Origin of the sequence: Nocardioides sp. (genome assembly GCF_047606145.1) — a bacterium.
Classification (GTDB): Bacteria; Actinomycetota; Actinomycetes; order Propionibacteriales; family Nocardioidaceae; genus Nocardioides.
The window spans coordinates 1-80860 of record NZ_JASGET010000084.1; the positions used below are offsets into that span (position 1 = coordinate 1).

Consider the following 80860-nt stretch of genomic DNA (forward strand, 5'->3'; position numbering starts at 1 on the left):
GCGGCGGCGAGGCCGACAGCCGGCCCAGCGCGTCGGCGTCGATGACGACCGGCACGCCGGTCGCGAGCGCGGCGGCGAGCTCCCGGCCGACCTGCTCGCCACCGCCGGAGCCGACCACCCACGCCTGGGCACGGCCGTCGCCGACCACCTCCGGATGGGCGCGGACGACGGTCTCGGCGGCCGTGCCGACATAGCGGACCATCCCGGCCAGACCGCTGTTCGCGCCCGCGACCGAGAGCAGTGCGGCACCCGGGTACCGGCTGCTTCCGGTGCGCAGCCCGACCACGCCGCGGGTGTACTTATGGGCGGTCGGCACCGGCCTCGGCAACAACCGCGCGACATCGGCGGCCTGCAGCGCCTCGACGCCGCCCGCCGCCGGGCCGACGCCCGGCAGGCCGATGTCGACGAGCTGCACCACACCGCAGGCGGCCGCGGCCGGGTCGAGCAGGTGACACGGCTTGTGACAGCCGAACGTGACGGTCAGGTCGGCGACCACGTGCGGCCCGGACGTCCCGCCGCCGTCGACGTCCACTCCGCTGGGCACGTCCACCGCGACCACCGGGATCTCGGCCACCGCGGCCAGCGCCGCCTGCGCGTCGGGACGCAGCCCGGAACGACCGCCGATCCCGACGATCCCGTCCAGCACCACGTCGTACGCCGCCCGCGGTGGGCGAGCCGGGTCGAGACCACCGACCCGGCCGCCCGCCGCCCGCAGCGCGGTCACACCGCCGTCGTGCACCCGGTCGGAGAGCAGCCAGGCCTCCACCCGTGCCCCGCGCCGAGCCAGCCGCGCGCCGGCGTACAGCGTGTCACCGCCGTTGTCACCGCTGCCGACCAAGAGCAGCACCCGGCGCCCGTAGGCGCCGCCGAGAAGGTCGATGACCGCGTACGCCAGACCGGCGGCCGCCCGCTCCATCAGCGCACCCCGGGGCAGTCGGGCCATCGCGGTGGCCTCGGCGGCCCGGACCCGCTCGACCGGCTGTGCCCGGATCACGATCCCTCCAACACGACCATCGCCGAGGCGATCCCGGCGTCGTGCGACAGCGACAGATGCACCACCGCGACCCCCTGAGCCTCGGCCTCCGCCCGCACCGTCGCGCGCAGCGCGAAGCGTGGCCGGCCGGACTCCTCGGAGATCACCTCGGCATCCTGCCAGGCCAGTCCCACCGGGGCGCCGAGCGCCTTGGCCAGCGCCTCCTTGGCGGCGAACCGGGCCGCCAGCGAGGCCAGCGGGCGGCCGGCCTCGGCCGGGGTGAAGAGCCGGGCGCGCAGCCCGGGCGTACGCCGCAGCGTCTCGCCGAAGCGTTCGATGTCGCAGACGTCGATGCCGACGCCGATGATCGCCATCGGAGTCCGGCTACTCGACGGTGACCGACTTGGCCAGGTTGCGCGGCTGGTCCACGTCCAGGCCCAGCACCGTCGCGAGTTGGCAGGCGAACAGCTGCAGCGGCACCACCGCGACCAGCGGCTGCAGCAGCGCGGGGACCTTCGGCAGCCTGATGACGGTGTCGGCGAACGGCTCGATCGAGGAGTCGCCCTCCTCCACCAGGCAGATCGTGCGCGCGCCGCGGGCGCGGACCTCCTGGATCCCCGAGCGCATCTTGTCGTGCAGGAAGTCCCGGCCGGCGGGCGGCACCACGCAGAAGATCGGCAGCCCGTCCTCGACCAGCGCGATCGGGCCGTGCTTGAGTTCGCCGGCCGCGAACCCCTCGGCGTGCAGGTAGGCCAGCTCCTTGAGCTTCAGCGCGCCTTCCAGCGCGACCGGGTAGCCGGCGTGCCGGCCGAGGAAGAGAACCGAGCGGCTCTCGGCGTACGTCTCGGCGAGGCGGTAGACCTCCTCGGCACGGCCCAGCACCTCGGTGATGGCCGTCGGCATCTCCTCGAGCTGGCAGAGCACCTGGTCGATCTCCTCGCCGTACAGGATGGCCTTCACCTGGGCCAGGTAGAGGGCCAACAGGTAGCAGGCCACCAGCTGGGTCAAGAACCCCTTGGTCGAGGCCACCCCGATCTCCGGACCGGCGTGGGTGTAGATCACCGCGTCGGACTCGCGCGGGATGGTGGAGCCGTTGGTGTTGCAGATCGCCAGCACCTTGGCGCGCTGGTCCTTGGCGTGTCGGATCGCCTGGAGGGTGTCGGCGGTCTCGCCGGACTGGGAGATCGCCACCACCAGGGTGGAGTGGTCGATGATCGGGTCGCGGTAGCGGAACTCGCTGGCCAGCTCGACCTCGACCGGCACCCGGCACCAGTGCTCGATGGCGTACTTGGCGACCATGCCGGCGTAGAACGACGTGCCGGCCGCGATGATGATGATCTTGTCGACCTCGCGCAGCTCCTGGTCCGCCAGCCGCATCTCGTCGAGCTGTAGCGCACCGCCGGCGCCGCGACGGCCGAGAAGCGAGTCGGCCACCGCGCGCGGCTGCTCGAAGATCTCCTTGCGCATGAACCAGTCGTGCCCGTCCTTCTCCGCCGCCGAGAGGTCCCAGTCGACGTGGAACGGAGTGGGGGTGCTCGGCCGGGCGTCGAAGTCGGTGACCGTGACGCCGCCCGGGCTCAGTGTGACGACCTGGTCCTGCCCGAGCTCGAGGGCGTCGCGAGTGTGCTCGATGAAGGCGGCGACATCGGAGGCGAGGAAGCTCTCGCCCTCGCCCAGGCCGACCACCAGCGGGCTGTTGCGTCGCGCGGCGACGACCCGGTCGGCGTCCTCGGCGTCGACGGCCACGAAGGTGAACGCACCGTCCAGCCGGCGACAGACCCGCTGCATCGCCTCGGTGAGCGTGGCGCCGGCCTCGACCTCGAGCTCGAGCAGATGTGCGGCCACCTCGGTGTCGGTCTCGGAGAGCAGCTCGTGGCCGTCGTTCTCCAGCTCGGCGCGCAGCTCGGCGAAGTTCTCGATGATGCCGTTGTGGATCAGCGCGACCCGGCCGTGCGGCCCCGCGTGCGGGTGTGCGTTGAGATCGGTGGGACCGCCGTGAGTGGCCCAACGGGTGTGCCCGATGCCGGCCGAGGAGGCCGGCAGCGGGTCGTCGGCGATCAGCTTCTCCAGGCTGCCGAGCTTGCCGGCCCGCTTCCGGATCGCCAGCCGGGGCTCCTCGCACGAGGCGTCAGCGGACCGATCGACGAGCGCGATCCCGGCCGAGTCGTAGCCGCGATACTCGAGCCGGCGGAGGCCGTCGATGAGCACCTCCGTCGCCGATCGGGGGCCGACGTATCCGACGATTCCGCACATGGCGGCCATCCTAGGCGGGTCATCCGATCGTGCACCGCGCGAGACACCCGCACGGCCGGCCACCATTGGTCGAGGCTCCAGGCAGCCCAGCGACCGCCGGCCGGAGTCACACGGTCTCGATACGCCCTCGCTCGTCCCTCGCGAGGGCTACTCGACCAGCGACGGTGCCGTCGGTCGAGTAGCGGGCGCCGCTCTCACCGTCGGTCGAGTAGCGGGCGCCGCTCTCATCGTCGGTCGAGTAGCGGGCGCCGCTCTCATCGTCGGTCGAGTAGCGAGCGTCAGCGAGCGTATCGAGACCCCCGGCGAGCCCGAGGAGCCCGGCCCGGACGGCGTACGGAACAATCACGTGCCATGTCCTCCCACGGCCCGGCCGGTGACGAGCGCGAGTCCTCGCCGTACCTCGAGCTCGACCGCGAGGCGTGGGCGAAGCTCGCGCACGAGACGGTCAACCCGCTGACCGCCGGCGAGATCGAGAAGCTGCGTGGTCTCGGCGACCGGATCGACCTCAACGAGGTCGAGGAGGTCTACCTGCCGCTGAGCCGGCTGGTCAGCCTGTACGTCGAGTCGGCGGGCTCCCTCCATCGCGAGCAGGAGACGTTCCTGCATCGGCCGATGCCGGCGCGCACCCCGTTCGTGATCGGGGTGGCGGGCTCGGTGGCGGTCGGCAAGTCCACCACCGCGCGGGTGCTGCAGGAGATGCTGGCGCACTGGCCGGAGCATCCGCACGTCGAGCTGGTCACCACCGACGGCTTCCTCTACCCCAACGCCGAGCTGGAGCGACGCGGGCTGATGGCGCGCAAGGGCTTCCCGGAGTCCTACGACCGGCGGGCGCTGCTGAAGTTCGTGGTCGACATCAAGTCCGGCCGCGACGAGGTCGAGGCGCCGGCGTACTCGCACCTGGTCTACGACGTCGTGCGCGGCGAGCGGACGGTGCTGAAGCATCCCGACATCGTGATCATCGAGGGCCTCAACGTCCTTCAGCCGGCCCGGGTCCGCGCAGACGGCACCACCGGTCTCGGGCTCTCGGACTTCTTCGACTTCAGCATCTATGTCGACGCCGGCACCGCGCACATCAAGCAGTGGTACGTCGAGCGCTTCCTGCGCCTGCGCGAGACCGCCTTCCGCGACCCGTCCTCGTACTTCGCCAAGTACGCCGCGCTCAGCCACGAGGAGGCGATCGAGCGCGCCTCAGCGATCTGGGACGAGATCAACGGCCCCAACCTGACCACGAACGTGCTGCCGACCCGGTCGCGCGCGACCCTGGTGCTGCGCAAGGACCGCGACCACTCGGTCCGCTACGTCCGGCTCCGCAAGCTCTAGCCATCCCGCGCCCGGACGCGAGTCCGGGTCAGAGCGCCAGGCGATCCCGCACCACGCCCGCCAATCGGCCGGCGACCTGCTCGGCCTGCACGTGACTGGGCGCCTCGACCATCACCCGGACCAGCGGCTCGGTGCCCGAGGGCCGCAGCAGCACCCGGCCGTTGCCGGCCAGCGCCGCCTCCTCGGCGGCGACCGCCGCCCGGACCCCCTCGTCGCTCAGACAGCGTGTCCGGTCGACCCCGGGCACGTTGAGCAGCACCTGCGGGAGCCGGGTGACCACCGCGGCGAGATCGGCGAGCGACCTCCCGGTGGCGGCCATCCGGGCGAGGACCTGCAACGCGGTCAGGGTGCCGTCGCCGGTGGTGGCGTGCTCGCTGAGGATGATGTGCCCGGACTGCTCGCCACCGATCGAGTAGCCGTGCGCCCGCATCTCCTCCAGGACGTAGCGGTCGCCGACCGCGGTCCGCGCCACCGCGATGCCGGCGGCCTCCATCGCCTTGACGAAGCCGAGGTTGCTCATCACGGTCACCACCACGGTGCCGCCGGCGAGCCGGTTCGTCTCGGCGAGCCCGAGTGCCAGCAGCGCGATCAGCTGGTCGCCGTCGACCAGGCGGCCCTCGGCGTCGACGGCGACGCACCGGTCGGCGTCACCGTCCCAGGCGAAGCCGGCGTCGGCGCCGTTGGCCACCACCGCGCGTTGCAGCGCCTCCGGATGGGTCGACCCGACACCGTCGTTGATGCTGAGCCCGTCGGGGTCGTCGTGGATCGCGACGACCGTGGCCCCCGCCCGTTCGAGAGTGAGCGGACCGCTCAGGCTCGCGGCGCCGTTGGCGCAGTCGACAACCACCTTGAGCCCGTCCAGCCGCCGGTCGAGGGTGTCGACCAGATAGCCGGCGTACTCCTCCACGGCCGTGCCGTGCACCCGGATCCGTCCGACGTCGGCGCCGACGGGCAGGTTGGGATGGTGGCCGAGGTGGGCCTCGATCGCGTCCTCGAGCGCGTCGTCGAGCTTGAGCCCGCCGCGCTGGAGGAACTTGATGCCGTTGTCCGGCATCGGGTTGTGCGACGCCGAGATCACCACGCCGAGGTCGGCACCGAACTTGCCGACCAGGTGGGCGACGCCGGGAGTCGGCAGGATGCCGAGGTCGAGTACGTCGCACCCGGCGGAGGCGAGCCCGGAGGTGACGGCCGCCTGGAGGAACTGTCCCGAGATCCGCGGATCTCGGCCCACCACGGCCAGGGGCCGGGGACCGGCGAACTCGCCCTTCTCGGTGAGTACCTGGGCCGCCGAGACAGCGAGGTCCAGAGCCAGCGAAGCGGTGAGGACCTCACCGTTCGCCAGGCCCCGGACCCCATCGGTGCCGAAGAGTCGCGTCACGAATGGAACCTTTCGTGGTTCGCGAAGTGTTGAGTTCGGATGCCTGGCAACGCGGAGGGCCGAAGGCGGCCTTTGAGCGGAGCGGGCCATCGAGGGCCGACAACGCAGCCAGGCGCCGAAATCAGCGCTTCGAGAACTGCGAAGCCTTCCGAGCCTTCTTGAGCCCCGCCTTCTTCCGCTCGACCACCCGCGCGTCGCGGGTGAGCAGGCCGGCCTTCTTCAGCGTCGGGCGGTTCGCGTCGATGTCGACGTCGTTCAGCGCACGGGCCACACCGAGGCGCAGGGCGCCGGCCTGGCCGGCGATGCCACCGCCGTGGATGCGCGCGATCACGTCGAACCGGCCCTCGAGCTGCAGCGCCGCGAACGGCTCGTTCACGATCTGCTGGTGCAGCTTGTTCGGGAAGTAGCTGTCCAGGCTGCGACCGTTGATGGTCCACGAGCCCGAGCCGGGCACGATGCGGACGCGGGCGACCGCCTCCTTGCGGCGACCGGTGGCCGCCGCGGGGGCGATGGTGGCGGGGCGGGCCGGGTCGGCGACCGGGTGGGACTCCGAGGTGTAGGCGAGACCCTGCTCGTCGGTGGTGTAGGTCTCCTCGGCCTCGCCGGCGGAGGCGGAAACGGCGTTCTCAGTCATGTTCTGGTCCTGGCTCACTGGGCGATCTGCTTGATATCGAACGGGACGGCCTTCTGGGCCTGGTGCGGGTGCGTCGGGCCGGAGTAGACCTTCAGCTTCTTCAGCATCTGCCGGCCGAGCTTGTTCTTCGGCAGCATGCCCCACACCGCCTTCTCGATCGCCTTGCGAGCGTCCTTCTCCAGGATCTCGCCGATCGGGGTGGCCGTCAGACCGCCCGGGTAGCCGGAGTGACGGTAGGCGAGCTTCGTGGTCGCCTTGTCGCCGGAGAGGGAGACCTTCTCGGCGTTGACGACGATGACGAAGTCTCCGGTGTCAGCGTTCGGGGCGTAGATCGCCTTGTGCTTGCCGCGCAGCAGGTTGGCCACCTGGACGGCGAGCCGGCCCAGGCGGACGTCGGTCGCGTCGATCACGTGCCAGGCGCGCTCGATGTCGCCCGGCTTGGGAGCGTAAGTACGCACGTGTGCCTTCTTCGTTCGTTCGTCCCGGGACGACGGTCGTCGCCCGGGTCATGCTCACGTGGCTTCTGACGAACACGGCCCGGCTTGCCTCGACCCACACCACTCGGGCAAGGGTGAGCATCCGGATCTGCGCCCCGACCGTGCGAGTCGGGACGCGGCAGGAGCCACGACCTGCCAAGGTTAGGTCCCGGCAGGTGCGAGGGTCAAAACGCCGCTGAGGTGAGGCGATTCCTAGGTGTTGGTGCCCGTGGTGCCGGCGGTCAGCCCGCTCAGGTCGGAGGTGGTGCCCGAGCCGTCGTCCGTCGTACCGGAGCTCCCGTCGGTGCCGGAACTGCCGTCGGTGCCCGAGCTACCCGAGCTGCTTCCGGGGAAGCCCTGGGTGCCGCCCATCTGCCCCTGGGTGCCACCCATCTGGCCCTGATTGCCGCCGAACTGTCCCTGGCCACCGCCCGGGAAGCCGCTCTGGCCGGAGCTGCCGCTGCCGGAGTTCACGATCGCCATCACGCCGGCGCCGGCCGCCGCGCCGACGATGAGCCCGGCCAGACCCACCGCGAGCACATGACGGAAGACGAAGAGACGGTCGCGCAGCCGCGGCTTCGGCGGCGGGGGCGTGCCGAAGCCCGGCGTACCTTCCGGCTGCTCGAACACCGGCGCGTACGGCGCCTGGGCTGCCTGAGCCGCCTGGGCTGCCTGGGCCGGCGGCGGGCCGGCGGGACCGGCCGGAGTCTCGACGGTGGACTGATCACTCGTAGCGGTGGACTGATCACTCATGCCCGAAAGGTTCGACCGCGACGCTGTGTTGACGCTGTGCCACGGCTGGCGGCAGGCCGAGAAGTCTGGCCCCCGCACCGGTGGAGACCTATGCTGAGATTGTCGGACAATCAGACTAGATCAGCCCGGAGGAACCATGACGACGCTCCGCGAGGTCGCACGCACGACACCCGAGCGGTTCGAGGCCGCCGAGGCCCACACGGCGCACAACTACCATCCGTTGGAGGTGGTGGTCACCGCCGCCGATGGCGCGTGGATGACCGACGTGGACGGGCGGCGCTACCTGGACATGCTGGCCGGCTACAGCGCGCTCAACTTCGGTCACGGCCACCCGGCGCTGCTGGCCGCCGCGCACGCCCAGCTCGATCGGGTCACGCTCACCAGTCGCGCGTTCGTACACGACCGGTTCGCCGAGTTCACCGCGAAGCTGGCCGCGCTGTGCGGCAAGGAGATGGTGCTGCCGATGAACAGCGGCGCCGAGGCGGTGGAGACCGCGATCAAGGTGGCCCGCAAGTGGGGCTACGAGACCAAGGGAGTGGCGGCCGAGCGGGCCGAGATCATCGTGATGGCCGGCAACTTCCATGGCCGCACCACCACCATCGTCGGCTTCTCCGACGATCCGGACGCGCGCGACGGCTTCGGCCCGGCGACGCCCGGCTTCACGATGGTGCCGTACGGCGACCTGGCGGCCGTCGCCGCAGCGATCACGCCGCACACGGTGGCGGTGCTGGTCGAGCCGATCCAGGGCGAGAGCGGCGTGATCATCCCGCCGGCCGGCTACCTGGCCGGCCTGCGGGAGCTCTGCACGCAGGCCCGGGTGTTGTTGGCCTGTGACGAGATCCAGTCCGGCCTCGGCCGGACCGGACGCACCTTCGCCTGCGACCACGAGGACGTGGTCCCGGACCTCTACCTCCTGGGCAAGGCGCTCGGCGGCGGCATCGTGCCGGTCTCGGCGGTGGTGGCCGACACGGACGTGCTGGGTGTCCTCTCCCCCGGTCAGCACGGTTCCACCTTCGGCGGCAACCCGCTGGCCTGCGCGGTCGGCATCGCCGTCCTCGACCTGCTCGCGACGGGGGAGTTCCAGGACCGGGCGGCGGCGCTCGGCGCCGTCCTCGCCGAGCGTCTCTCCGCGCTGGTGGGCCGCGGCGTCACCGCCTTCCGCAGTCGTGGCCTGTGGGCCGGCGTCGACATCGATCCCTCGATCGGCACCGGCCGTGAGATCTGTGAGGCCCTGATGGCCCGCGGCGTCCTGGCCAAGGACACCCACGGCTCCACCATCCGGTTGGCCCCGCCGCTGGTCGTCTCGGCCGACGACCTGAACTGGGGTCTCGACCAGGTCGCCGCGGTGACCGGACGACCCTGAATCTTTACGAGATAAACACAACTCGCCTAGAGCAGCATCTGAAGCCGCTCGATTCGTTCGTAGTTCGGACACGATTGACCGGTCGGATCCGCGCCGATACGGTGATGACCGTCACGCCATCATTCGCACTCTGAACGCAATAGCGACGCTCCGCCGAGCCACCCTCACTCGACGCTGTCCCGGGCGCTCGCGCCCGCCCCACCACCGAGAGGTAGCTTCGCCATGCCCATGTCACGCCGCGACCTCACTCGCGCGCTCACCGTCACGGTCGGCTCCGCCACCCTGCTCGGCACCACCGAGCTGACCACCGCCAGCGCCGCCCAGCGCACCCACAAGCGCACCACGACTGCCACCCGCTCGCACGACCGGAGCACCCGCTACCCACCGCTCATCACCCACACCCACCACCGCCCCACCGGCTACGAGGTCACCTTCCGCTACCACGCACCCGACGCCACCCGCGTCCAGCTCAAGGGCGAGTGGTACTTCGGCAATCCCTACGAGCTCTCTTCCCTCGCCGGCACCCAGGACTCGGTCGTCGCCACACCCGGAACGACGCCCGCTCACTGGCGGCCCGGAGACATCCCGCTGCCCTACCCGAACTCGAACGTCGCCAACTGGCCGGTCGTCGACATGCGCAAGGGCCGCGACGGCGTGTGGAGCTACACCACCCCGCTGCCGTCAGGCACCTTCAGCTACGGCTTCTTCGTGGACCTCGGTCCCGACGATGGCGGAGTGGAGGTCTACGACCCGTCCAACCCGCCGTGGAACGCGGAGAGCGGCATCGGCAGCGTCGAGCCCGTCAGCCAGGTCTACGTCCCGAGCGATGACGCCTTCCGCACCGAGGATCTGTCATGGCAGGCCCCGTCCGACCGGCCAGGTTCGCTCGTCGAGGTGACGTACGACGCCCCCACCTCGCTCACGCCAGCGGGGTCGAACTACGCCGGGGTGTACACCCCGCCGAACTACAACCGTCACCGGGCCACGCCCTACCCAACCGTCTACATGCTGGCACCCGACAACGAGGTCGCGTGGGGAAGTCAAGGGGCGCTGCCCAACATCCTCGACAACCTGATCAACTCCGGTGCGATCCAGCCGATGGTTGTCGTGACGCCGAACGTCCAAGGCTTCCCCGATTCAACCGACTCGGCGCCGGTCGCCGAGAACCTTCTCACGGCGTTGATGCCGTACGTCGAGTCCCGCTATCACGTCTCGACGGCGGCATCGAGGCGCGCGGTGGCAGGGCTCGGTTATGGTGCCTCCGTCGCGAACGCCCTTCTCTTCGGACACACCGACGAGTTCGGCAGCTTCGGAGTCTTCAGTCCGGGCATCAAGGGCCCCTACACGCTTCCGACCACGCTCTCGAGCGATCAGGTCGGCGCGCTCCGTGAAGCGAACATCCTCGTCGGTGGCGGCCTACAGGATCCGAGCCACTACTACCACGCATCCGAGGTAGCACTGCTGACCTCGGCCGGAATCCCGGTGATGCCGAACTTCGTCAACGGCGGCCACAACTGGTACTCGTGGCGTTTCAACGCCAAGGAGTTCCTCTCCCGGGTCGCCTTCTTCCCACCGTTCGCGGGCTGACCGGCTCGTCTCGTCACCGCACCCACCGGCCTCCCAGGCTTCCGACTCCCCTCGAAAGGTCTTGCCATGCCCATGTCACGCCGCGACCTCACTCGCGCATTCGCCGTCACGGTCGGCTCCGCCACCCTGCTCGGCACCACCGAGCTGACCACCACCGAGCTGACCACCGCCAACGCCGCCACCCAGCGCACCCACAAGCGCACCACGACTGCCACCCGCTCGCACGACCGGAGCACCCGCTACCCACCGCTCATCACCCACACCCACCACCGCCCCACCGGCTACGAGGTCACCTTCCGTTACCACGCACCCGACGCCACCCGCGTCCAGCTCAAGGGAGAGTGGTACTTCGAGCGTCCCAGCGACCTGCCCGAGCGACTCTCCGGACCCGACGGCACCGTCGAGACCCCGGGGCTGCGCCCGCGTCAGTGGCGTCGTGGCGACGTGCCGATCGCCAGCCCGAACTCCACCAGCCCGAACTGGCCGGTCGTCGACATGCGCAAGGGCCGCGACGGCGTGTGGAGCTACACCACCCCGCTCCCGGGCGGCGTGTACACCTACGGGTTCTTCATCGACGCCGACGCCGACGACACCACGACCACCGGCCTCGTGCCGGACCCGAGCAACCCCGCGTGGAACGTGCACGACGGCGTCGTGGACGGCCGCGCCGTGGACCGCAGCCAGATCTACGTCCCCAGCGATGCCGACTTCGACCCGCGCGAGACGAGCTGGCTGAGCGCCACCGACGGCGCCAGCGGGAAGCTGCGCTACGTCACCTACGACTCGCCCGGCCACGTCACGCCGGCCGACCAGAACTATCTGGTCGTCTACACCCCGCCGGGGTACGACGCCCACCGCGCCACGCCGTACCCCACCCTCTACCTCAGCCACGGCGGCGGCGAGGACGAGATGGGCTGGAGCACCCAGGGCGCGCTGGCCGACATCATGGACCAGCTGATCGGCCGCGCCGAGATCGAGCCGATGCTCGTGGTGATGCCGAACGCCACCGGCTACGCCACCTCCAGCCAGGAGTCGCTGCACCGGGCCGACCTGATCGAGCGCGTGATCCCGTGGATGGAGGAGCACTACCACGTGGTCGCGGACGCCTCCGGCCGGGCGTACTCCGGCCTGTCCGCCGGCGGCATGCGGACGGCGTACCTGCTGCTCGACAACACCGCCGAGTTCGGCTACTACGGCCTGATGAGCGCCGGCCTTCCACCGGACACCACCTTCTCCGACGACCTGGTCACGGCGATGAAGCAGGCATCGGTCTGGATCGGTGGCGGATGGCAGGACCCCATCAACGCGGGCTTCGTGCTCAACGGCACCGCCCTGCATCGCGGGCCGTTCCGGGCGGCCCGGGACCTGACCGAGGCAGGAGTTCACGTCACCACCGCGTTCATCGACGGTGGCCACGAGTGGTATGTGTGGCGGCTCCTGCTGCGCGACTTCCTCACCCGGGTCGCCTTCCTGCCGGCCACCTCCGCACCCGACTCCTGGGGCGCCTGACCGGCAACCCCGCGTCGACCACGGAGCCCCGGGCTCACTCCGCCGGCAGCGTCACCGCCAACGCCGGCAGGGCATCGACCAGCAGGTCCAGCAACTGTCCACGACTCACCTCGGACTCGCCCGACTTCCAGGCCAGCACCAGCTGCTCGGTCATCGCCTGCCAGCCGCGCACCACCAGCCTGGCGGCGGGCGTGTCCGGGATCAGCCCGGTGTCGGCCGAGAAGACCCGCTCGCCGAGCTGGCCGAACGCCTCGTCGTAGACGGCCTTGAGCGCCGGATCGCTCGCCGCCCCGCGCAGCAGCGAGCGATAGCCGGCCCAATTGGCGTCGACGAAGTCGACATAGGCCGTCACCGAGTGCCGCAGCCGTTCCACCGGGTCCCCCACCGAGGGGGGTGCGGTCTGCTCGACCAGGTCCGCGGCGGCCCGCCGTACGACCGCCTCGCGAAAGGCCGACTTGTCGCCGAAGTAGTGGTAGAGCAGCCCGCGCGAGACCCCCGCCTCGGCCGCGAGCACGTCGATCGAGATCTCCTCCAGCGACCGTTCGGCGAGCAGCCGGACGCCGAGATCGAGGAGCTGCTCCCGCCGCTCCTCGGGCGTGAGTCGCCGTCGGTCCGATGCCATGGCGGCATTGTCATTGACACTCGTTCAACAGACAAGGGGTGGCCGGCCACCCCCAGTCCGGACACCTTCCTCGTGGCCCACCCGAGGACGTGGCAGCCGTCGGGGGCACTCTCTCGCCCTGCACCGACGATCCCGGCAACTCTATTGACACTCATTCAATAAGAGGCCTACCGTGGAGTACATGAACCGGGCGAGCACCTCGACCACGCCCCACGTGGTCGACCACCTGATCATCGGAGCGGGGTTCGGCGGACTGTGCGCCGCGATCAAGCTCGACGAGGACGGCGAGCGCGACTTCGTCGTCATCGAGAAGGGCGCCGACGTGGGCGGCACCTGGCGGGACAACACCTACCCCGGCGCGGCCTGCGACGTGCCGAGCCAGCTCTACAGCTTCTCCTTCGCGCCGAACCCCGACTGGTCGATGAGCTACTCCCCGCAGCCGGAGATCCAGGCCTACATCCGCAAGGTCGCCGATCGGTCCGGGACCCTCGACAGGTTCGTCTTCGACACCGAGGTCACCGGCGCGACCTGGGACGAGTCGGCGCAGCGCTGGCTCGTCGAGACCCGGTCCGCGACCGGCGGCACCGCGTCGTACGCCGCCCGGACGGTGATCGCCGCCGCCGGCGCGTTGAGCGAACCGAAGCTGCCCGACATCGACGGGATCGGCGACTTCGCCGGCCAGATCTTCCACTCCGCTCGCTGGGACCACACCGCCGATCTGGACGGCAAGCGGGTGGCGGTGATCGGCACCGGCGCCAGCGCGATCCAGATCGTGCCCGAGCTGCAGGAGCGCCTCGCCGCCACCGGCGGCCACCTCGACGTCTACCAGCGCACCGCGCCGTGGGTCATCCCCCGCAACGAGCACCACTACTCCCGCCTGGAGAAGGCCGCGTTCCGGCACCTGCCGGGGCTGCAGCGCCTCGTCCGTACGGCGGTCTACTGGGGCCGCGAGCTCTACGTGCCCGCCTTCACCTGGCAGCCCCGGCTTGCCGCACCGGCCAAGGCCGCGGCCCGGCGCAACATCGCCACCGGCATCGACGACCCCGACCTGCGCGCCCAGGTCACCCCGGACTACGAGATCGGCTGCAAGCGCATCCTGATCTCCAACGCCTACTACCCCGCGCTCGCCGCCGACAACGTCGAGGTGGTCACCGATCGGATCGAGCGGATCACCGCCGACTCGATCCGCACCGCCGACGGCACCGAACGCCCGATCGACGTCCTCATCGTGGCGACCGGTTTCTACACCACCGACCTGCCGATCTCCCATCGCGTGCGCGGCCGCGCCACCTCCTCGCGCCCGGCGCGGCTGATGAGCGAGCGGTTCGCCGAGACCGGCACGGCGGCCTACAAGGGCACCACCGTGCCGGAGTTCCCCAACTTCTTCTTCGTCGTCGGCCCGAACACCGGACTCGGACACTCCTCGATGGTCTTCATCATCGAGTCGCAGGTGCGCTACCTCACCGAGGCGATCCGCACCATGCGCGCCCATGACTACGCCACCGTCGAGCCGAGCGAGACCGCCTTCGCGGAGTGGAACGACGACCTGCAGCGCCGCCTGGCGCCGACCGTGTGGCTCTCCGGCGGCTGCTCCTCGTGGTACCTCGACGAGCATGGCCGCAACACCACGCTGTGGCCGCGGACCACCTACACCTTCCGGGGCCTGCTGCGCGACTTCGACCTCGACGCCTACGTCGTCACCGGTCCGTCGAGGAGCACGCCGGCCGCCGGGCCATCGGCGCGCACCTCGGTCCCCTCCACGCAGGAAGTGAACGCATGAAGACCCTCGATGACAAGGTGGTCGCGTTGACCGGTGCCGGCTCGGGCATCGGCCGCGCGCTGGCGGTCGACCTGGCCCGCCGCGGCGCCCGGCTGGCGCTGAGCGACATCAACCAGACGGGCCTGGCCGAGACCGTCGCACTCGCCGAGAGCGCCGGCGCCCGCGAGCTGACCTCCGCGCCGCTCGACGTGGCCGACCGGGCCGCGTTCGAGGCCTGGGCCGCCGAGGTCGCCGACCGGTTCGGCCGGGTGAACGTCGCGATCAACAACGCCGGGGTCGCGCTCGCCGGGGACTTCATCGATCTGGGGTGGGACGACATCGACTGGATCATGGGGATCAACTTCTGGGGCGTGGTGCACGGCTCGAAGTTCTTCCTGCCGCACCTGATCGCCTCCGGTGATGGCCACCTGGTCAACATCTCCTCGCTCTTCGGGCTGATCTCGATGCCGGGGCAGAGCATGTACAACGCCGCCAAGTACGGCGTCCGCGGCATGTCCGAGGCGATCCGTGAGGAGATGCTCGTCGCCAGGCACCCGGTCGGCGTGACCGTCGTGCATCCGGGCGGGATCAAGACCGCCATCGCCCGCTCGGCGCGGGTCTCCGACCGTGAGGACCAGGCCGCCACCGCCAAGCTCTTCGACGAGAGGCTCGCCCGGACGACCCCGGAGAAGGCCGCCGAGGTGATCATCCGCGGCATCCTGCGCCGCCAGGCCCGGGTGCTGATCGGACTCGACGCGCACGCGGTGCACAACTTCGGCAAGTACGCCGGCTCCCGGTACCAGGACCTGGTCGCCCTCGGCGCCCGGCGACTGCTCCCGCCGAAGCGCGGGTGAGCCCGCCCTCCTCCGGCGAACCGGGCCACGAGTGGCGGCCTTCTCGGGCCAGCGGGAGGGGCAGACTGGGGGTATGACACGGCTCCCGTCCGGCACCCGCATCCACGTCGAGATGACGAAGTGGGGCGGCCGGCCGCACTGGTCGTTCGACGGTGTGTACCTCGGCGCCGACGAGCACGGCGACTGGCTCGGCCACCCGGTCGGGACCCGATACGCCCGACCCGGACGCCGATTCGTGGCGGACTGGCTGGCGGTCAGCCTGGTGCCGCATCACGATGCCGCCCATCTGGTCGCCTTCAACCGGCCGAACGACGAGATCGGGGCGGAGGTGTACGTCGACATGAGCACCCCGGCGATCTGGGAGGACACCGTGCTGCGCGCGGTCGACCTCGATCTGGACGTCGCGCGGCGCTGGGACGGCGCCGTCGAGCTCCTCGACGAGGACGAGTTCGAGGCCCATCAGGTCGAGTACGGCTACCCGCCGGAGATCATCACGATGGCCGAGGAGTCGGCGGCCCGGGTCTACGCCGCGGTCAACGGCCGCGAGGCGCCGTACGACGAGACCACGGCTCAGGCCTGGTTCGCGCTGCTCGAGGAGCTCGGCGGCTGAGCCGCCGCGTCCCGGCGATACTGCGACGGCGTGAACGCCAGCACCGTGCGGAAGTCGGCGGCCAGATGTGCCTGATCGGCGTAGCCGAGGTCGGCGGCGATCTCGGCGAGATCGGCTCCCGGGGTGGCGCGCAACCTGGCCGCCGCCTCCTGCAACCGGCGACGCCTGATCATCGCCGCCGGTGAGATCCCGACGTAGCGCCGGGCGAGTCGCTGCAGGGTACGGGTCGAGACCGCCAGCCGCGCCGCCGCCTCCTCCACCCGCCTGACCTCCGGGTCCGCCATGAGCAGCTCGGACATGGCGTTGGCCAGCCGCGCCTGGTCGTCGAGCTCCCCCGCCAACGCCACCAGCCAGTCCGAGAACGCCGCGACCGCGGCGGCGTGGCGACTCGCGGCCTCGCCGGCGTCCATCGCACCGCGGACCGACTCGAGCAGATCGGGAAGCTCCATCACGACATAGGAGTCCCGGGTCTGCGCGGGACGCTCGACCAGGGCGCCCACCGCCGCGGGCCGCAGCAGCGCGCCGACCGCCCAGCCGCGACCGATCAGATCCCGATGCGAGATCCGGGTGGTCGGACCCGCCAGCCCGACCAGGTCCTGCTCGACCACGAGGTTGGAGACCGGATAGGTGACCAGCTCCTGGCGCGAGGAGCGTCCCGGGGCGATGTCCCACTCCGAGATCCAGTACCAGCCGACGAGCTCCACGGCCGCCGGAGGCGGCGGGAGGCGGGTGAGCCGCGGCAGCCGTGCCGGGTAGAGCACGCCGCGGGTCGGATCGACCATGAGCCAAGCCTAGTGAGGCGCAGCCGGGGCTGTCGCGAATCTCCAAGCCGGCACGCGCCGCCGCGGCCTAGCGTCGAACCATGACCACCGACAGCACTCAGACACCGGGCCAGACGCCCGACGAGACCCGCACGACCGGCGTCACCGGCGAGCACACCACGGCCGGCGTACCGCATGGCCTGACCGCCCTCACCCCGTTCCTCGCCATCGCGAACGCCGCGGATGCGCTCGCCTTCTATCGCGACGTCTTCGGAGCCCGGGTCGTGGACACCACCGAGGCCGGCGGCGTCGTCGTGCACGCCGAGCTGGACTTCGGCAACGGCCACCTGCAGCTCGGCGAGCCCGTCGCCGACTACCACCTGGTGCCGGCGCCGGATGGCGAGGAGGACTGCTATTCGCTCGGGCTCTACTGCCCCGACGCCGACGCGCTCACCCAGCGGGCGGTCGCGGCCGGCGCGACGGTGCGGGAGCCTCCGACCACGTTCGTCTCCGGCGACCGGTTCGCCAGCATCCGGGACCCGTACGGCGTGCGCTGGTCGCTGCTCACCAGGGTCGAGGATCTCTCCGAGGCCGAGAGTGCCGCCCGGGTCGCGGAGTGGGCCCGGCAGTTCGCCGGGTCCTAGCCTCGCGATCTCACCCGGCTAGGAGCCGGCGTCCTCCTCGCTCGCCGCCTCGCGCTGGGTACGGCGCCGGTGCCGGCGCTCGCTGCGGGTGAAGTCCCGCAACGGCCCCACCAGCCGCGGACCGGCCAGCCTGGCCTCCAACCGCCGCACCTGGCCACCGAGCGGCTGGGCGACGTACTCGCCCAGGAAGACGCCGGAGGCGAGCGCGACCGCGATCGACGCCGCGGTCACCATCGCCAGCAGCCCCGAGGAGACCTGGGCACTCTTCTCGGCGGCGAGCAGGCTCAGGCCCCGGTAGATCGACAGACCCGGCAGCAGCGGCACCACCGCCGAGACCACCACGACCAGCGGCGGCACCCGTAGCCGCCCGGAGATCGGGAAGCTCACCAGGCCCACCAAGAACGAGGCGATCGCCACCGCGAGCGGCCGGGCGATGTCGCTGGGCATCGCCTCCACGATCCCGGTCGCCACCGCGGCGACCAACGCGATCGGCGCCAGGATCCGGCGCGGTGCATAGGAGGAGTAGGCGAACGCGCCGGCGCCGACCGCCGCACCGAGCAGGGTCAGGCTCACGCTCTGCAGGCTGGTCTGGCCCGGCACGATGGTCGGGATGTCCACCCCGACCGCGTGGGCCAGCGCCAGCCCGCCGCTGACCCCGGCGATGATGCCGGCGGTGGCGAGCAGCGCCTCCAGCAGCCGGGCGCTGGCGGTGATGTGGAAGCCGGTGAGCGCGTCCTGCAACGCACCCATGAACCCGATGCCGGCCAGCAGCACCACGATGTTCGCGGTGATCGACGTCGACACGTCCAGGTCGGTCGGCAGGGCGGCCGCGCCGAGCGCCATCAGGGTGGCGATCCCGGCTCCGGCCACCTGCTGGTAGAAGAACGGCAGCCGACGCCGGTGCAGGGTCAGCTGGACCCGGTCGATGATGGCCGCGGTGACCAGCGCCAGCGCGGCGCCACGCGGGCCGCCGCCCACCTGGACGGTCACCGCGGCCGCCATCAGCGCCAGGCCGAGGGTGACCGCCCACCGCCGCCGGCCGTGGCCGCCGGAGACGATCCGGGCCAGATCCGCCCGGGCCTGGCGCAGGTCGGTCCGGTCGCGCAACACGTCGCGGACCAGGTGGTCCACCTGGGTGAGGTGGTCGTAGTCGATGGTGCGAGCGGTGACCTGCCGGGTCGAGAGCACCGGCAGCTCCTCGTCGGAGGCCTGGTACTGGATCGACAGGTTGACGAAGGTGACGTCGATGCCGACGGTGCGCATCCCGAGATGGCGGGCCAGCGAGCGCATCGTCACCGTCACGTCGGCCGCGCCCGCACCGGAGGAGAGCAGCACCTCTCCGACCCGAAGGCAGAAGTCCAGACTCAGGTTGACTTCGCGTGCGTCCACTCGCCGATGGTGCCAGGCTCAGCCCATGCGGATCGACTTCCACCCCTCCCCCGAGCCCACCCTGGGCGTCGAATGGGAGCTCGCGCTGGTCGACCGGCGTACTCGGGACCTGGTCAACGAGGCGGACCATCTCTTCGCCCGGGCGAAGGCCCGGATGGCCGAGCCCGGCAAGGTCCACCGGGAGTTGTTGCGCAACACCGTCGAGATCGTCACCGGCGTGTGCCACACCGTGCCCGAGGCGATCGCCGACCTGCGGGCCACGCTGGCCGCGGTCCTGCCCGCCTGCGACGACCTCGGCATCGACCTCTACGGCGCGGGCACGCACCCGTTCGCCTCCTGGAGCGGGCAGCAGCTGACCCCCGGGCACCGCTACCAGGAGCTGATCAACCGCACCCAGTGGTGGGGGCGGCAGATGCTCATCTGGGGTGTCCACGTCCACGTCGGTCTGCCCGAGCGCGATCGGGTGATGCCGGTGCTCTCCGGGCTGCTCACCTACTATCCGCATCTGCAGTCGCTGTCGGCCTCCTCCCCGATCTGGGCCGGCGTCGACACCGGGTATGCGAGCAACCGAGCGCTGATGTTCCAGCAGCTGCCCACCGCCGGGTTGCCGTTCCAGTTCGAGACCTGGGCCCAGTTCGAGTCCTTCGCCGAGGACCAGCTGACCACCGGGGTGATCGACGAGCTGAGCGAGGTCCGCTGGGACGTCCGCCCCGCCCCGCACCTGGGCACCCTGGAGACCAGGATCTGCGACGGCGTCTCCACCCTGGGCGAGCTGGCCGCGTTGGTGGCGCTGATCCACACCCTGGTGGTCCATCTCGACGAGCGTGTCGCGGCCGGCGACCCGCTGGTCACCCTGCCGCCCTGGCACGTGCAGGAGAACAAGTGGCGGTCGGCCCGCTACGGCCTGGAGGCGATCGTCATCCTGGACGGCGCCTCCCGGGAGCGGCCGGTCACCGAGGACCTGGCCGATCTGCTCGACCGGCTGTCCCCGACCGCCGACCGCCTCGGCTGTGCGGCCGAGCTGGCGGCAGTGGCCGGGATCGTCGCCAGCGGGGCGTCGTACCAGCGGCAGCGAGCGGTCGCGAAGGCCAGCGGCTTCGACCTGGTGGCGGTGGTCGACTCCGTCGTGCGCGAGCTGCGGACGAGCCTGGACGAGGGTGGCTGAATCCGGCGCGCTCTCAGTGTGCGACCGGGGCCAGCGAGTCGACCGCCTCGACCTCGTCCATCCCGGTCATCACCAGCATGTCCACGATCAGCGAACGCAGCTGCACCAGGATCACCTCGGCGTTGATCACCGTCGAGCGATCCACCTGGCCGGACACCTCACCGACCGCCAGCAGCGACGCCTGTGCGGCGGCGGCCTGACGGCCGGCCATCAACTCGTCGGCCACCTCGTCGGTGGCGTCGGCCAGATCCATCGCCAGCGACGCGTACGACGGCGGCACGGTGCGGCCGTGATGGGCGGCGACGGCCACCTGGCGGACCAGCACCCGGGTGGTCCGCATGGCACGGTCGAGCGGCTCGACCAGGTCCGCCATCCGGCGTACTCCCTCCTTGTGCCGGATCCGGAAGGGCGAGCTGGCGACCACCGCCATCCCCTCGTCCGCCGCCAGCTGCAGCTCGCTGATCAGCGCGTCGGTGGCGCGGGCGTCGGCGAGCACCGCGTACCCGTGGTCGCCCTGCCCCTCCAGCATCACCTGCGCGGCGGCGCGCAGCAGCGCGGACACCTTCGTCACCACCACCGCCGCCTGCTCCCGAGGCCGGCGCAGCGGTGCCGCCGGGACCGCCGTGGCGGCGACCAGCGCGACACCGCCACCGATCAGCGCGTCCGTCCAGCGGGTGAAGGCGGCGCCGCCGGTGGGCAGCACCGTGGCGACGAAGATGGACTGCACCGCCGCCTGGTTGATGAACAGCTGGCTGAACTGGAACAGCAGCGCCGCCGACATCGCCAGCGCGACGATCAGCGCCAGCTGCACCGGTCCGTTGCCGATGGCCCGCACCAGCAGGTCGCCGAGGAGGACGCCGATCGCGACCCCGCAGGTGACCTCGAGGACCCGCCGCAGGCGCTGGCCGTACGACGTCCCCAGACTGACCACCGCGGCGATCGGCGCGAACAGCGGCTCGGTGTGGCCGAGGAGGTCGTTGGCGATGAACCAGGCGGTGCCGGCGGCCAGCGACGCCTGGGCGACGTGCCAGCGCTTGGACCTCCATCGCCCCAGGCGCGCCCGCGTCTCGCTGCGCGCGCGGTGCGACACGCGCCGAAGCTCCATGGGCACGATCCTGCCAGACCGGCGGCGCGGTGACGCTCAGCCTGAGGTGGGCCGGACGGCCGGGGCGGCGGTGGTGCCGGACGGATCCGGGCCCACCTCGTCCAGCGGCATCTCGCCGTACCCACCGCCGAGGGTGTCGGCGACCGCCTGCAATCGGGCCCGGGTGATGTCGGCGACGGTGGCGAACCCCTCGCGGGCCGCGTTCGAGCCGGCTCGGGTGGGCTCGGCGGAGTTGATGCTGAGGCCGCGCCTGGTGCCGCCGTCGGCGAGGTTGGCCAGCACGATCGCGTGGCCGGTCGTGCCGGAGCCGGCGAAGAAGTCCAACACCCGGACGTCGTCGGGCATGGTGCCCAGGATGCGGCGCAGCAACGCGGTGGGCTTGGGCGACTCGAAGACATGCCCGAGGAGGGCCTTGAGCTCGGCGACCGCGGCGTCGGTGGAGCCGATCTCCTCGGCCAGCCAGATGGTGGTCAGCTTCTTGCGTCGGCCAGGGTGGAGCCAGTCCCGCTGGAAGACGTCGATCCGCTCCCCCAGCCGGCCGCGGACCGGCCGGCAGACGAGGTCCTCGGGGCGCTCGGCGATCAGCGCCGCGCTCCACCGCCACACCGCGGGTCGCCCGTCGCCGAAGACCGGGTGGATCTCGACGGCGCCGGCGAACGGCTCCACCCCCACCCGACCGCTCTCCGGGTCGCCCCAGACCGGGAAGTGCATCGTCGGCGCGGTGACCGGGTTGAACTTCTTGTTGGTGTTGCGCAGTGGCAGCCGGCGGTAGGCCCGCCCGTCCGGCGTACGCAGCGGGAAGTCGGCCGGGTCGACGGCCTCGGTCGAGCTCGCCTCCAGCACGCAGGCGCGCGCATCGCGGGCGTAGACCAGCAGGTACTCATGCGAGGTGGCGAATCCCCGGCCGAGCTGGCGGCCCTTCGGGTTGAGGTTGACCACCACCTGGGCGAGCAGGTTGGCCTCGCCGAAGACCTCGTCCATCAGCAGCCGCAGGTGGGCCGCCTCGTTGTCGTCGATCGAGACGAAGATGGCGCCGGCGGGCGCCAGTACGGCGCGGGCGACCTCGAACCGCGGCCGCATCATCTCCGCCCAGGCCCGGTGACGCCCGGCTCGCAGTCCGTCCGTCCCGCGCAGGTCGTCGTGGTAGGCGAAGGCGCTGCCGGTGTTGTACGGCGGGTCGATGTAGATCAGGTCGAACCGGTGCTCCGGCCGGCCGGAGCGGGCGAGCCGGCGCAGCACGTCGAGGTTGTCGCCCTCGACGAAGGTGTTCCACGGCTCCACGGCGTCCTCCCGCGAGCCAGGCTATCGGCCGGTGGGCCGTCTAACCCTGTGTCTCGGCGATCACGGCGAGCCCGAGCGAGGTCACCGGCGCGTAGCACTCCTCGTGCTCCTCGTGGACCTCGGCGCTCAGCACGATCGTGCCCTTGGTCGCCTCCACCGTCACCGCGTCGGGGCCGGCGAGGGTGCAACCGGTGTAGACGATCTGCGCGGCCAGGCTCTCCTTGCCGACCGCCAGCGACAGGCCCTCGACGGCCGCCCGCACCTTCGCCCGGTCGGCTTGACCGAACTGGCGCACGAAACCGTTGATCTGGTCGGGGCTGGTCATCACCAGGGCGGTCGTCCGGCTCTTCACCGCCGCGCTGGGGCTGAAGACGCGCAGCGCCGTGGTGCGCAGCGCCAGGCCGGCGGTGTCACTCGTCGATCCCGCGGAGGAGGTGATGGGATCGGCATCGGGTGCGGAGGTCGAGTCGGTGCCGCAGCCGGTGAGCACGACCACCAGCACGGCACCGATCAGGGACAGCAGACGCGACATGTCCTTGATACTCCTCGGCGGGCCGATCCGTTGCACCTGTCAGGATGCCGGCATGGCACGCTTCACCAAGGCCGAGCTCAACGGCTTCTACGGCGCCGTCGTCCCCGATCTGCTGCCGGACGAACAGCAGGAGCTGCGGCTGCTCTTCGTCGGGATCAACCCCGGGCTGTGGACCGCCGCCACCCAGACGCACTTCGCCCATCCGGTCAACCGGTTCTATCCGGCGCTGCTGCAAGCCGGCATCATCACCGAACCGGTGGATGCCGCCGCCGGGATGAGCCGGACGGACCGGGAGCGGTTCCGCTCGCTGGGCATCGGCATCACCAACCTGGTCAGGCATGCCACCGCACGGGCCTCGGAGCTGACCACGGCGGAGCTTCGCGAGGGCGGCGCCAGGCTCACCGAGCTCGTCGCGCGGCGCCGACCGCGGGTGGTGGCGGTGGCCGGGATCACCGCCTACCGCACCGCGTTCCGCCCGCCGAAGGCCGTCGTGGGGCGCCAGCCCGAGCCGCTCGGGCCGGCCGAGCTGTGGGTGGTGCCCAATCCCAGTGGGCTGAACGCACACGAGACCGTTGCCTCGTTGGCGCAGGCGTACGGCGAGGTCGCGCGGGCGGCCGGCGTGATCGACTGACGCGATCGACCGACGCGCCCACGAACGGACCGCTGGCGCGCCTCGGGCCGTCTATCGGTCGGCCCGACCGGGCCGACCGGATTCAGGAGGTCACCTGGATGCTGGCCTGCGGGTAGGAGACGTCGCCGGCCGCGCCCGCCGAGGGATCGGCCGTCCCCTCGACCGTGCTGGAGTCGACCGTGCTGGAGTCGACCGTGCTGGAGTCGGCCGTGCTGGAGTCGGCCGTGCTGGAGTCGGCCGTGCTGGAGTCGGCCGAGGTGCTCGACGAGCCGCCGGAGGGCGAGGCGTCGGCGGAGCCCTTGCTCGGGCTCGCGCCGGCGGAGGTGTGCTCGGCCACCGGTGTGCCGGGCTCGGTCTGGTCGGGCCCGGTCTGGTCGGGCCCGGTCTGGTCAGGCCTGGTCTCGTCGTCGCTCGGCGTACTCGTCGGGCCGGTGGGGGTGCCGGTGGGGGTGCCGGTGGGAGCCCCGGTCGGGCTGGTCGAGCCGGACGGATTCGGCGTACTGGTCTCGCCGGCGACGGTGATGGTGAGGGCTGCGCTGGCGGTGCCCGGGGCGAGGTCACGGGCGACGAACCGGAATCGGTACTGTGCCGTCCGCCGCGGACTCAGGGTGACCGATCCCGATCCGCCGGAGGCGTCGACCCCGTCGATGGCGTGCCATGTCCCGTTGCCGACCCGCGCCTCCAGCACCATCCAGCCGTGCCAGATCGGGTCACCGTAGCTGTCATGGAGGGTGCCGGTGAGCGTGACCGAGTCGCCCTGGGCGATCTGACGGCGGCCGGAGCCGATGCCGGCGACCGGATCCAGGCCCTCGAGATCGGTGGTCGAGCCGTCGAGACGGAGCGCATCCATGTGGAACGGCTTGCCATCGCAGCCGAAGCCCACGGTGAAGAACCCGGGACCGTCGCCGTGGCGGGCGGTGAACGCGGCGATGCTCGCCGATCCGGCCCGGGAGAGGGTACGCCGCCTGGCCGTGTCGACCAGCGTCCAGGAGTAGCGCAGGTCGGTGGCGTCGTCGGAGGACCACGTTCCCGAGGCGGTCACCGGGGCACGTCCGATCCACATCCGGGCGTCGCGGCCGCGGACGGCGTAGCCGACGTAGGCGACACCAGTGGAGGTGCCGGCATCGGCGATGGCGGACATCCCGACGTCGGAGGTGGTGGCGACGTCGTCGACGTGGGCGAGCATCCCGACGGCGTTGCCCCCGGCGAGGTCGTAGCCGAGGCTGCGCTGTCCCGCGGGCGGCGTCGCCGGCCCGAGCGCGACGGTGGGCTGCAACGTCTCACCGGTGCGGCTGAACAGGCTCGCACAGCCGACGTAGGAGAGCTGCACCCGGCTGCCGAGCGGGAAGTGCGTGCCGTGTACGACGCCGTCGTCGGCCTGGGCGACGGTGACGGCGCCGACGGACAGGGCGACCGCGGCCGTGGTCGTGACCACTGCCCTCCTGACAGCCGTGCCTCGTCGCACTGCAAACCGCCTTCGCCGCCCGCCGCCGGTCCTGGGCCCATCCTCTCCCGATCACCCTAGTCGGGAACCCGTTCGCCCGGAACAGCTCGGCAACATCACCGAGATCGGGTACCCGTGCTCCTCGGATGCGTTGCGGTGAGGACACCGAAGGCGATCATTCGGTTGTCGGTGTGGAACAGCTCCGAGCACGTGGTGAGCGTGATCAGCCGCTGCCCCTGCCGCTGCGCCGGCTCGACGCCACCGTCGGGGTTGTGCGGGAGCGGGTCGATCACCCATCCTGCCGTGAACGGCACCACCAGGTCGTCGCCACCGGTGGTGAGGGTGTAGACGTAGGTGGTGTCCCGGGTGACGACCCGGATGACGTCGCCCACCCGCAGGTCGGGCATCTGGCGCAGCGGCTCGCCATGGGTGACCCGGTGGGCGGCGAGGGCGTAGTTCCCGACCTGTCCGGGCCCGGCGGTGCCGGTGAAGTGCCCGAAGCCGGCGGCCAGCACCTCCTCCGAGGTGCCCGTGAAGACGGGGACCTCGTAGTCCGCGCCGAAGCGCGGGATCTCGATGAGCGCCTGGGTCGTGCCGAAGTCGGTCGTGGCCGCCCGGTGGCCCCCGCGCCAGGCGGCGTGCAGTTCCTTGCGGGCCTCGGCCTGATGACGATGGCTGACCCAGTTGGTGCCCCAGAACTGCCAGCCCACGTAGCCAAGCAGGCAGAGCCCGGCCAGCACGAGCACGATCCCGGCGTAGAACACCCCCCGGCGCGGCGCCGAAGACGCGTCGGCGCCGCGACGTCTCTCCCCCATGGCGCTCATCTTGGCAAAGGTCCCTCGCCCAGGTCCGGCGGGTCGGGCGTGGATGAGCCTCCTGCCCCGCCGGTTGGCGCCATAGGGCAGGCTAGGAGGAGCAACCTGCGGAGGTGCAAGGTGATCGACGAACAGCCCACGACGGCCCAGACCCGGGGCTCCGAGACGACACTCGAGGTGGCGACCGAGGCGGCACCCGACTCGACCGAGGTCTCCACGGTGCTCCAGCAACTGGTGGACCGGTTCGATCGCCCCGAGGTGAGTCACGACGACGAACAGGTGGCGGCACGGCTACGGGAGCTGCAGCGGGACTTCACCCGCTTCCGGTTGCGCTACAAGTTCGCCATCGACGAGATCACCACCAAGATCGCGATCCTGCGCGAGGAGTTCGAGCAGACCCATGACCACAACCCCATCGAGCATGTCCGCACCCGGCTGAAGTCCCCGGAGAGCATCTTCAGCAAGGCGGCACGGATCGGGGTGCCGCTGGTGATCCCGGAGATCCAGCGCCACATCCACGACATCGCCGGGGTGCGCCTCACCTGTGCCTTCGAGTCCGACGTCTACTGGATCGCCGACATGCTGACCGGCCAGTCCGATGTGACGGTGATCGAGGTCGAGGACTACATCGCCAGGCCCAAGCCGAACGGGTATCGCAGCCTCCACCTGATCGTGCAGGTGCCGGTCTACCTCTCCGACCGGACCGAGCACGTCGAGGTCGAGCTGCAGATCCGCACCATCGCGATGGACTTCTGGGCGAGCGTGGAGCACAAGATCTACTACAAGTACGACGGCGAGGTGCCCACCGGCCTGCTGGACGAGCTGCGGGTCGCGGCCGCGACCGCGCACGATCTCGACGCCCGGATGGCCCGGCTGCGGTCCGAGACTCAGAAGCTCAGCTCGCCCGGCCGCTGAGCCGGCGTCGATCCCTTCGATCATTCCCGATGCCTCACCTCCAGGTGCTCAGAGCCGGTTTCGCGCCGGTGAAGGGGACCGCTCATCGGTCGTTCGACGAGGTGAGGCTCTCCCCCGGCGGCGTGGTCGGCGATCGGCGCTACGCGCTGATCGCGCGGCACGGTGGCGCGGCACGGGTGTTGAAGACGGTGCAGCACCCCGAGCTCGTCACCGTGCATGCGGCGTGCCGCGGCACCGAGCTCGAGGTCCGCCTTCCCGGCGGCGAGCTCCTGCGGGCCACGCCAACGCCCACCGGCGAGCGCGTCACGGCCGACTTCTGGGGCCGTCCGGCCCGGATGCAGATCCTCGGGCCCGACTTCGACGAGGCGTTCTCGGACCTGGTCGGCGCACCGGTGCGGCTGGCGGCGACCGCACCGCGCGAGGTGGTCTACGGCGGCACCGTCTCGATCGTGGGCTCGGCATCGCTGGCCGCGCTGGCAGACCGCGTTCAGGAGCCGGTGGCGGCGGCCCGCTTCCGGGCCAACCTGGTGGTCGCCACCGACGTGCCGTTCGTCGAGGAGAGCTGGCGGGGCCGTCTCGCCCGGATCGGGTCCGCCGTGGTCCGGATCGACGGGTCGATCCCACGATGCGCGGTCATCGACATCGACCCGCGGGACGGCGCCCGCGGCACGCACCTGCTCAAGGAGCTGACCGTCTTCCGACCGTGCAACGCGCGCGGCGAGCCGGCGTTCGGTGTCTTCGCGGAGGTGATCGAGCCGGGCAGTTGGCGGGCAGGTCGCTGATCACGACACCTCCTCCCTCTGCGATCGGTGCGCATGACGGAGGATCGAGGCCGCCGGCTCCGGAAGCAGCTCGGCCAGATGCATGGTCGCCCGGAGCTCCTGGGAGTCCAGACTCTGCCGTCCCAGCGCGACGGACATCCCGGGGCGGACCAGTAGCGCAGCGACGCAGGCGAGCCCGTCCAGACCGAGATGCTCGATCAGGGCCGTCGCGCCGCCGTACTTCTCGACCAGCAGCCCTGGCAGCACCCAGGGGATGTCGGAGAGCAGCGAGAAGTCGAAGAGCTCCGTGCGAATGTGCCGGTCCGGGTCGTCGACCACCTGCGCACACCCGCGCTCGAGGATCTCGACCCACCTGGGCGGATCGTCCGCGACCGCCCGCGCGACCGGCTCCGGCACCAGCAGCGGCGCGCTCTCGAACATCGCCTCGCAGGGCGTCGGATCGTCGCCGATCGGCACCACCCGCCCGAGCACCCATTCGCCCTTGTCGACGAGCACGGCGGCACCGAGGTTGATCGTCCGCACCCGCTCCTCGGACGGATCGCGCCAATGAAGGAGCTTCGGCTCGAGCTCGACCAGCTGCAGTGCCCGCATCGGCGCATGCCCCCACTGCCGAACCCGGTCGGCAGCCGCAACCAGCTCCGGCGAGGCGCCGTACCTCAGGAATCGGTCGAGCCCGCCGTAGTCGTAGAGGTGGGTCTGCCAGCAGACCCAGTCATGGTCGAGGATCTGGTCCTCGTCGAGATGGGCATGGTGGACGCCGGGGGCGCGACGCACCGCCCGGGCGGTGGCGACCGCGCGACCGAGCCGGCCACGCTGGTCCCGGCCGCGATGATGATGCGCTTGGGCGAGCAGCCAGCGGGAGGTGGCCCAGCGCGGCAGCAGTGGACCGAACTCCTCCAGCTGCAGGAGCCGCTCGATCCGAGCCGGTCGCCAGAGCCGCCTGCCACGCCAGTCATCGGGCACTGAGGCGATCGCCCGAAGCGCCGCGGCGACGTTGCCCCGCTCCTCGGCGGCGTCGGCGGCGAACATCGCATGCAGATAGCGGGAGTCGGGTGACCGCATCTGCGGACGCGGACCGAGGCGGACCGACGGACGTGGTCGATGATGCGGGTGCCGATGCGGGCGGGTCATGCCCCCACCGAACCGCGAACGCAGCCAACGCGCACCCCCGCCTCCGGTCGCTGGGGACAACCACGACCTTCCACAGCACAAGCGCCGAAACCTGGACATCTCGTCGACCGCTCGCTCTCCACAACCGATGGTCAGGGGCTGGCGAGGAGCGCGTGAGCGGCCGATACTTCACACCAAGCGTCGACGACGCGATCTCGGGAAGGACGTCAGATGAGACGTACGACGATCACCAGCATCGTGCTCCTGCTCGGCGTCGCGACCCCACTGAGCGGGTGTGGCGACGACAGCCCTGGTTCCGCGCCGACACCGTCCACCGTGATCACCACCGTCGACGACCCGACCCCCACCACCAGCCCCACCGCCGGCCGGCCGCAACCGCCGAGGATGCCCGCCGCCGCCCGCAGGCACACCCTGGCGGGCGCCAAGGCGTTCACTCGCTACTTCGTTGAGGTTCTCAACTACATGACGGCGACTGCTGACGCAACCATCCTGGCCAGCCTGGCCTCGGAGAACTGCGATACTTGCGAATCCGTTCGTCTTCATGAAAAGAAGATTCGCCGGCGTAATGGCGTCATATCAGGTGGACTTCACACTGCGCGAAACATCATTGCCTACCACGCGATCGACAACGACCCCTCATCTCCGATAATTGTTCAGATGAAGCTTCACACCACTCAAGAAAAGATTTCTTACCCCACTGGGAAATTAGATGTCTTTCCAACGGTCACCTCAAGAATGGAAATGACAATCGTCCAAGTCCGTCACGGGTGGAAGATCTCAACGTGGGCCTTACTAGATTAGCCACCCGAGTCGCCGCGTGCCTCCTATGCTTGGGGGTGCTTGTCGCTCCTCACCGCCAGGCTATCGCGGCACCATTCGGCGTAGACGTCACACCGAACCAGCCCGATGGCGATCTCGAGATCGGCATGAAAGAGGCGCACCACGATCACAGTCAGACAACATCGTCGGACTCGACGAACTCAACGACAGGAACACGTCCCGCGGACGGCCGATGGGTCGAGGCAATCGAGTGCATCGGTTCAGCCTACGCGGAGTGCGCGCGGAGATCTCACTGCGATGACGGCAGCGTTGCCATCGGATGGGGATACTGGCTGAGCAATGACAGCAGTCGGTCGAATTACGGGCAGATATGCGGATCGACGCTGTCGACCGGACAAAGGATCGAGCTCACTCGCGACAGCATCGAGAGCGCCTTCTTCCGCATACCGCTGCCCGAGGCCCCGTTGAAGGTCCAACCTCCCGGCGGCCTCACGCTGGTCAACTTCGACACGATCTTCTACACCGTCCGCGAGCCGTTCGACCGATCCGTGAGGCTCCTGGGCCACCGCATCGACTTCCACATCAGGCCCAGCCGATTCCACTGGTACTTCGACGACGGCGACGACACGACCACCACCACTCCGGGCGAACCGTATTCGGGTCAGGCGCGCTTGAGTCGCGACATCACCCACCGCTATCTGACCAAGGACACCTTCCACCCACACCTCGACGTCACCTACGCCGCGAGCTACAGCATCGACGGTCGCGCGCGTCGACCGGTCGACGGCACCGTCACCATCCAGGGCTCGCCACACGACCTCACCACGCTGACCGCCAGCCCTCATCTGGAGGGCTGAGGCCCGGCCGTCGCGCCGGACCGGCGAGTTCGGCCGGATCGCGGCTCCCCCTCCCCCAGCCCCCGCCGAGACCCCGCCACGACTCCTCCACCACGTCCGCGACGTGCCCGCGACGTCTGTCAGCCTGCCGTCGACGCCCGTGCTTGGCGCACACCCCGACGCATGGTTGCATGGCGTCGTGCAGCCCGAGGCCGTGGACGTGATCGACCGCAAGATCATCGATCAGCTGCGCATCGACGGGCGGCGTTCCTTCGGGGAGATCGGCCGCTACGTCGGGCTCTCCGAGGCCAGCGTCCGAGCCCGCTACCGCCGGCTGCTCGGCCTGGGGATCGTGCAGGTGGTCGGGATGCCCAACGCCACCAGGATGGGCTTCCTCGAGGCGCACCTCTCGATCCGGGTGCGCGGTGCGACCCTGGCCAGCGTGGCGGATGCGCTTTCGGAGATGCCGGGTGTGAAGTTCGTCGGCGCCGCCATCGGCAGCTTCGACCTGACGGTCGACGTGCGGTTCGACGACAACGCGCACCTCGCGGAGTTCCTCTCCGAGAAGGTGCGCCGGATCCCCGGCGTCGACGTCGTGGAGACGGCGACCGTGCTCGAGATCATCAAGGAGACCTACGTCTGGGCCGGCTTCCGCGAGCCGGTGGACCGTCCCACCCGGCCACACCCCACCAGCGGCGCCGTCAGCTGACGCCGCCACCTCCCTGTGCGCGCTCGCCCGAGAGATCGCGCAGCCCGGTCCAGGAGTAGTCCTTGTAGAGGCGGGTCAGTACGGCCTGGTCGATCGAGGCGACGCCCGGCGTACGGCGTAGCTCGTCGAGCAGATCCGCCAGCTGACCGAGGTCGCGGGGCGTGGCCTCCACCCAGATGTCGTGACTGCCCGCCAGGAGCGCGATCTGCCCGATCATCGGGATGTTCTCCAGCGAGCGCGCCACCGCCCGCGGCGTCAGCTTGCGCACCGTGAGCAGGAGCCGCACGGACTGGTGGCCGAGGGTGAGCGGGTTGCACAACGCCACGATGCGCAGCGTGCCGTCGGAGGTGAGACGCTGCACCCGCGCCCGCACGGTCCCCTCGGAGACGCCGAGGATCGAGGCCATCTCCGTGAACGTGCGCCGACCATCCTCCCCGAGCAGCTCGACGAGTCGTCGGTCGATCTCATCGACTGCCATGCGACCCATGGTCCCATCACCCTCAGCGGGCCTTCTCAGGCGGTGGCTCTCGCCTGCACGGATGCCTCGATCTCTCGCGCCAGCCGCACCATCGCGGCATTGTCGGCCGCCACGGCGCCATCATCGAGGACGAGCGTGTCCTCGAAGCCGACGCGTGTCTCCACGCCGTCCTCGAACGCCGCCCGCACCAACGGCCAGGCCGTGGCGTCGTAGCCGTGGTAGAGCAGCGGGGCCGTCACGCCGGCCGCCCGGATCCGCTCGGCCATCGCGCGTGCGTGCGCCACCGCCACCGTGGGATCCGCATCCTCGGGCTCGATCAGGATGCGCACGTTGCGCTCCAGACTCGGGGCCGCGAGCAGGGCCGGTACGTCGGCCAGCGCCCACACCGCGGACTCGAGCACGAGACCCTTGGCCAGCACGAGGTCGGCCGCCTCGGCGGCTCCCTCCTCACAGAAGGCGACGCTCGCGAAGTCGAGCGGGACGTCGTCGGGCCAGGCCTCGACCAGGCGCATGCGCTCGGCGTGTCCGGAACAGGTCCACAGCCCGGTCGTGGTCCCGAGCACGACGCCGGGGGCGTCTGCGCGCACCGCCTCGACCATCGCGCGGATGTCGTCGGGGTGGATGGTCTGACCGCCGTCGGCCCGCCGGGCGTGGGCATGCACGACATCGGCGCCGGCGGCGACGGCCTCGCGACCGGCGGCGGCGATCTCGGCCGGGGTGATCGGCACGGCCGCGTTCTCGGCGTACGACCGCCCGCCGTTGACGGCGGCCTTGATGAGCGCGCTCACGACGCAGTGGTCCCACGCTCGGCGAGCAGGGACTCGATCGCGGCGGTCGCCCCGGTGAGGTCGCCGAGACGGGCGCCGGCGAGGACCTCGGCGAGGAGAGCAGGCTCCTCGGCATCGTCGGCGAGAGCCGTGTCGACGAGCGCCTCCACGACGGCCGGCGCGGCGGCGAAGACGCCGTTGCGGTCGGCCAGCACGACGTCACCGGACGTCACCGTGACGCCGCCGACGCTCACCGGGACGTGCAGCCCACCGGCGTCGAGGTGCAGCAGCTTGGTGGTGAGCACGCTGCGCCCGCGCGCGTAGACGGGCAGCCCGAGCGGCTCGACCTGGTCGAGATCGGTCATCACACCGTCGATGACGACGCCGACCGCCCCACGGGCGTGCAGCGTGACCGCCAGCACCTCCCCGACCGGTGCGTGCCGGGTGTCACCGCCGGTGTCGATGACGAAGACGTCGCCCGGCCGGCAGTGGCCGGCCGCGTGGTGCAGGACGGTGGAGTCCTGCCCGGTCAGTCGCACCGAGATCGCCCGGCCGACGACGCGGCCCCGGCCGCACTGGCGCTGGATCGCGGGATCGAGGAATCCCTCTTCGAGGTAGTGCCCCAGGGTGGGGAAGGAGACCCGGCGCAGTCGCTCGAGCAGGGCGTCGGACAGCTGGGCGGGCGGGGTCCCGAGGGTGAAGGACATGACTCTCTTTCGGATCAGGGATGGGTCAGGCGGGGAGCTCGACGGTCATCTCCAACCGCCGGTTGGCCAGGGCGGGGAGCGACTCACGAACCTCGGCGGTGCGGTCGAGCGAGACCGTGACGAGGGCTACGCCGCTGGGGGTGGGGCCGAGTCCCGCACGGACGACGCCCAGCGGATCGACGGCCAGGCTGGTGCCGATGCAACTGGAGGCGCTGGATCCCGAGGCGAGCACCCAGCAGGTGTTCTCGATCGCGCGGGCCCGGACCAGCGTGGTCCAGTGGTCCTCCTTGACCGGACCGGCGACCCAGGCCGCCGAGACCGAGAGGACATCGGCTCCGCGGTTGACAAGGTCGCGGGTCAGCTCGGGGAAGCGGATGTCGTAGCAGTTGACCAGTCCGATGGCGACGCCCTCGACCATCACGACGGGGGGGAGCTCCTGCCCGGGCACGACGTAGTCGGACTCCTGATAGGAGAACGCGTCGTACAGGTGGAGCTTGCGGTAGGTCGTGACCACCTCGCCGCGCGGATTGAGCACGACGATCGTGTTGTAGGGGCGAGCCTCACCCGACGGCTCGTAGCCACCCGCGATGATCCACACATCCTGGGCGACGGCCAGCTCCGACAAGGTCGTCAAGAAGAGCGGCCACTCCTGCGCCACCACCTCGGCGACTGCTCCTTCGACGTCGCCGGCGACCAGCATCGCCTCCTCGGGGAGCACGACCAGTCGCGCGTCCACCCCGGCGGCCTCGGTGACGAGTCGGGCGACCTCGGCACGGTTCGACGCTCCGTCGACACCCGGAGCCATCTGGGCCACGGCAGCCACCAGCGACGGGTTGCCGTTCATGCGCCCTCTCCCTCGGCGTCGGCGGGAAGCACCAGACCGGCGGCGTCGGGCCAGGAGATCCAGACCGGACCACCGTCCGGCACCCCGGCCAGGGCGGTGGTCAGGTCGCCGCTCGGGACCCGGGCGGACAGGACGGGTCCATCGATCGCCGTACGGACCCGATAGATCCACTCGTCGCCGAGGAAGACGCGCTCGGTCACGAGGCCCTCGATGCCGCCGGGGATCTCGGTGGCGGACAGCGAGACCCGCTCGGGTCGTACGGCGAGAACCACCGGTCCGGCCGATGTCCGCTCGGGAGCCACCGCCGGCACCGGCCCGAGACCGGGCACCACGACCTGCCGGGCGGAGCCGTCGACCACGGCGGCATCGAACAGATTGCAACTGCCGATGAAGGAGGCGACGAACCGCGACGCCGGGGCGTCGTAGATCTCTGTGGGGCTGGCGACCTGGAGCACCCGGCCGCGGTTCATCACCGCGATCCGGTCGCTCATGGTCAGTGCCTCCTCCTGATCGTGCGTCACGTAGATGAAGGTGATCCCGACCTCACGCTGGAGCCGCTTGAGCTCGAACTGCATCTCCTTGCGAAGCTTCTGATCGAGCGCACCCAGCGGCTCGTCCAGGAGGACGACGGCCGGACGACCGACGACGGCCCGGGCGAGCGCCACCCGCTGGCGCTGCCCACCGGACAGCTCGGCCGGCTTGCGCTTGGCGAAGTCGCCCAGCCGCACCAGCTCGAGCGCCTCCCGCACCCGCCTGTCGAGCTCGGCCTTCGGGGTGCGGCGTACCCGCAGTTCGAAGGCGACGTTCTCGTAGACGGTCAGGTGAGGGAACAGGGCGTAGCTCTGGAAGAGCATGTTGAGGTCCCGCTGCCGGGTGGGCACCCGGTCGACGACGGCGCCATCCAACTCGATGGATCCGGCGGTCGGCGCCTCGAAGCCGGTGATCATCCTCATGAGGGTGGTCTTGCCGCAGCCCGAGGGACCGAGGATCGAGAAGAACTCGTTGCGACCGATCTCGAGGTCGAGGGGCTCGACCACGAGATTGTCGCCGAAGGACTTCGTGATCCCTCTGAGCCGGACGGCCGGTCGCTCCGGGGATGAGGCAGGTGCGGGCTGGGTCATCGGGGTGCTCTCCGTGCAGGTGACTCGGGCGGACGGACGGTCAGGAGGCGCGGATCCTCGTCCAGCCATCCTGGAAGTAGGTCATGGCCTTGCCCGGATCGATGATGAACTCGGACTTGGTCAGGTCGGCGGCCGGCGCATAGATGGCGGCGTTCTTGACCAGCGACTGATCCTTGACCTTGGCCATCGCGGCCGTGTTCACGCTGGCCAGCTGGGCGTCGTCGGTCAGCTCGGCCGCCACCGCCGGCCGGAGGGTGTAGTTGAGCCACTTGTAGGCGCCGGACTCGTTGTCGGTGCCCTGGACGATCGAGAAGGAGTCGGTCCAGAGCGTGCCGCCCTCGGACGGGATGACGTAGTGCACCTTGGGGTTGGCCGCCACGGCCTTGGCCGACACCGAACCGCTGTAGGCCTCGGCGATGCAGGCGTCACCCGAGCCGACGAGGTCGGCATAGTTGTCGCTGTTGTAGCCGGCGAGCAGCGGCTTCTGCGCGAGCATCTTGTCGGTGGCCTTGGCGATGTCGGACTTCGAGGTCGTGGTCGCCTTCAGGCCGAGGACCTGGAGGCCCGCGATGTACGCCGAGAGCATGTTGTCGAGCATGTAGATCTTGCCCTTGTACTTCGCGTTCCACATGTCCGACCAGCCGGTGACGGGGGCGCCCGTGCAGGACTCGTTGTAGAGGATGCCGGTCGTGCCCCAGGCCCACGGGAGGCTGTATTGGTTGCCCGGGTCGAAGCTCGGGTTCTTGAACTTGGCGGCGAGGTTGCCGAAGCCCTTGAGCTTGGCGTGGTCGATCTTCTCGAGCAGGTTGCGCTGCACCATGAGCTGAACCGCGTACTGGCTGGGCTCGACGACGTCATAGCCGGAGTTCCCCGCGGCGAGCTTGGAGATCATCGTCTCGTTGCTGTCGAAGGTGTCGACGGTGACCTTGATCCCGGTCTCCTTCTCGAAGCCGTTGATCACCGCGTCCGGGATCTCGCCGGCCCAGGCGTAGATCGCCAGCGTGCCGGTGTCGGTGTCGCTGCTGGCGGAGCCACCCGAGGATCCGCAGGCGGACAGGGAGAGGAGCGTGACAGCGGCCAATCCGGCGGCCAGGAGTGCCTTGGTCTTCACAGGTGGTGCCTTTCGGTGGTGCGGTCGGGTGATGGGTGCGTGCCGGACAGACCGCGGCGGTGGGATCCCGGCGGAAGGTGGAGGCGCGGATGGGCTAGGGAGTGTTGGCGAGGATCCGTCGCATCTGCTGGACGCCGACGAGGGCGATGACCAACAGCGTGAACAGGACGAGCAAGGTGCCCAGTGCGTTCATCTCCGGGGTGAGGCCGGTGCGGAGCATCGAGTAGATCCGCAGCGGGAGTGTGGTGGTGCCGACTCCGGAGGTGAAGGTCGAGATCACGATGTTGGAGAAGGACGTGGTGAAGCTGAGCAGGAAGGCGGCGAGCACCGCCGGCCGCAGGAGCGGGAAGAGCACCCGGCGGAAGGTGACCCAGGCGGAGGCGCCGAGGTCGGTCGCCGCCTCGGACAGGCTCGGGTCCAGACCCGAGATGGCGCCGAGCAGCACCAAGGTGGCCAGCGGCAGCACGACGACCACGTGGCCGAGGACCAGAGTCAGCATGCCGGTGGCGATGCCGGCCGAGCTGAAGACCGTGAGCAGGGCGACGCCCAGCACGATCTCAGGCACGATCAGCGGGACCAGGATGGCGCCGAGGAAGAACGCCCGACCGCGCACCCGGAAGCGGACCAGGGCGAAGGCGCTGAGGAAGCCGAGCGCCGTCGCGATCAGCGAGGCCAGCACGCCGACCACCACGCTGGTGCGCAGGGTCTCGAGCAGGCGGGCGTCGTGGAAGAGCTCGACGTACCACCGGCCGCTGACTCCGGGGTAGCGGTAGCTGACCTCCGAGGCGTTGAAGCTGTACACGATCAGCGCCACGATCGGCACGTACAAGAAGACGAGGACGAGCCGGGAGAACCAGCCGATCATGCGCTCCAGGAGCGGTTCCATCAGGCGTTCCTCCACTTCGTGATCAAGCGGGGCAGGCCGGCCACGGCCGCCAGCGAGAGCAGCATCAAGACGAGCACGACCATCGACATCGCGGCGCCGAGCGGCTCGTTGCGAAACTCGGTGTAGAGGGTGACGATCAGGTTGCCGACCAGCGGGTGCTTCCCACCGCCGAGGAGGACGGGGATCACGAAGACGCCGACCGTCGGGACGAAGGTGAGCAGGACCGAGGAGCCGATGCCGCTGGCCGAGAGCGGGATGAAGATGCGCCGATGAATCTGCCAGGAGCCGGCCCCGAGGTCGGCCGCCGCCTCCCGCAGGGCGGGGTCGATGCCACGCATCGAGGCGTAGATCGGGAAGACCGCGACCGGCAGGAAGGCGTAGAGCAGCGACATCACGACGGCGAGCTGCGAGGGCACCAGGGAGTTCGGGTCGAAGCCGAGCAACCGGGCGATCTTGACGTAGGGCCCGCCCGAGCCGAGCAACGTGATCCAGGCGAAGGTGCGCACCAGGAAATCAGTCAGGAACGGGACGATCACCAACATGAGCAGAAGCGGCTGACGACGGACCGGGCGGGTCGAGATCCAGTAGGCGACTGCGTACCCGACGACCAGGCAGACCGCTGCGTTGAGTGCCGCCATGCCGAGGCTGTAGCCCATCATCTTGGCGTAGACGGGGTCGGCCAGCTTCGAGTAGTTGGCCCAGGTGAAGCCGCCCAGGTCACCGCCGAGCGGGTCGCTCAGCTCGAAGCTCTGCCGCGCGATCACCGCCAACGGGAGCACGACCAGCAGGGCGATCACGACGACCGCGGGCAGCAGCAGCGCGTAGCCGACCAGGGATCCGCGGCTCCTCGACGGACCTCCCCCAGCGGGTGCGGTGCTGGTGCTCATGGACGCTCTCTCCTCTCGCAGCCGGTCTCGTACGGATTCGATCTGGCCACCATCGTGGTCCACCGGCGGGCCCCGCGATACGGCTGAGCGCTGCGGATCGCGTGGCCTCTTCGTTTCATGGTGTGGCGTTTCGCAGACCTCTCCCCGGCCACCACCAGCCGACGATCTGTGGTCGCGGTCACACCCGCTGCAGCGGGGCCTCCGTGGACGCCCGCGCGATTCGTAGGCGGTTCTCGACCGTGAGGCGGTCGCGCTGCTGGGCGGCTACCACGGCAACGTGCTGCTCCGATGGGCCCGAAGACCTGCGGCGCGAGAGATTCGGGCTCCGGCAGCGCCAGACGGACGCCCCTAGGGTGGGGCCATGTTCCGCGACCGGGAAGGCGGCGACTGGACCGACGCCGTCGTGCTCGTCGTGCACGCCCATCCCGACGACGAGGTCTTCGCCACCGGCGCTGCCACGATCGCAGCCGCCAATGCCGGTGCCACCGTCCACCTGCGGCTCTTCACCGGCGGCGAGGGCCGTGCCAGCGAGTTGACGACGCCCGCTCTCACCGCTGCCCGACTGCGTAAGGAGGAGAGCCTCGCGGCCTCGACCGGGCTGCTCGGGATCCACGACTGGGACTATCTGGCAGAGCCTGGACGCTGGCACGACACACCACAGGACGCGAAGCGGACGATCGCGACCGCCTCCGGCGAGGTGTTGGCCGGCGCGGTGGTCGAGGCGATCGACGCGCTTGGGCCGGACGTGCTCCTCACGGTCGGCCCCGACGGGCTGACCGGTCATCCGGACCACGTCGCCTGCCACGGTGCCGTCCGACGGGCTCTGGCCCGGTCGGCGCTCCCACCCCGGGTTGCCCTCGGAGCGGTCCTCGACCGGCGGGCCGTCGAACGTGCCCGACACGAAGCCGCGACGACCCTCGGTCGGACGGTTGGATCGGGTCGAGCCATCGGCGCCGCTCTCCGACCGGCCGTGGTCACTGTGACCGGTCCCGACGGGACGGCCGAGCGTCGCCGGAAGGCTCTCGACCGCTACGTCCCCGGTCTCGGCACCGCCGCGTACGCCGACCTCACCGACGAACGTGTCGGCTCGGGCGACTCCGTCCTGCTCCGGTTCGTTCGCGACGTCTCCGGGTGGGATCGCGATCACTTCGTCCGACTTGTCTAACGGCGCGTCGATGCGGCCGTGGTGCTCCGACGCCTCCGGCCACCACGCCCTGAGCTGCCGCGAGGGCGACCACCCGTCCGGATGACCGCCCTCGCGACGTACGTTCCAGCCGATGCAAGCCCATCGGTTGACCGGTGGCGCACCTATTCGGACCGGCCGTATTCATCGCTCGGGGCGGTCGTCGGGCTCCCGGTATCCTCAGACGATGTCTCTCCTAGATCGGATCTCGATCGACCCGGCCGTCGCCCACGGGCGCCCGACGGTGCGCTGACGCGCATGCGCGTCAGCGACGTCCTGGCCTTGCTCGCCGCCGGCGCCGACGAAGCCGAGGTCCTCGAGGACTACCCCTATCTCGCCGCCGAGGACATCAGAGCCTGCCTCGAGTACGCCGCAGCTCAGACCGACCACGCGATCATGACCGCTTCGTAGAACCGTGCGGTTCCTCGTCGACGCCCAGTTGCCTCCGGCGTTGGCCCGGCTCCTGCGTGAGCACGGACACGAGGCCGACCACGTCACCGACATCGGCCCGGGCGATGCGTCGGACGATGGTCTCTGGCGCTTCGCGCTCGCGGATCAAGCCGTCATCGTCACCAAGGACGAGGATCTCTCACACATGATCGCCCGCGGCGGTGAAGCACCCGCCGTGCTCTGGGCGCGGATCGGACACACCCGTCGCGCTGACCTGCTCGCGTGGTTCGAACCGCTCATCGACGAGAGTCGGCATGTTGTGTTCGTCGCGCCACCGTCCGTGGCGTGGCGAGATCCGGCCTTGCTGCCCGTATGGCCAACCCCTGGGAGACTCGGCACATGAACGCCGCTCGATTCGACGCTGCCGCTGTCGCGCGCGCCTGCGAGCGGTTCGGCGTGGCGCGGCTTCGCGTGTTCGGCTCCGCGGTCACGGACGAGTTCGATGCGGACCGAAGCGACATCGACTTCCTCGTCGACTTCCGACCGGAGATCCACGACCTGCTCGGCCACTACCGCGGTCTTCGCGATGAGCTCGCGCGGATCACGGGGCGATCGGTGGACCTCGTCATGTCGGACGCGGTCGAGAACCCCTACTTCGCGGCAACGACCTTCAGCACTGCCCAAGACGTCTAGGCAGCCTAGGTCCGCGGCACTGCTCTGGGATCTGGCCACGGCCATCCGACGGATCGAGGGCTTCGTCGCCGATAAGACCTGGGACGACTACGACGCCGACCTGTTGCTTCGCTCCGGCGTTGAGCGGCAACTCGAGATCGCCGGCGAAGCGATGAGCATGCTCCGAAAGGTCACCCGGACACTGCCGACCGTGTGCCAGATGTCCACAGGATCATCGGCATGCGCAACGTCTTGATCCACGGCTACACCGAGGTGAACAACCTGACCGTCTGGCGTACGGCGACGGAGAACCTCGCCGACGTCCGCACCGTTGTCGATGCGCTCCTCGATGAGGCCGGCCCGCCGCCGACTCCGCCTATCCAGATCTGAATGCCGAGGGCGGCCATCCTCTCGGATGGCCGCCCTCGGCATTGGTGCGTATGTCGCTTTCAGCTACAGCCGCTGGTCGACCCGCAACCCTCGCAGACGTAGCAGGAGCCCGCCGGCCGCATCTTGGTGCCGCAGGTGAAACAGAGCGGGCTGTCCACCGCCATCCCGCTGATCTGCTCGAGCAGCTCGGCCGTGGTGTGCGCGGCCTTCGGCTCGGGCTCGGCCACTTCGGTCTCGTCCTCGACCACGGTGGCGTCCTCGACCGGCGGCGCGGCCGCGGCGACCGGGGCGGGCGCGACCGGGGCCTCCACCAGCTCGGCGGCGGTGGTGCCCTGCTCCAGTGGTTCGTAGGAGCCGGTCTCCAGGTAGCGCTGCCGCTCGTCGGCGGAGTAGATGCCGAGCGCGGCACGCTGCTCGAAGGAGAGGTAGTCGAGCGCCAGGCGGCGGAAGACGTAGTCCAGGATGGACTGCGCCATCCGGACGTCCGGGTCGTCGGTGAGGCCGGCCGGCTCGAAGCGCTGGTTGGTGTACTTGGAGACGAACGTCTCCAGCGGGACGCCGTACTGCAGGCCGATCGAGATCGCGATCGAGAACGCGTCCATCACACCGGCCAGGGTGGAGCCCTGCTTGCCCAGCTTGAGGAAGATCTCCCCCAAGGTGCCGTCCTCGTGCGCTCCGGAGGTCATGTACCCCTCGGCACCGCCCACGGTGAAGGAGGTGGTCCGCGAGACCCGGGACTTCGGCAACCGCTTGCGGGTGGGGGCGTAGACGACCTTCTCCACGACCTTCTCGACGACCTCGGTCGCCGCCTCGATCGCCTCGGTGGCCGACTTCTCGGCCTTCGCGTCGGCCAGCGGCTGACCCACCTTGCAGTTGTCGCGGTAGATCGCGGTCGCCTTGAGACCGAGCTTCCAGGACTCCAGGTAGACGTCCTCGATGTCCTCGACCGTCGCGGTCTCGGGCAGGTTGACGGTCTTGGAGATGGCCCCGGAGAGGAACGGCTGGGTCGCGGCCATCATCCGCACGTGGCCCATCGGCTTGAGCGCCCGCTTGCCCATCGCGGTGTCGAAGACCTCGTAGTGCTCCGGCCGGAGGCCGGGAGCGTCCACGACGTGACCGTTCTCGGCGATGTAGGCGACGATCGCCTCGACCTGCTCGGGCTGGTAGCCGAGCTTGGTCAGCGCCCGCGGAATGGTCTGGTTGACGATCTGCAGCGAGCCGCCGCCGACCAGCTTCTTGAACTTGACCAGCGAGAAGTCCGGCTCGATGCCGGTGGTGTCGCAGTCCATCATGAAGCCGATGGTGCCGGTCGGCGCGAGCAGCGAGGCCTGTGCGTTGCGGAAGCCGTTGACCTTGCCGATCTCCACGACGTCGTCCCAGGCCTTGGTCGCAGCGCTCAGCACGTCGCGGTCGACGGGGTTGACCGAGCGTACGGCGTCGTTGGCGGCCTGGTGCTTGCGCATCACCCGCTGGTGCGCCTCGGAGTTGCGGGCGTAGCCGTGGTACGGACCGACGATCCCGGCCAGCTCGGTCGAGCGCTTGTAGCCGGCGCCGGTCATCAACGAGGTGATCGCCGCCGCCATGGTGCGGCCGCCCTCGGAGTCGTAGCCCAGGCCCAGCGCCATCAGCAGCGCGCCGAGGTTCGCGTACCCGATCCCGAGCTGGCGGTAGTCCCGCGTGGTCTGGCCGATCGCCTCGGTCGGGAAGTCCGCGAAGCAGATGGAGATGTCCATCGCGGTGAAGACCAGCTCGACCGCCTGCTGGAAGCGCACCGAGTCGAAGGTGTCGTCCTCGCGCAGGAACTTCAGCAGGTTGAGCGAGGCCAGGTTGCACGAGGAGTTGTCCAGCGACATGTACTCCGAGCACGGGTTCGAGCCGGTGATCCGGCCGGTCTCCGGGTTGGTATGCCAGTCGTTGATGGTGTCGTCGTACTGCAGGCCCGGGTCGGCGCACTCCCAGGCGGCGACGGCGATCTTGTGGAACAGCTCGCGGGCGTCGACCTCCTCGATCACCTCGCCGGTCTTGCGCGCGCGCAGCCCGAACTTCTTGCCCTCCTCCACCGCGTGCATGAACTCGTCGGTGACGCGCACGGAGTTGTTGGCGTTCTGGTATTGCACCGAGGTGATGTCGGCGCCGCCCAGGTCCATGTCGAAGCCCGCGTCGCGCAACGCTCGGATCTTGTCCTCCTCGCGAGCCTTGGTCTGCACGAACTCCTCGATGTCGGGGTGGTCCACGTCGAGCACGACCATCTTGGCCGCCCGACGGGTGGCACCACCGGACTTGATCGTGCCGGCCGATGCGTCGGCGCCGCGCATGAAGGAGACCGGCCCGGAGGCGGTGCCACCGGAGGAGAGCAGCTCCTTCGACGACCGGATCCGGGACAGGTTCAGACCGGCGCCCGAGCCGCCCTTGAAGATGAAGCCCTCCTCCCGGTACCAGTTCAGGATCGAGTCCATCGAGTCGTCGACGGAGAGGATGAAGCAGGCGCTGACCTGCTGCGGTGATGCCGTGCCGACGTTGAACCAGACCGGGGAGTTGAACGCGAAGTACTGGTGGACCAGCAGCCAGGTCAGCTCGTGCTCGAAGACCTCGGCATCCGCCGCGGTGGCGAAGTAGCCCTCCTCGACGCCGGTGGCGACGTAGGTGTGCACCACCCGGTCGATGAGCTGCCTCAGGCTGGTCTCGCGGGCCTCGGTGCCGAGCGCGCCGCGGAAGTACTTGGTGGTGACGATGGTCGAGGCGTTGACCGACCAGAAGTCCGGGAACTCCACGCCACGTTGCTCGAAGACCGTCTCACCGGTCTTCCAGTTGGTCTGGACGACGTCCCGGCGCTCCCAGCTGATCTCGTCGTACGGATGCACGCCCGCGGTGCTGAACACCCGCTCGACGTGGAGCCCGGCCCCCGCCGGACGCTCCGCCGGCATGGCCTGCGCCTGAGCCTCGGCGCCACTCACCGTCTCGGTCATTGTGTTCCCCCTGGTTGCAGTCTGCTCGTGTGTTGGGTGGAAGGACTGTTCTGAATCGGCATCGATTGGGTGCCCGGGCAGGCTCGCTTCCCCACGGCCTGCCCGGGCGTCTGTGGTCAGCCGGAGACGGCTGAGTCGGGGGCCGGATCGGACGCATCGGGCGCGCGATGGAGCTCCCGCTCGGTGCGCAGCATCGCAATCTCGTCCTCGAAGTCATCCGCGGAGGCGAACTGGCGGTACACGCTGGCGAACCGCAGATAGGCCACCTCGTCCAGCTCACGCAGCGGCGCGAGGATCGCCATCCCGACCTCGTGCGCCGGGACCTCGGCGTAACCGCCGCTGCGCAACGCGTCCTCCACCGTCTGGCCCAGGCAGGCCAGCTGGTCCTCGGTCACCGGTCGGCCCTTGCACGCCTTGCGGACGCCGCCGATCGCCTTGTCCCGGTTGAACGGCTCGGTGGCCCCCGACCTCTTCAGCACCGTCAGCTGCATCAGCTCCACGGTGGTGAACCGCTTGTCGCAGGCCTGACAGATCCGACGGCGCCGGATCGAGCCGCCATCCTCGGCCACGCGGGAGTCGAGCACCTTGGTGTCGGTGTGCCGACAGTACGGACAGTGCACTGGATCCCCTTCCTGCGTTGCCTGTGGATAACTCGCCCGGCCAGCGCCGCGTCCCGCACGGAACCCGGACCGATCTCAGTGGGTCGACCCGGATTCGGCTGTGGACAACCGATCCCGAGCTGTGTGAAATCCGCTCCCGAATGTGAACTAGATGTGGATAACTACACCGTTGTAACTACTAGATGTAGTGGTAACCGTACGCCGCGTCCCGGGCGTATGCAAGCGTGCGATCCGCGTCCCGGCGTGTCTCGGCACTTCCCGGCGCATCCGAGCTCGAGCCTCGCCCGCGGTCGTCCGGACCCGGGTCGGCCACCCATGTCCCCGGACACCGCGATCCCCAGTCCACGTTCGAACATATTTTCGCTCAGGTCCTTGCATCTCTTCGAACACGTGATCTACCATCGATCATACGTTCGATCGAACTAGTGATCGACCACCGGGATCCGAGAGCTCCGCAGCGTCGGCGCAAGACCGGCGCAGAACTGTCGGTCCCGGGCGATAGACAGACGATCGCCACCACTTCCCCAGGAGACGTCGATGAGCACCATCACCGCCCAGCAGTTCCGGATCCCCCGCTCGTCCGGCGCATCGCGCCGCCCGAGCGTGCGACTGACCCGGCGCGGCCGATTCGTGGTCGTCGCCCTGACGCTGATGACGCTGTTCGCGATCGGCATCCTCGGCGCGAACATCGCCGACGCGACGTCGCACGGCGGGCCGTCGCAGACGCACGTCGTCACCGTGACCCCGGGCGACACGCTGTGGGACATCGCCTCGGAGGCGGCCGACGGAGGCGACGTACGCGCGATGGAGCAGCGGATCCTCGACCTCAACGGCCTGACGGACTCGATGCTGTTGTCCGGCCAGCGGCTGCAGGTCCCGAACTGAGCCTCGGCCCGAACGGGCCGCACATGCCGCCGCCGGTTGCCTCGACCCCAGCCGGCGGCATCACCGGGGAAGACGAGAGGCGGGGCTGCCCGGCAGCCCCGCCTCTCGCATGCATCGATCGGGTTCGGTCAGCTCGATCGGCCGGTCAGGCGCGGTGCCGGTGCGATCCGCCCCCCGGAGTCGGGGGGTACGGCGTTCGCACCGTCGCCTGCCCGGCGCCCGACTGGTCGGCCGACCGACCACCGGATGGGTTTCCGTCGGCGCCTCCCGGCTCCCCCGGGGCGAACCGATCCCATTCCGGCGGACCCGGCTGCTGAGCGACCGCCGCGGGCGGCGGCCGCGAGTCGCCCAGCAACCGCATCACCCGGGCCACCATCATCAACCCGGCGAACAGGCACGCCACCGCCCCGACCGCCGCCAGCGCCAGGAAGGCCCACGCCGCGGAATCGCCGTCGCGCGCGTCGCCGCCGAAGTCGATGGCGAGCCACACCAGGTAGCCCCACGCCGCGACGAGCACCGTGACGGCCACCGCGTAACCGAGGATCAGCGGCCTGAATCGGCGCTTCGGTCGCTCGCCACGTCTCGCCCCCGCGCGCTTCCCCCCTGACTTGGCCGCCACAGGCTCATTGTGTCTGATCGCCAAACCTCCCGCACGTTCGACGACCTCCTCGAGGCCCTCTCCGCAGTCCGTGCCGCACCTTCACGCCGCATTCTCCGCCGACACGCTTCGAACAGATGTTTGAAGTCGGCCGGGCTCAGGTCTACCGTGGCAACCATGACAACCCAACCTCCGACGCGCACACGCACCACTCGTGGCGGCAGCGTTCGCGAGCTGCCCGACGGCCCGCCCGACGGCACCGGCCTGACGCCGCGCCAGCAGCGGATCCTGTCCCACCTGCGCGACTGCATCGAGAAGAAGGGCTACCCACCGAGCATGCGGGAGATCGGCTCGGCGGTCGGTCTGACCAGCACGAGCAGCGTGGCCCACCAGCTGAAGGTGCTCGAGCAGAAGGGCTTCATCAAGCGCGATCCGCACCGGCCCCGTGCACTCGAGGTGTTCCTGCCCGAGGTGCTCGCGGCACGCAAGTCGATCTCCGCCGCCGAGGAGACCGCCTTCGACGAGACCGACGTGGGCGATCTGAGGCCGGAGGCCTCCTACGTGCCGCTGGTCGGCCGGATCGCCGCCGGCGGACCGATCCTGGCGGAGGAGACCTCCAGCCGGCAGAGCTACGAGGACATCTTCCCGCTGCCGCGACAGCTGGTGGGCGATGGCCAGCTCTTCCTGCTCTCGGTCTCCGGAGACTCGATGGTCGACGCCGCGATCTGCGACGGCGACTATGTGGTCGTGCGCCAGCAGGGCGTCGCGGAGAACGGCGAGATCGTCGCCGCCATGATCGACGGCGAGGCCACCGTGAAGACCTTCCAGCGCCGGGACGGGCACGTCTGGCTGCTGCCGCACAACGAGGCCTACGACCCGATCGACGGCACCCATGCCACCATCCTCGGCAAGGTGACAGCCGTCCTGCGTAGCCTCTGAGGGGTTTCCTTGCGGTGTACCGGGGTAAACCCCGAGGCACTCCGGAGTCTTCTCGGTCTAACCTAGGAGACTCACAGCATCTCAATCGGCGGGGGCGACGTGCAGGAGCAGACGACCGGCGGGAGGACCGCTCCGGAGTCGATGCCAGGCACCGCCATGATCGAGACCGGCGACGTCGCCACGACGTCCCCGCCGACAGCGGCGCCGCGGTCGTGGTGGCAGCGGCTGGCCGGCGTACGGGCCGGGGTCCGCGAGCTGCTCCTGATCACGGTGCTGTACGTCGCTTACACCGGCTCGCGCCTCTTCGCCAGTGACAACCGCGAGGAGGCGATGACCCGTGCCCATCAGCTGCTGCACATCGAGCAGGCCATCGGGCTGGACTGGGAGCGCGCGCTCAACAGCTTCTTCGTCGACCACGGCACCATCGGCCTGCTGGCCTGCTACTGGTACTCCACGGCGCATTACATCCTGACCCTGGGCGTGCTGATCTGGCTCTACGCCCGGGGCCGCGAGCGGTACTTGCCGGCCCGCCGGGCGCTGGTGATCGGCACCGCACTGGCCTTGGCGCTCTACCTGATGCTGCCCACCGCGCCGCCCCGGTTCCTGCCGCACGAGTACCACGACATCCTGCTGCTGCACGCGGACCAGGGCTGGTGGGGGGCCGACGCGTCGGCCCCCAAGGGGATGGGTGACCTGACCAACGAGCTGGCCGCGTTCCCCTCGCTGCACTGCGGCTGGTCGCTGTGGGTGGCGCTGGTGGTCACCCGCAATGCTCGCTCCCGCATCGCCAAGGTGCTCGCCTGGCTCGGTGCGCTGCTGACCGCCGTGGTGGTGGTGGGCACCGGCAACCACTGGACCCTGGACGTAATCGTCGGCTGGATTGTGATCGTTGCGGGCGTGGTGGCCGTCTCGGCCTTTACCTCAGGGCCTAGACTGCCAGCGGCCGTTGGTGCATCCGGTGAGCGATCGGGGGGTCGCTCCTCGGGTTGAGTCACTCGCCGGACACCGGTGGCCTGACCTGCCCTCGACCGTCTGGTATCTCATGCGATCCCTTCCCCGTCCAGCTGTTCTGCTGACCGTAGCGGCGCTCGCCGTCGTCTCCACCGCGGCAGCCACCGTGCCGGCCTCGGCCGCATCGACGAGGCACCATGCGGAGGTGGTGGGCACGGTGCAGGCCAGCGGCGTCGCGACCGACGACGACACCTCCACGCCGGACGCGGTCAACGCCCTCGAGGACGCTCAGGAGGCCGTGTCGACCAAGACCCCCGAAGACGCCCAGGACCAGCTCGCCGACGACTCCGGGCAGGACGCGACGATGGCGCTGACCAGTCTGTGGCGCCAACGCGGCGAGCTCAACGAGAGCGACAAGGCGCAGGCGGCCAAGGTGCTGGCCCGGCCCTCGGCGAGCAAGCGCATCTGCAACACCGCCCAGAAGGTGTGCGTGCACTACGGGTCGAGCACGACCACGGCCTGGGCGAAGAAGACCCTCGCCGTCGTCGCACACGTCAGCAAGACCTACGTCAAGGCCGGTTACCGCCGTCCGGTGGGTGACGGCAGCACCGGCGGCAAGACCAACTACATGGACGTCTATCTCAAGGACGTCGCCTCCCAGGGCTACTACGGCTACTGCGTGCCGGACCAGCAGAAGGCCGGCCCGAAGGGGTCCCACGTGGCGACCGCGTACTGCGTGCTCGACAACGACTACTCCTCCACGCAGTACCCGAGCAACACGCCGCTGCAGAACCTCAAGGTGACCGCGGCGCACGAGTACTTCCACTCCGTGCAGTTCGCCTACGACTACAACGAGGACACCTGGCTGATGGAGGGAACGGCGGTCTGGGCCGAGGACCAGCTGTACACCAACATCAACGACAACCTGCAGTACCTGCCCTACGGGCAACTCAAGCGCCCGCGGACCTCGCTCGACAAGACGACCACCTTCGGCGTCTACGGCAACTGGATCTTCTTCCGCTACCTGACCGAGCACTTCAAGAGCAAGAAGGGCTCGCTGCCGTCGTTGATCCTCGGCATCTGGCGTCGCGCGGACAGCTCCCGCGGCAGCAGCCACGACCAGTACTCCGTGCAGGCGATCAGCAAGACCCTGGCGGCTCGCGGAAGCAGCCTGAAGAAGATGTACGCCGCCTTCACCGAGGCCAACCACCACCCGAAGGTCAGCTACCGCGAGGGCAAGGCCAACAACTACCCGATCGCCCGCATCACCGGCCAGACCAAGCTCTCGAAGAGCAAGAAGAAGGCCTCCGGAAGCTTCAAGGTCGCCCACCTCGCCTCGGCCAGTGAGCGGGTGAACCGGGGCTCGCTGTCCGGGGGCTGGAGCCTCAAGGTCCGCGTCAAGCTCGCCAAGCCGACCGTCAGCGTGGCCAAGGTGACCGTCTACCGCGCCGGGCATCCGCACGTCCGCTCGGTCAAGCTCAACAAGCACGGTGCGGGTTCGGTCGTCGTCGGCTTCGGCGCCTCGGTCACGAAGGTGGAGATCACCCTGGTCAACACCGGCCACGGGTTCAAGAAGTGTGGCAACGACACCGCCTACGCCTGCGGTGGCAAGCCCACCACCGGCCACCTCAAGGAGGCCTGGAGCACCAAGCTGGTCAGGAGCTGACGCCGGCGGCCAGGCGCGCCAACGCCTGGCGGGCGACGGCCGGGTCGGTCGTCGCCCACATCGGCGGCAGCGATGCCTTGAGGAACGCGCCGTAGCGAGCGGTGGCGAGTCGCGGGTCGAGGATCGCCACCACTCCTCGGTCGGTGGTGGTGCGGATGAGCCTGCCGGCGCCCTGCGCCAGCAGCAGCGCCGCGTGGGTGGCCGCCACCTGCATGAAGCCGTTGCCGCCGGCACGATCGGCGGCGCGTTGCCGAGCTGACATCAGCGGGTCGTCGGGTCGCGGGAACGGGATCCGGTCGATCATCACCAGCTGGCAGGTGTCACCCGGCACGTCCAGGCCCTGCCACAGGCTCAGGGTGCCGAACAGCACCGTGTGCGGGTCGGCGAGGAACTGGGCGGCGAGCTCGGGCAGCTGCGCGTCGCCCTGCGCCAGGGTGGTCAGGTGTGGCAGCCGGGCCCGCACCACCTCGGCGGCGGCCTCCGCCGCCCGCCTGCTGGAGAACAGCCCCAGCGCGCGCCCGTCGGCGGCGTCGACCAGGTCGACGATCTCGGCCAGGCAGGCCTCGCCGAGACCGTCGCGCCCGGGCGGCGGCAGATGCCGGGCGACGTACAGGATCGCCTGCCGGGCGTAGTCGAACGGACTGCCCACGTCGATGCCCACCCACGGCAGCCGGTCGCCGGTGCGCGGCTGGGGAGAGCCGGGCTCGGTCCGCTCGTCCGCCTTCAGCCCGAGCGAGCCGGCCACCGGCCCGAAGTCCCCACCGAGCTTGAGGGTCGCGCTGGTGAACACGACCGTCTTCTCGGTCAACAGCTTCTCCCGCATCTGCGCCCAGACCTGCAGCGGCGCGATGCACAGTCGCGGCGGGATCCGCTCGGTGCCCTCGGCCAGCCAGAGCACGTCGGCCTCACTGGACGCCGCCATCCGCTCGGCGATCGTGAAGACCTCCTGGACCGTGCCGCGGGCCTGCTGCAGTCCGGCGTCGGGCGCGTCGCCGTCGCTGCTCTTCGGGTACGCCGACATCGCCGCCCGGGCGGCGTCACGCACCAGCGCGAGGGCGTCCGCGATCGCCTCCGGGATCTCGTCCAGCCGGCCCGGCCGCGCCTCGCCCAGCGCCGCCCGCAGCGTGTCGCCCGCGTCGGCGAGGTCGTCGGCCTCGGTGCCGTCCACGTGACGCTGGGAGCGGCGCGCCGCCCGCTCCACCTCGGGGGCGGACAGCTCGGCGGTGGCGGCCTGGGTGACCCGGGCGACCAGCTCGTGCGCCTCGTCGACCACCACCGCGTCGTACTCCGGGATCATCGGGATGCCCTCGATCGCGTCGATCGCCAGCATCGAATGGTTGGTGACGATGACGTGGCTGCCGTGCGCCTTCTCCCGGGCCACCTCGACGAAGCACTCCTCGCCGAACGGGCACTTGGCCGCGCCCAGACAGTCCCGGTGCCCGACGCTCACCTGGCGCCACTCGCGGTCGGTGTGCCGCGGCGCGGCGTCGCGCTCGCCCGAGCCACCGTCCTCGGCCTGCTTCTCCGCCCACGTGCGCAGCTCGAGCACCTTCGAGGCCATCGGCCCCAGCGGCACGTCGACCAGCGTGCCCTGGTCGTCCGGGACCCCCTCACGGATGCGGTGCAGGCAGGCGTAGTTGCTGCGCCCCTTGAGCACCGCGAACCGGCCGTCCACCCCCGGTCTGGCGCCGATCGCCTCGACCAGCCGCGGCAGGTCGCGTTCGACCAGCTGGTGTTGCAGGGCCAGCGTCGCGGTGGCGACCACCACCCGCTGGTCGTGCAGCAGCGCGGGGACCAGGTAGGCGAGCGACTTGCCGGTGCCGGTGCCGGCCTGGACCACCAGGTGCTCCTGGTCGCCCAGCGCGCTCGCCACCGCCTCGGCCATCCTCACCTGGCCGGCACGCTCGTGACCGCCGAGTGCCTCGACGGCCGCGCCGAGTGCCTCCGCGACCGGGGTCGTCGTCTGCTCGGCACTCACCGCTGCACCCTACCCAGGGCGGCGATCCGGCGGGCGACCGTCCTGCCGAAGATGCGGTGCCCGGCGACCGTGGGATGCAGCCGGTCCGGCAGGTAGGTCAGCGTGAGGTCGAGGGTGCGGATGTAGTCGACGCCGGCACGCTCGGCGAGTCGGTGCAGCAGCCGATCCACCCGGAACACCGCGTTGCCGCGTCGCGGCGCCCGCGCCGGACCGACGATCACCACCCGGTAGCCGGCCAGCTCGTGCATCAACCGCCGGAAACCGCTGGTGATGGCGGCGGTCGAACGCCCCACGTCGTTGATGCCGCCCTCGACCACGACCAGCGAGGCACCCTGGCGCAGCGCGTTGGCAGCACGGTCGGCGAAGGAGACCTGACCGCAGCGGGCCATGTCGCGCTCGGCGAACCCGGAGCCCGGGAAGGCGGAGACGTGCACCCGACCGTGCAGATACACCGGCCAGGTCAGCCGCAGGCTGGGCAGGTGCCGGCCCACCGACCAGGAGTCCCCGATGACCACCACCCGCGGGCCGTGTCCGGTGACCAGCGCGAGCCGTTGCGCGGCCCGGGCCCGGTAGGTGGCGCAGATGCTCTGCGCGACCTCGGGCTGGAGGTTCGCGGCATGGTGGGCCCGGTCGTCGTTGCCGCACGCGGCCAGCACGGTGCCGGCGATGAGTACCGCCAGGGCACAACTGATCCAGGCCCTGACCGCACGCATGGCCAGCATGATCCCCCGAACCGGGCCCGGATCCAGGGAGGACGCCCCGAGAGAGTCCGTCGATCTGGACACAGCCGACCGCCCCGCGACCGCACCCCCGGGGCCTGGCGGCCGGATCCCGGCGCGAACCTCAGCGCAGTGAGTACGGCGCCAGCTCGCCGGCCAGGTCGCCGTTCGCCCGCCCGCGGATCACGGTGCCCTCACCGGTGTGCTCCAGGTGGTCGATCTCGCCGTGCTGGTGCATGCGGTTGACCAGGTCGCCGCGCTCGTAGGGCAGCAGCACCGCGACCTCCACCGAGGGTCGCGGCAGGTCGGCCTCGACCGCGCCCAGCGCCTCCTCGATGCCTGCGCCGGTGCGCGCGGAGACCGCGACGGCGTGCGGCTCGGTACGCAGCAGTCGCTGCACCACCAGCGGATCGGCGAGGTCGGTCTTGTTGACCATCACCAGCTCCGGTACGTCGGCCGCGCCGATCTCGGCGAAGACCTCCCGCACCGCCGAGAGCTGTCCCTCCGGGTCGGGATGCGACCCGTCGACCACGTGCACGATCAGATCGGCGTCGGCGACCTCCTCCAGGGTCGATCGGAACGCCTCAACGAGCTGATGCGGCAGGTGGCGGACGAATCCCACCGTGTCGGACATGGTGTAGACCCGGCCGTCGGAGGTCGTCGTACGCCGCGTGGTGGGGTCCAGGGTGGCGAACAGCGCGTCCTCCACCAGCACGCCCGCGTCGGTGAGCCGGTTGAGCAGCGAGGACTTGCCGGCGTTGGTGTAGCCGGCGATGGCGACCGCGGGGATCTTGTGCCGACGGCGGCTGGCCCGCTTGGTGTCGCGGGTCGACTTCATCTCGCGCAGATCGCGGTTGAGCTTGGCGATCTTGGTGTTGATCCGGCGCCGATCGGTCTCGATCTTGGTCTCACCGGGGCCGCGGCCACCGATCCCGGCGCCGCCGGCGACCCGGCCGCCGGCCTGGCGGGAGAGGTTGCCGCCCCAACCCCGCAACCGCTGCTTCATGTAGTTCAGCTGGGCCAGCTCGACCTGGGCCTGGCCCTCCCTGGACTTCGCGTGCTGGGCGAAGATGTCGAGGATCAGCGCCGTCCGGTCGACCACCTTGACCCCGAGCCGGTCCTCCAGGTTGCGCAGCTGGCTGGGGGCGAGCTCGCCGTCGGCGATGACCGTGTCGGCACCGGTGGCCTGGACGATCTCCTTGATCGCCTCCACCTTGCCCCGGCCGATGTAGGTCGCCGGGTCGGGTGCCTGTCGCCGCTGGTAGACCGCCTCGAGGACCTCCGAGCCGGCGGTCTCGGCGAGCAGCGCCAGCTCGGCCAGGGAGTTCTCGGCATCAGACTGGGCGCCGCCGGCCCAGACGCCGACGAGCACCACCCGCTCAAGGCGGAGCTGGCGATACTCGACCTCGGTGATGTCCTCGAGCTCGGTGCGCAGGCTCGCGATGCGCCGCAGGGCGTGCCGCTCGGCGAGCTCCAGGGCGCCGGAGGTGGGATCGGCCTCGGCGTCGGCCTCAGGGTCGGACTCGGGATCGGCGTCATCGGCGTACCCGGAGACGAGGTCCCCGGCGTCGTCCGGCTCGTCCCAGCCGACGGTGGCCTCGAGCTCGGTCTCGAGAGAGAAGTCAGGTGCGTTAGTCATACCCGGACAAGACTACGTTCGCCCCGGTCATCGAGGCGAACCCTTTCCCTGCTCACCGGGCGGCCACTCACTTCGGTGGCAGCCGGATGCCCCCGTCGACCCGGATGGTCTCACCGTTCATGTAGTCGTTGGTGATCAGCTCGATCGCCATCCGGGCCAGCTCCGCGGGCGCGCCGAGGCGCTTGGGGAAGAGCACCGAGGCACCGAGCTGGGCCTTGAACTCCTCGGGGTCGGGGAACGAGTTGTAGATCGGGGTGTCGATCAGCCCCGGGGCGATGGTGTTGACCCGGATGCCGGCACTCGACAGGTCGCGGGCCAGCGGGAGGGTGAGACCGACGACGCCGCCCTTGCTCGCGCTGTACGCCGCCTGCCCGGTCTGGCCGTCGAAGGCCGCCACGCTGGCCATGTTGACGATCGCGCCGCGACCGTTGTTGGCGTCGGGCTCGTTGCGGCTCATCACGGTGGCCGCCTGCCGGACCATGTCGAAGGTGCCCAGCAGGTTCACCCGGACGACGCTCGCGAACGTGTCCATCGGGAACGCCGAGGCGATCTCGCCGTCGCGACCGATGGTGCGGACCGCGGTGGCGATGCCGGCCGAGTTGACCAGCGCCCGCAGCGGCGCGATCTCGCCGGCCCGCTCCACCACCTCGGTGATCTGGGCGGAGTCGGTGACGTCGAGGTGGGCGAAGACTCCGCCGATCTCGCCGGCGAGCGCCTCGCCCGCCTCGTCCTGCAGGTCGGCGATGACGACGCGCGCCCCCGCCGCCGCGAGCGCGCGGGCGCAGGCCTCGCCGATCCCGGAGGCGCCGCCGGTGACGATCGCGGTGGTGTTGGTCAGCTCCATGGCCCGGAGCCTAACCGGACTCCTGTCCCGCCCATGGCGGGGACGGGCACCGGATCAGAGGTCGGTGTGACCGGTCGCCACCAGGGCGGCGGGTCCGGCCAGCAGCACCCGGTCCTCGTCGGTCCAGGTCACGCCGAGCCGCCCGCCCGGCACCTCCACCAGGTACGTCGCCGCGCCACCCGCACCACCGGCGCCGTCGGCCTCCATCGCGGCGAGTGCCGCGGCTCCGACGCCGGTACCGCAGCTCCGGGTCTCCCCCACCCCACGCTCGTGCACCCGCATCCGCAGCCGCCCCTCGCCGGCCCGCTCGACGAACTCCACGTTGACGCCGTTCGGGTATGCCGCCGGGTCGTGCCCGGGTGCGCTGGTGAGGTCGAGGGCGCCCAGGCAGGCGTCGAGGAAGACGACCGCATGCGGGTTGCCCAGGTCGATCCCCCGGGCTCGCCAGGTCCGGTCGGATGAGGTCACCTCGATCTGGGACCAACCGGTGAAGCCCGGGCGACCGAGGTCGACCGTCCACTCGCCCGCGCCGTTGCGATGCAGGCTCCGGTCGCCGGCGCGGGTGGCGACGGTGAGCCCGTCCGGGTCGGCCAGGCCCGCGCGGCTGAGGTACTCGGCGAAGACCCTGGTGCCGTTGCCGCACATCTCGGCGCGGCTGCCGTCGGCGTTGCGGTAGTCCATGAACCACTCGGCGGCGCTGGCGGGTCGATCGGCACCCGGATAGGCCGCGGTGCGGACCACCCGGAGCACCCCGTCGGCACCGATCCCGGCGTGCCGGTCGCACAGCGCCCGCACCCGATCGACGCTCAGCTCGCCGTGGACGCTGCCGTCGGGGTCCGGCAACAGCACGAAGTCGTTCTCGGTGCCGTGGCCCTTCACGAACTCATAGCCCGGACCCGACATCAGTAGAGCGCCTCGGCGTAGCGCGCGCCGTAGTAGCTGTCCAGCTCCTCCGGGCTGCGAGGGTCGCGGTCGACGGTCCGGGCGAGCACCGCTCGCGGTGGCACCCGGTCGGTGGGATGCCAGGTCTCGGGGTCCCACAGACTGCTGCGCAGGAACGCCTTGGCGCAGTGGTGGAAGACCTCCTCGATGTCCACCACCAGCGCCAGGATCGGGCGTCGGCCACGGATCGCCATCTCCTCGAGGAACGGCGCCTCCCTGATCAGCCGGGCCCGGCCGTTGATCCGCAGCGTGTCGCCGCGCCCGGGGATCACGAAGTTGACGCCGACGTGCGGGTTGACCAGCACGTTCTTGTATCCGTCCATCCGCCGGTTGCCCGGGCGCTCGGCGATGGCGATGGTCACCTCGTCCAGGACGTGCACGAGTTGTCCGGCCGGGTCGCCCTTGGGCGAGACGTCCAGGTTGCCCAGCTCGTCGCCGGTCGCGACCATGCAGAAGGGCGTCGCCGCCAGCCAGTCGCGGTCGGCGTCGACCAGGCTGCGGCGCACCTTGTCCCGCACCCGCGGCAGCGGCTCCCCGACCAGGTCGACAAGCTCGTCGAGGGTCTCGATCTCGGTCCAGCTCACCGCTCCAGCCTACGGCCGGAGGCCACCTGCCGCGCGCTCACCGTGGCGGTGACGGCCGCCAGCGCCGTGGCCAGCCGGTCGGGGTCGTCGAAGCCGACCCAGACGATCCGCGGATCCTTGCGGAACCAGGCGTCCTGCCGCCGAGCGAAGCGCCTGGTGGCGCTCACCGTCCTCGCCCGCGCCTCGGCCTCGCTCAGCTCACCGGTGAGCAGGGCGATGACCTCGCGGTAGCCGATCGCCATCGCCGCCGTGCGACTCTGCGCCAGGCCGGCGGTGAGCAGTGCCTCGACCTCGGCCACCAGACCGGCCTCGAACATCTCGGCCACCCGCTGCTCGATCCGCGCATCCAACGTCGGCCGGTCGATGTCGACGCCGATCTGGACGGTCGCGGGATCGGCGTACTCCAGCCGCGGCAGCGAGGCGGTGAACGGTCGTCCGGTCAGCTCGATGACCTCCAGCGCGCGGACCGTACGGCGCGCGTTGCCGGACTCGATCCGGGCCGCCGCCTCCGGGTCGAGTCCGCGCAGCCGGTCATGGAGGACCTGCGGACCCTCCTCGGCGAGCTCGCGCTCGAGCCGAGCACGGACCTCGGGCGCGGTGCCGGGAAAGTCGAACCGGTCGATCACCGCGCGGGTGTAGAGCGCGCTGCCCCCGACGAGTACCGGGGCGATCCGTCGGGCGCGAAGATCGGCCATCACCGACCGCGCCCGCTGCTGGAACTCGGCGACGCTGGCCGGCTCGGTGACCTCGAGGAGATCGAGCAGGTGGTGCCGGATCCCGCGGCGCTCCGCGGTCGGCAGCTTCGCCGTACCGATGTCCATGCCGCGGTAGAGCTGCATGGCGTCGGTGTTGACGATCTCCCCGCCGAGCGCCTCGGCGAGATCGAGCGACAACGCGGTCTTGCCCGTCGCGGTGGCCCCGACGACGGCCACGATCGGCACGATGTTCACCGAGTTCACCGACGATGACCTATTGTCCAGCGATGCCATGTGATTAGTGTGTCCGGTAACGGTTCCGTCTCGAGAACCACCGACTCCCAGGGGGATGCATGAGCTTCATCGACAAGGCCAAGGACGCGCTCGACGAGGCGAAGGACAAGCTCGGCGACGTGGTCGACAAGATCGGCGGCGACAAGGTCTCCGACGGCATCGACAAGGCGGCGGACACCGCCGACGACAAGACCGGTGGCAAGTTCAGCGACCAGATCGACACCGGCGCGGAGAAGGCCAAGGACGCCGTCGAGGGCCTCGACAACAACTAGATAGACACCCACCCCGATGGCGCCGGCGACCTCTCGTGGCCGGCGCCATCGTCGTCGGCGCCGTCCGGGCGCTCGGTGCGCTCAGCCGCAGACCGGGGCGGCCGGCAACGGCTCCGGTACGCCGACCGACGGCATCCCCAGCCCCACCGATCGGGTCCCGCCGGACTCCGCGGGGCGGGCCTGGCGGGCCGCCCAGGCATCGCCCGAGCGGGTCGCGCGCACCGACCTGACCGGGCCGTCCGCCACCAGATGGTGCGGGGCGGCGTAGGTGACCTCGACGGTGACCATGTCCCCCGGCCGCACCTCGATCGGCCGTCCCGCGGCGTCGAGGGCGGAGAAGTGCACCAGCCGGTTGTCGGGCGCGCGGCCGGAGAGCCGATGGGTCTCGGCGTCCTTGCGCCCCTCGCCCTCGGCGACCATGAGCTCCAGGGTCGCCCCGACCAGCCGCCTGTTCTCCGCCCAGGCGATCTCGTTGACCACCTCGACCAGCCGGCCGTAGCGATCCTTGACCACGCCCGGGTCGACCTGGCCGGGCAGGTCCGCGGCAGGCGTGCCGGGCCGGATCGAGTACTGGAAGGTGAAGGCGGAGGAGAAGCGAGCCCGGCGCACCACGTCGAGGGTGGCGGCGAAGTCCTCCTCGGTCTCGCCGGGGAAGCCGACGATGATGTCGGTGGTGATGGCGGCATGCGGGATCGCGGCCCGGACCCGCTCGATGATGCCGAGGTACCTCGCGGAGCGGTAGGAGCGGCGCATCGCGCGCAGCACCGCGTCCGAGCCGGACTGCAGCGGCATGTGCAGGCTGGGCATCACGTTGGGGGTCTCGGCCATCGCCTCGATCACGTCGTCGGTGAACTCGGCCGGGTGCGGACTGGTGAACCGGACCCGCTCGAGACCCTCGATCTCACCGCAGGCGCGCAGCAGCTTGGAGAACGCCTGCCGGTCGCCGAACTCGACCCCGTAGGCGTTGACGTTCTGGCCGAGCAGGGTGACCTCGGTGACGCCCTCGGCGACCAGCGCACGGATCTCGGCGAGGATGTCGCCGGGACGGCGATCCTTCTCCTTGCCGCGCAGGCTGGGCACGATGCAGAAGGTGCAGGTGTTGTTGCAGCCGACCGAGATCGACACCCAGGCGGCGTAGGCCGACTCGCGCTTGGTCGGCAGGGTGGAGGGGAAGACGTCGAGGCTCTCGAGGATCTCGACCTGGGCCTCCTCGGCGATCCTGGCCCGCTCCAGCAGCACCGGCAGCGCGCCGATGTTGTGGGTGCCGAAGACGACGTCGACCCAGGGCGCCCGGGTGGTGATGGTCTCGCGGTCCTTCTGGGCCAGACACCCGCCGACCGCGATCTGCATGCCCGGGCGGGCGGCCTTGATCGGCGCCAGGTGACCGAGGTTGCCGTAGAGCTTGTTGTCCGCGTTCTCCCGGACCGCACAGGTGTTGAAGACGACCACGTCGGCCGACGAGCCATCCGCCGCGGCGACGTACCCGGCATCCTCCAGCAGCCCGGAGAGGCGCTCGGAGTCGTGGACGTTCATCTGGCACCCGTAGGTGCGGACCTCGTAGGTCCTCGGTGGCGCGGCGCTGCTCATAACCCCCTCAGCCTACGGCGAGCGGCGAGCGGTCGGGGAACCGCGAAGCTCGGCCCGGGCGGGCTCAGCGCTTCTTCGGCGTCACCCAGAGCCTGATCACGCCCTCGATGACGACCGTGCCGTCGTCTCGCACACCGCGCACCCGGACCGGCAGATCGGGGTCGTCGGCGGTCCACTGTCCCGGGTCCGTCTCGGCGATGCAGGTGATGTCGCTGGTCGCCTTGGCGGTGTAGGCGACCTCCATCCCCTTGGGGATCCAGCGCTTGTCGGCGGGGATGGTCGCCTCGGCGAGGGCACCCATCGCCATCTCCAGTCCGTTGCACAGCGCGATGGCATGCACGGTGCCGAGGTGGTTGTGGACCGACCTCCGGTTCGGCACCACCACCTCGGCGTAGTTCGGCCGCAGCTGGTTGACCAGCGGGTGGATGGAGCCGAAGTACGGCGCCTTGCGGGCGAAGGCGAGGCTGAAGACCCGCTTGCCGGCGAGACGCCCGGCGACGGGCGCGCCCGTCAGGATCTTCCAGAGGTCGTAGAGCTGCGGCATGACCTCATGCTACTCATCGGTAATCGACCGCCACGTCGCCGGTCGGCCCGGCGCCCTCGCTACCCCTCGGCGACCACCCAGACGACCTCGATGCGGTTGCCGAACGGGTCGTGGACGTGGAATCGCTGGAAGGCCTCGGCGTTCTCGCGCTGCGACCAGTCCACGTCGTGGCCGAGCTCGGCCAGATGGTCGCCGAGCGCCTCGAGTTCGGCCTCGGAGTCGACCGCGAGGGCGGGATGCGCCCGCCGCGGTGGGCGGTGCGGATCCTCGACGCCGAGGTGGATCTCGGCACCGCCCGGCGAGCGGAACCAGACCCCACCACGCCGGGCCAGCTCGGCCGGCTTGGCGATCTCGGTCAGGCCCAGCCCGGTGGCATAGAAGTCTCGCGCCCGGTCCTCACCGCCGGCCGGGAGCCCGACCTGGACGTGATGGAGCCTCATGCCGGCCTCCGTGCGACGACGAAGATCCGCCGGAACGGCAACGTCACCCGGCCGGCGCGCACCGGATAGGCCGCCGCGAGGCGGCGGCGCAGCTCGGCGCTGAACTGCGGCCACAGCTCGTCGGGCAGCGCGGCCGCCGTGGGCCGCAGGCTGGTGCCCGAGATCCAGTCGAACACCGGGTCCTCGCCGGTGAGCTGATGCAGATAGGTGGTCTCCCAGGCGTCGACCTCCAGGCCGAGCGCACGCAACGCGTCGAGGTAGACGACCGGATCGTGCGAGGCCGGCGCCGCCAGGTCGCCGGTGTAGGCGTCGTACGGCGGCTCGGCGGCCAGTTCGGCACGCAGCACGTGACTCGGCTCGGCGAAGTTGCCCGGCACCTGGAAGGCGAACCAGCCGCCGGGCGCGACGGTCCGCACCAGCGCGGGCAGCAGCTCGAGATGCCCGGGCACCCATTGCAGCGCCGCGTTGGAGACGAGTACGTCGATGCCCGCCGGCGCCGCCGAGGACGCCCAGTCGCGCAGATCGGCGATCTCGAAGGAGGCCTCCGGACGCCCGGCACGGGCCTTGGCGATCATCGCCGCACTGCTGTCGACCCCGTGGACCCGCGCCCCGGGCCAGCGGGTGGCGAGCAGGGCGGTGAGGTTGCCGGGGCCGCAGCCGAGGTCGACCACCGTGGCGGGCTCGACGGCCGCGATCCGCGCGATCAGCTCGACGAACGGGCGGCCGCGCTCATCGGCGTAGGCCAGATAGCGATCCGGATCCCAGGCCTCGGACATGGCGCCTCCCAAGTCTCTTGATATCGAGATATATCCACTCTGCGACACCGTCTTCTCGATGTCAAGATTCTCGATGGATCCGTCATCGGCTAATCTCGGATCGTGCGGGACGAGGTGGATGACCTGAGCGAGGCGTGGGCACGCGAGCGCCCCGACCTCGACGTCGCGCCGGTCGCCGTCTTCTCCCGGCTCTCCCGACTCTCCCGGCATCTCGACCTCGCCCGGCGCGACGCCTTCACCGCACACGGCATCGAGTCCTGGGAGTTCGACGTGCTGGCGGCACTGCGCCGAGCCGGGACGCCGTACGAGCTCTCGCCCGGGCGCCTGCTGCGCGAGACGCTGGTGACCAGCGGCACCATGACCAACCGGGTGGACCGGCTGACCGCGCGCGGCCTGGTGGAGCGTCTGCCCGACCCGGCCGACCGCCGCGGCGTACTCGTCCGGCTCACGCCCGAGGGCAAGGCGGCCGTCGATGGCGCCTTCGGGGCGCTGCTGGACGCCGAGCGCACCTTCCTCGGCGAGCTCGACGCTCGTCAGCAGGATCAGCTGGCCGGGCTGCTGCGGCGGCTGCTGGCGCCGTTCTCCGGCTGAGCCGGCTATTCCAGGAGCTCGGCGGCCGCCAGCCACTCCAGCTCGAGGTCCGCCCGCTGCTTCGCCGCGGCGTCCAGCTCCGCGCTCAGCTCGGCCAGCCTGGCGTAGTCGCTGGCGCTCTCCGCCATCGCGGCGTTGAGCTTCTCCTCCCGTTCGGCGATCCGCTCCAGCCGCCGGTCGACCCGAGCGATCGTCTTGCGGGCCTCGCGCTCCTCGGCCGAGCCCGCGCGGGCCTTGGCCGGCGTATCGGCCGACTCGGCGGTTCCAGGGACCGACTCGCCGGTTCCGAGGGCGGACTCGCGGGTTCCGAGGGCGGACTCGCGGGTTCCGAGGGCGGACTCGACGTGGCGTCGCTCGAGGTACTCCTCGACCCCGCGGGGCAGCATCGAGATCTGCCCGTCCCCGAGCAGAGCCCACACCGAGTCGGTGACCCGCTCCAGGAAGTAGCGGTCGTGCGAGACCACGATCAGGGTGCCCGGCCAGCCGTCCAGGAAGTCCTCGATCACGGTGAGGGTCTCGATGTCGAGGTCGTTGGTGGGTTCGTCGAGCAGCAGCACATTGGGCTCCTCGAGCAGCAGCCGGAGGAGCTGGAAGCGCCGGCGCTCGCCGCCGGAGAGGTCGCCGACGCGGGCGACGAGCTTGTCCCCGGTGAACCCGAAGCGCTCCAACAGCGCGGTCGCGCTCAGCTCCTGGCCGTCGAGCGTCTTGGTCACCCGCCGCAGCGACTCCAGGGTGGGCAGCACCCGTGCCTCCGGGTCGGTCGCCTCGACGTCCTGGGTCAGATACCGCAGCGCGACCGTGCGTCCGTGCCGCACCCGCCCGGCGACCGGCGCCAACGAGCCGGCGAGCAGGGAGAGCACCGAGGTCTTGCCGGCGCCGTTGACCCCGACGATCCCGATCCTCATCCCCGGACCGATCCGCCAGGTGGCGTGGCGCAGCAGCGCGCGCTCACCGCGCACCAGATCGACGTCCTCGACGTCGATCACGTCCTTGCCCAGCCGCTGGGTGGCGAACCGCTGCAGCTCGAACCGGTCCCGTGGCGGTGGCACGTCCTCGATCAGCTGGTTGGCCGCCTCGATCCGGAACCTCGGCTTGGAGGTGCGGGCCGGTGCCCCGCGGCGGAGCCAGGCGAGCTCCTTGCGCACCAGGTTCTGGCGGCGTGTCTCGCTGGCGCTCGCCTGTCGCTGTCGCTCGGCCTTGGCCAGCACGAACGCCGCATACCCGCCCTGGTAGATGTCGACCGCGCCGTCGTGCACCTCCCAGGTCCACTCGCACACCGCGTCCAGGAACCAGCGGTCGTGGGTGACCACGACCACCGCGCAGCCGCGGCGCGCCAGGTGCCGCGCCAGCCAGGAGACCGCCTCCACGTCGAGGTGGTTGGTCGGCTCGTCGAGCACCATCAGGTCGTGGTCACCGAGCAGCAGCTCGGCCAGCGCACAGCGACGGCGCTCGCCGCCGGAGAGCCCGAGTACGGCGCGGTCGAGCTCGATCCCGACCAGCAGCTCCTCGACGACCTCCCGGGTGCGTGGGTCGGCCGCCCACTCGTGGTCGCTGCGCCCGCGCAGCACCGCCTCGCGGACGCTGTGGGTGTCCTCCAGCCGGTCGCCCTGGGGCAGGTAGCCCACCAGCAGGCCGCGCCGGCGCGACACCCTGCCCCGGTCGGGCTCGGTCAGGCCGGCCATCACCTCCACCAGGGTGGTCTTGCCGTCGCCGTTGCGGCCCACGATGCCGACGCGGTCGCCGGCGTTGACGCCGAGCGAGACGTCGCTCAGCAGCGGCCGGACGCCGTACGACTTCCCGACGTGTTCGAGGTTCACCAGATTCGCCATGTCGGACCCATTCTCCGCTACGCGACAATGGCTGCCATGAGCGCGTCGATCGACCCGACCCTGTACCGCACCGTGATGGGGCACCACCCGACCGGCGTGGTGGTGGTGACGGCCCTGGTCGAGGACGCGCCGGTGGGCATGGTGGTCGGCACCTTCAGCGCCGTCTCGCTCGACCCGCCGCTGGTCTCCTTCCTGCCGCAGCGCTCGTCCCGGACCTACGCTCGGCTGCGCGACGCCGAGACGTTCTGCGTGAACGTGGTGGCGGCCGACCAGCTCGAGCTGTGCCGCACGCTGGCGGGTCGTGCGCCGGACAGGTTCGACCGGATCGCCTGGACGACCTCGCCGTACGGCGCCCCGGCTCTGGACGGCGTGGTGGCGCGGGTGCACTGTCATCTCGCGCATCGGATCGAGGCCGGCGACCACGACATCGTGATGTGCGCCGTCGACGGGATGGAGGTGGTGCGCTCGGTGGCGCCGCTCATCTTCTTCTCCGGCCAGTACGGCCGCTTCTCCCCCGCGACCCGCTCGAACGCCGAGGACTGGCTGGAGTTCGCCGACTTCGTGTGAGGCCGAGGATCCGGCCGACTCCGATCTCGACCGACGAGTCCGGCCTCAGCCAATGAGCCCGGTGAGCTGGTGGGCGCCGGCCACCGGGCCCGGCGCGACCCAGACCCGCTCGTGACCGAGGCTGCCGAGCTCGGCGGCCAACAGCCGGGCATGGGTGGCGTCGCGGGCCAGCAGCAGGACGGTGGGGCCGGATCCGGAGAGCAGCGTGGCGAGCGCACCGGCCGACCGACCGTGGGCGAACGTACGGCCGAGATCGGGCCGTACCGCGAGGGCGGGCTCGTGCAGGTCGTTGGCGAGGCTCGCGGCCAGCCGGTCCGCCTCACCGGCGGCGAGCGCCGCGAACAGCGCGGCCGGGATCACCGGGTCGTGGGCGGTGCCGGTGTGCTCGTCGAAGGCACGGTAGACCGCCGGGGTGGACAGGCCGGTCTCGTTGCCGACGACGACCCACCACCAGCTGCCGCGATCGGCGACCGGTTCGACGAGCTCGCCGCGCCCGTGGCCGCTGGCGGTCCCGCCGAGGAGGGCGAAGGGCACGTCGGAGCCCAGGTCGCCGGCGAGTGCCAACAGCTCGTCCTCCGGCGTGTCCAGCTCCCAGAGCCGGTCGAGCGCGAGCAGCGTCGCCGCGGCGTCGGCCGAGCCCCCGGCCAGGCCACCGGCGACCGGGATGCCCTTGTGGATCGCGATCGCCGCGGCCCGGTCCAGACCATGCCGGGCGGCCAGTGACCGCCCGGCCCGCACCGCGATGTTGTCGGCGCCGAGCGGGACCTGGTCGCCGGCGATCCCCGGGGCGGCCTCGATGGAGACCGACCACCGGTCCGCGTCCGCGACGGTGACGTCGTCGTAGAGGCCGATCGCCTGGTAGACGGTGGCCAACGGATGGAACCCGTCGGGCCGCACCGGGCCGACCCCCAGATAGAGGTTGATCTTCGCCGCGGCGCGGACCGTGAGGCCCGGGTCGGCACTCACCGCGTGATCTCCCGGATCTCCTCCGCGATCCGGACGAACTCCGCGATGCCCAGCGCCTCGCCACGGGCCATCGGATCGACGCCGGCCGCGACCAGCGCCGCCTCCGCCCCCTCGGCGGAGCCGGCCAACGACCGGAGCGCCCCTCGGAGCGCCTTGCGGCGGTGGGCGAAGGCGGCATCGACCACGGCGAAGACCTGCTCGCGGCCGACGGCGGTCGACGGCGGATCGCGATGGGTCCAGGCGACCAGACCGGAGTCGACGTTCGGGGCGGGCCAGAACACGTTCCGACCGATCGCCCCGGCCCGGCGGACGTCGGCGTACCAGGCCGCCTTGACGCTCGGCACTCCGTAGGTACGGCTGCCGGGCTTCGCGGCCAGCCGGTCGGCGACCTCGGCCTGCACCATCACCAGCCCCCGGCGCAGGGTGGGGACCAGCGCCATCAGGTGCAGCAGCACCGGGACGGAGACGTTGTAGGGCAGGTTGGCCACCAGCGCCGTGGCCGGCGGCCCGGGCAGCTCGGCGACCCGGAGCGCGTCGGCGGTGACCAGGCCGAAGTGCGCCGACCGGTCCGGGGCGAACTCGGCGATGGTGCGTGGCAGCCGCCCGGCCAGCACCGGGTCGATCTCGATGGCGGTGACCCGACGGGCGACCTCGAGCAGCGCCAGAGTCAGCGAGCCGAGGCCGGGACCGACCTCGATGACGACGTCGTCGGATCCGACCCCCGACTCGCGCACGATGCGTCGCACCGTGTTGGCGTCGATCACGAAGTTCTGGCCCCGCTGCTTGGTCGGCCGCAGGTCCAGCTCGGCCGCCAGCGCCCGGACCTCGGTCGGTCCGAGCAGTCGCGGCGCTGTCATAGGGGGCACCCTAACCGGCCCCGGGGACTCCACCTCCCGCGGGGAAGAGATCGATCAGCGGCGATCAGGCGAGCTTGCCGCAGACCGGCCAGGCGCCGTACCCGCCGGAGGCGTCACGCACCTTGGTGGCGATCCGGATCTGCTCGGCGCGACTGGCGTTGGACGGCAGCCCGGTGCCGCCGTACGCCTGCCAGGTGCCGAGGCTGAACTGCAGCCCGCCGTAGTAGCCGTTGCCGGTGTTGGCGGCCCAGTTGCCGCCGGACTCGCACTGCGCGATCCGGTCCCAGGCGGTGTTGCCGCTCGCGTAGTTGGTGGTCGCCGGCTTCTCCTTGGTGCCGACCTTGACCACGCGCGGCGTCGCCTGGGTGAGGACCCGCTGCGAGACGACCTTCTTGTTCGCCAGCTTGCCGTTGCGGTAGGTGAGCCGGTAGGTCACCGTGCGGGCACCGTCGCTGCCCTCGTCGACGACCTTGGTCTCACCCTGGTAGAGCGAGGCGTCGTCGTGCTCGACGGTCGGGGCGGCGATGGTCTCGTGCACGCCCCGCTCGACCTTGGTCGAGTAGTCGGTGTACACGATGGTGTCGCCATTGCGCAGCTTCGCGCCGGGGCGCGGGGAGACGGTGTCGCGGCCGGTCGGGCTCACGTGCAGCTCCCGGAGCGCATCGCGCACGGTGAGCGCGGTGACGGTCCGCTTCTCGGTCGGCGCGCCGGCGAGGCGGACCCTGACCTGCTTGGGGGTGACCACCTCGAGCGCCAGCCCGTCGCGGCCGATGGAGGCGTCGCGGCTGGTGGACAGGTCGGCCGCCGAGCCGAACCCCCGGCCGATCTCGTCCAGCGCGCTGCGCACGTCGGTGGCAGTCACCCAGTAGGTCTGCTTCTGGCCGTCGACGTTCAGCGCGAGCGGTCGGCCGTAGTCGACGGTGATGGCGCTGCCGTCCTCGACCTTCGTGTCGAGACCGGGCGCGACCAGGTCGTGCTGGCCGACGGTGATGCCCTCGTGGTCGAGGACGTCCGCGACCGTATGCGACATCGAGGAGACCTCCTGGGTCCGGCCGTCGACGGTCAGCTTCACGTCGGTCTTGAGGGACTGGTAGCCCCAGGTCGCGCCGCCGACCGCCACCGCACCGGCAGCAACCAGCCCGATGACCACTGGCCTGCTGCGGCGGGAGTGCGAGAACCGACTGAGTGCGGTGATGGGTCTCACCAGCGCGCGACCAAGGGCCGAGGTGTTGCGAGAGGGCACAATGCTCCGATGTTCGTCCTGCCCGGGCACAGGCGGTGCCGACGCTCCTGAGGCCCCCCTCAGCGCCGAACCGTAGGTCCCGATCCCGGCCGTTCGGTGATCCAGCCCAACAAACATCGGGCGCCAAATGCAAGTCGCCGGGTGGCATTTAACCCTGGCGCGCCGCCCTGCGAGGGGTTGGCGTCCGGTACGACGGCGTACCACGATCGGTGCCCGAACCCTGCCCGAGCCGTACCTGGTGCTGAGAGTGGCCTCGCTCGGCCACCCGGATTTCGCTCATCCGTACGTGTCGAGCCGCTGATCGCCGCAAGAGTTCCGGACGGGATGCAGATCTGCCACAGATACGGAGCGAGATTAAAGAATCCTGAGAGCACCTTTACTAGCGCTCAGGAATCTGGTGGGGTTCGAGGGGCGGTCACCCATGGTGCCGTCCGTCACGTGAGATTCGGCCGCGTGACGTACCGAGATTCGGAGGAACGATGAATCGACGCTTCATCAGCGTCCTGAGTGCGATGGCCCTCGCGGGCGCGATCCCCGCGATGGTCGGCCAGTCCCCGGCGAACGCGGTGGACAGCTCTCATGGCGATACGAACGCAGCGCACACCACGCCTGCGAAGCAGGACGACAAGCCCGACGCGCTCAACAGCAAGCGGCGGGCCCTGAAGCAACGGGCCGCCTCGATGGTGGCGACCGGCGAGGCGACCGCGGTGCGCAAGCACGGCAGCAAGGTCGTCAACCTCGGCACCGCCACCAAGGCCAACTGGGTCGAGTACGAACCGACCGAGACCGCGCAGCTGCTCACCTTCCTGGTCGACTTCGGCGACGGCGAGGGCAACTCGGCCTACCCGGAGAACACCGCGGGTCCGGTGCACGACGAGATCCCCGAGCCGGGCGAGGACGACAACTCCACCTACTGGGAGTCCGACTTCTCCGCCGAGCACTACCAGGAGATGTTCTTCGACGGGCTGGCGGACCAGGACGGCGAGTCGTTCCACCAGGTCTACCAGGAGATGTCCAGCGGTCGCTTCGACCTGCAGGGCGACGTCTCCGACTGGGTGAGCGTCGACCACCCCGAGTCCTACTACCAGAGCGCGACCGGCGACGAGACCGCCACCGCGATGAAGAACTACATCCAGGACACCGCCAACGCCTGGTACGACGACCAGGTCGCCGACGGCCGGTCGAAGGCCGAGATCAAGCGCTACCTGGAGTCCTTCGACGTCTGGGACCGTTACGACTACGACGGCGACGGCAACTACAACGAGCCGGACGGCTACATCGACCACTTCCAGGCGATCCACGCCGGCGAGGGCGAGGAGGCCGGCGCGGATCCGTGGACCATCTGGTCCCACCGCTGGGCGGCCAACGCCTCCGGGACCGACGGACCCGAGGACTTCCCGGCCTCCGACCACGTCGGCGGCGTCCAGATCGGCGACACCGGCCTCTGGATCCGTGACTACACCACCGAGCCGGAGAACGGCGGGCTGGGCGTCTTCGCCCACGAGTTCGGTCACGACCTCGGCCTGCCCGACTACTACGACACCGCCGGCGGGGACAACTCCACCGGCTACTGGACGCTGATGAGCTCCGGCTCCTGGCTGGGCCACGGCGGCGACGCCATCGGCACCACCCCGAACCAGATGGGTCCGACCGAGAAGCTCTTCCTCGGCTGGCTGGACTACGCCAGCGTCGAGGCCGGCGAGTCCGCGAAGGTGACCCTCGGCCCGAGCTATCACGACACCGGCACCGACACGCCACAGGCATTGGTGGTGAACCTGCCGGACGGGTCGACGACCTATGACGTCGGCTCCGGCAGCTCCGGTACGACGTTCCTGTACTCCGGCTCCGGCGACGACCGGACCGCGACCGCGGTCAGCCCGGACATCGTGGTGCCCGACGCCGGTGAGCTGACCGCCAAGGTGAACTACGACCTGGAGGCGGAGTACGACTTCACCTACGTCGAGGCGTCGACCGACGGGGGCTCGACCTGGACGATCCTGCCGACGAACCTGTCGGACCCCGACTTCAACAACGGGATCGACGGGACCTCGGACAGCTCCTGCGACACCAACTGCGCCGACACCGACCCCGCGGAGTGGGTCGACCTGACCGCGGACCTCTCCGACTACGCGGGCCAGACGGTGAAGCTGCGCTTCCGGACCGCCAACGACGGGGGCGTGCACTACTACGGCTTCGCCGTCGACGACCTGGCCGTCGGGTCGGCGTACTCGACCGACTTCGACACCTTCGACGACTGGACGGTCAAGGACTACTACGAGATCAGCGACGGCACCTACTCGGTCACCTACCAGCGCTACTACGTCGCCGAGAACCGGCAGTTCCTCGGCTACGACACGACGCTGGGTCAGGGGCCGTACAACTTCGGGTGGCCCTACTCGGCACCGAACAAGGTGGAGCACTACTCCTACGAGCCGGGTCTGCTGGTCTGGTACGCCAACGGGCTGTACGACGACAACAACACCAGCACCCACCCCGGTGGTGGCCAGGCGCTGCCGGTCGACGCACACCCGAGGTCGTACGCGTTCTCCAACGGCGACTATGCCAATGCGCGCCTGCAGGCGTCCGACGCGACGTTCGGCCTGACCCCGACCGAGGCGGTCACGCTGCATCGCGAGACCGACGAGCACGGCACGATGGCGCTGCTCAAGCGTCCCTCGCTGCCGGCGGTCTCGGAGTTCGACGACGCCGACTCCTACGCCTACTACGACGCTGCGACGCCGGAGAAGAGCACGTTGGTCGCCGGGACGGGCACGGTCATCCGGGTGCTCGGCCAGGACTCCGAGGCGAACACCATGACCGTCCAGGTCGGCCGCGAGGCACCGATGAACGAGAAGGCCCCGACCATCACCGGCACGCCGATGGTCGGCAAGACGCTGACCGCGCACGCCGGGTCCTGGTCGCAGGAGGTCACCTCCACGTTCACCTGGTACGCCGGCAGCTCCCGGGTCGGCAGCGGCGCCACGTTGAAGCTGACGCCGGCGACCGCCGGCACGATGATCACCGTGGTCGAGACGGCCACCGGCGACGGGACCGTCGACGGCACCGCGACCTCGGCCGCCACCGAGGCGGTCGCCTCCGCCCCGACCAGGACGGCCGTCCGGGCAGGGGCGGCCAAGGCCGGCGCGAGGTCCACCGCGACCGTCACCGTGACCGCATCGGGCCTGGTCCCGACCGGTTCGGTGAAGGTCACCTACGCCGGCACGGTGGTCGCGGCGAAGGCGGCCCTGCGGAGCGGGAGGGTCACCGTGACCCTGCCCGCCAAGAAGGCCGGCAGCTACCGACTGGTCGCGAGGTACGTGCCGGCGAAGGGGTTCGCGGCGAGCAGCGGGACGGTGAAGGTCACGGTGAGGAGGTGACCTGAGCCATACGCCGAGCACCGAGCGGCCGGGGCCGGCTCCCACCGAGTCGGCCCCGGTCCGTCGGTGTCCGCTACCACTCGCCGCCGAAGGCGGCGACGGTGTTGGCCTCGATGACGCCGCAGAGCTCGGCCAGATCGTCTCCGCGCAGCTCGGCCATCGCCCGCATGGTGAGCGGGATCAGGTAGGAGGCGTTCGGGGCGCCCCGGTGGGGGGACGGGGTGAGGAACGGCGCGTCGGTCTCCACCAGGATCCGGTCCCGGGGCGCGACCAGCAGCGCGTCGCGCACCGGCCGGGCGTTCTTGAAGGTGACGGTGCCGGCGAAGGAGAGGTAGGCGCCCCGGTCCAGACAGGCGCGGGCGACGTCGGGGTCGCCGGAGAAGCAGTGCATCACCCAGCGGTCGGGCGCTCCTTCGGCGTCGATCACGTCCAGCACCGCCTGGTGGGCGTCCCGGTCGTGGATCACCAGGGTCTTGTCCAGCCGCTTGGCAAGGTCGATGTGCCGGCGGAAGGACTCGACCTGGGCGGCCCTGCCCTCGGGCGGCGTACGGAAGAAGTCGAGGCCGGTCTCCCCCACCGCCCGCACGCGGTCATGGGCCCCTGCCAGCGCCTCGATCTCGGCCAGGGCGGCCTCGAGGCCGCCGTCGGCGGGATGCAGCGGCGCGTCGTTGGGATGCAGCGCCACCCCGGCCACCAGCGCCGGATGGGTCGCAGCCGCCTCGACCGCCCAGCGGGCGCCGGGCAGGTCGCAGCCGATCTGCACGATCCGGGTGACGCCGGCCGCGGCGGCACGGGCCAAGGCCTGGGTCAGCGGGAGTCCGTCGCCGTCTCGAGCGATGTCGAGATGGCAGTGGTTGTCGATCACCGGCGCCGGCAACGGCTCCGGTGACGGCGGGTAGCCGGGTGTCGGTGACATGGCTCAGGCCTCCTCGGTCGGGCTCGGGTCCTTGTGCACGGCGTCGTACACCAGGCGCTTGGGCACGCCGGCGAGCCGGGCGACGTCGAGGATCGCCTCCTTCCGGCCGGTGCCCTCGGCCTCGAGGTCCGCGACCGCCGCCCGCAGGCTCGCCGGGTCGGTCGCGATCGGGCGCACCGGTGCGGCGCCGGCGACCACGATGGTGACCTCGCCGCGGACGCCGTCGGCGGCCCAGTCGACCAGGTCGGCCAGGGGCCCGCGACGCACCTCCTCGTGCGTCTTGGTCAGCTCGCGGCACACCGCTCCGACGCGGTCCCCGCCGAAGGCGTCCCGCATCGCCGCGAGGGTGGCCTGCGTGCGATGCGGCGCCTCGAAGAAGACCATGCTGCGCTCCTCCGCGGCGAGCGCCGCCAGTCGGCGCGCGCGCTCGCCGGCCTTGCGCGGCAGGAAGCCCTCGAAGCAGAACCGATCCACCGGCAGCCCGCTGACCGCGAGCGCGGTCAGCACCGCACTGGGACCGGGGACCGCCGTCACCGCCACGTCGTGCTCGACCGCCGCGGCGACCAGCCGGTAGCCCGGATCGGAGACGCTGGGCATCCCGGCATCGGTGACCAGCAACACTCGGCGGCCGGCCAGCAGCTCGGCCAGCAGAGCAGGAGTCCGGGCCTGCTCGTTGCCCTCGAAGTAGGACACGATCCGGCCGCCGATGCTCACCCCGAGCTCACCGGCCAGCCGCTTGAGCCGACGGGTGTCCTCGGCGGCGACCACCTCGGCACCGGCCAGCTCCGCCGCCAGCCGAGGCGGGGCATCGCCGATCTGGCCGATCGGGGTCGCGGCGAGCACCAGGACTCCGGTGCGGTCGGCTGCCTCGCTCACGACCCCGATTGTGTCAGCCACTCGTGTCAGCCACACCGCCACGGCTAGGTCCGGCACGTAGAGTGACGCCCCGTGACGGTCGGATCTCAGCAGGCGGAGCGCGTCGTCGGGCTGTCCCGCACCGCGCATGGGGCCCCCGTCCCGTCGGCCTGGCGGCGCGCGGTACGGCGACTCGACGAGGCTCCGCTCCACGGCTGGATCGCCTCGCTGGCGGTGACCCTGCTCGCCTTCGGGCTGCGGGTGTGGCACCTGGGCACGCCGAAGCTCTTCGAGTTCGACGAGACGTACTACGCCAAGGACGCCTGGTCGATGCTCCACTTCGGCTACGCGAAGAACTACCTCTCCGACGCGAACGACAAGATCCTCGAGGGTCACACCCTCAACCAGTTCGGCAGCGGTCCGGAGATGACCGTCCACCCCGACGTCGGCAAGTGGTTGATCGCGGCCGGGGAGAAGCTCTTCGGGATGGACCCGGCCGGCTGGCGGGCCGCGTCGTGTCTGTTCGGCTCGCTGATGATCCTGCTGATCATCAGGCTGACCCGGCGGCTGACCGGCTCCATGCTGCTCGGGCTGCTGGCCGGCGTACTGATGACCTTCGACGGCCTGGAGTTCGTGCTCAGCAGACTGGCGCTGCTCGACATCTTCGTCGCGTTCTTCGTGCTGCTCGCGGTGCACTGCATGCTGTTGGACCGCGACTGGGCACGGGCCCGGGTCGCGGCCCGGGTGCCGGTGGCCTATACCGCGAGCTCGGACTGGGGACCGGTGCGCTCGCTGCTGTTCCGGCCGTGGCTGCTCGCCGCGGGGGTCAGCTGGGGGCTGGCCTGTGGCTCCAAGTGGGAGGCCGCCTACCCGCTCGCCGGCTTCGGCCTGCTCTACCTGGCCTGGTGCGCCGGGATGCGGCGCTCCTTCGGCGTCCGGCTGGCCTGGCTGAAGACGTTCCTGGTCGACGGGATCCCCGCGTTCCTCCACCTGGTCGTGGTGGCGCTGGTCGTCTACGTGGCCACCTGGATCCCGTGGATGATGCACGCGAACGTCTTCGAGGAGAACCTCTCCTCCACCCAGTACACCCAGTACACCGGTCACGGGCACTGCGACGGCGAGACCTACGTCTCCGACGACCCGGACACCGACGCCCGCTGGCCGACCGCCACCGAACCCGACGCCAGCGGACTGGGCGAGGTGTGGCAGTCGCTGCGCTCGCTGTGGTACTACCACGAGGACGTCTACACCTTCCACACCCACTTCCTGCAGTGCGCCACCCACACCTACGCCTCCAACCCGGCCGGCTGGCTGCTGCTCAACCGGCCGGTCGGCGTCGCGGCCGAGAACGGCATCAAGCCGGGCAAGCAGGGCTGCACCGCGGCCGCGAACGACACCTGCCTGCGGCAGGTGCTGCTGCTCGGCACGCCGACGCTGTGGTGGGTCGGCTGCGTCGCGGTGGTGGCCTCGCTGATCTTCTGGATCGGCGCCCGGGACTGGCGGTTCGGCGTGGCGGTGGTCGGGGTGGCGACCACCTGGCTGCCCTGGCTCCAGTACGACGACCGACCTATCTTCTCCTACTACACCATCGTCACCCTGCCGTTCCTGGTGCTCGCTCTCTCCCTGTGCGCCGGGAAGCTGATCGGGTACGGACGCACCGTCACCAACCGGCGGCTGGTCGGCGCGGTCGGGGTCGGCGCGTTCGTGGTGCTGGTGATCGCCAACTTCGCCTGGTTCTGGCCGATCTACACCAATGCGCTGCTCACCAGGTCCGACTGGCTGGACCGGATCTGGTTCCATCGCTGGATCTGACCGGGCGCACCCGACCGGGCTCTCCTGACGCAGCCGACCGGGTCGACCCGGTCACATCGACGGCGCCCGCCGTCGGGCCGGTCCGAGCGGTGGCGGTGCACCGGGGCAGAATCCGCTGTCATGAGCAGCCCCACGCCCCGCCGTACCGTCGCCACGCTCGCCCCGGTGCACGCGGGCCTCTGCTTCGCGGGCGACGTGGTCTGCGTGCTGCTCTTCGCGCTCGGCGGGCATCAGTCGCACGAGGCGTCCAGCTCGCAGTTGGTCACTCTGCGCATCGCCTGGCCGTTCCTGGTCGCCTGCGCGCTGGCCTGGCTGATGCTCGTGTGGCGCTCGTGGGACGCCCGCAGGATCGTGCCGGCCGGAGTGACGGTCTGGCTGACCACGTTCGTGGTCGGGATGGCGCTGCGGCTGGTCTCGGGGCGCGGGGTCGAGCTCGCCTTCCTGATCGTCTCGCTGGTCTTCCTCGGCCTGACCATGATCGGCTGGCGGTGCGCCGCCGGGCTCCGGCGCCGCTGAGCTCGGAGCTGGCCGCGGCCCGGTCACCGGCCTGGCCGGGCTCTCACCGGGCCGCCGGGCGCCACCACCGCAGCGGCCCTCGGCCGCTACTCGACCAGGTCGGCCGCCCAGCGCTCCTCGATCCGGCCGTAGCGCCATACCGCGAGGGCGAGCACCCAGGCGAGCAGGAACAGGCCGACGATCGCGTAGCCGGCGTAGTCGAGCGGGATCGACGCGATCGCGGCAAGTGGCCCGCTGGTGATCGAGAGGCGGTCGGCCAGCACGCCGATCAGCTCGATGGTGCCGATGACCAGCGCCACGGCGACCGAGATCGAGGTGATGGTCAGGTTGTAGAAGACCTTGCGCACCGGCTTCGCGAACGCCCAGCCGTAGGCGTAGTTCATGAAGACCCCGTCGACGGAGTCCATCAACGACATCGCCGCGGCGAACAGGACGGGCAGCACCAGGATCGAGTAGAACGGCAGGTTGAACGCGGCCGCGCCACCGGCCATCACCAGCAGACCCACCTCGGTGGCGGTGTCGAAGCCGAGGCCGAAGAGCACTCCGATCGGATAGATGTGCCACGGCTTGCGCACCGACTTGGTCAGCCCGCCGAGGAACCGGTTCATGAAGCCGCGATTGTTCAGCTGACGCTCGAGCTCGCCCTCGTCGTAGTCACCACGGCGCATCCGGGTGAAGACCCGCACGATGCCGATCAGCGCGACCAGGTTGAGGATGCCGAGCACCCACAGGAAGACGCCGGAGACGGTGGGGCCGATCAGTCCGGTCACCGTGTGCAGGGTCGAGCCGTCGTCCTCCACCGGCCCGACCAACGCCTTGACGCCCATCGCGAGCAGGAAGGAGAGGGTGAAGACGATGGTGGAGTGGCCCAGCGAGAACCAGAACCCGACCGTCAGCGGCTTGCGGTCCGACCCGGAGACCTTGGCGTCCTCGAGCAGCTTGCGGGTGGTGTTGTCGACGGCGGCGATGTGGTCGGCGTCGAAGGCGTGCCGCAGCCCGAAGGTGTAGGCCAGGATGCCGACCCCGACGGTGAAGACCGGATGCTCGCCACCGAGGTGGAAGTGCCGCGGCGCGACCAGGCCGAAGAGCATCGCGAAGCCGATGACGTGCAGCCCGATGACCACCGCCGCCATCATCACCAGCGATCGCCTGTCCGCGCCGGTCAGGCTGGCCCGAAACTCCCGCAGATGGCTCACGTTCTCTCCTCCGATCGGCCCAGGACTTGTTGCAAACCTATCGCAACAACAATCGCAGTGCGGTAGCGCCCCCGCCACCCTCCGAACGGACAGTCCGCGACCTCGACCTGCGGGCCGTGCCACCGGATCGCGCGGGTCGTCTACAGCAGCTCGCGCAGGGTGCGGGTCGCCCGGTCCAGCAGCGGCGAGTCGTCGCCGGCGCGCCGGGCGACGAGCAGATCCACCCCGAGACGGGCGGGTGCGAGCGGACGGTACGTCGCCCCGCTGATGCCCAGCGCCGCCACCGGCTCGGGGGCGAGGGCCACCCCCAGACCGGCCGCGACGAAGGTGACCAGCGTGGACGTCTCGGCGACCTCGTGTCGCACCCGCATGGCGAGTCCGGCCTCAGCCATCAGGTCCGCCACCACGTCGTACATCACCGAGCGACCGTGCCCGGCGTGCACGATCAGCTCCTCGCCGGCGAGGTCGCCGATCCGTAGCTGTCGCCGTCCGGCCAGCCGATGCCCTTCGGGCAGTACGACGATCAGCCGGTCGCGGCGCACCACCTCGGTCTGCACCCGTGGGTCGTGGACCGGCGGGCGCAGCAGCGCCAGGTCGAGAGACTCCCCGGCCAGGCCGGCCACCAGGTCGGGGGCGAGCATCTCGCCGCGGAAGTCGACCTCGATCCCGGGCAGTCGTTCGCGCAGGCTCCGGGCGAGTCGGGGCAGCAGCGAGTAGGTGGCCGAGCCGACGCAGCCGAGTCGCAGCCGACCGGTGAGACCGGCCTCGATCCGGCGCGCCTCCTCGCCCGCTCCCTCGACCGCCGCAAGGATCTCGCGAGCCCGCGCCAGGTAGGCCTCCCCCGCCGGCGTCAGCTCCACCCGGCGGGTGCTGCGCCGCAGCAGCTCGACGCCGAGCTCCGCCTCCAGCGCCCGGATCTGTTGGGAGAGCGGCGGCTGCGCCATGTGCAGCCGCTCGGCGGCCCGGCCGAAGTGCAGCTCCTCGGCCACGGCGCGAAAGTATCGGAGATGACGCAGCTCCATGCCATTGATACTTCCAGAGTCTGATTCAGGAGAAAACCGATACTTCCGTATATCAGCGGCGGTCCGTAGCGTGACCGGTATGACAGCACCCTCCGACATCGTCGTCTGCGAGCCGCTGCGCACACCGGTCGGCCGCTTCCTCGGCGCGCTGGCCCCGCTGACCGCGACCGACCTGGCCACCACCGTCCTGCGCGAGCTGGTCGACCGGACCGGCCTGGGCGAGGGCGACATCGACGACGTGATCCTGGGCAACGGCTACGCCAGTGGGGAGAACCCGGCGATCGGCCGGATCGCGGCGCTGGACGCCGGCCTCGGGATCGGCGTACCGGGCCTGCAGCTGGATCGCCGCTGTGGCTCCGGGCTGCAGGCGGTGCTCAGCGCCGCCGGCCAGATCGCCACCGGCGCCGGCACGCTGCTGGTGGCGGGCGGCGCGGAGTCGATGTCGAACGTCGAGCACTACGCGCTCGGCCTGCGCGGCGGGGTGAAGCAGGGTGGCATCGACCTGGCCGACCGGCTCGACCGCGCCCGTGAGACCGCGGGCGGCAGGGACCACCCGATCCCCGGCGGCATGATCGAGACCGCCGAGAACCTCCGCAGGCACTACGCGATCTCCCGGGAGGAGCAGGACGAGCTCTCGGTGCGCTCCAACCAGCGCGCCGTCGCGGCCCACGAGGCCGGCAGGTTCGCCCAGGAGCTGGTGCCGGTCACCGTGCCGGGGCGACGCGGCCGGCCGGACGTGGTCGTCGAGCGCGACGAGCACCCGCGCGCCGACGCCTCGATGGAGTCGCTCGGCAGGCTGCGCCCGATCCGGCTCAAGGTCGACCCGGACTCGACCGTCACCGCCGGCAACGCCTCGGGGCAGAACGACGGCGCGGCGATGTGCGTGGTCACCACCCGCGCCGAGGCCGAGCGGCGCGGGCTGCGGCCGCTGCTCAGCCTGAGGTCCTGGGCGGTCGCCGGCGTCGCCCCCGAGACGATGGGCATCGGACCGGTCCCGGCCTCGGCGGCCGCCCTCGACCGAGCGGGGCTCACCCTGGCCGACATCGACCTGATCGAGCTCAACGAGGCCTTCGCTGCGCAGGTCCTGGCGGTGTTGCGAGAGTGGAAGATCGACGCGGACGACGAACGGCTCAACCCGAACGGATCCGGCATCTCGCTGGGCCATCCGATCGGTGCGACCGGCGCCCGCATCCTCGCCACCGCCGCCTATGAGGCGCAGCGCCGGGAGGCGCGCTACGTTCTGGAAACCATGTGCATCGGCGGAGGCCAGGGCCTCGCCGCGATCTTCGAGGTGGTCAAGTGAGCTTGGACAAGGTAGTCGGATCGGCGGCCGAGGCGGTCGCCGACATCCCGGACGGTGCCAGCCTGGCCGTCGGTGGGTTCGGCCTGGCGGGCATTCCGTGGACGCTCATCGATGCCCTGCTGCAGCAGGGTGCCACCGACCTCACGGTCGCCTCCAACAACTGCGGGGTGGACGGGGCCGGCCTGGGGCTGCTGCTCGAGGCGCACCGGATCAGCCGGGTGATCGCCTCCTACGTCGGGGAGAACAAGGAGTTCGCCCGGCAGTATCTGGCCGGCGAGCTGACCGTGGAGCTCACCCCCCAGGGCACGCTGGCCGAGCGGCTGCGGGCCGGCGGCAGCGGGATCGGCGCCTTCTACACCCCGACCGGGGTCGGGACGCTCGTCTCCGAGGGCGGCCTGCCCTGGCGCTACCACCCGGACGGGACCGTGGCCGAGTCGTCCCCGCCGAAGGAGGTCCGGGAGTTCCACGGCGTCCCGATGGTGCTCGAGGAGGGCATCGTCAACGACTTCGCGCTCATCCGCGCAGCGAAGGTGGACCGCGCCGGCAACTGCGTGTTCCATGCCGCCTCGCGCAACTTCAACCCGCCGGCGGCGATGTCGGGCCGCATCACCGTGGTCGAGGCCGAGCAGGTGGTCGAGATCGGCGAGATCGCCCCGGACGACGTACACCTGCCGGGCATCTTCGTCCAGCGGGTGGTCGAGCTGACCGAGGAGCAGGCCACCCAGAAGGCGATCGAGCAGCGCACCACCCGTGGGGTCCGCCCCGGCCAGGAGGCATGAGATGAGCTGGAACCGCAACGAGATGGCCGCGCGCGCCGCCCAGGAGCTGAGCGACGGCGACTACGTCAACCTCGGCATCGGCCTGCCCACCCTGATCCCGGACTACATCCCGGCGAGCTCGACGGTCGTGCTGCACGCCGAGAACGGCATCCTGGGCGTCGGCCCGTTCCCCTACGAGGACGAGGTCGACCCCGACCTGATCAACGCCGGCAAGCAGACCGTGACGGTGCTGCCGGGGGCGTCGTACTTCGACTCCTCGACCAGCTTCGCGATGATCCGCGGCGGCCACATCGACGTCGCCGTGCTGGGCGCCATGCAGGTGGCCGTCAACGGTGACATCGCCAACTGGATGATCCCCGGCGCCATGGTCAAGGGCATGGGCGGGGCGATGGACCTGGTCAGCGGCGCCGACCGGGTGATCGTGCTGATGGAGCACGTCACCAAGAAGGGCGAGCCCAAGCTGCTGGCCGAGTGCGCCCTGCCGCTGACCGGCCGCGGCATCGTCAAGCGGATCATCACCGACCTCGGCGTCGTCGATGTCACCGGGACCGAGTTCGCGGTGGTCGAGCTCGCCCCCGAGGTGACCTTCGAGCAGATCGCGGCCGCCACCGGCGGGCCGGTGGTCGACAAGACGGCGTGACGCCGGTGTGGGGGTGGGGCTCGAAGGGGCAGTTTCACCGGTGAACCGGTGAAACTGGCGCTTCTCGCGCGGTACAACCCGCAGGAAGTGGCAGTTTCACGCAGGAAGTACGGCGCCCGGCGGCTCAGGCCCGGACCCGGCCGCCTCGTCGCGCGACCGCCGCCGCCTCGATCATCGCGCGAATCCGAGCGGCGAGCCTGAGCGGGTTCGCCAGATCGGCCCAGACGACCCGTAGGCAGAGCCACCCGGTGATCTCGCGGATCCGGTCCTCGCGTCTCTTCTCACGAACGACCACGTCCGTGGCACTCTCGCCCGGCCGGAGATATCGCTCGTACTTCACCAGTCCGTCGAACTCGATCCAGATCCCGTACTCGGGCAACGCGAAGTCCAACTTCCCCACCAGGGTGCCGTCGCTGTCCCTGACCTCGTACTGCGGGATTCCCCGTGGCAAGCCTTGCTTCCACATCAGGTAGTCGGTCCGGGACTCCCCAACCGACTCGACCAGCGGGTTCACCAGCCGGAGCACGACGTTGGTCGCCAGCGAGTTCGGCCAGCGCCCCATCCCGGCGCGGTAGCGCTTCCACAGGTCCTCGGTCGTGGTCAGCCCGCGATGGAGTAGGTCATTGAGTACGACGAGTGCCGCCTCGACCGAGCACACGCCAGCGACCTCGAGGGCGGCCCGGGTGGCGCCAACGAACCTCAGGCCGTTCTCTTCCATCAGGTCGCCGTCGGCGATCACACCGGAGTGCTGACGGATGCCGCGTTCGTGTCGTCCGGTGCGGCCGTCAGCCCGGGTCAGGTGTACGGCGGTCAGGTCCTGTCCCCACAGCGGCGCGGCCAGGAACGGCAGCGCCGAGGCATGGCTGAGCACGGAGTCGGCCCTCGCCTGCATGAGCGCCGTACGGCAGCGCACGGCGTACCGCTGGTCGTCGCTCAACGATCGCCAGACGTCACCGGGCACGTAGGCGCCTCTCCGTGGCTGGGCGAAGAGGCCAGAGCGGCGGCCGGCGGCGAGAGACTTGTCGGTGTAGCCCTGCGCGAGCAGGTCGCGGCGCAGGTCGACGTGCAACAGGATCGGGTCCTCGGGTGTGATCAACATGCGCGCCGGGATGCCCGGTCAGGCCTCACTCATGCCCGCCCGAGGCGAATGTGGATAACCCGGCGGCACGGGTCGGAGCGAACGACGCCCGCCGACAGCTCCGGCTGGCCGGCGCGTCTCTTCGTCAACCGCCGGTGACGGCCCTTGCGCTCCCCGGACCCGCTCCGCCAGCCATCTCAGCCGCCCTGGGCACCGTGACTTCCTGCGTGAAACTGCCACTTCTCGAGCGTTGTTCCGCGCAGGAAGTTCCAGTTTCACCGGTGAACCGGTGAAACTGCCCGCCGCAGCGGCATCCCCGGCTCCCGGCCGGCGAGCTAGGCCGAGAGGTACTCCGCCAGCTCTGCCTGGATCTCGGCCGGGGTGACCGGCGGCTCGTAGCGCTTGATCACCGCGCCGTCGCGACCGACCAGGAACTTGGTGAAGTTCCACTTGACGTCGTCGGGTCGCTCGGGCGGCTTGACCTGGTTGATCGAGTCGTAGAAGCCACCGAGCTGCGGCCCCCAGTCTCCCGGTGCGGCGGCACGCAGGTGGTCGTAGAGCGGCGCGGCGGCGGCGCCGTTGACGTCGACCTTGGCGAAGACCGGGAAGGTCACGTCGTAGCTGGTCGAGCAGAACTCCTGGATCTCGGCGTCGCTGCCCGGCTCCTGGCCGAGGAACTGGTTGCAGGGAAAGCCGAGGACCTCCAGTCCGGACTCCTGCTCGGCGCGGTAGAGCGCCTCGAGACCCTCGTACTGCGGGGTCAGCCCGCACTTGCTGGCCACGTTGACGATGAGGAGCACCTTGCCGGCGTACGTGCCGAGTGAAACGGTCTCGCCGTCAGCGGTAGCCACCTCGAAGTCGTGAACTCCGGTCACGTTTGCCTCCCAAAGCGTTGTGGGCGTCGGGGTGAGGAGTCCTCACCCCGAC

At 70.7% G+C, this 80860-nt stretch carries 83 protein-coding genes; 34 read left to right on the plus strand and 49 right to left on the minus strand.

Annotation, left to right across the window (positions count from 1 at the left end; genetic code table 11):
* The 4 genes from QM638_RS09995 to QM638_RS10010 form a co-directional block, all read right to left on the minus strand.
* The coding region (locus QM638_RS09995; protein WP_415141819.1) for an NAD(P)H-hydrate epimerase at positions 1–994 on the minus strand (994 nt) is incomplete at its 3' end.
* Positions 991–1347 (minus strand): holo-ACP synthase, encoded by a 357-nt coding sequence (locus QM638_RS10000; RefSeq protein ID WP_415141820.1) that lies wholly within the window; start codon positions 1345–1347, stop codon positions 991–993. The genes QM638_RS10000 and QM638_RS09995, both read right to left, overlap by 4 nt.
* Positions 1348–1357: 10 nt before the next feature.
* The gene (gene glmS, locus QM638_RS10005) at positions 1358–3226 is read right to left on the minus strand and encodes a glutamine--fructose-6-phosphate transaminase (isomerizing) (protein WP_415141821.1); all 1869 of its coding nucleotides are present in this window, start codon (positions 3224–3226) and stop codon (positions 1358–1360) included.
* Positions 3227–3332: 106 nt separating this feature from the next.
* The gene (locus tag QM638_RS10010; RefSeq protein WP_415141822.1) at positions 3333–3572 is read right to left on the minus strand and encodes a hypothetical protein; all 240 of its coding nucleotides are present in this window, start codon (positions 3570–3572) and stop codon (positions 3333–3335) included.
* Between the two features lie 5 nt (positions 3573–3577).
* On the opposite strand from QM638_RS10010, the gene coaA reads away from it, so the two are divergent.
* Positions 3578–4546 (plus strand): type I pantothenate kinase, encoded by a 969-nt coding sequence (gene coaA / locus QM638_RS10015; RefSeq protein WP_415141823.1) that lies wholly within the window; start codon positions 3578–3580, stop codon positions 4544–4546.
* A 28-nt stretch (positions 4547–4574) separates the two neighbouring features.
* Here coaA and glmM read toward each other — a convergent pair whose 3' ends face one another.
* The 4 genes from glmM to QM638_RS10035 all read right to left on the minus strand — a co-directional run bounded on the left by glmM (position 4575) and on the right by QM638_RS10035 (position 7787).
* Complete coding sequence (glmM, locus tag QM638_RS10020) at positions 4575–5924, minus strand: phosphoglucosamine mutase (protein WP_415141824.1); 1350 nt, start codon at positions 5922–5924, stop codon at positions 4575–4577.
* Between the two features lie 121 nt (positions 5925–6045).
* Positions 6046–6558 (minus strand): 30S ribosomal protein S9, encoded by a 513-nt coding sequence (rpsI, locus tag QM638_RS10025; RefSeq protein ID WP_415141825.1) that lies wholly within the window; start codon positions 6556–6558, stop codon positions 6046–6048.
* A 14-nt stretch (positions 6559–6572) separates the two neighbouring features.
* Positions 6573–7016 carry a 50S ribosomal protein L13 gene (gene rplM, locus QM638_RS10030; protein ID WP_415141826.1) on the minus strand — a complete coding sequence of 148 codons (444 nt, stop codon included), beginning with the start codon at positions 7014–7016 and terminating at the stop codon, positions 6573–6575.
* Between the two features lie 231 nt (positions 7017–7247).
* On the minus strand, positions 7248–7787 hold the full coding sequence (locus QM638_RS10035) for a hypothetical protein (protein ID WP_415141827.1): 540 nt from the start codon (positions 7785–7787) through the stop codon (positions 7248–7250).
* Positions 7788–7923: 136 nt separating this feature from the next.
* Here QM638_RS10035 and rocD point away from each other — a divergent pair, with 136 nt between their 5' ends.
* The 3 genes from rocD (at position 7924) to QM638_RS10050 (ending at position 12246) form a co-directional block, all read left to right on the plus strand.
* Positions 7924–9150, plus strand: a complete 1227-nt coding sequence (gene rocD, locus QM638_RS10040; RefSeq protein WP_415141828.1) for an ornithine--oxo-acid transaminase — start codon at positions 7924–7926, stop codon at positions 9148–9150.
* 222 nt (positions 9151–9372) lie between these two features.
* A complete protein-coding gene (locus tag QM638_RS10045; RefSeq protein ID WP_415141829.1) occupies positions 9373–10737 on the plus strand; it encodes an alpha/beta hydrolase-fold protein in 1365 nt (454 codons plus the stop codon).
* A 66-nt stretch (positions 10738–10803) separates the two neighbouring features.
* Positions 10804–12246, plus strand: coding sequence for an alpha/beta hydrolase-fold protein (locus QM638_RS10050; protein WP_415141830.1), 1443 nt, complete (start codon positions 10804–10806; stop codon positions 12244–12246).
* Between the two features lie 34 nt (positions 12247–12280).
* Here the strand turns inward: QM638_RS10050 and QM638_RS10055 are convergent, their stop codons facing one another.
* Entirely contained in the window at positions 12281–12868 is a 588-nt protein-coding gene (locus tag QM638_RS10055) for a TetR/AcrR family transcriptional regulator (RefSeq protein WP_415141831.1), read from the minus strand.
* 181 nt (positions 12869–13049) lie between these two features.
* Here QM638_RS10055 and QM638_RS10060 point away from each other — a divergent pair, with 181 nt between their 5' ends.
* From QM638_RS10060 to QM638_RS10070, 3 genes are all read left to right on the plus strand, one after another.
* Positions 13050–14648, plus strand: coding sequence for a flavin-containing monooxygenase (locus QM638_RS10060; protein WP_415141832.1), 1599 nt, complete (start codon positions 13050–13052; stop codon positions 14646–14648).
* Positions 14645–15481 carry an SDR family NAD(P)-dependent oxidoreductase gene (locus tag QM638_RS10065; protein WP_415141833.1) on the plus strand — a complete coding sequence of 279 codons (837 nt, stop codon included), beginning with the start codon at positions 14645–14647 and terminating at the stop codon, positions 15479–15481. The genes QM638_RS10060 and QM638_RS10065 overlap by 4 nt, the downstream gene beginning before the upstream one ends.
* Positions 15482–15554: 73 nt before the next feature.
* The gene (locus tag QM638_RS10070) at positions 15555–16091 is read left to right on the plus strand and encodes a DUF402 domain-containing protein (RefSeq protein WP_415141834.1); all 537 of its coding nucleotides are present in this window, start codon (positions 15555–15557) and stop codon (positions 16089–16091) included.
* Here QM638_RS10070 and QM638_RS10075 read toward each other — a convergent pair.
* Positions 16052–16873, minus strand: a complete 822-nt coding sequence (locus QM638_RS10075; RefSeq protein WP_415141835.1) for a helix-turn-helix domain-containing protein — start codon at positions 16871–16873, stop codon at positions 16052–16054. The genes QM638_RS10070 and QM638_RS10075 overlap by 40 nt on opposite strands.
* A gap of 80 nt (positions 16874–16953) precedes the next feature.
* Here QM638_RS10075 and QM638_RS10080 point away from each other — a divergent pair, with 80 nt between their 5' ends.
* Positions 16954–17496, plus strand: coding sequence for a VOC family protein (locus QM638_RS10080; protein ID WP_415141836.1), 543 nt, complete (start codon positions 16954–16956; stop codon positions 17494–17496).
* 18 nt (positions 17497–17514) lie between these two features.
* On the opposite strand, the gene QM638_RS10085 is transcribed toward QM638_RS10080, so the two are convergent.
* Complete coding sequence (locus QM638_RS10085) at positions 17515–18885, minus strand: threonine/serine ThrE exporter family protein (RefSeq protein ID WP_415141837.1); 1371 nt, start codon at positions 18883–18885, stop codon at positions 17515–17517.
* 25 nt (positions 18886–18910) lie between these two features.
* Between QM638_RS10085 and QM638_RS10090 the strand changes: the two genes are divergently transcribed.
* Entirely contained in the window at positions 18911–20050 is a 1140-nt protein-coding gene (locus QM638_RS10090) for a glutamate--cysteine ligase (protein ID WP_415141838.1), read from the plus strand.
* A gap of 13 nt (positions 20051–20063) precedes the next feature.
* Here the strand turns inward: QM638_RS10090 and QM638_RS10095 are convergent, their stop codons facing one another.
* Genes QM638_RS10095 through QM638_RS10105 form a run of 3 tightly spaced genes read right to left on the minus strand, consistent with a single transcriptional unit; the run spans position 20064 to position 22968 of the window.
* Positions 20064–21155, minus strand: a complete 1092-nt coding sequence (locus QM638_RS10095) for an FUSC family protein (protein WP_415141839.1) — start codon at positions 21153–21155, stop codon at positions 20064–20066.
* 36 nt (positions 21156–21191) lie between these two features.
* The gene (locus QM638_RS10100) at positions 21192–22436 is read right to left on the minus strand and encodes a site-specific DNA-methyltransferase (protein WP_415141840.1); all 1245 of its coding nucleotides are present in this window, start codon (positions 22434–22436) and stop codon (positions 21192–21194) included.
* A gap of 40 nt (positions 22437–22476) precedes the next feature.
* Positions 22477–22968, minus strand: a complete 492-nt coding sequence (locus QM638_RS10105) for a hypothetical protein (RefSeq protein ID WP_415141841.1) — start codon at positions 22966–22968, stop codon at positions 22477–22479.
* 52 nt (positions 22969–23020) lie between these two features.
* On the opposite strand from QM638_RS10105, the gene QM638_RS10110 reads away from it, so the two are divergent.
* On the plus strand, positions 23021–23599 hold the full coding sequence (locus QM638_RS10110; RefSeq protein ID WP_415141842.1) for a mismatch-specific DNA-glycosylase: 579 nt from the start codon (positions 23021–23023) through the stop codon (positions 23597–23599).
* Positions 23600–23681: 82 nt separating this feature from the next.
* Here QM638_RS10110 and QM638_RS10115 read toward each other — a convergent pair whose 3' ends face one another.
* On the minus strand, positions 23682–25034 hold the full coding sequence (locus tag QM638_RS10115; RefSeq protein ID WP_415141843.1) for a hypothetical protein: 1353 nt from the start codon (positions 25032–25034) through the stop codon (positions 23682–23684).
* Between the two features lie 125 nt (positions 25035–25159).
* Positions 25160–25858, minus strand: coding sequence for a class E sortase (locus QM638_RS10120; protein ID WP_415141844.1), 699 nt, complete (start codon positions 25856–25858; stop codon positions 25160–25162).
* Between the two features lie 120 nt (positions 25859–25978).
* On the opposite strand from QM638_RS10120, the gene QM638_RS10125 reads away from it, so the two are divergent.
* Positions 25979–26773, plus strand: coding sequence for a GTP pyrophosphokinase (locus QM638_RS10125; protein WP_415141845.1), 795 nt, complete (start codon positions 25979–25981; stop codon positions 26771–26773).
* Between the two features lie 29 nt (positions 26774–26802).
* A complete protein-coding gene (locus tag QM638_RS10130; RefSeq protein WP_415141846.1) occupies positions 26803–27555 on the plus strand; it encodes an MOSC domain-containing protein in 753 nt (250 codons plus the stop codon).
* Here the strand turns inward: QM638_RS10130 and QM638_RS10135 are convergent, their stop codons facing one another.
* Positions 27556–28617 (minus strand): hypothetical protein, encoded by a 1062-nt coding sequence (locus QM638_RS10135; protein WP_415141847.1) that lies wholly within the window; start codon positions 28615–28617, stop codon positions 27556–27558. It lies immediately after the preceding gene.
* A gap of 279 nt (positions 28618–28896) precedes the next feature.
* Between QM638_RS10135 and QM638_RS10140 the strand changes: the two genes are divergently transcribed.
* From QM638_RS10140 to QM638_RS10150, 3 genes are all read left to right on the plus strand, one after another.
* Complete coding sequence (locus tag QM638_RS10140) at positions 28897–29487, plus strand: DUF6318 family protein (protein ID WP_415141848.1); 591 nt, start codon at positions 28897–28899, stop codon at positions 29485–29487.
* A 35-nt stretch (positions 29488–29522) separates the two neighbouring features.
* Positions 29523–30323, plus strand: coding sequence for a hypothetical protein (locus QM638_RS10145; RefSeq protein WP_415141849.1), 801 nt, complete (start codon positions 29523–29525; stop codon positions 30321–30323).
* Positions 30324–30501: 178 nt separating this feature from the next.
* Positions 30502–31011 (plus strand): Lrp/AsnC family transcriptional regulator, encoded by a 510-nt coding sequence (locus QM638_RS10150; RefSeq protein WP_415141850.1) that lies wholly within the window; start codon positions 30502–30504, stop codon positions 31009–31011.
* Here the strand turns inward: QM638_RS10150 and QM638_RS10155 are convergent.
* The 8 genes from QM638_RS10155 to QM638_RS10190 form a co-directional block, all read right to left on the minus strand.
* Positions 31004–31489: an Lrp/AsnC family transcriptional regulator gene (locus QM638_RS10155; RefSeq protein WP_415141851.1), complete on the minus strand. Its 486-nt coding sequence runs from the start codon at positions 31487–31489 to the stop codon at positions 31004–31006. The two genes, QM638_RS10150 and QM638_RS10155, sit on opposite strands and share 8 nt — an antisense overlap.
* 35 nt (positions 31490–31524) lie before the next feature.
* Positions 31525–32277, minus strand: coding sequence for a 3-keto-5-aminohexanoate cleavage protein (locus QM638_RS10160; protein WP_415141852.1), 753 nt, complete (start codon positions 32275–32277; stop codon positions 31525–31527).
* A complete protein-coding gene (locus tag QM638_RS10165) occupies positions 32274–32963 on the minus strand; it encodes an RraA family protein (RefSeq protein ID WP_415141853.1) in 690 nt (229 codons plus the stop codon). Before QM638_RS10165 ends, QM638_RS10160 begins: the two co-directional genes overlap by 4 nt.
* Positions 32964–32988: 25 nt before the next feature.
* Positions 32989–33807 (minus strand): carbon-nitrogen hydrolase family protein, encoded by an 819-nt coding sequence (locus tag QM638_RS10170; RefSeq protein WP_415141854.1) that lies wholly within the window; start codon positions 33805–33807, stop codon positions 32989–32991.
* Positions 33804–34928: an ABC transporter ATP-binding protein gene (locus QM638_RS10175; RefSeq protein WP_415141855.1), complete on the minus strand. Its 1125-nt coding sequence runs from the start codon at positions 34926–34928 to the stop codon at positions 33804–33806. Before QM638_RS10175 ends, QM638_RS10170 begins: the two co-directional genes overlap by 4 nt.
* Positions 34929–34968: 40 nt before the next feature.
* Positions 34969–36039 (minus strand): ABC transporter substrate-binding protein, encoded by a 1071-nt coding sequence (locus tag QM638_RS10180; RefSeq protein WP_415141856.1) that lies wholly within the window; start codon positions 36037–36039, stop codon positions 34969–34971.
* Positions 36040–36133: 94 nt separating this feature from the next.
* Positions 36134–36925, minus strand: a complete 792-nt coding sequence (locus QM638_RS10185) for an ABC transporter permease (protein ID WP_415141857.1) — start codon at positions 36923–36925, stop codon at positions 36134–36136.
* Entirely contained in the window at positions 36925–37812 is an 888-nt protein-coding gene (locus QM638_RS10190; RefSeq protein ID WP_415141858.1) for an ABC transporter permease, read from the minus strand. Before QM638_RS10190 ends, QM638_RS10185 begins: the two co-directional genes overlap by 1 nt.
* A gap of 361 nt (positions 37813–38173) precedes the next feature.
* Here QM638_RS10190 and QM638_RS10195 point away from each other — a divergent pair, with 361 nt between their 5' ends.
* The 6 genes from QM638_RS10195 to QM638_RS10220 all read left to right on the plus strand — a co-directional run bounded on the left by QM638_RS10195 (position 38174) and on the right by QM638_RS10220 (position 40447).
* Entirely contained in the window at positions 38174–38977 is an 804-nt protein-coding gene (locus QM638_RS10195; protein ID WP_415141859.1) for a PIG-L deacetylase family protein, read from the plus strand.
* A 276-nt stretch (positions 38978–39253) separates the two neighbouring features.
* Complete coding sequence (locus tag QM638_RS10200; RefSeq protein ID WP_415141860.1) at positions 39254–39406, plus strand: DUF433 domain-containing protein; 153 nt, start codon at positions 39254–39256, stop codon at positions 39404–39406.
* Between the two features lie 4 nt (positions 39407–39410).
* Complete coding sequence (locus tag QM638_RS10205) at positions 39411–39788, plus strand: DUF5615 family PIN-like protein (RefSeq protein ID WP_415141861.1); 378 nt, start codon at positions 39411–39413, stop codon at positions 39786–39788.
* On the plus strand, positions 39785–40078 hold the full coding sequence (locus QM638_RS10210; RefSeq protein WP_415141862.1) for a nucleotidyltransferase family protein: 294 nt from the start codon (positions 39785–39787) through the stop codon (positions 40076–40078). Before QM638_RS10205 ends, QM638_RS10210 begins: the two co-directional genes overlap by 4 nt.
* Positions 39972–40313, plus strand: a complete 342-nt coding sequence (locus QM638_RS10215; RefSeq protein ID WP_415141863.1) for a DUF86 domain-containing protein — start codon at positions 39972–39974, stop codon at positions 40311–40313. The genes QM638_RS10210 and QM638_RS10215 overlap by 107 nt, the downstream gene beginning before the upstream one ends.
* Positions 40271–40447: a DUF86 domain-containing protein gene (locus QM638_RS10220; RefSeq protein WP_415141864.1), complete on the plus strand. Its 177-nt coding sequence runs from the start codon at positions 40271–40273 to the stop codon at positions 40445–40447. The genes QM638_RS10215 and QM638_RS10220 overlap by 43 nt, the downstream gene beginning before the upstream one ends.
* 59 nt (positions 40448–40506) lie before the next feature.
* Here QM638_RS10220 and QM638_RS10225 read toward each other — a convergent pair whose 3' ends face one another.
* On the minus strand, positions 40507–43413 hold the full coding sequence (locus QM638_RS10225; protein WP_415141865.1) for a vitamin B12-dependent ribonucleotide reductase: 2907 nt from the start codon (positions 43411–43413) through the stop codon (positions 40507–40509).
* A 116-nt stretch (positions 43414–43529) separates the two neighbouring features.
* Positions 43530–44033, minus strand: coding sequence for a transcriptional regulator NrdR (nrdR, locus tag QM638_RS10230; RefSeq protein ID WP_415141866.1), 504 nt, complete (start codon positions 44031–44033; stop codon positions 43530–43532).
* A gap of 537 nt (positions 44034–44570) precedes the next feature.
* Between nrdR and QM638_RS10235 the strand changes: the two genes are divergently transcribed.
* Positions 44571–44918 carry a LysM peptidoglycan-binding domain-containing protein gene (locus QM638_RS10235; RefSeq protein WP_415141867.1) on the plus strand — a complete coding sequence of 116 codons (348 nt, stop codon included), beginning with the start codon at positions 44571–44573 and terminating at the stop codon, positions 44916–44918.
* A gap of 145 nt (positions 44919–45063) precedes the next feature.
* Here QM638_RS10235 and QM638_RS10240 read toward each other — a convergent pair whose 3' ends face one another.
* Entirely contained in the window at positions 45064–45447 is a 384-nt protein-coding gene (locus QM638_RS10240; protein WP_415141868.1) for a hypothetical protein, read from the minus strand.
* A 246-nt stretch (positions 45448–45693) separates the two neighbouring features.
* Here QM638_RS10240 and lexA point away from each other — a divergent pair, with 246 nt between their 5' ends.
* The 3 genes from lexA (at position 45694) to QM638_RS10255 (ending at position 49072) form a co-directional block, all read left to right on the plus strand.
* On the plus strand, positions 45694–46455 hold the full coding sequence (gene lexA, locus QM638_RS10245) for a transcriptional repressor LexA (protein WP_415141869.1): 762 nt from the start codon (positions 45694–45696) through the stop codon (positions 46453–46455).
* A gap of 141 nt (positions 46456–46596) precedes the next feature.
* Positions 46597–47445, plus strand: coding sequence for a phosphatase PAP2 family protein (locus tag QM638_RS10250; RefSeq protein WP_415141870.1), 849 nt, complete (start codon positions 46597–46599; stop codon positions 47443–47445).
* A gap of 166 nt (positions 47446–47611) precedes the next feature.
* Complete coding sequence (locus QM638_RS10255) at positions 47612–49072, plus strand: MXAN_6640 family putative metalloprotease (protein WP_415141871.1); 1461 nt, start codon at positions 47612–47614, stop codon at positions 49070–49072.
* Here the strand turns inward: QM638_RS10255 and QM638_RS10260 are convergent.
* The 7 genes from QM638_RS10260 to miaA form a co-directional block, all read right to left on the minus strand.
* The gene (locus QM638_RS10260; RefSeq protein ID WP_415141872.1) at positions 49062–51050 is read right to left on the minus strand and encodes an ATP-dependent DNA helicase; all 1989 of its coding nucleotides are present in this window, start codon (positions 51048–51050) and stop codon (positions 49062–49064) included. The two genes, QM638_RS10255 and QM638_RS10260, sit on opposite strands and share 11 nt — an antisense overlap.
* Entirely contained in the window at positions 51047–51763 is a 717-nt protein-coding gene (locus QM638_RS10265; RefSeq protein ID WP_415141873.1) for an SGNH/GDSL hydrolase family protein, read from the minus strand. The genes QM638_RS10260 and QM638_RS10265 overlap by 4 nt, the downstream gene beginning before the upstream one ends.
* 130 nt (positions 51764–51893) lie before the next feature.
* Complete coding sequence (gene hflX / locus QM638_RS10270; protein ID WP_415141874.1) at positions 51894–53408, minus strand: GTPase HflX; 1515 nt, start codon at positions 53406–53408, stop codon at positions 51894–51896.
* 67 nt (positions 53409–53475) lie between these two features.
* Positions 53476–54252 (minus strand): SDR family oxidoreductase, encoded by a 777-nt coding sequence (locus tag QM638_RS10275; RefSeq protein WP_415141875.1) that lies wholly within the window; start codon positions 54250–54252, stop codon positions 53476–53478.
* A gap of 54 nt (positions 54253–54306) precedes the next feature.
* Positions 54307–55155 carry a diaminopimelate epimerase gene (gene dapF / locus QM638_RS10280; RefSeq protein WP_415141876.1) on the minus strand — a complete coding sequence of 283 codons (849 nt, stop codon included), beginning with the start codon at positions 55153–55155 and terminating at the stop codon, positions 54307–54309.
* On the minus strand, positions 55155–55778 hold the full coding sequence (locus tag QM638_RS10285; protein ID WP_415141877.1) for an MSMEG_1061 family FMN-dependent PPOX-type flavoprotein: 624 nt from the start codon (positions 55776–55778) through the stop codon (positions 55155–55157). Before QM638_RS10285 ends, dapF begins: the two co-directional genes overlap by 1 nt.
* Positions 55775–56767, minus strand: coding sequence for a tRNA (adenosine(37)-N6)-dimethylallyltransferase MiaA (miaA, locus tag QM638_RS10290; RefSeq protein ID WP_415141878.1), 993 nt, complete (start codon positions 56765–56767; stop codon positions 55775–55777). Before miaA ends, QM638_RS10285 begins: the two co-directional genes overlap by 4 nt.
* A 59-nt stretch (positions 56768–56826) precedes the next feature.
* On the opposite strand from miaA, the gene QM638_RS10295 reads away from it, so the two are divergent.
* A complete protein-coding gene (locus QM638_RS10295) occupies positions 56827–57039 on the plus strand; it encodes an antitoxin (RefSeq protein WP_415141879.1) in 213 nt (70 codons plus the stop codon).
* Positions 57040–57120: 81 nt separating this feature from the next.
* Here QM638_RS10295 and miaB read toward each other — a convergent pair whose 3' ends face one another.
* The 4 genes from miaB to QM638_RS10315 form a co-directional block, all read right to left on the minus strand.
* Entirely contained in the window at positions 57121–58626 is a 1506-nt protein-coding gene (gene miaB / locus QM638_RS10300) for a tRNA (N6-isopentenyl adenosine(37)-C2)-methylthiotransferase MiaB (RefSeq protein ID WP_415141880.1), read from the minus strand.
* A gap of 64 nt (positions 58627–58690) precedes the next feature.
* Positions 58691–59170 carry a hotdog fold domain-containing protein gene (locus QM638_RS10305; RefSeq protein WP_415141881.1) on the minus strand — a complete coding sequence of 160 codons (480 nt, stop codon included), beginning with the start codon at positions 59168–59170 and terminating at the stop codon, positions 58691–58693.
* 59 nt (positions 59171–59229) lie between these two features.
* Entirely contained in the window at positions 59230–59610 is a 381-nt protein-coding gene (locus tag QM638_RS10310; RefSeq protein ID WP_415141882.1) for a VOC family protein, read from the minus strand.
* Positions 59607–60386 (minus strand): methyltransferase domain-containing protein, encoded by a 780-nt coding sequence (locus QM638_RS10315; protein WP_415141883.1) that lies wholly within the window; start codon positions 60384–60386, stop codon positions 59607–59609. The genes QM638_RS10310 and QM638_RS10315 overlap by 4 nt, the downstream gene beginning before the upstream one ends.
* A gap of 102 nt (positions 60387–60488) precedes the next feature.
* Here QM638_RS10315 and QM638_RS10320 point away from each other — a divergent pair, with 102 nt between their 5' ends.
* Positions 60489–60977, plus strand: a complete 489-nt coding sequence (locus QM638_RS10320) for a MarR family winged helix-turn-helix transcriptional regulator (RefSeq protein WP_415141884.1) — start codon at positions 60489–60491, stop codon at positions 60975–60977.
* Positions 60978–60982: 5 nt separating this feature from the next.
* Here the strand turns inward: QM638_RS10320 and QM638_RS10325 are convergent, their stop codons facing one another.
* Positions 60983–62806 (minus strand): ABC-F family ATP-binding cassette domain-containing protein, encoded by a 1824-nt coding sequence (locus QM638_RS10325; protein WP_415141885.1) that lies wholly within the window; start codon positions 62804–62806, stop codon positions 60983–60985.
* 36 nt (positions 62807–62842) lie between these two features.
* On the opposite strand from QM638_RS10325, the gene QM638_RS10330 reads away from it, so the two are divergent.
* Positions 62843–63373: a flavin reductase family protein gene (locus tag QM638_RS10330; RefSeq protein WP_415141886.1), complete on the plus strand. Its 531-nt coding sequence runs from the start codon at positions 62843–62845 to the stop codon at positions 63371–63373.
* 45 nt (positions 63374–63418) lie between these two features.
* Here the strand turns inward: QM638_RS10330 and QM638_RS10335 are convergent, their stop codons facing one another.
* The 3 genes from QM638_RS10335 to QM638_RS10345 all read right to left on the minus strand — a co-directional run bounded on the left by QM638_RS10335 (position 63419) and on the right by QM638_RS10345 (position 66400).
* A complete protein-coding gene (locus QM638_RS10335; protein ID WP_415141887.1) occupies positions 63419–64339 on the minus strand; it encodes a 4-(cytidine 5'-diphospho)-2-C-methyl-D-erythritol kinase in 921 nt (306 codons plus the stop codon).
* Positions 64336–65196 carry a 16S rRNA (adenine(1518)-N(6)/adenine(1519)-N(6))-dimethyltransferase RsmA gene (rsmA, locus tag QM638_RS10340; RefSeq protein WP_415141888.1) on the minus strand — a complete coding sequence of 287 codons (861 nt, stop codon included), beginning with the start codon at positions 65194–65196 and terminating at the stop codon, positions 64336–64338. Before rsmA ends, QM638_RS10335 begins: the two co-directional genes overlap by 4 nt.
* A 64-nt stretch (positions 65197–65260) precedes the next feature.
* Positions 65261–66400 carry a transglycosylase family protein gene (locus QM638_RS10345; RefSeq protein ID WP_415141889.1) on the minus strand — a complete coding sequence of 380 codons (1140 nt, stop codon included), beginning with the start codon at positions 66398–66400 and terminating at the stop codon, positions 65261–65263.
* 518 nt (positions 66401–66918) lie between these two features.
* Here QM638_RS10345 and QM638_RS10350 point away from each other — a divergent pair.
* Entirely contained in the window at positions 66919–69816 is a 2898-nt protein-coding gene (locus QM638_RS10350; protein ID WP_415141890.1) for an immune inhibitor A domain-containing protein, read from the plus strand.
* 73 nt (positions 69817–69889) lie between these two features.
* Here QM638_RS10350 and QM638_RS10355 read toward each other — a convergent pair whose 3' ends face one another.
* Both QM638_RS10355 and rsmI read right to left on the minus strand, forming a co-directional pair.
* Positions 69890–70732 (minus strand): TatD family hydrolase, encoded by an 843-nt coding sequence (locus QM638_RS10355; protein ID WP_415141891.1) that lies wholly within the window; start codon positions 70730–70732, stop codon positions 69890–69892.
* 3 nt (positions 70733–70735) lie between these two features.
* A complete protein-coding gene (gene rsmI / locus QM638_RS10360) occupies positions 70736–71608 on the minus strand; it encodes a 16S rRNA (cytidine(1402)-2'-O)-methyltransferase (RefSeq protein WP_415141892.1) in 873 nt (290 codons plus the stop codon).
* Positions 71609–71680: 72 nt separating this feature from the next.
* On the opposite strand from rsmI, the gene QM638_RS10365 reads away from it, so the two are divergent.
* Together QM638_RS10365 and QM638_RS10370 are read left to right on the plus strand one after the other, a co-directional pair.
* Positions 71681–73399 (plus strand): dolichyl-phosphate-mannose--protein mannosyltransferase, encoded by a 1719-nt coding sequence (locus QM638_RS10365; protein ID WP_415141893.1) that lies wholly within the window; start codon positions 71681–71683, stop codon positions 73397–73399.
* A gap of 120 nt (positions 73400–73519) precedes the next feature.
* Entirely contained in the window at positions 73520–73915 is a 396-nt protein-coding gene (locus tag QM638_RS10370; RefSeq protein WP_415141894.1) for a DUF3054 domain-containing protein, read from the plus strand.
* Positions 73916–74001: 86 nt separating this feature from the next.
* Here the strand turns inward: QM638_RS10370 and QM638_RS10375 are convergent, their stop codons facing one another.
* A complete protein-coding gene (locus QM638_RS10375; RefSeq protein WP_415141895.1) occupies positions 74002–75111 on the minus strand; it encodes a HoxN/HupN/NixA family nickel/cobalt transporter in 1110 nt (369 codons plus the stop codon).
* Between the two features lie 140 nt (positions 75112–75251).
* Positions 75252–76133: a LysR substrate-binding domain-containing protein gene (locus QM638_RS10380; RefSeq protein ID WP_415141896.1), complete on the minus strand. Its 882-nt coding sequence runs from the start codon at positions 76131–76133 to the stop codon at positions 75252–75254.
* A 79-nt stretch (positions 76134–76212) separates the two neighbouring features.
* Here QM638_RS10380 and QM638_RS10385 point away from each other — a divergent pair, with 79 nt between their 5' ends.
* From QM638_RS10385 to QM638_RS10395, 3 genes are read left to right on the plus strand one after another with little or no spacing between them, the layout of a single operon-like run.
* A complete protein-coding gene (locus QM638_RS10385; RefSeq protein ID WP_415141897.1) occupies positions 76213–77436 on the plus strand; it encodes an acetyl-CoA C-acetyltransferase in 1224 nt (407 codons plus the stop codon).
* Between the two features lie 2 nt (positions 77437–77438).
* Positions 77439–78215: a CoA transferase subunit A gene (locus QM638_RS10390; RefSeq protein WP_415141901.1), complete on the plus strand. Its 777-nt coding sequence runs from the start codon at positions 77439–77441 to the stop codon at positions 78213–78215.
* Position 78216: 1 nt separating this feature from the next.
* Entirely contained in the window at positions 78217–78855 is a 639-nt protein-coding gene (locus QM638_RS10395) for a CoA transferase subunit B (protein ID WP_415141898.1), read from the plus strand.
* A 124-nt stretch (positions 78856–78979) separates the two neighbouring features.
* On the opposite strand, the gene QM638_RS10400 is transcribed toward QM638_RS10395, so the two are convergent.
* A complete protein-coding gene (locus QM638_RS10400; protein ID WP_415141899.1) occupies positions 78980–79954 on the minus strand; it encodes a hypothetical protein in 975 nt (324 codons plus the stop codon).
* A gap of 314 nt (positions 79955–80268) precedes the next feature.
* A complete protein-coding gene (locus QM638_RS10405; protein WP_415141900.1) occupies positions 80269–80808 on the minus strand; it encodes a glutathione peroxidase in 540 nt (179 codons plus the stop codon).
* Positions 80809–80860: the final 52 nt, after the last annotated feature.

Excerpts from the sequence above, each read along its gene's own strand:
- QM638_RS10000 (WP_415141820.1), bottom strand. The coding sequence starts at position 1,347 with ATGGCGATCATCGGCGTCGGCATCGACGTCTGCGACATCGAACGCTTC.
- glmS (WP_415141821.1), bottom strand. The coding sequence starts at position 3,226 with ATGTGCGGAATCGTCGGATACGTCGGCCCCCGATCGGCGACGGAGGTG.
- coaA (WP_415141823.1), top strand. The coding sequence starts at position 3,578 with ATGTCCTCCCACGGCCCGGCCGGTGACGAGCGCGAGTCCTCGCCGTAC.
- rpsI (WP_415141825.1), bottom strand. The coding sequence starts at position 6,558 with ATGACTGAGAACGCCGTTTCCGCCTCCGCCGGCGAGGCCGAGGAGACC.
- QM638_RS10035 (WP_415141827.1), bottom strand. The coding sequence starts at position 7,787 with ATGAGTGATCAGTCCACCGCTACGAGTGATCAGTCCACCGTCGAGACT.
- rocD (WP_415141828.1), top strand. The coding sequence starts at position 7,924 with ATGACGACGCTCCGCGAGGTCGCACGCACGACACCCGAGCGGTTCGAG.
- QM638_RS10045 (WP_415141829.1), top strand. The coding sequence starts at position 9,373 with ATGCCCATGTCACGCCGCGACCTCACTCGCGCGCTCACCGTCACGGTC.
- QM638_RS10050 (WP_415141830.1), top strand. The coding sequence starts at position 10,804 with ATGCCCATGTCACGCCGCGACCTCACTCGCGCATTCGCCGTCACGGTC.
- QM638_RS10055 (WP_415141831.1), bottom strand. The coding sequence starts at position 12,868 with ATGGCATCGGACCGACGGCGACTCACGCCCGAGGAGCGGCGGGAGCAG.
- QM638_RS10060 (WP_415141832.1), top strand. The coding sequence starts at position 13,050 with ATGAACCGGGCGAGCACCTCGACCACGCCCCACGTGGTCGACCACCTG.
- QM638_RS10065 (WP_415141833.1), top strand. The coding sequence starts at position 14,645 with ATGAAGACCCTCGATGACAAGGTGGTCGCGTTGACCGGTGCCGGCTCG.
- QM638_RS10070 (WP_415141834.1), top strand. The coding sequence starts at position 15,555 with ATGACACGGCTCCCGTCCGGCACCCGCATCCACGTCGAGATGACGAAG.
- QM638_RS10075 (WP_415141835.1), bottom strand. The coding sequence starts at position 16,873 with ATGGTCGATCCGACCCGCGGCGTGCTCTACCCGGCACGGCTGCCGCGG.
- QM638_RS10080 (WP_415141836.1), top strand. The coding sequence starts at position 16,954 with ATGACCACCGACAGCACTCAGACACCGGGCCAGACGCCCGACGAGACC.
- QM638_RS10090 (WP_415141838.1), top strand. The coding sequence starts at position 18,911 with ATGCGGATCGACTTCCACCCCTCCCCCGAGCCCACCCTGGGCGTCGAA.
- QM638_RS10095 (WP_415141839.1), bottom strand. The coding sequence starts at position 21,155 with ATGGAGCTTCGGCGCGTGTCGCACCGCGCGCGCAGCGAGACGCGGGCG.
- QM638_RS10105 (WP_415141841.1), bottom strand. The coding sequence starts at position 22,968 with ATGTCGCGTCTGCTGTCCCTGATCGGTGCCGTGCTGGTGGTCGTGCTC.
- QM638_RS10110 (WP_415141842.1), top strand. The coding sequence starts at position 23,021 with ATGGCACGCTTCACCAAGGCCGAGCTCAACGGCTTCTACGGCGCCGTC.
- QM638_RS10120 (WP_415141844.1), bottom strand. The coding sequence starts at position 25,858 with ATGGGGGAGAGACGTCGCGGCGCCGACGCGTCTTCGGCGCCGCGCCGG.
- QM638_RS10130 (WP_415141846.1), top strand. The coding sequence starts at position 26,803 with ATGCCTCACCTCCAGGTGCTCAGAGCCGGTTTCGCGCCGGTGAAGGGG.
- QM638_RS10135 (WP_415141847.1), bottom strand. The coding sequence starts at position 28,617 with ATGCGGTCACCCGACTCCCGCTATCTGCATGCGATGTTCGCCGCCGAC.
- QM638_RS10140 (WP_415141848.1), top strand. The coding sequence starts at position 28,897 with ATGAGACGTACGACGATCACCAGCATCGTGCTCCTGCTCGGCGTCGCG.
- QM638_RS10155 (WP_415141851.1), bottom strand. The coding sequence starts at position 31,489 with ATGGCAGTCGATGAGATCGACCGACGACTCGTCGAGCTGCTCGGGGAG.
- QM638_RS10165 (WP_415141853.1), bottom strand. The coding sequence starts at position 32,963 with ATGTCCTTCACCCTCGGGACCCCGCCCGCCCAGCTGTCCGACGCCCTG.
- QM638_RS10170 (WP_415141854.1), bottom strand. The coding sequence starts at position 33,807 with ATGAACGGCAACCCGTCGCTGGTGGCTGCCGTGGCCCAGATGGCTCCG.
- QM638_RS10175 (WP_415141855.1), bottom strand. The coding sequence starts at position 34,928 with ATGACCCAGCCCGCACCTGCCTCATCCCCGGAGCGACCGGCCGTCCGG.
- QM638_RS10185 (WP_415141857.1), bottom strand. The coding sequence starts at position 36,925 with ATGGAACCGCTCCTGGAGCGCATGATCGGCTGGTTCTCCCGGCTCGTC.
- QM638_RS10190 (WP_415141858.1), bottom strand. The coding sequence starts at position 37,812 with ATGAGCACCAGCACCGCACCCGCTGGGGGAGGTCCGTCGAGGAGCCGC.
- QM638_RS10195 (WP_415141859.1), top strand. The coding sequence starts at position 38,174 with ATGTTCCGCGACCGGGAAGGCGGCGACTGGACCGACGCCGTCGTGCTC.
- QM638_RS10200 (WP_415141860.1), top strand. The coding sequence starts at position 39,254 with ATGCGCGTCAGCGACGTCCTGGCCTTGCTCGCCGCCGGCGCCGACGAA.
- QM638_RS10210 (WP_415141862.1), top strand. The coding sequence starts at position 39,785 with ATGAACGCCGCTCGATTCGACGCTGCCGCTGTCGCGCGCGCCTGCGAG.
- QM638_RS10215 (WP_415141863.1), top strand. The coding sequence starts at position 39,972 with ATGAGCTCGCGCGGATCACGGGGCGATCGGTGGACCTCGTCATGTCGG.
- QM638_RS10225 (WP_415141865.1), bottom strand. The coding sequence starts at position 43,413 with ATGACCGAGACGGTGAGTGGCGCCGAGGCTCAGGCGCAGGCCATGCCG.
- QM638_RS10235 (WP_415141867.1), top strand. The coding sequence starts at position 44,571 with ATGAGCACCATCACCGCCCAGCAGTTCCGGATCCCCCGCTCGTCCGGC.
- lexA (WP_415141869.1), top strand. The coding sequence starts at position 45,694 with ATGACAACCCAACCTCCGACGCGCACACGCACCACTCGTGGCGGCAGC.
- QM638_RS10250 (WP_415141870.1), top strand. The coding sequence starts at position 46,597 with ATGCCAGGCACCGCCATGATCGAGACCGGCGACGTCGCCACGACGTCC.
- QM638_RS10265 (WP_415141873.1), bottom strand. The coding sequence starts at position 51,763 with ATGCGTGCGGTCAGGGCCTGGATCAGTTGTGCCCTGGCGGTACTCATC.
- hflX (WP_415141874.1), bottom strand. The coding sequence starts at position 53,408 with ATGACTAACGCACCTGACTTCTCTCTCGAGACCGAGCTCGAGGCCACC.
- QM638_RS10275 (WP_415141875.1), bottom strand. The coding sequence starts at position 54,252 with ATGGAGCTGACCAACACCACCGCGATCGTCACCGGCGGCGCCTCCGGG.
- dapF (WP_415141876.1), bottom strand. The coding sequence starts at position 55,155 with ATGTCGGGTCCGGGCTATGAGTTCGTGAAGGGCCACGGCACCGAGAAC.
- miaA (WP_415141878.1), bottom strand. The coding sequence starts at position 56,767 with ATGGCATCGCTGGACAATAGGTCATCGTCGGTGAACTCGGTGAACATC.
- QM638_RS10295 (WP_415141879.1), top strand. The coding sequence starts at position 56,827 with ATGAGCTTCATCGACAAGGCCAAGGACGCGCTCGACGAGGCGAAGGAC.
- miaB (WP_415141880.1), bottom strand. The coding sequence starts at position 58,626 with ATGAGCAGCGCCGCGCCACCGAGGACCTACGAGGTCCGCACCTACGGG.
- QM638_RS10305 (WP_415141881.1), bottom strand. The coding sequence starts at position 59,170 with ATGCCGCAGCTCTACGACCTCTGGAAGATCCTGACGGGCGCGCCCGTC.
- QM638_RS10310 (WP_415141882.1), bottom strand. The coding sequence starts at position 59,610 with ATGAGGCTCCATCACGTCCAGGTCGGGCTCCCGGCCGGCGGTGAGGAC.
- QM638_RS10315 (WP_415141883.1), bottom strand. The coding sequence starts at position 60,386 with ATGTCCGAGGCCTGGGATCCGGATCGCTATCTGGCCTACGCCGATGAG.
- QM638_RS10325 (WP_415141885.1), bottom strand. The coding sequence starts at position 62,806 with ATGGCGAATCTGGTGAACCTCGAACACGTCGGGAAGTCGTACGGCGTC.
- QM638_RS10330 (WP_415141886.1), top strand. The coding sequence starts at position 62,843 with ATGAGCGCGTCGATCGACCCGACCCTGTACCGCACCGTGATGGGGCAC.
- rsmA (WP_415141888.1), bottom strand. The coding sequence starts at position 65,196 with ATGACAGCGCCGCGACTGCTCGGACCGACCGAGGTCCGGGCGCTGGCG.
- QM638_RS10350 (WP_415141890.1), top strand. The coding sequence starts at position 66,919 with ATGAATCGACGCTTCATCAGCGTCCTGAGTGCGATGGCCCTCGCGGGC.
- QM638_RS10355 (WP_415141891.1), bottom strand. The coding sequence starts at position 70,732 with ATGTCACCGACACCCGGCTACCCGCCGTCACCGGAGCCGTTGCCGGCG.
- QM638_RS10370 (WP_415141894.1), top strand. The coding sequence starts at position 73,520 with ATGAGCAGCCCCACGCCCCGCCGTACCGTCGCCACGCTCGCCCCGGTG.
- QM638_RS10380 (WP_415141896.1), bottom strand. The coding sequence starts at position 76,133 with ATGGAGCTGCGTCATCTCCGATACTTTCGCGCCGTGGCCGAGGAGCTG.
- QM638_RS10385 (WP_415141897.1), top strand. The coding sequence starts at position 76,213 with ATGACAGCACCCTCCGACATCGTCGTCTGCGAGCCGCTGCGCACACCG.
- QM638_RS10395 (WP_415141898.1), top strand. The coding sequence starts at position 78,217 with ATGAGCTGGAACCGCAACGAGATGGCCGCGCGCGCCGCCCAGGAGCTG.
- QM638_RS10400 (WP_415141899.1), bottom strand. The coding sequence starts at position 79,954 with ATGTTGATCACACCCGAGGACCCGATCCTGTTGCACGTCGACCTGCGC.